We start from the raw sequence: 115,343 nt of genomic DNA on the forward strand, positions 1-115,343 counted from the left end.
GCCGTACATGGATATCCATGTATTCGTTTGTTGTAAGTGTCCTTGAATAAACTGTTTTGCTTTCTCTAAAAAATAAACACAACTCTCTTGTGTGTTTTTACGCCAATAGGATTCAATCGCCACCAGCAATGTGTCGCCTGCATCACTAATCTTTTGCAAGCCTATTCGATATTGCTTTTTACCTGCGGGAGATGTCGTGCAAATTAGTTGTGTGAGTTGTTGAGTTTCACCATCAGCCGTATGGATATTCGCCGTTAAAATGATGGAGGTATTCTTTTCACTGTCTGTTTCTGAGGCATAGTGAAGACTAAACTGTAATTCGCTTATCTCTTTTGACATAACATTTACCGATTTATTTTAGTTAATAAGATGCCGACTCACAGCTCTTATGTGAACGTGATAACGAGGGTGATTGATTCTGTGGTCGGCATATACGAAGAAAGACCGCCTAAGCGATCTTTAAGAAATTTATAACAGATTAAGGTTGAACTTCCTTATCTACTCAGCATCATTTTCTTTAGTTAAACAATAACGCAAATTTTGTCTAATCGCTTCAATTGACCAGATCCAAAAAGCGGTTCCAACAAACTCAGAAATTAATGCTTGATAACCTGCTGTCCAAAGCCAGCCAGACAATCCTAGTAGAGGTACGACTAAACCATGAGCAAAAACAGAAACGCCAATACCAAAACAAATACCGTGTAATAATTTAACCTTTGGCAAGAATTCAGCAATAACACAATATGTCACAGCGATAACTATTGAGAATAATATATGAACACCATTACCGCCCCAATTAATACTATATCCCATCCAATGATAAGTCATAGTATCTATATTTAATCCAAGCTTTTCGAGTAAGACGACTGGCGGGGGTGTCGTTTCAAGTGTTCTCGGGGGAATTAGGTCTTCAAAACCAGATTTAACTAAAGCTGAAAAGATACCCGCTATAATACCAACATATATTGCTATACCAATATGCCTAGAACTTTTTTTCGTTAACTTAAACAAACCAATCATTATATATACTCGCTCTATAAATTGAATATTATGAGTATAGTAGAGATAAGAATACCTGTTTATTATTTTAATTATTAGTTAAACACTGCAGGTTTATTCTTATAGGATAACAATAAATTTCATCTTAAATATAAACAAACAATCAATGAAAACGAAAAACTTCCAACAAATTTTTTAATTAATAATTATAAATATATTTTAAAAAAAACAAACCCCCGCAAAAAGCGAGGTTCATAAGCTGGTTGACCTTGATGTCAGTCTTATCACAATATCATCATTTTTACGTACGTAAAGCTTTATGTAATTTTTTCTACGTATCGATCCATCTCTAATGAGACATCTAGCATCATTAACATACCTTCTATTATTCCTTCTGCTTTTTGTAATTTTTTACCTATGTGTCCATCAGAACAGTTGTGCTTGTTAGCTAGTTGCATAAATGTCATTCCGAATAAATAGTAATCAAGCAGTAAGTCATGCATATCACTATTCTTTTTATTCAATTGCGCCATGCAACTAGAAATAATCATTGCATCATCTTCACAACATTGGGGACGAGCTTTAACCTTGCTTGGTATTAATCCACTAAACCCCGCTGCAACTGAATACCATTGAACCAATTCTGTATTATCTGCCGACCAAGCGCCCCATCGTTCTAATACCTGCTGAATATCACGCATTACGCCACTTCCTTATGTTGTCTTGAAAATACTAACTCTCTCACTTCACAAGCCTCAGTGAGCATGTCATTAAAATCACCATTATCAGGCCATCTCACACTGACTGTTTCTACATCGTTATTAGAAAGTAGATTTTTATGAGCGCACTCCATAGCAGCCGCGTGACCAGCTGCATTCCAATCCATATCTGTAAAGATAACAAGGTGGGTCACCCCCTTCGGTGCTTTGAATTTTTTCATGAAGTTGGTATTGATAACCGACCAAGTATTGACACCATAGAGTTGCTTACAAGAAAGTGCCGTTTCGATACCTTCAGCAATGCCAAGTGTGTTATCAACAGGAAACATTCTTATCGCGACAGATTCTGCATACTCTAAATAATTATCTTCCTGCACAGCTGTCATTTTCTTCACAATATCAAGAGAGGCTTTTTTATCCCCTTGTAAATACGTTCTATGCAAGTAACAAAGTTGTCCTTTAGCATCAGTGGCTAATGACCAAATAGCTTGAAATTTGTCAGAACTATTACGAACAGGTTGATGATCACAATAACGAACGTTATCAAGTGGTAACTCAAAAACACCTCGATTATGTAAATACTGCATGGCGGGTGTATTTTTCAGTATTGATAATTTAGAATAACAGCCTGTAATGCGTTGGAATAAATTATTCTTATTTGTTTTACTTGGTAAAATAGCTTCTTTTTCTCGGTGATTACCAATCAAGACATCAATTTCATCTGCTAATGTTTTGAAGTCTTTGCCTTGTGTTCTTTCCAGTAATTGAAAGCCATTTCCCGAACCGCACGTGCAGATGTAAGTTCCTCGCCCGTCTTTATCATCAATACGAAATTTTCCTTTTTGCCCGCAAATAGGGCATTTCCCTTTAAAGTGCTTACGCCCCGTTATAGGAGGTAACCCATAATGTGCAAATATTTTTGTCCATTGCCCTTTTACGGCATCAATCGTATTCACAGTAAACCTCCTTGTTGTGGCTGGTGGCTAATTTGAGTACGTAAATTTTGAATATTGGCTTGTGCCTTCTTGCGAGATTTAGCAAAGGCAATTTGTTTGTACTTAATAAAGTTACTCACTTCGGGAGTGATTTCTTGTGGTGTGTTATGAAAGCCTCGTGGCCATACCCCAAATTTATCTTTAAAGGTATTAGCAACCCAACCATCACTGATCGGTTTCCCCTGTGTCGCTCGTTGGTTCTGGTAGTATTTCAATTGAGACCACCAGCTTTGCTTGTCTTCTCGGGTGTAAATGCGTTCTTTTTTATTCAGTTTTTTGATGTTTCGGCTAGTATCAACATCGATATCTTCACCCACTAAAGGTTTGAATCCGCATTTAGGGCAAATATAAACACCTGCTGGCTTCATGTAGTGACAAGATGGGCATTCCTTCGGTTTCTTCTCTCGTTTTTCTTGCTCTCGGCTAGATGAAGATTCACTCATACCGTCATTTTTGGTAGGCAGTTCGTTATATTCAATGTCATCGGGATAACCTAAGCGGTGAACAGAACCAGAGTGATCGAAAATAAGGCAAGTCTCTTTTCCTGGTGCGGTACGCAATCCTCTACCAATAGCCTGACACCAACGAATTTCTGATTTAGTTGGGCGAGCGTAAATAATGCAACGAACATCACTATCAAAGCCGGCAATCAATGTGCCCACACTTACAAGCACCTTGGTCGCTCCTTGCTCAAACCGATGAATAATGATTTGACGCTCATCATGTGGCGTATCTGCAGTGATCACCTCAGCATTCACACCTGCACGGTTGAACTCGACGGTGACAAAATTGGCATGACTGACTGTGACGCAAAAGCAAATCGTAGGTAGGTTTCGTCCATTCACAAGCCAGTTATCAACAATATCCCCCACCAAATCTGCACCACTCATGATTTCAGCAATCTCAGCTTCTTTGTAATCACTACCGAACTCTGCGTTGCTGGACGATTTTACTTTTGATAAATCGGGTTTAGTCGGCGCATAGAACTCGTATGAGCTTAAATCACCACGTTTAATTAATTCTTTCATTGTGGTGGGTTTGATCAATGTTTCGTAGTAATGACCAAGGAATGGCGCAAAAGGCGTACCAGATAAGCCAATTACCTTGAATTCACTTTCTCTGATCACTTCTAATATTTTCTTGCGGCGTAAATGTGCCTCATCGATAATTAATAAATCGATGTTGTCTGGAAATTCTCTACGGATAATTGTGTCTGCTGATGCGATTTGAATTAAACGAGTTGGATCATAATTAGGATGATCACGCCATACATAACCAATCTCTTCTGCTGGCAAACCATACTCAATAAAGCGACTGGCTGTTTGATCAATCAAAATGGTGTAAGGAACAAGAAACATCACTCTCATTTCATGCTGAACATGTCCATCAGTAATAAACGCAGCTAACGCCGTTTTTCCGCTTCCTGTTGGGCTATAAATCATGAATGTTCTATTTTGCTTCCATGCCTGACGTAACATCGTCAATCCGCGTTCCTGTGCAAAATTTGGTGTGATTGTTAACATCGGTTTCCTCATTTGATAACTAGCTCTGCCAAAGGAAGGGATTTATTTTTATTTGGACGTCTAAACGGCTGTGGGATTTTTACCCTCTATATAGATCTATATTTAAGATCTAACTCCTTCCTTGGCTGTGCCTTCCCTAACACCCCTTTCAAAGATCACCCCCCTTTCCCCCCTAGAAAGTTTTCCCCTCTCCCCCAGAAAACATCTAGACGGCTAAACATCTTGACTTCCAAAACCTCCTAAATCCAATCACTGCTAAATCGATAACGGCTTTGCTGTGTACCCTTGCATTGCTCTCTGATAACGCTTTATGAATTCTCTTAATCTGACGTTAGCTTCATGACGAGCTTTGTTGTCTTTACGGTAGGGAACTTGTTCTCGTTCCCATTCCGTTTGATACACTTCTGAATATTTAACTAATGCCTTTTGTCTCATACTTGGGCTTAACTTCGTTAGTTGTTCCTGAATCCACTTGGCATCATCAGGAAAGTAGTGTTCAGGCATCGGCATGTTGATTTGGTGCACCTAATTGCTCCTTGATTTTGTTTGGAAATGGCTTTATTTCTTCAGCTTCATACCCCCCTAAACCATTAGTGGAAATGTAAATAATTCGCCCTTTTCGTAAAGCTTGGCTAATTGCAGTTTGATGTACGCCAAGTAGCTCTGCAGTTCTTCCTTGCCCATTTTTTCTAACAAACTCGGATAAAAGTTCTTTTTGCATTTAATACCTCCACAAACAGAATAATACTATAGATATTATTATAATCAATACCTATAGTATTTGGATGTTAATATTAATAGTATTAGGATGTATTCATGAAATTAGAGAAAAAACTGACGACAGAACAGCTTGAAGACTGCTATAGGTTGAAAGCTTTGTATGAGTTAAAGAAAAAAGAGCTTAATCTAACTCAGCAGCAAATAGCTGATGAACTAGATATTAGTCAAGGAGCCGTTGGCCATTATCTTAATGGCCGAAATGCTCTTAACTTACAAATTGCCTCTGTTTTTGCTAAAAAACTACAAGTATCAATATCTGAGTTTAGCCCATCCTTAGCTAAAGAAATAACAGAGTTATCACAAGGAGTTGATGCAAATGTTAGCAACCCAAGACCTTATCGACCAGCCCCCAAATACCCCGTTATTAGCTTTGTTCAAGCAGGGAATTGGAATGAGGCTTGCGAGCCATATACACTAGATCAAATAGATGAATGGTATGAATCAGAGGTAAAAGTGCATGGTTCTGCATTCTGGCTGCGAGTGGAGGGAGATTCCATGACGGCTCCGATTGGGGTTAGTATTCCTGAAGGTTCACTTGTGCTTGTCGATACGGGCAGAGAACCAATAAATGGAAGCTTAGTGATTGCCAAGCTAACTGACACCAATGAGGCTACTTTTAAAAAATTAGTAATAGATGGGAATAGTCATTTTCTTAAGGGGCTAAATCCGGCGTGGCCAATGATATCGATTAATGGTAATTGTAAAATTATCGGCGTTGTGGTTCAGATGATGATGCGTTTCGTATGATACTTTGAAATTGCAAAACAAACTGACTGTATTTGGTTGCAATCACTCAAAACTCAGGGCACCCGTGCCCTTTGTTCATTTTCTGAAAGCACTATGTTTGACCCTTAACATTCATCACTGTTCAAATTACCAGATAACCATTCATAAGTAATATTGATAATATATCTAGATATATATTAACGAGCACCGTAAGTATTACACGGTGTAAAAACAGCATCTAAATATAAATCGGTATCGAACATTATGAGCAAGCCATTATCAAAGCGAGTCAAAAAATTAAGGATTGGTTTTTATACGAGTGGAGATGTAACAAAAAACAAAAATAAATCTCTAACTGGATTGGCTTTTAATTCTTTGTACAATGATTGTACATCGACCCTTATTAATTTTAAGATAATAGGCAACCAAGATAGAAAGTTAAAGATAACATTCCTAGAAAAGGACACTGAGGCTGGCTTTTTTTATGGCTTTATGACCACACATAGAAATAGCGCTCACTTAGCTTATATATCTGATAATGAGACATTTTCCGAGGAGAAAATTCCATTAACTCCATCACAAAGTTTAGCTGAACGCTCATACTTTCTATACTACTACATGACAGACCTATTACTACTTTCAGAGAATCATTTAGGTCCAAAAACAACCGATCTATCTTACGCATTATTCACATCGCTAGGTGGAGAGTCTCACATCCGTTTTTCAGCAATATGGAAAAAAGAGAGTATTAGAGAACTCTTTGAAACTGGCACTATACTAAAAACATGCGAAGTAACAATTGCGGCACCTAGAGATTTTAATAAAACAGATTATGATTTGGAGCATAACTTATCATCACAGATAGCTGATATGTTAGCTGGCTCAGGAACATCCCATTTAGATCTAATACTGAGAGGTAAATCTGCAGCGACAAGCAAAGGCTATGAATACCTATCTGATGATGTTAAACAAAGTATAAAAGAAATGCTTGAAAAATTTAAAGGTGGGAAAAACAAAGCAATAGTACAGCGTGCAGATGTAATCAGGAAGGGAAGCAATAGGAAAACTAGCCTCCTAGATCAGTTTTTAAGACATACTAAAAACGTATTTATTCAGAATGATGGGTACCCCAAAGATGAAGATGTGAAGCAAGCATTAATTCAAGCAAAAGTTGATAATCTTCAGTATTTATCTCAATATGAAGTAAATACAGACCAATGAATATGAGGGGAGTATGAACGCACCAGTGGTTTTTATTTTAAAATCTATAGCTGTGGTGATACTTGTATTTTTTAGCAAAGATTACATAATTGTTATGGAACATAACGCCATGGTATCCGTAGCTGGTGTTGTTTCTACAATATCAGGAATATTGTTTGGATTTGTCCTTGCTGCTATATCTATCTTGAGCAGTTCAAACAACCCAAATGGCATAATAGATGCACTGAAAAAAAACAATGCGTTCAAAACACTAGTAAATGGACTACTGAGCACAGGAATAACCCTTATAACTGCATGTCTCTTCACTCTAATTTCAATGTTTCTACCTAGCAATAATATGGTATTTTCTGATGTAATATTTCTGCTTGTAGGTCTTTATTATATATTGATATCAATAGTGACCTTCATGCTATGTTGGAGAAAACTTAGCTGGATATTCCCTCATATGTAGCCCACTCCAGTGGTTTTTTTATTGCCCACAATTGCTACAGTAAGAAAGCAAATATCAACTAAATTTATAAATTTGTAAAAAAATTAATTGTAAAGTTTTGTTAGATAAATATCATAAGACGCGCTAATTAGTTTAAAATGGAATGGTTTAATGAAAAAAATAATTATCGCGTCAGTAATGGCATTTTTTGCATTTTCTTTAGGTGGGTGCGCTACGATCGTTGGAGATAAAACTCAACTAGTACAAATTGATAGTAATCCTTCTGGTGCTGATTTTTCCATAAAAGATGAACAGGGTAGAGTTGTTTCGCAAGGAAAAACTCCACAAGGCGTCACTTTAGAAAAGTCAACAGGTAGTTATTTTGGTAAGAAACAGTATGAAGTTACTATCTCAAAAGATGGGGCTTCACCAATCACCTTACCTTTAAAGTCAAGCGCTAATGGTTGGTACATTGGCGGTAACTTGTTACTTGGAGGATTGATTGGTTGGTTTATTGTAGACCCATTCAATGGCGGAATGTACACATTACATCCAGAAAAGATTGAAGCCACCTTAAAATAACCTATTAATACTAAAAAGTATTTTTATGGTTAAAATAAAGTAAATTCATATAAATTGACTTACAAACCACCTTCGGGTGGTTTTTTATTGCTTAGAATTTATCGCACCTCCCCCTCTAAAGAAGTGATCTACATTCCAATCTGAGATTTTTTCGAAAATAAATCACCTGAAATATCAATAGCTTTTATACTAAAAACAATATTTAATATTTTAAGTATTGAAATAAAATAATACTCAAACTATTATTTATCATGTCAATTGAAAACAAAGGTATTAATATGACCAGTATATATTCTACTGCAATAGCTAATTTACCAAAACCTGACATGCATACAGGCGTAATGCTACCTATATTCTTATTTCGCTTTTGGACTAAAACAGAACATCCAGAGAAAAAAGAAGTTATGACCACCAGCGCTGAACAAGCTAAAGAACTATTAGGTGGTAACGTAGTTTTCTCTGCTCAATTTCCTTGCGAGGCTTAATCATGGCTCACGAACTCAACTTAGAGGCTGTTGCAAAAAAAAGCTCTCAATTAAATGCCCTGTTATTTCAACTAAATAATCTTCGAATTCCAGAAAGCCCTGATGTTGAAACTTTAATAGAACTAGCGCATGAATTATCTGGTGATGTTGTTAACTGGATTCTTGAAGAAAATGCACAGAGAGATAATGATCATGACAAAAGAAATAATTAATGTAGATAGCGGAAAAATGCTAGATACATTACATCGAGTAAAAGCATTTTTAATTTCAGCTCAGTTTCTTTCTCGCAATGGTGAAGAACAAGAAATTCAACTTAGTTTATTATCTCAAGCAGAAGATGAAATTAATGAGGTTTTAAATGATGAATAACACTGAATTAAAACAATCCGCTTGTGATGAATTACTTTATGCAACTTCTATTTTAAATCTCATTATCAACGATAACGTAACACCTAGCGATAATATGTTTAATGCGATTGAATCAGCAGTAGCTAATATAGAAAGAGCTAAAGAAAGTGTATCAAGCATTAATACTGATAAATCACCAAAGCCTATCGGTGAAATTAAAATCAGTGATAACGATACAATTGAAACGGCTGTCGGGTGTATTTTAAATACATTAGAAACTGCAATTAATTTAAAAGTAGCTGAAGAAAGTGGTCACATTAAAAATTACGACATTCAAATTACAAATTTAATCCGATCAGCAAAATTAAATTTAGAAACCGTTTATGAAAAAGTAAGTTTCACGGAGGCGCAATGAATATCGATGAATTAATTGTTCTTCCTGATTTAAACAAATTATCGGAAAAAGAACTAGGCAACTTAAGAGGTAATTTAGAATTAGCTATTGACTCACTCATTACAGGAATGAAGGTATTCGGCGATTTTATGTTTTGGGCTGATGCTAATGAAAATTATCCCGATGGTAAAGATCATCTTGGTGATGTGGGATTATTTTTAAGCCAAGTGTCATTATTGATATCAATATTAAATGACAAACTTGGTGGAGTTGAATACGAAATATCAAATCGAAAAATAAAAGGAACAGGAAAATGAGTAAACAACACGGAGCTATTGAGAAAGCAACTGATAACCAAATTACTATTGCTATGCGCCCTGTTTATATTATCGCAGGTGCCAACCGTGCTTACTTAAGTGAGCGTTCTGCATTAAATAAGCTAGCAAATATTCTCACTGAGCGTGAATTTCATAAAGAAGGCATTGAGACTAACTATGAAGGTGAACAATGCGAACTTGAAAATGGCACAATCGCTTTTAAGCGTGGCGAACCTACCGAACACTTTATGGATCGCAAGGAAGCTAAACTAACCGAACTCCAAGAGCGATTAAAGCAAGAGCGTAATATTGAACGATTACAAAAAGAATATGCTAAAGCTGTCGCTAAATATGATGATGCAGAAAAAGAAGCTGATAGATTATATTACGAATTAAATAATGCTTTAAACAATAAATAAACCATCCACTAAATAAAAATTAATTATAGCGTTCATGCTAGGGATTGCTGCGCTCTAAATCAGGAGTAAGCAACATGGATAAAGTTAATTTACTTGAAGTAAGAAGAAAGCGTTTTATCAACTCAGTGCTTATTTATATTAAACAAAATGGAAAGAAAGCTGAGTTTAAATCAAAGTTAAATAATAAAACTGTTATTACAGAAATTAGCTTTGAAAATTTAAATAATTTCTTCCGTGATGTCTATGAAGAAAAAGATTGCCGTCAACGTTGTAAGTGGAGTGATAAAGATATCTACAATACTTATGAATGGTTATATAACTTAAATGGCTCGATTTCTGATATGGGTAAATTCATGATTGATTATATTGTTGAGTATTTACCTCCTTACTTAAATGGAGAGGAATATAAATATCATGACGTATTCTGAATTAATGAAAAAAGGTAAGGAGTTAGAGAATAAAGGATTTTATAGACGCGCAATAGAGCAATATAACAAAGCTTTTATTGTTGCAGAACCACCAACCAAAGGCGCAATGAGTTATCAACAAAAAATAAGTAATCAATCATCTAAGCGTTGCTTAGGTAAAGCAAAAATTAAAGTGACGGAGAGTTATTTATGAATAATTTAATCAGCATCAATGCATCAATGACCTCTAAAGAGATCGCTGAATTAGTTGGTAGCCGTGAAGATAGTGTTAAAAGAACTATCGAGCGCTTAGTTGATAAAGGAATTATATCCAAACCACCAATGGTGGATGGGATTAAAACCGCGAACGGGGTAACGCCACAGCACTATTTATTTTCAGGTGAAGAGGGTAAGCGCGACAGCATTATTATAGTTGCTCAATTATCACCTGAATTTACAGCTCGGTTAGTTGATCGCTGGAAAGAACTTGAAGATGAACGAGTCAAACCAAAATCACAAGCTGAAATTATCGCTGCTATGGCATTGGCTAACCTAGAAAGCGAACGCCGTATATCTCATGTAGAGCAAAAAGTTGAACAAGTGAATGAAGTCGTTGAGCAAATTAAGCAAGGCACTATTCCTGCAGGGTGGATTGGTTACTCATTAGCGAAAACCAAATCGGGTATGACGATTGATAAATGCAAGACGCTTGCCAAGCAATACGGCGTCCGAAAAGACCAAATAACCATTCTTACCCCAGAAGGCATGCCTAGGCCTATGGCTATCATTCATGAGGCTGACTTCATGGTAGCAATGAAACACATGATGGGCAAAGCAGAAAAACGCGGTACTCGTTGGTATCACCCGAAAATGGGACTATTTCAGGCAATTGGCTGGGAGGATAAATAATGATTATTCAAACACATTTACTTCGCGCTGCTTTAGTTTGTGTGGCTAAACATGATCCTCGTTACTACCTGCAAGGTATTCATATCAGCAATAAGTACATTGAAGCGACTAACGGACATGTTGCTGTGCGTATGGAGCATGGCATAAAAACACGCCGTAACGAAATACTTGAATTCAGAGGCTCTATTCCTGCAAAGGCAAACACAACAGAAATTAAATTTACTGAAGAACCTTTTGCTATTCATCGCGACAAAAACGGTCATCGCGTGGGGTTCTCTGCACTTGTTTCACATAAAGGTGCGCGCTTCCCTAATTTAGATCTCGTCATCCCGACAGAATATGAACTTTGTTTACCTCATATGCAGGCTATCTACCTTACTTATCCTGAAAAGATGTTTAGTACTAGTCGCGGATTTCATCCTGTCTCATTTCATCCATCAGGAATGACCAAGCCTTGCCTATTAAAATTTAGTGACGTGATAAACGAAAAATACGGCAATCCACAATTCGTTGTTATGCCATGCAGAACTTGAGGTGAAAATGAAAATTGAATATATCTCCAGTGGAACAGGAAGCATGGCAAAGGTAGTTATTTTTTCCTTTATCACTGAACGAAGAAAAATAAATCGGTTAATTGATCGGGCATTACTTTTTACCCCCGTTCACGAGAACACTATCGGATTCTTTTTTCGAGTCACCACTATTTATGGCAAACCGAATCACGTATTGCGAGCTTACAAAATTATTTGCAAGGAGGCAAAAAATGACAACTACAACTCGATACATTAAATGGAAGGAAATGATCCGGTTAACAGGAAAAAGCAAACCTACAATTTGGAGAATGTATGCAAAACGAAATGAGTTCCCCAAACCAGAAAGAACAAAAGGCGGTACGTTTTTAGGTTGGCAAGAACATGTCTATGAAGAGTGGGTTAGAAGTGAAAAACTGTAATGCTAACTTGACCCGTTACTTGACCCGCATCTCTTGCGGGTTTCTTTTTAAAACCATCTAACTCGTTGATTTTAAATGGTACGCCCTACAGGATTCGAACCTGTGACCTACGGCTTAGAAGGCCGTTGCTCTATCCAACTGAGCTAAGGGCGCCTAGAAGAACTTAGACGTCAGCAAGAGTGCTGATAACGGGTGTGAATTATACGTTCAACATTCTGAGAGTCAACGCTTTTTCAACGATATCAAACTATATGGTCAAAATATGGCAAGTATTCGACTGACAGATTGCTCTTGATCTGACAAAATAGACCAATACCGTAATTGAATAATTTGGATGTATAGATGTCAGCAAGAATTATAGATGGGAAATCGATTGCGCAGACCATCAGAAGCGAAGTTGCAGAAAAAGTAAAACAACGTATTAATGCAGGAAAACGAGCGCCGGGTTTAGCTGTTATTTTAGTGGGTGATAACCCAGCATCACAGATTTATGTTGGAAGTAAACGCCGCGCTTGTGAAGAAGTTGGCTTTATTTCTCGCTCTTATGATTTACCAGATACTACCAGTGAAGCTGATTTATTAAATCTGATCGACCAGCTTAACGAAGACAACACCATTGATGGTATCCTCGTTCAGCTCCCCTTACCTGCCGGAATTGATAATGTTAAGGTTTTAGAACGCATTCATCCTGATAAAGATGTCGATGGCTTTCACCCTTACAATATCGGCCGCCTATGCCAACGTGCACCTAAATTACGCCCTTGCACACCTCGCGGTATTGTCACTCTACTAGAGCGTTGTAATATTCCTATGAATGGCTTAAATGCCGTTATTATTGGTGCATCAAATATTGTTGGTCGCCCAATGAGCTTAGAGCTATTACTTGCGGGTTGTACAACAACAGTTACCCACCGTTTTACTAAAGATCTGCGTTTTCATGTTGAGCACGCGGATTTAGTCGTTGTGGCGGTAGGAAAACCTAACTTTATTCCTGGTGAGTGGATTAAACCGGGTGCAATCGTGATTGATGTCGGTATAAACCGTCTTGAAAGTGGTAAAGTTGTCGGAGATGTTGATTTTGAAGCAGCATCTCAACGTGCGGGCTGGATTTCTCCCGTCCCTGGTGGTGTAGGTCCAATGACAGTCGCCACACTTATTCAAAATACTTTGCAAGCATGCGAAGAATATCACGACCCTGAAACAGGAAATAATTAATCGATGGAAACATTTCAATTAGATGGGCACGACTATGTCGAGCTTTGTGATTTATTAAAACTTCAAGGTTGGACTGAGAGCGGAGCTGCTGCTAAAAGTGTCATTGCTGAAGGTTTGGTGAGTGTTGACGGTGAAGTTGAAACCCGTAAACGCTGTAAAATTGTTGCTGGAAAAATTGTCACCTTTGGTGAGTTTTCCGTTAGCGTCAGCAAATAATCAGCAAATTAATTAATATTGAAAAAGCGTCGCTATCTCAGCCTCGCTTTTTTTCTTTTTAACCCTTTTTTACCTTCAATGCGCTTTTTCTTCCTCTTTTTTCTTATTTATTCATATTAAAAAAAATAAATCAACATAACCTATTGAATAAAAAACAAAATTATAAAATTTGATTTAATATATTTAAATTTAGATCATCATTTTTAAGCTTATCTATGGTTATAATCTCCTCTTGCAGTTCAGCAGATTGTACATTTTATAAAAAAATAGATAAAAAGAAGTGCTATAAGTTATTATTTTATATATGGATAACACTTTTTAACCATTACTGTAAAACTTCAGCAACAAACCTTTTTATTGATACTTTTATCCGTTTATTCATGTTTAAATGCACTAAAATGTGATTTAGATCTAATTTATTTCTACTTTCATTAGGCAAAAGAACATTGTTTGTACTAAATTACAGGTTATAATTTGAAACGATTCAGCTTAATGATACTATTTTAGTTGTTATTTTGTGATATTTAAGTTTTTTTGCCCTTTATCTAACAGGAGATTTTATGCTCGGCTTACCCACTCAAGGTATCTCTGTCTTTGCTAAATTACAGCAAAAATCGATGCCTGTTCTTTTATTTAAGGTAAGGAACTAGCATGAAACACAGAGTAGCAACCATCACACTTAACCCTGCATATGATCTTGTTGGTTTAAGTAATCCTATTGAACTTGGTGAAGTTAATCGTGTTAAAACGGCTGGCTTCCATGCTGCGGGCAAAGGCATCAATGTGGCTAAGGTTTTAAAAAGCCTTGGCGTTGATGTCACTGTTGGCGGTTTTTTAGGCAAAGAAAACCAAGATGGATTCCAAAAAGAATTTAGTGAATCTGGTATCGCTAATCGTTTTCAAATGGTTGAAGGTCGTACTCGTATTAATGTCAAACTCACAGAACCCAATGGCAAAGTGACTGACTTCAACTTTTCTGGTTTTGAAATCACAAAACAAGACTGGACTCGCTTTGTTAACGACACGCTAAGTTGGGCGGGTCAATTTGATATGATTTGTGTCAGTGGTAGTGTTCCTCCTAGCGTTGATCTCAATGATTTCACTGCATGGATGACTCGCTTGCGTAGCGAATGTATGTGTTTGATCTTCGATAGTAGCCGAGATGCTTTTGTCGCGGGATTAAAAGCCTCTCCTTGGCTTGTTAAACCTAATCATCATGAATTAGAAATTTGGGCAGGTAGACCCTTACCTGAACTTTCTGATGTTGTGCAAGCGGCACAAACATTACGTCAGCAAGGTATTGCTCACGTTGTGATTTCATTAGGTGAACAAGGCGCGATGTGGGTTAATGCATCTGGCGCATGGATGGCGAAACCACCTAAATGTGATGTCGTGAGTACAGTCGGAGCTGGAGATTCAATGGTTGGTGGCTTAATTTATGGTTTAATGATGCGACAAACCAGTGAACACACCTTACGTCTTGCTACTGCCGTTTCTGCACTTGCTGTAAGCCAAACCAATGTTGGTATTCATGATCGCGAACAATTAGCAAAAATGATGGCTGAAGTCGAATTAACCCCTCTAAAATTATAAGTAATAACACTCAGTGGTAAATTGAATAATATTAAGTAGAATTACCACTGCTTCAATTAAATATATTAACGCTAGGTTATAAAAAATCCAAAATAGAATCTCTTTAATTGATTAATATTTATTTATTATTAAATCAAACTTTATTTTTTCTATTTATTCGATAAACTTCACTTTAATAAAATTTAATAAAGATATTCTAAAGCCAATAAAAACTTATTTCTGTTTTTAGGAGAAGTTATGGAAAGGCCCATAGTACTTTTATGGATACAAGTTATTTCAGTATTATTTTTGGGTGTAAGTTTATTTATATTAGTTGCTGGGGCTCCGATTTATTTATTAGCAATGGCAATGGGTGGAGGCCAAACAATGCTAGTGGGATTGTTTATCATGCTGTGTCTAATTATAACAATGATAATGCAAGTTACAGTATGGATAAAACTAGCTAGAAATAGTAGAAATGCTTACTCTTTTTTAAAAATTTCATGGGTATGTTTATCTATTTCGCTCTTTTTTATACTTAGTATTTCGATGTCATTAACAAATATGTCTGAAGTTAGCTTTGTTGTTTTTTCTATTATCGTTATCTTAACACATCGACTCTTTTTCTCTGAAAATGTAATTGCTTATTTTGAAGATAAACAAAAAGATAGCGAAAGAGAAACAAGTATTATTAGTCAATAAGTTAATCATCAAACAAAAAAATATCGGATATTAAATATCCGATATTTTTATATTAAACACGCATTAAGTGTTATTACTCAATTGTCGTATTAGTTATTACGACGCCAAACTGTTCCTTGAGGACTATCTTCTAAAACAATCCCCATCGCTGTTAACGCGTCACGAGCAACATCAGCTGCCGCCCAATCTTTATTTTTACGAGCATCATTACGCTGTTGAATTAATGATTCAATTTTTTCAACTTCACCAGCATCATCCGCTTTAGCACCACTTTGTAAGAAGTGCTCAGGCTCTTGCTCTAACAAACCTAATACTTTAGCAAGCTTACGTAACACTGCGGCTAAGCCATTCGCCGCATTCATATCAACCGATTTTAGACGATTAACTTCACGCGCTAAATCAAACAAGACTGAATAGGCTTCTGGTGTATTGAAATCATCGTTCATAGCGTCAATAAATTGCGCTTCAAACGCTTCGCCACCTACTGGTTGAGCATTTGCATCAGTGCCACGTAATGAAGTATAGAGGCGCTCTAATGCAGTACGAGCCTGTTTTAAGTTTTCTTCCGTGTAGTTAAGTTGGCTACGATAATGGCCTGATAATAAGAAGTAACGCACTGTTTCAGCATCGTAATAAGCCAATACATCACGAATAGTAAAAAAGTTATTAAGTGATTTAGACATTTTTTCTTTGTCTACCATCACCATACCAGAGTGCATCCAGTAATTAACGTAAGGACCATCATGGGCACAAGTTGATTGCGCTATTTCATTTTCATGATGAGGGAACATTAAGTCTGAGCCACCACCATGAATATCAAAATGATGTCCTAACTCTTTACCATTCATCGCAGAACATTCGATATGCCAACCAGGGCGACCGTCTCCCCACGGAGATTCCCAGCTTGGCTCACCCGGTTTGGACATTTTCCATAAGACGAAATCCATTGGATTGCGTTTTACGTTAGCCACTTCAACTCGAGCACCGGCTTGTAGTTGCTCTAAATCTTGGCGAGAAAGTAAGCCATAATCAGGATCAGTATCAATAGCAAACATGACATCGCCATTGTCAGCAACGTAAGCATGTCCACGTTTAATTAGCGCTTCTGTTAATTCAATAATTTCTGCAATATGGTGTGTTGCACGTGGCTCTGAATCAGGGCGAGCAATATTTAATGCATCAAAGTCTTTGTGCATTTCAGCTAACATACGAGTGGTTAATTGCTCACATGTTTCATTATTTTCAATCGCACGTTTGATGATTTTATCATCTACATCCGTTACGTTACGAACATAGTTAACATCGTATCCTAAGTAACGCAGATAACGGGTTATGGCATCAAAAGCCACAAAGGTACGTCCATGACCAATATGGCATAAGTCATAAATAGTGATGCCACACACGTACATACCTATTTTTCCTGCATGGATAGGTTTAAATTCTTCTTTTTGGCGAGTGAGAGTATTAAAAATCTTTAGCATCAGTGGACGTTCCCGTTTTCAACTGTACGTGTTTATTACGTTTTTATATAAAAGAAAATAACAACTACTATAACATGATATTAATCAGGATATTGGATCTTGAAGGCAAAGCAAACTCAAGATTAAGGTTTTTATCTTACTCTGCTTAGCGCTTATTTTCACTGTTCAATCGTTGATAGCGAACAATCAAACTTCTATTATTTGGCTAAATTTTGGCGAAAAGTGTTTTTTCCTTCTATTACTGATTTATTTAGCAAGAAAAAGTAGAGCGAGAAAAAGATGCATACTGACTAAATTAGGCAACTGTGATATAAAAACGGGACTGTTGTTTATGCCCAAATCTGGGTAAAGCTAAAATTATATTAGGATCTGAATATGGTTACTTTTCATACCAATTACGGCGATATCGTGATTAATACATTTGCAGACAAAGCACCTGCAACCGTAGAAAATTTTTTAGACTACTGTAAAGAAGGATTCTACGATAACACTATTTTCCACCGTGTCATCAATGGTTTTATGATCCAAGGTGGTGGCTTTGAACCGGGTATGAACCAAAAAGCGACCAAAGCACCTGTAAGAAACGAAGCAAACAATGGCCTAGCAAACAACCGCGGTACATTAGCAATGGCTCGTACAAACGATCCACATTCTGCTACTGCTCAATTCTTTATCAACGTTGCAGACAACGATTTCTTAAACTTCCGTGCTGAAAACGCAAATGGTTGGGGATATTGTGTCTTTGCTGAAGTTGTTGAAGGCATGGACGTTGTTGATAAAATTAAAGCGGTTTCCACTGGTCGTAGTGGTTTCCACCAAGATGTTCCTCGTGAAGATATCATCATTAAAAGTGTCACGGTTAGCGAATAAGCCTCACTTTTTATGTGTACGCTTTTTATTGCAGACCTGCATCTAAGTGAACATGAACCGGCAATCACTGCCGGTTTTCTTCGCTTTTTAAAAGAACAAGCCATTCATGCAAAAGCACTTTATATCTTAGGTGACTTTTTTGATTTTTGGATAGGTGATGATGATCCCAATCCTTTACATCAACAAATTGCTCAAGCTCTGATGACGCTAAAAAAAGCAGGAGTGCCTTGCTATTTTATTCATGGAAATCGTGATTTTTTAATTGGCTCTCGTTTTGCAAAAGAGAGTGGTATCACCTTACTTCCACAAGAAAAAGTGCTCGAAATTGAACAGCACCGTATCTTAATTTTACATGGTGATACGCTTTGTACTGACGATGAAGCTTATCAACGCTATCGTAAAAAAGTACACAATAAATTTATTCAGCGCCTATTCTCACTACTGCCTCTATTTATTCGACTGCGTATCGCTGACAAAATGCGCTCACGTAGCCAGCACGAAAATCAGTACAAATCAGATGCCATTATGGATGTGAATCCACAGGCTGTGATAGATACTTTTAAACATTTTAATACAGAATGGATGATCCACGGTCATACGCATCGCCCAGCAATTCATACAGTCAACATTGATGACAAAATACATTATCGTGGTGTATTAGGTGCTTGGCATACTGAAGGTTCTATGTTTAAAGTGACTGCTGAAAAAATAGAATTGATTCATTTCCCCTTTTAAGTTGTTTCGCTTATTTTCTTCATAAAAAGGCTGTTTTTTCTTTACGCAAACGTTTTCCTATACGTGTTAGCGTGATACTATCATGCTCAGTTTATTAGGCTATATCCGTTTATGCTTACAGGAGCAGTTAAGTAATGTCTTCTCAAGTTGGTCTAAATACCTCTTCCGCTCGTATCGCCATTGTAATGGGCTCTAAAAGTGACTGGGCAACAATGTCTCATGCCGCTGATGTACTAGACGCACTACAACTTCCTTATCATGTTGAGATTGTCTCTGCACACCGTACCCCTGATAAGCTGTTTAGCTTTGCAGAACAGGCAAAAAGTAATGGCTTTGATGTCATTATTGCAGGAGCGGGTGGTGCAGCCCATTTACCGGGTATGCTCGCAGCAAAAACACTCGTTCCTGTATTAGGTGTTCCTGTTCAAAGTGCAGCATTAAGCGGTGTTGATAGCCTTTACTCTATTGTGCAAATGCCAAAAGGTATTCCCGTAGGAACATTAGCAATTGGTAAAGCAGGTGCCGCCAATGCTGCTTTATTAGCCGCTCAAATTTTAGCGTTACACTCACCTGCTATTTTTGAAGCACTAACAGCATGGCGCACAGCACAAACTGACGATGTATTAAATTACCCAGATCCAAGGGAGGCACTATGAAGCCAGTTTGTGTTCTTGGAAATGGTCAATTAGGGCGAATGCTAAGACAAGCTGGTGAGCCTTTAGGAATTGCGGTTTATCCAGTAGGATTAGATGCAGAGCCTGAAGCTGTTCCCTATCAAAAAAGTATAATCACAGCTGAAATTGAGCGCTGGCCTGAAACTGCACTCACCAAAGAGTTAGAACGTCATACTAACTTTGTAAACCGTGATATTTTTCCATTACTTGCTGATAGATTGCCTCAAAAACAACTTCTCGATGAATTGGACTTAGCAACAGCACCTTGGCAACCATTAACGTCACCAACACAATGGTCTGATATCTTCGCTCAACTGGGTGATTTTATTATTGTAAAGCGCCGTATTGGTGGTTATGACGGCCGTGGTCAATGGCGCATTCATCCCGGTGAAGAACAGCAATTACCTGCTGAAATTTATGGTGAATGTATTGTTGAACAAGGTATTCCCTTTTCAGGTGAAGTTTCACTAGTGGGCGCGAGAAATAGCAATGGTGACTGTGTTTTTTATCCATTAACACACAATCTTCATCAAGATGGCATCTTACGCATGAGTGTTGCATTACCAACCCCTGCATCGGAACTACAACAATCAGCAGAAAAAATGCTAACTGCCATCCTTAATAAACTCAATTATGTTGGTGTAATGGCGATGGAGTGCTTTATCGTTGATAATAAATTACTTATTAACGAATTAGCTCCTCGAGTTCATAACAGTGGTCATTGGACACAAAATGGAGCCTCAATTAGCCAGTTTGAATTACATCTACGTGCAATTTTAGATTTACCCATGCCAAAACCTGAGGTTTGCCAACCGGCAGTCATGGTTAATTTGATTGGTACTGATGTCAATCCTCAATGGCTTTCATTGCCATTAGTTCATTTACATTGGTATGAAAAAGAAGTGCGCCCTGCACGTAAGGTTGGGCATCTCAATCTTGTGCACCGCGATAATCTCCCTCTGAAAGAGACACTCAAATCATTAAGCTCAATGCTCGATGATGCCTATCAGTACCCTATCAAATGGGCTTTAGAAAAATTAAGCTAGCAGTCCGACTCATAAAGTTAGAGAATAATAGCCTTTAAACGAACAGACCTCAGATAAAGAGGTCTGTTATTCGCTATTTTCTCCTGATTATTCAGGTTACTGCACCCATTTGATGGAGTCAGGATGCAAGTCAAGCAACAGATTTTTGGGCCCGCTTATCAGTGGAGTATGCTGATATTATTAGGTTTTGTGTATTTTTTAGCTACCGCAACCACATTTACCTCTTTAGGTGTTGTTCTTCCTAGTATGATAAACGAGCTAGAGTGGAACTGGACTCAAGCAGGCCTTGGCTTTACGTTATTAGGATTAACCTGCGGCCTTGCAAGTTTTTTACCTACATTACTTATCCGTAAATTAAGTGTTCGCCTTACACTACTTATTGGGTTGATCATTTTTGTCAATGGTTTCTATTTTCTTTATGAAACATACACCATTGCACGTTATTTTCTTGGTACTGCACTGCTAGGTATTGGTTTTACGCTACTAGCTACTGTACCTGGCACTTATGTTATTTCTCGCTTATTTGAAAAACAGTCCTTTGCCTTTGGTGTCTATTTTACCATTGGTGGATTAGGTGGTGTTGCTGGACCTTGGATCTACTTTTTAGCAACCCATTTATGGCATACATGGCGAATGCACTGGCTTATTTCAGCAATCACACTCACTGTCGTTACTCTTCTCACCATTTTATTTTTACGCGAAGGTAGTAAAGAGCAAGAACACGCAAAAAAAATTAGCCAACTTCAAACCACAAAACGTATCTATCAAACTAAAGAGATTTGGACAGCTCGTCATGCTTTAAGAACATGGCAATTTTATGTTATTGCTGCGACTTACACGGCCTTTTTATGGTGTGGGATCACAGTCAATAGTTTTGCTGTTGCACATATTATTGAAAATGGTTTTGGTGAAACTATTGCCGCGACACTATTAAGTAGTATGGCATTTATCAATGCTTTCTCGCGCTTAGCGGGTGGAGCTATTGGTGAATGGTTAGAACCTAAAAAATTACTTATCGCAAGCTTAAGTATTATCATCATAGGGTTACTTGCGCTAAGTATGGCTAATTCTTGGGTTTACCTGATCTTATTTACGGTTTGTGTCGGTATTGGTTATGGCATGACGTTTTTGGCATCAAGTATATTGCTTGCTAACTATTTTGGTCGCTCACCTTACCTTGAGCTATTTTCAGTGATGAATTTAATTTCAACACTGGCTTGTTTAGCTCCCTTCTTTGCTGGAGCAATCAAAGATATTTCAGGTAGTTTTACACCGGCATTCTTGATTTTAACCATACCTGTTTTACTGATTTTAGCGGTCACTCTGTTTATGAAACCACCCGTTTATCCTAAATTTCAGCATGCCAGTAAGCAGCAAGAAGAACCTAAAGTAACTAGGTAATTAAACCTATATAAAAGCATTTTCTAAGGAGATGTTAAGCTGATGAATGATGCATTAATAATAAAATACTCAATAGGTATAGGCATTGCTTTAGCCTGTTTTGTCGGTTTTTTCGTTGTATCTCTTTTTCATGATAAGAAGAAAAAGCGCCGTAGAAATATTATTATTCATATCAGCCAAGCGGTCTTTCTCTGTAGTTTAGTCATTATCTTAAGCCAATATTGTGAAATGGCTGTCGTTGATTTTAATCTCCATTTTATCTCTTTTAGGATGATTAATTTCTTTACCTATGTCGCTATCGCGTTAATTTTAATGCGTAAATTTTTCTTATTGATTAATTTATTAGAGAAATCACAAATTAATAAAGGGAGCGATCCTACTTCAGCTCGTATTATTTCCCGCATATTTAAAATCACCCTTTTCGTCATTATCATCTTACTGTTTGGTGAGCATTTTGGTATGAGCTTATCTGGTTTAATGACCTTTGGGGGATTAGGCGGTATTGCCATTGGTATGGCAAGCAAAGATGTGATGAGTAACCTTTTTTCAGGGGTGATGCTCTATTTTGATCGCCCTTTTAATATCGGGGATTGGGTACGTTCTCCTGATCGTAATATTGAAGGCACCGTGGTAGAAATCGGTTGGCGTATTACAAAAATCATTACCTTTGATCATCGCCCCCTTTACATTCCAAACTCTGTTTTTTCCTCTATTAGCGTAGAGAATCCCGGTAGAATGACCAATCGACGCATCGAAACAGAATTAGGTTTACGTTATGAAGATTCAGATAAAATAGGTGCCATTGTTGAGGACATTCGCACTATGCTGATGCAAAATGATAAAATTGACACTCAACAAACCTTATTAGTTTATTTTAATCAATTTGCAGACTCTTCACTCAATATCATGGTGTATTGTTTTACCAAAACGACAGTCTGGGCGCAGTGGCTTGAAGCTCAACAAGAAGTCTATTTGAAGATGATTGATATTGTGCATAAACATGGCGCTGATTTTGCTTTCCCATCTCAAACTGTTTATATCGAAAAGTCTTCACCTATCGCGCAATAATAGAAGATAGATAAGTTTATTTTCTCATAGACTTATCCATTCACCCACTTATTAAAATGGTGATTTATGCACTCAAAACGCATAAATCACCTTAGTTATCTTTTAATTTATTTCAATCACATTCACAACCACGTATATTGTTCGCCAATTCTTCCATTGATAAAAACGCGAGTATAATGAAAAAAATGAAGTTGGCATGTCACCCTACTCTTTCACACTATTTTTATTGTGAACGTCCGATAGTTGATATTGTTGATGCAAATTTAACGCAAGTATCAGCAGTAGTGTTGTCATTGTCAGATATTGAGTCTGGCGAATTAGATCGCATTTATCAAACAGGCTTTCAACTACCCGTATTTATTGCAGTTAATCTCAATGATGCAATCAATGCTGAATTGTTTAATCAGGTTTCAGGGGTTGTGATTACGGATAAAAGTGCACATCAAAAAAATAGTACGTTAATTAATAAAGCGGCACAGCAATATGAAGAGAGTCTGACCACACCATTTTTTTCACGCTTAGTGAATTATGTTGCCGAAAAGAACGTCGCTTTTGATTGCCCAGGTCATCAAGGCGGGGAATTTTTTCGTCGTCATCCTGTTGGCGAACAGTTTTATCAATATTTTGGTGAGAATCTATTTCGCTCTGATCTCTGTAATGCTGATGTGGCAATGGGTGATTTGCTTATTCATGAAGGAGCACCTTATGATGCCCAAACTTTTGCAGCGCAAGTGTTTAATGCCGATAAAACCTACTTTGTTTTAAATGGAACATCCTCTTCTAATAAAGTTGCTTTAAATGCCTTATTGGCACCAAATGATTTAGTGCTATTTGATAGAAATAACCATAAATCCAATCATCATGGCGCACTAATTCAAGCAGGAGCAACACCTGTTTATTTAGAGACGGCTCGCAATCCCTTTGGCTTTATTGGTGGCATTGATGCTCATTGCTTTGAAGAGCACTATTTACGCCAACAAATTGCAGAAATTGCGCCAGAACGCCAATTCGATAAACGCCCATTCCGTTTAGCGGTTATTCAACTGGGCACTTATGACGGTACGATTTACAACGCAAGGCAAGTGGTTGATAAAATAGGTCATCTTTGTGATTATATCTTATTTGATTCTGCATGGGTGGGCTATGAACAATTTATTCCAATGATGAAACAGTGTTCGCCTTTGTTACTAACGCTTAATGAAGACGATCCTGGTATTCTCGTTACTCAATCAGTTCATAAGCAATTAGCTGGATTTTCACAAACCTCACAGATACATAAAAAAGATGCTCACCTTAAAGGGCAATCACGTTATGTTAATCATAAACGTATGAATAATGCTTTTATGATGCATGCATCTACCAGCCCATTTTATCCCCTTTTTGCGGCTCTTGATGTCAATGCAAAAATGCATTCTGGCAAAAGTGGTGAAGCAATGTGGATGAGTTGCGTAAAACAAGGCATTGAAGCCCGTAAATCATTACTAAAACAGTGCCAATTTATTAAGCCTTTTATTCCTGAAATCATCGATGGAATTGCTTGGCAAGATCACGACACAGATGAAATCGCTCACGATCAGCGTTTTTTCAATTTTATTCCTAATGATAATTGGCATTCATTTGAAGGTTACGCCGCCAATCAATATTTTGTTGATCCTTGCAAATTAATGCTTACAACGCCAGGGATCGATCCTCATACAGGGGAATATGAATCTTTTGGTGTGCCTGCATCTATTTTGGCAAGTTATCTACGTGAACACGGCGTTATTCCTGAAAAAAGCGACCTCAATTCAATCTTATTTTTGCTGACTCCCGCAGAGCATCAAGCGAAGTTTGAGCGCTTAATTTCTTTGATTGTTCAATTTGAAAAGCACTTAGTTGAAGATGTGCCATTAGAACAAATATTGCCTTCTATTTGTCGTCAATATCCATCTCGTTATCAGGGTTATACATTGCGCCAACTCTGTCAGGAAATGCATGATATTTGTGTCAGATACAATATCAAGTTACTGCAAAAACAGATGTTTAGAAAAAGTCACTTTCCTAAGCGAGCACTAAGTCCACAACAAGCTAATATTGAGTTTGTTCGTGGTAATATTGAATTGTTACCTTTAAATAAATTAGCAGGCCGAATTGCTGCTGAAGGTGCTTTACCTTATCCGCCGGGTGTTTTATGTGCTGTACCTGGTGAAATTTGGGATGGTGCTGTTTTACGTTATTTTCAGGCTCTTGAAGTCACTATTAATCAACTTCCAGGCTTTTCAACTGAACTTCAAGGGGTTTATATTTATGATGAAAATGATGGCAATAAGCGAATTTATGCTTATGTTATAAAAGAATAATTATCTTATCTTTCCCTATAAAAAATGCTGATGTTTAATAACATCAGCATTTTATTTAACTCTATTTATAAGCCTTATTTATTTCAACTATTCGCCTTGAATTCGTCGATACTGCCCTTTATCTTGCAACAGCCTGACGCCTAATATACTGCCACATAATGAAAGTAATAATGCCGCAACAATAGGTACGGTGATCCACATTCCCCATTGTGGTTGCCAAGGGAAATCAAACACCGATATTTGTAATAAGCTTAATGCGACCTCAGCACCAATCGCCGCAGCTAATCCCGCCATTAAACCTAATAATGCAAATTCAGCCCAAAGAGTCCGTCTTAATAATGATTTACCAGCACCTAATGTTCGATACACCACCAGCTCAATGCGTCGTTGTGTCATTCCTACCTGAATTTGAGCAACTAACAATAACGCACCACAGATCATGACCAATCCAACCATAATCTCTAATGCTCGACTGACTTGCTGTAAGATTTGTTGAACTTGCTGAATTAATGCGCCTGTATCTAACACGCTTACGGTTGGAAATTGCCGATTAAGCGCAGTAATTAATGTGCCTTCACCATTGTAATAAAAGCTACTCATCCATTTTTCCGGCTGATTACTTAATCCTTCTTCAGAGAAAATAAAGAAGAAATTAGGGCGCATATTCTCCCAATCAACATGGCGAATACTCGTAACAATGGACTTAAATTCACGAGTATCACCGACAAATGTTAGTTCATCACCCAACTTGATTTCGAGTTGCTCTGCAACGCCTTGATCAAGAGAAACACCATTACCGACAGGTGGCCAAGTTCCTTCAACAATGACGTTATCTTTAGGTAATTCACTGTGCCACGTTAAGTTAAGCTCACGACGAACCGTATTATTGCCAGCATCACGTTTATCAGCCCACTCTTTGGCATTATGTTCATTAACCTGTGTTAAACGCGCTAATACCACAGGGAATGCATCCGTAGGTTCAACCTTATATTGTGCCAATAAGGTATTAATTTCTTGAACTTGAGGTGCAGACATATTGATTAGAAAATAGTTAGGACTATCTTCGGGTAATTGCTTTTGCCATTTTTCCAGTAAATCACCTTGAATAAGGACTAAAAGCGTTAACAACATAAATGAAAGTGCGAAAGCAGCAAGCTGAGTCATCGTTTGAAAAGGTTGTCGCAATAAACGAGTTACTGCTAAACGCGCACTGAGTTGGCGAAATTTAAACTGCTTTAATACCCATAATCCTAACCAACCAATTATTCCAAGTAAAAAAGCAATAACAACAACACCAAATAGAATTGACCAGAGTAAGACGCCTGTTCCCGCAAAAAGCGTTAAAGCACCGACAATAATTAAGCCCACTATCGGTAAATAATAACGAAGAGGCCATATAGGGGCCGTAGTATCACTTCTTAATACTCGAGAAGGTTGTGTTGCCATTAATTGATAGTAAGGCCTTAATCCTGTTAATAAAGCAATTAACAGTAAAGAGCCCACAGACCATATCCATGGCAAAAAGCTCGCCTCAGGCAAACTTTTTGGTAAGACTGGCGCTAAAATTTGTAGCAGTATTGCCTCAAAAACAAGCCCGACTAATGAGCCAACAATAATTGCGCCAATGAGGATCACTCCCCATTGTCCAACAATCCACTTTCTCAATGCACGTTTATCTGCACCTAACGTTTTTAATACCGCAATTAAAGTATGACGACTACGGCAATAATGAGCCATTGAAACGGCAACTGCCGATATAGCAAGCAATAACGTTAATAGCGCTGAAAGCAAAAGAAAGTTTTTCGCACGCTCCATTGATTGTGAAAGTGCTCCACTATCTTGTTTTAAACTATTCCAACGCTGATCGGGTTTTAATAGTGGGTCGAAGCGTTGCTGATAACTATCAATTACAGACTCATTACCTGCAAACATATAGCGATAAGTCAGACGGCTTCCGGGTTGCACTGCTCCAGTTGCTTCAACATCATCAAGATTAATTAAAATACGGGGGGCGATTTGAAAAGGATTAAACCCGCTGTCTGGCTCTTGAATTAATACACCACCAATAGTAAATGAGGCATCGCCTACATCAATTTTATCGCCAACTTTTATATCAAGTAATTCAAGTAATCTGGCACCAACAAGTGCAGTTCCTTTTTCAGGTTTTAACCCTGCGGGCTCTGTTTCTAACTCACCATACAGTGGATATAATTTATCCACAGCTTTCACCAGCGCAAGCTGAGGTGTATCGCCTTCAGGAGCATAAGACATCGTGGTAAATTGCATTTGGCGACTGAGAGTTAACCCTTCCTTATTCGCCTCTGTAAGCCAGTTTTCATCAACGGGATAAGATGCACGTAAGACTAAATCGCCAGCAATTAAATCACGACTTTGAGCGTAAATACTTTTATCAATGCGATCACCTATACGCCCTAAAGCAAGCACACAAGCAACCGCTAGCGCTAAAGAGAGCCAAACAATTAATAGTGCAGGAGAACGCCATTCACGCCAAAACCAACGCCAAATCATGACTCCTCCTTAAGTTGTCCATCTACTAATCGTAATCGTCTTTGGCAACGAGCTGCCAGCTCATTATCATGAGTCACTAAAATTAAGGTTGTTGCATAATCTCGGTTAAGAGAGAACAGCAAGTCAGCAATTTTATCGCCTGTTTTACGATCAAGATTCCCTGTTGGCTCATCAGCAAAAAGAATAGCTGGCTGAGTACAAAATGCTCTTGCTAATGCAACGCGTTGTTGCTCACCACCAGACAGTTGTGCTGGCATATGGTATAAACGTTCGCCTAATCCTAACAGCTTAAGTAAATCAACTGCACGCGCATGACTGTACTTTTCTGATTCGCCTTTTAATAATGCGGGCAACTGCACATTTTCAAGTGCATTCAATGTTGGGATCAACATAAATGATTGAAAAACAAAACCAACATGTTGAGCGCGTAATTTAGCTCGCTCTTCTTCATTCATTTTTGTGAGATCTTCACCCATTAAATGCACGCTGCCAGAACTACCATCATCTAATCCAGCAATGATCCCTAACAGGGTCGATTTACCCGATCCTGACTCACCGATTAACGCAATTGTTTGTGCAGGCTCGACAACTAACTCAACACCCTGCAATATAGAGATCTGACTATCACCTTGTCCTACTTGTTTGGTTAACCGATGAACTTCAAGAACCTTTTCCGTCGACATACATTTTTCCTTATCGTTATGATGATGTTTAGCTTTAAGGCAATTGCTGCTGATACCTTTTTAATCTTTGGTGACAGCTTGAGTGCAGGATATCGTCTTCCAATTGAAAGTGCATGGCCACAACGCCTTGCTGATAAATGGAAAACAACCTACCCTGAAATTAATGTTGTTAATGCAAGTATTAGTGGTGAAACTGCCTTTCAGGGGAAAAATAGGCTTCCTGATTTATTAAAACAGCATCAACCTCGTTGGGTTTTAATTGAATTAGGTGCAAATGATGGCTTACAGGGATACCCTGTTGCACAAACAAAAGAGGCATTACAAAACATCATTACACAAGTAAAAGATGCCGGTGCAACGCCACTTTTTATGCAAATAATGATTTCACCTAATTATGGTAAACGTTATACACAATCATTTTCAGCGATCTATCCAAAACTCGCTGAAGATAATGCGCTTCCTCTACTTCCTTTTTATATGGAGCAAATCGCTGATAAGCCTGAGTGGATGCAAAATGACAGCATACACCCCAATGAAGATGCTCAGCCTTTTATCGCTCAGTGGATGGATGAAACATTATCCCCTTACTTAACACGTTAGACTATTCTGACAGTAGTTGACGTAGATTAAACGAGATTAATTGTAAAATTATGCAAAAAACGGTATTGATTACAGGAAGCTCCAGTGGAATAGGGCTCTGTGCCGCCAAAGCACTAAAGAAAAGAGGCTATCGAGTTCTTGCGGCTTGCCGTAAAGGTGAAGACCTTGAACGCATGGAAACACTGGGATTAGAACCTATTCATCTTGATCTTGATGATCCAAAAAGTGTTGAAAATGCGGCACTAGAAGTTATTCGCCTAACAAATGGTCGTTTATATGGATTATTTAATAATGGCGGATTTGGTGTTTATGGTCCATTAGATGCCATTACTCGTCCACAAATGGAAAAACAGTTTTCTACTAATTTTTTTGGTTTACATCAGCTGACTACATTACTTCTACCAGCAATGTTACCACACGGTGAAGGCAGAATTATTCAAACGAGTTCTGTAATGGGGATTATCTCAACACCCGGTCGAGGTGCTTACGCAGCGAGTAAGTATGCTGTAGAAGCATGGTCTGACGCATTAAGAATGGAAATTGCTCATACTGGTGTCAAGGTGAGTTTAATAGAGCCTGGTCCAATACGTACTTGCTTCACCGAGAATGTTGCTCAAGCAGAAAAAGATAAACCAGTAAAAAATCCTGGGATTGCGAGTCGTTTCACACTAACGCCTGAAGATGTAGTGAAAAAGCTTATTCATGCTTTAGAAAGCCCAAAACCTAAGATACGTTATCCCGTAACCCTATTAACTTATGCTGTCAAAATACTAAAACGCTTTCTACCTGACACACTAATGGATGCAATTTTAAGTCGCCAAAGTGGCAAGGCTTGATTTTTCGGGTTTCACCCTTACTTATTAATAAAATAGCTTTATAAATCGCATCTATATTTAAAACTCTCAAAAAGGGGCAAGTTAATGTTAGCAACTGCACATATTGTTGATGTAAATGAATCAAATATTCAACAAGTTATAGAACAATCGATGACTAAACCGGTCATGATGTATTTCTATTCAGAACGTAGCCCTCATTGTGCAGAGCTTGGCGTAACATTAGATAAACTGGCAGCCGAATTTGCTGATCAATTTATTTTAGCTAAATTGGATTGTGATGTTGAACAAATGATTGCCTCACAATTTGGTCTACGTGCTATTCCAACTGTTTATATTTTACAAGAAGGTCGCCCAGTTGATGGCTTCCAAGGCCCTCAACCTGAAGAAGCAATTCGCCAAGTGTTAGCAAATGTATTACCCAAACCAGAAGAATTAAAAGCGGCACAAGCGGCGCAATTACTTTCTGAAGGAAAAGCCGAGGAAGCTCTACCTTTGCTTAAAGAAGCCCATCAACTCGCACCTAAAAACAGTGAAATTACCCTTGCGTTAGCGGGTGCTTTAATTTCTTTAAATAAAAATGAAGAAGCTCAAACGCTGTTAATTACCATCCCATTACAAGATCAAGATAGTTACTACCATAGTTTGTTAGCGCAAATTGAATTACAAAAACAGGCTGCTGATACGCCTGAAATCCAACAATTGCAGAGCGATTTTAATCAACAACCTGAAAATACCAATCTTGCCATTCAACTTGCACTAAAATTACATGAAGTTGCTCGCAATGAAGAGGCGTTAGAGTTGCTATTTAGCTTTATCAAAAAAGATCTAAATGCAGGTGATGGGCAAGTTAAGAAAACCCTGATGGATATTCTATCAGCCTTAGGTACTAATGATAATTTGGCGTCTAAATATCGTCGTATGGTGTATTCTTTACTTTATTAATTTTATTTTCTTATTCAAGCAGACTTAGGACAGGTATATGGAAATAGTCATTGGTATTATCATCTTATTCGCTATTATTTTAGTTTTATGTGGTGTTAAAACCGTTCCACAAGGTTATCAGTGGACTGTCGAACGTTTTGGTCGTTACACTCGAACTCTGACTCCAGGACTCCAAATTCTCGTGCCATTTGTTGATCGTATTGGTCGCCGTATCAATATGATGGAACAAGTACTGGATATTCCTTCTCAAGAAGTCATTTCTCGTGATAACGCCAACGTCAGCATTGATGCAGTCTGCTTTATTCAAGTTATCGATCCTGTAAAAGCCGCGTATGAAGTTAATAACCTTGAACTTGCGATTATTAACTTAACACTCACTAATATTCGTACGGTGTTAGGCTCAATGGAACTTGATGAAATTCTTTCTCAACGTGACCAAATCAATAGCCGCCTTTTACTGATTGTTGATGATGCAACAAACCCTTGGGGTATCAAAATTACCCGTATTGAAATTCGTGATGTCCGCCCACCAAAAGAATTGATTTCTGCAATGAATGCGCAGATGAAAGCTGAACGTACTAAACGTGCCGACATTCTTGAAGCTGAAGGTATTCGTCAAGCGGCTATCTTAAAGGCTGAAGGTGAGAAACAAGGACAAATACTGAAAGCAGAAGGTGAGCGTCAATCTGCGTTCTTACAAGCAGAAGCCCGTGAACGTGCGGCAGAAGCAGAAGCCAAAGCAACACAAATGGTATCTGAGGCCATTGCAAAAGGTGATATGCAAGCAATTAACTACTTTGTTGCTCAAAAATATACTGATGCACTGTCTCAAATTGGTTCAGCTAATAACAGTAAAGTTATTATGATGCCATTAGAAGCAAGTAATCTCATGGGTGCGATTGGCGGTATTTCTGAATTACTCAATACCAAAAAAAGTGACTCTGGCAACAAGAGCAATTAATTATGATTGAATGGATTAGTGCTCAACCTGCACTTTTCTGGCTTTGTCTTGGTGGCTTGCTGTTAATTACAGAAATGTTAGGAACAGCAGGATACCTTTTATGGTCAGGAATGGCGGCTCTGTGTGTATCGTTGATCACATGGATATTGCCTATTAGCTGGCCTATTCAAGGTATTTTATTTGCGATATTAACGGTTATTAGTGCTTTACTTTGGCACCTTTGGCTTAAACGCAGAAAACTATCAAAAGAAGCTGAAAACTTAAATCAGAAAACGCATCAACTGATTGGTGTTCATGCTGTTTTATTATCAGATACTGAAAATGGTTTTAGTCGCGTAAAATTAGCTGATGGCAGTTGGCGTGTTTATTCAGACACGCCATTACTTGCTGGCGATAAGGTAACAGTAACCGCAATTGATGGTATTACCTTACAAGTGATTGCGCTTAAATCGGCTGTTTCTGGTGATGACAACACCCTGACAAATGATTGATGATGGGGCAATCTGCACCATCATCTCCGGGGCACTCGCTGGCTAATAACAGTAATCGCTGGCGAATGGCATTAAGCTCATTAATTGTTTTCTCAATTTCGGCCACTTTTTTTAAGGTGGCTTCTTTCACGTCAGCACTATGACGTGAAGGATTTCTTAGCAACATCAATAAAGCACGGCACTCTTCTAAATTAAAGCCCACCTCTCGTGCTTGTCGTAATAATGTCAACTCTTCGATATGTTGAGCCTGATAATAGCGATAGCCGTTTTCACCTCTTCCCGGTGGCGTTATCAAGTCTTTTTCTTCATAAAACCGAATAGCTTTAGCTGTTAATCCTGTTTTATTTGCGATTTCACTAATATTCAAAATTCCCCCTTGACCTTCCCCTTGCGGAAAGGTTTAGCCTTTATCTCAATAAGAAAAAACCTTTAAAGAAAGCAAGTTACCGAATATTGCGCAATAATAGAGGTAACGCTTTTATGTCGGAGATAAATTAACATGGCAAAAACTATAATACTCGCACTACAAGGACTTTCCTGCTCCCACTGTGTTAACAGTGTAAAAAAAGCACTTGATGCTCGCAATGATATAGAGCAGGCAATTGTGACTATTCAATACGCTAAAATTGACAGCGATGCAACTGCTGAAAGCTTAATCAAAACAATTGAAGATGCAGGCTATGAAGCAAGTGTAGCAACACAACCCGATGTAAAATTAAGCCTAAGTGGGCTTAACTGTATGAAGTGTGTCGGTAAAACTGAAAAAGCATTATTAGCCATTGAAGGCGTTGCCGCAGTTAATGTGACAAAAGAGTCAGCTGAAATTTTTGGTGATGCTACGGCAGATACTTTAATTGCAGCGATTACGGCGGAAGGTTTTCAAGCAAGCCTAGCGCCCACTGACAACGTAATTAATTTAACTCTATCTGGCTTAAATTGTGGTCACTGTGTCGGTTCAGTTAAAAAAGCACTAGAAAATACTGCAGGTGTTGAAACAGCTGAAGTTGAATTAACACATGCAAAAGTGACTGGTTCTGCAACCGCTGAAACCTTAATTACTGCCATTACAGAAGCAGGTTTTGAAGCACAACTAGCAGGTACTGATTTCCCAAAAACTGAGCCGCTGACGCAAACGCATGCGCAACTGGAAGCATCGTCAGCGGCTGTTTGTGATATTCCAGTTGAGAATGCTGATATTGATAATGGCGCTGAAATTGATACTGACGATGACAGCAGTGTTCAGCTTTTAATTGATGGCATGACCTGTGCAAGTTGCGTAAGCAAGGTTCACAAAGCATTACAATCTGTTGATGGCGTTGAAAATGTGCGTGTAAATCTTGCTGAACGTAGTGCATTAGTGACTGGTGAAATCGATCATGACGCACTTGTGACTGCTATTGAAAAAGCGGGTTATGGCGCTGAAATTATTCAAGACGATGTAAAACGCAGAGAACGTCAGCAAGAAGTTGCTGTTGCCAATATGAAACGTTTTCGCTGGCAAGCTGCATTAGCCTTAGTTGTTGGTATCCCTGTAATGATTTGGGGAATGATCGGCGACAATATGATGCTGACAGAAGCCAATCACAGCATCTGGTTAGGCATTGGTATTGCAACGCTGTTTGTAATGGTTGTTGCTGGTGGTCATTTCTATCGTAGCGCATGGCAGAGTTTAAAAAACCGCAGTGCAACAATGGATACCCTCGTTGCGTTAGGAACAGGAACAGCGTGGCTCTATTCCATTACCGTGAACTTATGGCCAGAAGTGTTCCCTGCCCAAGCGCGACATCTCTATTATGAAGCCAGTGCGATGATCATCGGTTTAATCAATCTGGGTCATATGCTTGAGCAAAGAGCACGCCAGCGTTCATCCAAAGCACTGGAACGGCTATTAGATTTAACTCCGCCAACAGCAAGAGTTATAACTGAAAACGGTGAAGTTGAAATGCCATTAGCTGATGTTAAACAAGGAATGACCTTACGTTTAGCAACAGGTGATAAAGTGCCAGTTGATGGTGAAATTATCCAAGGTGAAGTATGGATGGATGAGGCAATGCTGACAGGCGAGCCAATTCCACAACAAAAAACTGTGGGTGACACTATTCATGCAGGAACAACGGTTCAAGATGGCTCAGTTCTATTTAAAGCGGCAGCGGTGGGAAGTAAAACAACACTTGCTCGTATTATCAAATTAGTTCGCCAAGCGCAAAGTAGTAAACCTGAAATAGGCCAGCTAGCGGATAAAATTTCAGGTGTATTTGTACCTGTTGTCGTTGCTATCGCTCTTATTGCTGGTGCTATTTGGTATTTCTTTGGTCCGTCGCCACAAATTACCTATGCACTGGTGATTATCACAACCGTTCTTATCATCGCTTGCCCTTGTGCTTTAGGTTTGGCTACTCCTATGTCGATTATTTCAGGTGTAGGTCGTGCGGCTGAATATGGCGTGTTAGTTCGTGATGCAGACGCACTACAACAAGCGAGCAAACTAGATACTTTAGTCTTTGATAAAACAGGAACACTGACAGAAGGTACGCCTCAGGTCACTGAAATTCATACTTTCAATCAAGTAGGTGAAACTCAAGCACTTGCATTGGCAGCATCGTTGGAAAATGGTTCTAATCACCCATTAGCTAAAGCCATTTTAACGCGAGCTGAAGGCATTGATTTACCTGAAATAAGCCAATTCCGCACTCTTGCAGGAATGGGGTTAAGTGGCGAAATTAACGGAAAAACAGTGCTTTTAGGCAACCCTAAATTGATGCTTGAATCAGGTATTGATATTAGTGAAATTAATTCACTTATTGACACTCAAGCAGCGAAAGGTGTTACTCCAGTCTTATTAGCTCAAGAAGGTAAGATTGCCGCCCTTCTCTCTATCCGTGATCCTCTAAGAGAAGATACTGTAAGTGCATTACAACGTTTACATAATCAGGGCTATCGCCTAGTGATGTTAACGGGTGATAATCCAATTACTGCAAATGCAATAGCAAAAGAAGCAGGTATTGACCAAGTTATCGCAGGTGTCATGCCTGAAGGTAAAGCACAAGCGATAACAGAGCTTCAAGCACAAGGTCGTCGTGTTGCAATGATTGGTGATGGCATTAACGATGCGCCAGCACTAGCAAAAGCAGATGTCGGTATTGCAATGGGTGGAGGTAGTGATATTGCTATTGAAACAGCAGCTATCACATTAATGCGTCATAGTTTGCATGGTGTTGCCGATGCGGTTGAGATCTCAAAAGGTACACTACGTAATATGAAGCAGAATTTATTCGGTGCCTTTGTTTACAATAGCTTAGGTATCCCTATTGCAGCGGGTATTTTATATCCTTTCACTGGCACACTGTTAAATCCAGTGGTTGCGGGTGCTGCAATGGCGCTGTCTTCCATTACTGTTGTTAGCAATGCAAACCGTTTATTGCGTTTTAAACCTAAGCAATAAACTAAGTAAGCTTTAATTAAAAAAAACACCGCTTTTTTACTTATTAGTAAAAGCGGTGTTTTTACACTTCAATCAACTGAAAATAAAAATATCTCTATTATTCTTCATTCTATAAATTTTCACTTAAAAATAATAAGGTAAAAGACACCTTATATAATAAAGGAAAATCTATGAATAATTACAGATGGGATGTTATATACGCTTGTTCAGGTAATTATATAAATAAACAATTATCTAATAATAAAAATCAACTTATTCAATCTTTTGAATATGAAGATTCGGAAATTAAAATCACAGGAATTTTTGACTCATGGAAAATTGTTTCTGGTGGTAGTGGTAATTTACTTCAATTTGAAACTCCTATTAAAACAGGGGTGCTTTTCATTAAGCAATTCAATGAAACAATTACTCTTAATAATGTGATTCCCTTAATAGAAATGCAATTAAAGTTAATTAAAGGGAGTGATCAAACCGTACTTTATAAACTTGTTTTTAATTGTTTAATAGAAGGGAAAAACAAAGGTGATATGACTTTTGGTGCAGTCACTGTGATTAACCCAGATGTGAGTGGAAACTTAGGAAAATATCTTCGATCTCACCCGCAAGAAGCCTCTTTAGGTGCAGCACTACTCACTATTGGTTTATCTCGTGTTTTTATACAAAATGCAGAGCAACTTAATTTTGTATTTGCCAATATATTACCTTCACCAACAGGAGAAAATGCAAATTGGTTGACACCTAAAAAACTTACCTATGCCTATCAACAGCCTGTTAGTGGTGCTTTAGGTGGTATTGCCATTTTAGGTATGTTAGAGAATGTATCGATCACTAATTTACCTCGTAGTTTTGATACCAATTTATTATTTAATAAAGATTTTGGTTTTATATTATCGGCGAGGGCTTTTCTATTAAATGTTGTTATACCTTCATTGCCTTTAAGTTTTCAAGGGAATTCTACTTTTTATGATTTTCGTTTAGAAAATAATGTAATAAATTTAAATAATAATTTTAATCTTAATGCAGTCAAAGTTGATTTAATTTATTACACACCAACAGTCACCGACATTAATTTTCATATTGAAGATAATAAAATGTGGTGTTATGTTTCAACACATACAAATATCACTGGATTAACCGGAGCTTATATTATAAATACTGTCACATCAATTAATCCATCCTCATTTAATGTATCAACAAAAACATTGTCTTTTAATTCTGATCCAAATAAATCAGCAACAAAAAATGAACATATTCCATGTTGGGAACAAGGACTAGGTGCTTTAACATTTGGCATTATGAATATTGTAATTGAAGCCATCAGCCTTTCTATTGAAAACTCAATGGGTACACTCACCTCATCAAAAACAGCTCAATCATTAAGGGAGCTAGCGCCAGGACTCGTCAGTTGGAATGGTCAGCAGAATATGACGATTGATGCGGGTGGGTTAGCCGATAATGTTTATATGCAAGGAAAATTAAATTAAGGAAAACATTATGAATAACTCAGTGAGCACATTTGGTTGGGATACGGCTTATCTCGCTTCTTTTCCTATTGTAAATAAAGCAATAATGGTACAAAAAAGCTTTCCAAGCACTTTTGACTATAAAGACGCTACTGATATTACGATATCGGGACATTGGGACATTGGGACATTGGGAGTCATGGCAATTAATCCCAGCTGGTGCTGGAGGTGATGTTCAATTGAAAATGAAGCAGGTGCAGAAGCCACCATTTCAGGTTCAATTACGGGTTCTATTGGCATCGCTAAAGCCGTAACTCAACAAGAATATGATCAAATTCCTGCTTTAAACACTTTTTCCACTAATTGTATAGGTGCAACACAATGGACTTCTTTATAAAATTACACCTTACTTGGTGCCAATTTTCAGACTAGCCTAGTTATGGGGATCTCAATGGATGTAGATAATTAATCCAATCATTTATTTTTTGATGATACTGTGATACCAACAACCTAATTATATGAAAGATAAATCATCTCAAAGAGAAGATTTATCTTTTTTCCAAAGATTAAATACTGAATTATCAATCAATTAAAAAAAAGCCGATATTTCTATCGGCCAGTCAAAGAGGAATTTCTCATTATACAAGAGAGTCATTACTCCGCCCTCTTAGCGCTAGAATAGCAATATATTATAAATATTTCATTATTTTTTATTATTCATAAAATAAATATAACATTGACATAAAAATCACTCTAATAATAAGGGTGTTTATTTATATTAAATAAAAAATTAGCATTCAGAATATATTAGTGAAAAATCAACATCATTTTATTTTTAAAAGGATTTAAAATTGAAATATAAAAATATTTTTATCGCAACAGTATCTATCATTTATTCTTCCTGTGTTTTTTCAAATACAGTAAATACCCCCCCATTCTCTGATGTAATCACGCCAGAAAATGAAGAGCGAGAAAATAAAAAAAACTATTTAGCATCAACGGTTTTTAATCAGATAGTTGATAGTAATTTAATTAATATAGTAAAAGGAACAAATAAAGATAAAGAAGCCTATGGTATTGAATTAAATAGTAGCGTAGCTAAAGATTTAGAAAAATACTTAAGAAATCGAAATTTAACCGATTCTGCCGATCTTATAAAGCAAAATATCGTTAATAAAAATGGTTATATTTATATTCAATCTAGCAATAGTGATTTAAAAATGGGAATGGTGGGTTATTTATCAGAAAAAGATTTATTGACCGAAAAAAACCGTAATGAAGTTATTAATATAATCAAGCATGCGGAAACAATGATCTACAGTACTCAAGATAGTGCATTAACATTAGATGATCTAGAGTCTCCCGAGAGACTACATAAAATAGTCGATAATCTCAATACCAAAAACCGTTTTCTATTGTTATTAGAAAAAAACACAAAACAAGATCTAGCCCAGATGAGTAAGTTACAAGAGCAAGATACTAGAATGCTAAATAATTCAATTTTAGATAATAAGAAAAGATTATCAGAAAACATTAAAAATAATGAGACTAAAATTCAAGAACAAAAATTCATTATTGATAACAATAATGAATTAACGGAAAAAAATAAAAATGATATTGATACAAACACGCAAATTATAAATAGTAACACTGATAATATAAGAGCGAACAAAAGTGATATTGACAATATTAAGAAAGACTATATAGATAATCTAAATATTAATGGAAATAATATTTCATTAAAAAGCCATTTTACAACGCTCTATACTGAACAATCAATCTCAAGAAATGAATTTAAAACATTAAAAAGTGACTTTGAATATTTTAAATCTGACACTCAAAACCGTTTTTATAAAGTCGAAAAACGTGCTAACCAAGGTATTGCCTCTGTTGCGGCAATGAGTAATTTACCTTTTACCGATACAGCAACATTTAGTACAGCCATTGGTATTGGTAATTATCGTAATGCCACAGCCCTCGCTTGGGGTATGCAATATCGTATTAATGAAAATGTTAAAGTCAGAGCATCAACAGCATGGAATGAGACAAATAGTTGGGTCTCTGCGGGGGGGGTAGGCATTAGTTGGTAGTCATTCAGCCTAAAGTAAAAACAGAGAAAGCTAAGTAAAGCTTCGTTTTCTCTGTTTCATTCAATTAAAAATCCGTTATGCTGAGGTTTAGTGATCGACACTTAAAGGAGCGTATCAAATGACGGGTATTTTTCAGAAAGTTAAAAACTGGATAGGGATAAAAAACGCTCAGCATTATCCTTACCCTGCCGTTGATATTACGCTACCAAATAATATCTCTTTACACCTTGTAGGCAGTATCCATATGGGTGTTCCCACAATGTCACCACTCTCCAATGTGCTTATTAACGAAATAAAAAATGCAGATGCGATTATTGTTGAAGCGGATATCTCAACGGATGTACAACCTTTTGATCAAGCCTCTCTCTTTAGAGAACCATTAGAAACTCGTTTAAATGAAACACTTTTTTCTCAAATTATTCAACACTGTGAAGATCTCTCGCTTTCTCTTTATCAAATTGAAAATAAACCACTTTGGCAAATTGCGTTAATTTTACAATCAACCCAAGCCATGCAACTTGGATTACAACCGCAATATGGTATTGATTATCAAGTCATTCAGCATGCAAATAAACACCAAAAAAACATCATAGAGCTTGAAGGTATTGAGAGTCAGGTCGCACTATTATTGGATTTTCCTCATGATGGTCAGCAATTACTCGAGGATACGCTAAGAAATTGGCACGATAATGCACGTACATTGCAAATCATGATCAATTGGTGGTTAAATTATAATAGTAGAGAGAAACAACCGCCTTTACCGAATACCTTTAGTAAAGCTGTATTTGATATTTTGATGGAAAGCCGTAACCAAAAATGGGTAAGCACGTTATCAACATTACCCGCAGGTCGTTATGTGGTAACTGTCGGCGCCCTTCATTTATTTGGCGAAGAAAATTTGATCGATTTATTAACATCCCAAGTATAAAGATATTGTTCTAACCTTGTAAGTAGGAATAACTATGACTCCCGCTGTAAATTTACTGGAAAAACAAAAAATCAAATTTACCCTTCATCCTTATGAGCATGATGCTAATGTCCATAATTTTGGTGATGAAGCGGTCGAAAAACTCGGTTTAGATAACCGCCAAGTATTCAAAACACTTTTAGTGGCCTTAAATGGAGATGCTAAGAATCTTGCCGTTGCAGTAACACCGGTTTCTGGTCAGTTAGATTTAAAACTCGTTGCTAAATGCTTTAAGGCTAAAAAAGCAGATATGGCAGATCCCCAAATTGCACAAAAGGTCACGGGTTATTTAGTGGGTGGAATAAGTCCATTAGGTCAGAAAAAACGCCTACCAACAGTGATTGATGAACAAGCACTCGAATTTGACACTATCTTTGTTTCTGGTGGTAAACGTGGCTTAGATATTGAATTATCAGCAAAAGATTTAGGCACTGTATTAGGTGCTCAATTTGCACTTATTCGTAAAGAGTCATAATCCTTAATGATTTTTTATTTTAAGGCTCATCCTCAAAATAAGAAATTAACGTGATTTAGACCCCAAATAAAAGGCGACATTAGATGTCGCCTTTTGTCTATATAAACGTTATTGGTAAGATTTATTTTTTGTAAACAATTTCGCCTTTAGGTTCGAAATCATCAGCTTTCAATGGAGAGTGTGATTCGATATAACCTTTTAATACTTCAGCATCAACGAAACCCGTATTTACATAACCTGGGTGTGTATCAATTTTCGGATAACCATCACCACCAATACCATTAAAGTTCAGTGTCGCCATACGGTAAGATTTTGTTTTATCTAATGGTTTACCTGCAATTTTAACATCGCTAACTTTACAGTCTGCATCTACGGTTAAGCTAACATTGTAGAATTGTGCATAAGCACCAGAGTCTACTTTCATACATGCAACAGCTGATAAATAAGGTTCGACTTCTTCACCTTTAAAATCAACATAAACCAATTCGTTCGCGAATGGTTGAACTTTCAGAACATCTTTGTAAGTGATATCACCAGACTCAATAGAATCACGAACACCACCACCGCTCATAATGGCAAAGTCTGCATTCGCACGTTCAGCTTGAGCTGATAATAATAGACGTGCCATATTGGTTTGAACAAAGCGAACTTTACTACGATCACCTTCTAATTTACCAACAACCTCACCCACTTTAACATTCAGTTGCTCGCCACCTTTTTCTTGGTAAGGTGTCAGCAGTTTCATCATTTCAGGGTTATGAGGAATTTCTTTAGTGTAGTAAACGAGTTCAGTTGTGCCGTCGTCTTTCTTCACTTTCTGATTTAAGTTGATTGGGATTAATTGGTAATGTTTTAGCGTGAATACACCATTACGGAATTCGAAATCTGCACGACCAACATATTTGCCCCATTCATGAGCCTGAACAATCCATGTACCATTTTGGTTATCTGGTGCACAAGGTGTTCCTGGTACATAATCCGCTTGTTTGTAGTTTTTATTCTCTTGAGACATACAAACAGGATCTTGTGAGTGACCACCCACAATCATATCAAGGTAACCTTTTGGTAACGCACGCGCCATTTCCACATCACCCGGTGCGTTAGAGCCGTGATTACCATCATCATAGTGACCCATATGAGTTGCTGCGATAATAATGTCTGGTTTTTCCGTTGTACGCAGTTCTTCTACAACTTTTTTAGCTTCATCAGACGGTTTGCGGAATTCAGTATCGGGGAAGTTTGCTGGGTTACCAATACGCACAGTATCATCAGTCGTTAAGCCTAATACTGCAATTTTGACACCTTGCTTATCAAAAATGGTGTAAGGCTTGAATAAACGCTCACCCGTACTTTTTTGATAAATATTTGCAGATAAGAATGGGAATGTTGCCCATTTTTCTTGTTGACGTAAAACCTCTAATGGATTATCGAATTCATGGTTACCCAATGCCATTGCATCATAGCCCACAAGATTCATACCTTTAAAATCAGGCTCTGCATCTTGTAAATCAGATTCTGGTACACCCGTATTGATATCACCACCTGATAACAGCAGTACGCTACCGCCTTTTTTAGCCACTTCATCACGAATATTATCAACAACCGTTTTTTGTGCAGCTAAGCCATATTCACCACGATCGTTATGCCAGAAATGACCATGATGATCATTAGTATGTAGAATAGTTATTTCGTAGGTTTTATCCTTTTCCCATGCCTGAGACATCGCAGGCGCCATCGCTAAAGAAACCGTCAATGCGCATGCTGATAATTTAAAAGATAAGCTCATGGTATATCCCCATGTATATTATTTATTGAGAAGGTTCTGCCATGGTTCTACAGTAGAAAAAGAAGACAGAAGTTAAATACTTTTGCTGTATTTTATGACGTAGGTTATATAATTTTTTTATTATTTCATTGATCCAATAGTTTTTTTGAGACATGAATCAAACTCTATTTCTCACAAAAGCACTCAACTCCAAATAGATGTAAACTAGACCAATAAAAATAGAAACAATTTATTAACAAAATAATGTAGCAGGGAATTAAAATGAGCAATGCCGATCCAACACTTCCCATAGAAGAAACTGACGTTTTACAACGAAAAGCCAATAAGCGTAATACGGTTTTTAGTATTTTAACTGCTATCAGTTTTTCACACCTTCTCAATGATATGATCCAATCATTGATATTAGCTATTTACCCTATGTTGCAATCTGAATTTTCTCTCAGCTTTGTGCAAATAGGGATGATAACGTTGACGTATCAAATTACAGCATCCTTGTTACAGCCTTTTATTGGTCTCTATACTGATAAATATCCTAAGCCTTACTCATTACCTATTGGTATGGGTTTTACGCTAACAGGGCTTATTCTTCTCGCCTTTGCTGATACATTCCCAATGTTATTACTCGCAGCAGGATTAGTCGGTACAGGCTCGTCTGTTTTTCATCCTGAATCATCTCGTGTTGCAAGAATGGCATCAGGTGGAAGACACGGGCTGGCACAATCACTATTCCAAGTGGGAGGCAATTTAGGCAGCTCTTTAGGTCCTCTTTTGGCGGCTTTACTGATTGCTCCTTATGGCAAAGGTAATGTCGGTTGGTTCTCTCTTGCTGCATTACTGGCCATTATAGTGCTATTACAAGTTAGCCGTTGGTATAAAATTCAACAAGAAGCTCAGAAAAAACAACCAATGGTGCTAAACAACAAAGCAATATTGCCACGTAAAGCCCTTTTTGGCTCTTTAGCCATTTTACTTATTCTGATTTTTTCTAAGTATTTTTATCTTGCAAGCATCAGTAGCTACTATACTTTCTATTTAATACATAAATTTGGCGTTTCAGTGCAAAATGCACAAATTCACCTCTTTGTTTTCCTCTTTGCTGTTGCCGCTGGCACCATGATTGGTGGCCCCGTAGGCGATAAAATTGGCAGAAAATACGTTATTTGGGGATCTATTCTTGGTGTTGCGCCTTTTACGCTGATACTCCCTTACGCTAGCCTTTATTGGACTGGCGTACTTACTGTATTCATTGGTGTGATTTTGGCTTCAGCATTTTCTGCTATCTTAGTTTATGCTCAAGAGTTAATTCCGGGTAAAACTGGCATGGTTTCAGGGCTTTTCTTCGGACTTGCTTTTGGGATGGGAGGGATTGGTGCTGCGGTCTTAGGATATGTTGCTGATCAGAAAAGTATTGAATATGTCTATCATATTTGTGCTTATCTCCCACTATTAGGTATTTTCACCATTTTTCTTCCTAATATTGGGGTGGATAAAACTGAATAACTTGTAATTATCCCTGTTATCTAAATGAACTAGTAACAGGGTATTTCTTACTTTAAAAGGTAAGACTGATTAAAATAACATAAAAAAGTGCATTTGCATCAAAAAACTCAATCAACTTGCTATTTTTATAAATAATCGATAATTTTTAGCGAATTTATTGCATGAATACGTTAAACTATCAGCCTGCTATATTACTCGCCCCCCGATACATGTAGTTTTATAAAAAGAAGGAGAATTGATGCCGCATTCAACACCCCTCATTACCACCATTGTTGGTGGGTTAGCACTTGCTTACATTTTAGGCATGATCGCTCAACGGCTAAAAATCTCACCTTTAGTAGGATATCTTGCTGCGGGTGTACTCGCTGGTCCATTTACTCCCGGCTTTGTCGCTGATACATCTCTCGCCCCTGAACTCGCTGAAATTGGTGTTATTCTGCTAATGTTTGGTGTAGGTTTACATTTTTCGTTAAAAGATCTGATGGCAGTAAAAGCCATCGCTATTCCGGGTGCTATTGCTCAAATTGCAGTAGCAACACTATTAGGGTTGGGATTATCAGCATTTTTTGGCTGGGGTTTATTTAGTGGCATCGTGTTTGGTTTGTGTCTTTCAACTGCAAGTACCGTCGTTCTTTTACGAGCACTTGAAGAAAGAGGTCTAATTGATAGCCAACGAGGTCAAATTGCCATTGGTTGGTTGATTGTTGAAGACTTAGCAATGGTATTAGCCCTTGTACTACTCCCAGCTATTGCCAATATGCTGGAAAGCAGCGATCAAACCAATGTTTCTCAACTCATGATCAATTTAGGTATCACAATCGGTAAAGTCGTAGCCTTTATCTTAATCATGATGATTGTTGGTCGTAAGCTTATTCCGTGGATCTTAGCTAAAACCGCGGCAACAGGCTCTCGTGAACTCTTTACGCTGAGTGTATTAGCACTCGCTTTAGGTATCGCTTACGCTGCGGTGACTTTATTTGATGCCTCTTTCGCATTAGGTGCTTTCTTTGCGGGTATGGTGCTTAATGAGTCTGAGTTAAGCCACAGAGCCGCACAAGATACCTTGCCATTGCGTGATGCCTTTGCTGTTCTGTTCTTTGTGTCCGTTGGTATGCTGTTTGATCCAATGGTATTAATTGAACATCCTCTTGGTATCTTAGCAACACTGGCTATCATTATTATTGGTAAATCTGTCGCCGCGTTGGTGCTTGTACGAATGTTTGGGCATTCTCGACGAACAGCCTTAACCATTTCTGTCAGTCTTGCTCAAATTGGTGAGTTTGCCTTTATCCTTGCAGGTCTAGGTGTGGCGCTAAACGTTTTAGAGCCAGATGCACGTAATCTTGTTTTAGCTGGTGCTTTAGTCTCGATTATGCTAAACCCAGTTCTGTTCTCTTTATTAGACCGTTATCTGGCAAAAACAGAAACCAAAGAAGAAGTGGAACAGCTACAACAAGAAGAGCTGGAAGAAGAGATGCCTGTCCCTGTTGATATTTGTGGTCACGCCATTATCGTCGGCTATGGACGTGCAGGAAGCATGCTTGCTGAAAAATTATTAGCTCAATCTATTCCATTAGTGATTATCGAAAATAGTCGTAATAAATTTGCTGAGTTAAAAGAGAAAAGTTTAAACACAGTACTGGGTAATGCATCGACTAAAGAGTCACTTGCTTTAGCCCGTATTGATTGCGCTAAATCTTTATTACTGACGATACCGAATGGTTATGAAGCAGCAGATGTCGCTGAAACGGCAAGAAGTATGAACCCTGATTTAAATATCATTGTTCGCGCCCATTTTGACGATATTATCGTGCGAGCTAACTATGATGAAGAAGCTTCTTTTATCCTTGAAAAAGGCGCAAATCACGTCGTTATCGATGAAGATCAAACAGCATCTGCAATGGCGGATATGCTAATTAAAGAAGTTGAATTTGGTTGCGCTATTGATGATACACCTGAAAATGGTCAACAAATCATTGCACCTAGTGCAGCGCAATAATCAAACACAGGTAATCACTTAAATCCATAGAATTTAAGTCAATAAAAAACCTATCAATAAATGTTGATAGGTTTTTTTATTTCACACTGATAAAACAAGACTTAGAAACAATACAAACTTAGCGTTCCCAATAGGCTTCTTCCAAGCTGTCTTCTTTTTCAGGTAAACCGCGCGTCAAGCGTGGAGAATGCTGGCTTAATACTTGATAACTCACTCGGTTAGCATATTTACATACTTGTGCTAATGATGAGTAAGTTAAATAAGTCCGAGGATGCTTACTTGAATTTGGCACATTAATGCGATGATAGCTATTTGCTGTAATATCATGCAGTAATGCTGATAAGGCTGCATCACCCGCACCATTGGTATTCATAATTTTTTCAGGGCCACCCATATAAGGTTCAATATGAGAATAGACTTTCTCTGGCTCTTCACAATCTTTACGACGCATTGCTCGACTAAATTCATAACGATTAAATTCAGCAATAGCACCGGGTAATAAAGGATGTGTGGTTTGGCGCTTAAAGCTGTGTTCTGTATAGCCGCCCATATAAAGCCCAGCAGGTCCCGCAGTACAAAGCACTAAATCAACCCATTCTAAAGCAACATCGGAAGCCAACAGAGGATCTGCATGCCCAGTTAATTCAAAAGCTTCATCTTCATTCATGGCGACAACAGAAACGTGCTCTTTTAAGAAATCACGCCACCATTGTGGATCATCTGCAATAACATATTTTGTGCCAAGTGTGAGAACGACCGGCACATCATATTTTTTCGCATACTCAATCGCTTTCATGGTTGCTAGTGGCATCGGTTCACCTGGTTTACAGCGAACTAAGTAAGCCGTTAACACCAATGCGGAAGCTTCTGCAATCACCTCTTCCGGAATGCTTTCAGGTTTAAGTTGATTCATTTGACCGGGGCTAATAGCAAATGTGCGTTCACCATTTTCCGTGATCAGCGTAAAGCAGCGCCCAATGGCACCATCAACACCTTGGAGGTAATTGAGATCAGTACGGCTAGATGTGTTACATAAATAACGATAAGCATAGCTACCAATCTGAATGTTATTACACATAGTACCTAATAACACAGAGCGGTCGTCAGCCAATACAGAGTAGTTATGTAGCGTATTACCAATAGTGCCACCAGCGAATTCGTGTGTTATCAGATTATTGTCTGTTAATTCACGATAAAGTGCCTCTGCGACATCATCTTCAATAACAAGAGAGTGTCCCTGACTCAAGTTATAACGGTTAATAAACTCTTCATCAACTTTCGCTTCAATATCAACCAATGTTTGGTCAATACCCACGATATAAGCGCGAGAGGATTCACTCTCCGTCATATTGATGATGGGTTGTAATAGAGGATCTCGTAAACTAACGGGAAAATAGTGTTTGGATTTTCGTTTGCCAGGGAATTTCATTGTGAACGATGCTACACAGCTAAAAAAGATGCGCAATGTTAACACAATATTATGGGAGAGGCAGTAGGTGTACGTCAGTACACCTACTTATTTAAAGATATTTTTATGCGGTTTTACGACGGCTTCTTACCATATAGCTCAATAAAACACCCATAACAGACAGAATGAAACCAACAAAAGCGGCACCCACTAAAATCAGAGCACGTTTAGGTGCATCTTTTTTAGTTGGTTCGTAAGGCTTCAACATATATTTGAATGGTACAAATTGAAGCTCGCCTAATTTCACTTTTTCTAACTGTTGAATATTGTATAAACGGTTTTTCAGATCTGTGCTTACTGTTGTTGGATCAGTAATAGCTTCAGTGATTGCCAGTTTACTGCCTAATGCATCAGAACCCATTGCAATAGAGTAATCAGGATCATCTTTAATCTGCGCACCTTCACTTGAAATCGGTTTTTTCACGCCAGCCGCATTAGCAATTTCTAACGCATATTTTAGACGTTGCACATTCACATTACGTGCATTGGCAATACGCTCTAAATCCATTTCATAGGCTTTTTGCGCAAAACTTAATTTACGTTCAATTTGGTCATCAATTTCATCTTTTACTTCCATTCGCACTTTGGTGGAAATAAAACGAATATAACCAGAAAGTAAATCATAAGCCTCTTCTGAAGTTGGTGCAGTAAAGCTTAGATTAATTTCTCCACTAAACTCATCTTCACTTTTTTTATCATCTGAAGCTTTTAAATTAATGTCTTTGGTGACAATTGATTCAATAAGTCTACGTTGATCCAACGGCGTTGGATTTTCCATTTTAGCCAACAAATTTTTGTAATAATCCGTACTTATTAAATATTCTTCACGTAAAACACGAGAGTTATAGTTATTGATAAACTTTTGATAAACAGATGAACCATTCACACCAGTATCAATATCCACTAAGCTAAGCTCAGTCAATGTTGCTCTTAATTGCTTCATTTCATCAAGCATTGGCTTGGTAATTGCAGCTTGGCTCGTCCATTTTTGTGGTAAAAAACTTGCAACAGTAAAGCCAACGATAGCAAATAATAACGTGATACCAATAATGACAAATTTTGATTTATAAATAACAGAAAATAATTCAAAAAGATCGATTTCATCGTTCTGTTTTAGATAGAAATCGTCAAAATGTCCTTTATCAACTTCTGAAGATTGTGGTTTTGAAAGCTTACTATTCATTTTCCTGCCTAAATTTAGGTAATGCAGTGTCCGTTTATCAGCACTTTTAGTGGTTCACACTAAAATACTTAAAAAATGAGAAAAGATAAGTTTATATATAACTGAAATATGATCAAATTAATATATCATCAAATCCGATAATTTTATTTATCGAATTCAGTAATTATTTTTTACATACCTCTCTGATCATCGATTCTAGCAAGTCAATATGCTCAGGATCATCATTTAATGCCGGAATGTATTCATACTGTTTGCCACCACCATGAATAAAGAACTCTCGGTTCTGTTCATTAATTTCTTCTAATGTTTCCAAACAATCAGATGAAAATCCTGGGCACACAACCTGTACATGTTCAATCCCTTCACTTCCCAGTTTTTCCATCGTTTTATCCGTATAAGGCGATAGCCAAGGTTCACGGCCAAAACGTGACTGGAATGTCAACATGACTTGTTCTTTAGGATAACCTAGCTTCTCTTCTAATTGCTCTTTTAATTTTTCTGTTGTGAGGCAACACTCATCGTAATAAATATCACCCGTTTTGATAAAACGCTCAGGTATACCGTGGAAAGAGAGAATTAAACGATTAGGTTTGCCATATTGCTGAAAACTTTTCTCAATAGAGGTGACAAGTGCTTTGATATAAAGCGGATGAGTAGGATAACTACGAATAAAGTGAAGAGAGGGCATTGTACGCATGTCTTTAAAAATTCGACTGACACCATCAAATACCGCAGCAGAAGTAGAGCAAGAGTATTGAGGATAAAGTGGTAACAAAATAATGTTCTCAACACCTTGTTGTAATAGTTTTTCAACCCCTTCATTTAGTGATGGATTGCCATAACACATTCCTAACTCTACAGGGATATTAGGTAATCGCTGAGCAACCGCACGTTGTTGCGCTCGACTATAAACTAAAAGTGGCGATCCCTCATCCATCCAAATCTGTTGATACAATTTAGCCACTTTAGGTGAGCGAAACGGTAATATAGCCCCTTGTAATATTGGTTTCCAAATCAAAGGAGAAACATCAACAACACGAGGATCGCTAAGAAATTGTGCCAAATAACGTCGAACAGCCCCCGTTGTCGGCGCATCAGGTGTGCCTAGATTAACCAAAAGAACACCATACTTAGCATCATTCATACTATGACTCCTTAGAGTTATTTTATTAGGATAACCAAAGAGTAGAAGAATAAAGGAAAATAATAGATTGTGCTTGTCAATTTATTGGATCGCGCTTTTTATCTCATCTTCTTATTTTTAAGATAAAAAAAATCCCGGCTCAACCGGGATTAGTCATCACAATGACGAATTAGCCAAGGATACTTTTCAGTTCAGCGTTAATTTCGCTTACTTTTTGTGTACCATCAACTTTGAAGTATTTCGCATTGTTTGCTTTAGCTTCATTTTGGTAATAAGAAACTAATGGTGCAGTTTGAGTATGGTACTCAACTAAACGTTTACGAACAGTTTCTTCTTGGTCATCTTTACGCGTTGTTAATTCTTCACCCGTCACGTCATCACGATTTTCCACTTTAGGTGGATTAAATTTCACATGATAAACACGACCTGATGGTGCGTGAACACGACGACCAATAATACGATCGACAATGATTTCATCCGGTACAGCGAATTCCAGTACGAAATCCACGTTAATACCCGCTTCTTTCATTGCATCAGCTTGTGGAATTGTTCTTGGGAACCCATCCAACAAGAAACCATTACGGCAATCGTCTTGTTTGATGCGCTCTTTAACTAACGCAATAACTAATTCATCAGTCACTAACTGACCATTGTCCATCAGTGCTTTTGCTTTCAGTCCTAGTTCTGTACCTGCACTTACTGCCGCACGTAACATATCACCAGTTGAAATCTGTGGGATACCATAGTTTTCTTTAATGAATTGAGCCTGAGTGCCTTTACCAGCGCCTGGAGCGCCTAGCAGAATGATACGCATCGCGTAAATCCCCTTGCATTTAATTTTTTATATTTAAACTCGAAAACGCATTACCATACCATTTTGTGAGGTCATCGCTCAAGAAATCACGGTAGCGATTGCATTTTATTTTTTATCGAAAAAGAAAAAACCACGCTCTCTTTTCAGATAAACGTGGTTTAAATGTTTGAAAACGAAAACAGTTACGCTTTTTGAACTAAAAGTTGATTCACTAAGCGAATAAACTGGTTTGGATCCTCTAAAGAGCCTCTTTCAGCAAATAGAGCCTGATCCAGCAATAAATTTACCCAATCCGCAAACAACGCTTCATCGGTTAACTCGGCAGTTTGTTTCACTAATGGGTGATTTGGGTTCAGCTCAAAGTTATATTTCACTTCTGGTACTGCTTGTCCTGCTGCTGCAAACAACTTGGCCATTTGTGTTGTCATTTCATCAGCACTGGTTGTCACAATTGCCGGAGTATCTGTTAAACGATGTGTTAATTTCACATCTTTAACTTTATCCCCTAGCAAGGTTTTAATGCGTTCAACAAAAGGTGCTAATTGTTTATCTGTTTCTTCTTGCTCAGCCTGCTTCTCTTCATCAGCAAGTTTATCAAGAGATTCATCTGCTTTACTGACAGACTGGAATGATTTGCCATCAAACTCAGTCAGGTAATTCATCATCCACTCATCAATACGATCAGATAACAGCAGTACTTCGATACCTTTTTTGCGGAACAGCTCTAAATGAGGGCTATTTTTCGCAGCGGCATAGCTATCAGCAGTGATGTAATAGATTTTTTCTTGGCCTTCGACCATACGGTTAACGTAATCTTCCAGTGAAACTGTTTGAGCATCGCTGTCATTATGCGTTGATGCAAAACGCAGTAATTTAGCAATAGTTTCAATGTTAGATGAGTCTTCTGCTGGGCCTTCTTTTAAGACTAAACCAAACTCTTTCCAGAATGCTTGATACTCTTCAGGCTTGTTTTCTGCCAATTTTTGCAACATCTGTAATGCACGCTTAGTTAATGCACTGCGTAAATTACGTGTAACAGAGCTATCTTGTAAAATTTCACGAGAAACGTTTAACGGTAAATCATTAGAATCCACTAACCCACGGATAAAGCGTAGGTAATTAGGCATAAACTGCTCAGCTTCATCCATAATAAAGACACGCTGAACATAGAGTTTTAAACCATGGCGTTGTTCACGATTCCATAAATCCCAAGGCGCTTTTGAAGGCACATATAATAAGCTTGTATATTCTTGCTTACCTTCTACACGGTTATGTGCCCAGCTTAATGGATCTGCGAAATCATGAGAGATATGTTTATAAAACTCTTTATACTCTTCATCACTCACTTCAGCTTTGTTTCGAGTCCACAGTGCTTGCGCTTTATTAATTTTTTCCCATGTTACAGTGCCGTCTTCTTCATTTTTCGTTTCAATTTCAACAGGCAGAGAAATATGGTCGGAATATTTACTAATAATGCTACGCAGGCGCCAATCATCTAAATACTCATCTTCACCTTCACGTAAATGAAGCGTAATTTCAGTACCACGATCAGCTTTTTCAATATCAGCAACGGTGTAATCACCTTCACCTTCAGATTCCCAAAAAACACCTTTATCGGCGCTTTCACCAGCAGCCCGAGTACGTACTGTCACTTTATCTGCAACGATAAACGCAGAATAGAATCCAACACCAAACTGACCAATTAATTGGCTATCTTTAGCTTGATCTTGTCCGATAGATTCTAAGAATGATTTTGTACCTGATTTTGCAATAGTACCCAGATTATCAATGACTTCATCACGAGTCATACCAATACCATTATCACTGATAGTCAGAGTACGAGCTTCTTTATCAGTGGAAATGCGTACATGCAACTCGCCGTTATTTTCATAAAGCGCTGCATCTGATAATGCACGGAAACGCAATTTATCAGCCGCATCTGATGCGTTAGAAATCAATTCGCGAAGGAAAATTTCTTTATTGGAGTAAAGAGAATGGATCATTAATTGAAGAAGTTGTTTAACTTCTGACTGAAATCCTCTTGTTTCCTGACCTTTCATACTCATTTTTACCTCAATTAATCCTAATTTGGCGAAAAAAATCAATATGGATAAAAAGTGGGGATAGTTAAGCAAGTTTCAAGGGTTGAGTAAGAAATTAAGCTAATAAAAGTGATTACGCACCTTATATGATTAAAGTTTGAGCCAAAATAATACTTGTTGGATATTTTTAGTTGTATATTTTATTATACAGCGATATTAACTTGGGTTTATAACTATGAAAGCGTTATTACAGCACTGTTTATTGGGTATTGGCTTACTCTCCCTCTCTTTTTTCTCTTATGCAGATAGACAAATCGTAGACCAAATTGGTCGCACTGTTACCATTCCAGATAAAGTAGAAAGAACGGTAGTTTTACAACATCAAACCCTCAATTTATTAGTTCAGCTTGATGCAACAGATAAAATTGTTGGCGTGATGTCTAATTGGAAGCAACAACTTGGTGATGGATATGCACAATTAGCACCATCGCTAGAGAAAACACCTAAAGTCGGTGATCTCACCAGTTTTGATGCAGAGAGTTTAGTCAAACTGCAACCTCAAGTTGTCTTTGTCACCAATTATGCCCCTAAAGAGATGATTGATAAGATTTCTGCATTGGGTATTCCTGTTGTTGCAATTTCATTGCGTAAAGAGAGTAACGACGATAAATCAAAGCTTAATCCAATATTACAAAACGAAGAACAGGCTTATAACGAAGGGCTAAAAGAAGGTATTTTATTGATTGGTGATATCGTCAATAAATCAGAAAATGCACAAGCATTAGTTAACGATACCTTTAAACAACGTGAGCAGGTTAGCCAGCGCTTACAAGATATTCCTAAATCGCAACGAGTCCGTGCCTATATGGCCAATCCTGATTTAACCACTTATGGCTCAGGAAAATACACGGGACTTATGATGGAACATGCAGGCGCCTTTAATGTTGCCTCATCAACCGTCAAAGGCTATAAACAAGTTTCTTTAGAGCAAGTTATTGCATGGGATCCAGAAGTTATTTTTATTCAAGACAGATACCCTCAAGTTGTTGATGAAATCAAACAAGATGCACGTTGGCAAGTGATTAGTGCGGTTAAAAACAATCGCATTTATTTAATGCCTGAATATGCAAAAGCGTGGGGTTATCCAATGCCAGAAGCCATGGCAATCGGTGAATTGTGGATGGCAAAAAAACTCTATCCTGAAAAATTTAGTGATATCGATATGCAAAAAGCAGCTAATGATTGGTATCAAAAATTCTATCGTACTCAATATCAAGGAAAAGAGTAAGATATAACACCATGATATTTTCCCTTTTTGCAGCAGGTAGCTTAAAAACCACACTACCTGCTTTTATTGAGCATTATAAGCAGAAAACAGGCGAAAAGTGGGCGCTTACATTTGGACCCGCTGGACTTTTGCGTCAACGAATTGAACAAGGGGAAACCTGTCATTTATTTCTTTCTGCTGATGAAAATAATGCTCAACAATTAATCAAGAAAGGCTTTGCACTGCAATATGCCCCTTTTATTGCCAATCAGCTTTGCATTACCGCTCGTCGTAACGGTGTAAATGAAGAAGATAACTGGCTTAGTGTATTATCAAATACCGCATTAAAATTAGCGATATCCACACCAAAAGCAGATCCATCAGGGGATTACAGTTGGCAACTTTTTAATAATATTGCACAAATTAATCCAGAGTTAAGTCAGGCATTAAAAATGCGAGCACTTTCTTTGGTTGGAGGTAAGCATTCACTTACTATCCCTCAAGGTAGAATGGCTGCTCATTACTTAATTACAACACATCAAGCTGATGCCTTTATTGGCTACCAGCACTATCAAGCACAACTCAGTCAATTTCCTGAATTAAAGATATTCGATATTCCAAAGCCTTTTAATGTTACCGCGCACTATTGTGCAACACTTATTCATTCTCAGGCTTATAGTTTATATCAGGAGATATTATCTCCTTATGCTAAAGCGTATTTTATTAAAGCTGGATTTTTACCGCTAAGTTAGGTTTCCTTCTTAGCGGTAAGTAATCTTATGTTACATCGCTATTTTTGGGCGTCATTGACAATGATAGCGTTAGCACCTGCTTTTGCTTCATCTAATGCGTGTTTTATCGTATCAGCGTGAGCAAGTACAACACCTAAACGGCGAGAACCCGCAATTTCAGGCTTGGCGAAAAGGCGAATTTGACGATCCGCCTTCAATGCTTTTTCAATACCAGAATACACAATATTCGTACTATAAAGCTCAGGTAAAATAACCGCTGATGCACAAGGGCCTAATTGGCGAATTCCACCAATGGGATAGCCTAAAAAAGCACGAACATGAAGCGCAAACTCTGATAAATCTTGAGAAATTAGTGTCACCAATCCAGTATCATGAGGGCGAGGTGAGACTTCATTAAAAAATACCTCATCACCTTGAACAAACAACTCAACACCAAATAAACCATAGCCCCCTAAGTTCTCAACCACTTTACTCGCAATATGCTGTGCTTTAGCAAGCGCGATGTCACTCATCTTTTGAGGTTGCCATGATTCACGGTAATCCCCTTTTTCTTGTCGATGACCAATAGGGGCACAAAAATGGGTACCATCAACAGCGTGAATAGTCAGTAACGTGATCTCAAAATCAAACGGGATCATTTTTTCAACGATAACGCGTCCTTTTCCTGCTCTCCCGCCCTCTTGCGAGTAAGTCCAAGCTTGAGCTAAATCGTTTTCATTACGAATAACACTTTGCCCTTTTCCAGATGAACTCATGACAGGTTTTACAATACAAGGGAAGCCTATTTCTAGAGCAGCTTTTTTAAAGCTCACTTCATCATCAACAAATTGATAGTTCGATGTAGGTAAATGCAGTGTTTCCGAGGCTAAACGACGAATACCTTCTCTATCCATAGTTAGCTTTACAGCACGGGCACAAGGAACAACTTTTTGCCCCGCTTGTTCTAATTCAACCAGTAACGTTGTTGCAATAGCCTCAATTTCAGGAACGATAAAATCAGGTCGCTCTTGTTCAATAACTTGCTTTAACGCATCGCTATCCAACATATTTACAACATAATGACGATGAGCAATATGCATAGCTGGAGCATTGATATAGCGATCAACGGCAATCACTTCAATTCCCAAGCGTTGGCATTCTATCGCGACTTCTTTGCCTAATTCACCGGCACCTAATAACATCACTTTTGTTGCACTTGCTGTAAGAGCCGTACCCAGCACTGTCATTTTTTATCCTCACCATTAATAAAAACCACAATCACGCAAACGATTGCCTTTCATATAGCATAGCGGATTTAGCTTGATAGAAAAATAGCCAGACAAAAAAATAATCAGACAGATAAATAAAACAATTACATTGTTTGGCTACGCTTTCCTTTTTGAATTTTTAGATAATTAAGGCGTTTTCGGATAAGTGCTAAGATACAGCATAAAAGCCCTAACCAAATCAGTGAGAAACTCACGCCTTTTACTTCATCAAAAGATTCGTGGAATAAGAAAACAGCCAGTAAAAATTGAATGGTAGGTTCAATGTATTGCGCTAATCCTATCACGGTTAACGTGGTTCGTTTGACTGCAGCAGTAAAGAATAATAACGGCAAGATAGTCACTGGTGCTGTTAAGATATAATAAAAACGAGTCAAATTATCAGCCGAAGGTAATGCACTTTTATCGGTAACAACCAACCAAATCGTAGCGCCTATTGCTAATGGCATTAACCAAAGAGTTTCCATAAATAAAGACGTGATCACATCAAAACGAATAAACTTACGAATTAATCCATATACAGCAAATGCACCGCCCATCATTATAGCCAATACAGGTAATTCACCGTACATCCACAATTGATAGCCCACACCAGCACAAATTAAAGCAACAGCCCATTTTTCTGCTGAATTAAGCTTTTCTTTAAGAAATATGACGCCTAATAAAATTGAGAAAAGCGGATTAATAAAATACCCCAAGCTCGCTTCTAATACTTGTTGATGTGTTAATGCATAGGTAAATGTACACCAAGAAACGGCCATAGCCATTGAGCTAAATAGACACATAAAAATAGAGCGCTTATCTTGTAAAACAGCGCGCCATCGTGTCCTATTTTTAATAAAGAGTCGTACGAGTAATAAAAGAGGGATAGACCAGATCAAACGCTGAGCCAACATTTCTAACGGCTGCGCTCCCGGTAACAGCCGATAAAACAGAGGAGTAATTCCCCAAAGAATATAAGAAAAAATGGCTAATACCGCGCCCGATTGAGCCCACATTTAATGTTCCATCAATAAAAGTCGATAAGATTTAATATCATACGCTTAAAACCGACAGAACAATATGATCAGCATCGCTGATTGATTGATTAAACATCAGTACAACAGCATAGATGAGATAAAAAAATCTCCACAAATAACCACTCCGAGAAAAGTCGTTATAAATGGAGAATAGGAAAATCCATTAAGGGAAAACCGTGGTAAAAACCACAACCAGAAAAAATAGGTAAGTTGTTAGAAAATCTCCCTAACATGCAAAGGCGGTTGCTGCTGAACAAAATCATGTAATTTTTTACGACTTGGTGCCGCGGCTATTGCCCCCTTTTTAGTGGTGGCTAAAGCGCCACAAGCAGCTGCTTGCGTCACTATTTTTGATAGATATGGTTCATCTTCAGCAAAACCATATTCAGCAAGCGCAGCTAACAAGCCTGACATAAAGGCATCGCCAGCACCGGTTGTATCAATACATTCAACGATAAAGGCACTAAATGCGACTTGGGTATTTGGCGTTAAAACTAAACAACCTTTAGAGCCTTGGGTGATCACTTTTAAACGAGCGGGATAATCTTCTAATTTTTTAAGTGCATTATTCAATGTCACTTCTTGTGTCATCCACGTAAGCTCATCTTCGGATAATTTTAATATGTCTGCTTTATGCGCATAATTATCAATAACTTCGCGCATTTCTTCATGATCACACCACATTTGAGGTCGTAAATTAATATCAAAACTCAGTAGTGAACCGCTTTCTTTAATATTTTTGATTGCACAATCTAAGGTCGAGCGACAAATGGGATTCACTAATGCTAAAGAGCAAAAATGCAAAATATCTTTTTCAAACGCAGGTAAAGATTTTTCTGTTAAAAATTGATCCGCAGACTCAGCAACTAAAAAAGTAAAATCACGCTCACCATTTTCTTGTAAAGAGACAAGAACAGTACTGGTACGATGAAACTCATCAAATTCCATTGCACGAGTATCAACGCCCAGATCAAACAATGTTTTTTGCATAAAATGGCCGAACGCATCTTCACCTACACGTCCAATAAAACCACTTTGTTGACCAAGCTTAGCAACGCCAGCAGCAACATTGACTGGCGCGCCACCAGCACATGCTTCATATTGCATGTTTTGCAATGGGATCAAGTCAACAACAGCGTCACCTAAAGACCAGACTTTCATAATCTCTCCTGAAGATAAGCAATTATTTTTCTTAACTATATTCTGTTTTTATGACTATTCATAACGAATAAGTAAAGATATTGCTCGTAAATCCACACTGATAACGTTAACATAATGAGATAAGATGATAAAGTCAATCTCATGCATCGTATTTTTTTCACTCTAAATGTTATCGTTAACAACAAGAGTAATAGTGTGATTACATCTGTTCTTTACCCTTTTGTGATCTTAAAAACACACTAATAACTCTAAAATATAATAAGGATAATGATATGAAACACCGCTTAGAACAATCAACAAAAGCCCTAAATACCTTGATTGAAAAACGAGGCAATAAATTTTATCCCCAGTTTCATTTGGCAGCGCCTGCGGGTTGGTTAAATGATCCTAATGGTCTTATTTATCATGATGGTTTATATCACGCCTTTTATCAGCACCATCCTTATTCTCAAGATTGGGGACCAATGCATTGGGGACATGCCACAAGTACCGATATGATCCACTGGCAACATCAACCTATTGCGTTAGCACCAGGAGATGACTACGACAAAAGTGGTTGCTTCTCAGGATCAGCAATTAGCCATGACGGTAAACTCTATCTTTTCTATACCGGACACAATTGGTTAGCCGCCGAAGGGGATGATAATCAAATCTATGAAGCGCAATGTGTTGCTATCAGTGAAGATGGCATTCATTTTGAGAAAAAAGGGATCGTTTTAGAACCCCCTAAAGGTTATATGCATTTTCGTGATCCTAAAGTCTGGTATCAAGACGGTAAATGGTGGATGGTTGTTGGTGCTCGTGATGAAAAAGATCAAGGACAAGTCCTACTTTTCTCTAGCGAAACCTTATTTGAGGAAGGTCAACAGTGGAACAACGATTACACTGTTTTAGGAAAAACGGATGATAAAAATGTCTATATGTGGGAGTGCCCTGATTTCTTCCCTATTAGCCAAGAAAACGAATTTGCAATCGTCTTCTCACCACAAGGAAAACGAGCCGAAGGCTATCAATATCGCAATCTCTTTCAATCAGGGGCATTAATTGGCCAGTGGTCGCCAAATCAACCTTTTAAACCACAAGGTCACTTTATTGAACTTGATAATGGCCATGACTATTATGCGCCACAATCATTTACGACACCTGATGGTCGTCGTGTTTCAATGGGATGGATGGATATGTGGAATTCGCCAATGCCTTCAAAATCTGAATTTTGGTCTGGCTGTTTTACACTCCCTCGTGAAATCACGTTTGATAAATCCAAAAATCGCTTACGCATGATCCCCGTTAAAGAAGTCGAATCATTGCGCCAAGAAAAACAGACTATCCAGCCATTAACACTCAGTAATCAATCTATCGAGCTAATAAATAATACTGCCGCTATCGAACTCGACTTAACGTTATCTTTAGACAGTCATGCTGAAAAATTTGGCTTATGGCTAGGTGAAGGGCTTGAGCTATTTGTTGATAATCAATCACATCGTTTAGTTCTTAACCGCCATTATCCTCAGCACAATATGAGTGGAGCTAGAAGTATTCCATTACCTGAAGGTTGTGAATTGAATTTACGTATTTTCATTGATCGTTCATCAATTGAAGTCTTTGTAAATAAAGGCGAATTCACCTTTAGCAGCCGATATTATGCTCAACAAGATACTCAAACTTTACGTCTTTTTGCCATGAATGGCGATGCAACACTGATTAATGGTCAATATTGGCTGCTAAATAGTATTTACTGATATTGAGAAGGTAAGTAAGACGTGAGTCTTTAAATAGACTCACGTTCAACTAATTGACAAGGTACGTGTACGGTATCTCTATGGTTTCGTTCTTGAATAATATGCAACGTCGCTTCTTTACCTAATTCATAATGAGGCAGTTGTACCGTTGTTAATGGTGGATAAAACAATTCTCCCGTACCAATCATATTATCGTATCCCAAAACAGCCACTTGCTCTGGAATACGTAACCCCATAGAAAGTAAAACTTGGTAAGCGAGAAAAGCGATACGGTCATTACCACAAATGAGAATATCAAAGTCAGCCTTTTGATGAACACAATGCTTTTTCAATATTTCAATCACATCACGGTAGTGTTCATCTCCAAACATCATCGTATATTGTTGTAGATCCGCCAATGGTAGCCCAGCCTCTTGCCAAGCATCTTCAACGGCTTTACGACGAATAGGGCCTGCAACAGACTCTTCAGGTATATAAAAGCACAAAGGACGGCGATACCCTTTCTCGATGACTTTTTTCATCCCAAAATACTGTCCATGATAATCATCGGGAATATAAGTTGGAAAAGCGTGCGTTTTATCTAAACAGTTTGCTAACACTAAATTCTTATCGAGCAACTTTTCATGTACGGTGATTTCACGCAACCCCATCGTGGTATAAATAATACCATCTGGACGTTGAGCCAAAAGTTGCCAAATGGCATTTTCATAACAATCTTGTGCAGTCAAATTAACAACAAATGAACTCCAACCAAATTCTCTTGCGGTTTGTTCTATCGATAAAATCATTTCCACAGAAAACGGTGTCGTTGCGGTATCAATTGCCAGAACACCAATTGATGATACTTTTGTTCCTTGACCACGAATTTTTCGTGCAGAATAATCTGGAACATAGTTAAGTTGATCAATCGCATTTTGGACTTGTTTCAGTGTTTCTGGTTTTAATAACTCAGGGTTATTAATCGCTCTTGAGACTGTCATCAAAGAAACGGATGCAAGTCGAGCTACATCTTTCAGTGACGCCATAGCATTGGCTCGGTTGGTTTATTAAAAAGGGTCAGTAGAAATAAAGTGCTATTTTACAAGAAGTAAAGCCAAAAAGCCACAAAGGGAATTGTATTGTAACTAAATGCGACTATTAATTACTTCATAAAAAAACACCTAAATATATTATTTTTTTACTTATTAAGTGAGTTTAATATAGTTAAAATCACTTACGATAAAAAACTTAGTTACAATTAATAATAGTTATCTCATCCTTTCATTATAGAAATAAATTATTCTTATCTATAAAATACAAATATTGAAACAAAACAAAGTTCTGATATTTTATCTATAATATAATACAGAAGTATTAATCATTTTTAATTTGATATATTCTGAATATGGCTCCGTTGCGTGAATGTTACCCTACATAAAAAACTTATAAATTAGTCAAATTTCGTTACTCATTCACTTTTAGTGTAAGAGCAGAGTAAAACCAGGAGCAACATATGGAATCAATAATCCACTTAATCACTTTTGAAGATGACAGTACAAAAGTTCAACTTAAAGCCGTTCTTTCTTCTTTAGCGGCTAATGTGAAAACCTATTCAAATGAGCAGGCTTTCTTGAAATACTATTTTTCATCAACAAAAGGAGCTCATAAAGAGTGCATCATAATTAATACAAAGAGTAGTGCAGCACCATCAATTGCACTGATTAAAGAACTCAACAAATTGAAAAACATCATCCCTGTTATTATTATTTCTGGGGATAGTTCCATTGAGAGTTGTCGTAACGCATTTAAATCAGGGGCTTTCGAATATTTAACTCGCCCTCTAAATGTGAATGAACTTCTTAATATTGTCTCGGAATCTTTCCTACATTATGAAAGTGAAGTTGAGCAATTCCGAACATATATATCTCTAAAAGATAAATTTGGTAAGTTATCTAATAGAGAAAAAGAGGTTATGGAGATGATCCTTGACGGAAATACGAGCAAAGAAGCGGCAGAAAAACTTTCGTTATCGCCTCGTACAGTTGAAGTGCATCGTTCAAATATGTATACGAAATTGAAAATAAGATCACTACCACAATTAGTTCAAGAGTATGATTTCTTTAAGAAATATGACTTAAGAGCAAACTGATTTATAATGTGATTTCTATTTATCAATGGGTTGTATTATCTTACTATATAACGATATGACCTGTTTAATTTTCATTATATTTTATTAATGAGAGAAAGCTGTACTTCTAAAAATATTCTATTTTGGATGAATTACACCTAATATGGGAATAATTAATACGCTAGACACCATTCTACGATAGAAAGGGCGGCAACTTATTTTGATGCCACCCTTTCATTAGTGTTCGTTTAATTTCAATTTAAAACATTTGTATATTTTATTTTCATAATCGCTATTATTAATAACTATTATCATTGTTTTTTATTAGTAATAGCAATATAAGAATAAATGAAGTCCTTCATTTGATATAAATCATTTTTTACTTATTATAAAGATGAGTATTCTCATTTCTAATTTCTCATTTCCTTTATTCTTATTTTACGAAGAAAATTATTAATGAGTAAAAAATAATACAAAAGAAATTCCCGTCTCTTTTTTTTATGCCCATTTAAAGACTGGTTATGCGTTTTGATTTTCGATTTAAACAAAAAATTCCTTATAAGAAAATTCTAATCGAAGTGTTTTAATTGTGATTATTTAAACAGTAAAATAAGAAATAATAATAAGTATTTCCTTTTATACTCCCTTTTACTTAAGAAATTTATTCTCTTTATAGTTTAATTAATGTAATACATCATTTACCATTTCTACTTAATAATAATCAAATAAAGAGCATCATTAAATGATCACATTGTGTAAGTATAATGCACTAGCCCTAAATAAGTATTAACACCTAGAAAAACAAATGATTATTAATAATTTATTTATAGTCTTAATAAGAGCAAAAAAAGAAGGAATTAATCTGCATAAAAAAATATAAGATAAACTTATACGTTTATTCTTATTTTCACTTTGAGTAAATGCCCTTATGCTATACCCTCCTAACTCGCTTTTTACAAAGAAAAATGAACACTCAAGATAAAAACCGTCGCCCGATAAAAGCAAGACAAACAAACTGGGCTACAAAGTGCAGCCGCTACTTACAACAAAAAGGGGCAACGCCTAACGGCATTTCCGTGTTTAGTGTCATATTTGCATTACTTGCAGGCTTATCACTCTTTTGTGCCCTCTTCTACACATCTGGACTATTACGCTCAATTTTACTGCTCCTTGGCGCTATCATGATCCAAGGTCGCCTCATTTGTAATTTACTAGATGGTATGGTTGCCGTCGAAGGAGGCATGAAAAGTCCAGTAGGTGCTGTTTATAATGAATTACCAGACAGAATTGCTGATACTTTAATTATTTTGGGTGTCGGTTATGGGCTATCTTCTGACTTTTCTATGGCCATTACGTTGAGCTGGGTGTGCGCTTTTTTTGCAGTAATGACCGCTTATGTTCGTGTATTAGGTGGCGCTTGTGGACTAGATCAACAATTTACAGGCCCCATGGCAAAACAACACCGAATGGCGTTATTAACCTCTGTTGCTGTTATTGCTGCATTTATTCCTAATCTTTGGGGAATATGGCTCTTTTTGATTTCATTATGGATTATTATTTTAGGTTCAATGCTGACCACAATTTTCAGAACCCGTCGAATTTTACGGGATTTAGCACAAGGCGTCTGATTAATGAAAAATGGAAAACTTGCTTTAGATGCAAAAGTGGTATCATCCGTTTTAGTCTCTATTTGTCGATTCCTAACAGGTATTCGCGCTAAACAAACTTCTCCTATTGCAAAAGATATTCCTTGTATTTATTACGCTAACCATTCTAGTCATCTTGATGGCTTAGTTATTTGGTCTTGTCTTTCACCCAATATTCGCCCTTATGTTCATCCCGTTGCCGCTGAAGATTATTGGAACAAAAACCGCTTACGCCGTTATTTATCTCATCGTATCTTTAGAGCTATTCTTATTCCTCGTCATGCCGCCAAAATGAATTTTCCACAAGAGGAAAATTCTTGCGGAGAAAGCGCAGAGCAACTTGCTAATGACGCTGCATCATCGGCACCAAATAAAGCCAATGCACTTGCTCTGATGCAAGAAATTTTAGACCAAGGGGATTCTTTAATTATTTTTCCTGAAGGTACTCGAGGTAATGGCGAATCTATTCAAGATTTTAAAACAGGTCTTTGGCATCTTTCTCGTAAAAATCCGAATGTTCAATTAGTCCCTATTTATCTGGAAAACTTAAACAGAGTTCTTCCCAAAGGCTCTCGCTTAGTTGTTCCTGTTATTTGCAGTGCAATTTTTGGTGCCCCTATTGAAGCCACTCATGAACATGAAAGTAAACAAGAGTTTCTAGTAAGAGCAAAAAGTGCGTTAGAGGAGCTACACAATGGAACGTATTAATAACGAAGTCCTCTGGATCTTTATCGGACTCTTCTCTTTCTTAATTATCGCCAGCATTATTGGTGCTATTTTAGCAGCAGTAAAAGGCCCTACATCCACCATCACCAATCTTAATTCAAGGATCAATGCGTGGTGGGTGATGTGTATTATTGCAGGTGTTGCAATAGGGATTGGAGCAATAGGTTCTGTCGTCCTATTTGCTATTATCTCATGGCTTGCATTACGTGAACTTATTACCTTAACACCCACACATCGTGGCGACCATGAAGCGCTGTTCTGGTGTTTCTTCGTTATATTGCCTATCCAATACATTCTTGTTGGTGTGCAATGGTACAACTTAATGGCAGTATTTATTCCCGTTTACGCCTTTCTATTAATACCAACACGTATGGCACTTTCAGGTGACACTCGCCACTTCTTAGAACGTATGGCAAAAGTGCAATGGAGCGTAATGATAGCAATTTATTGCCTAAGTTATGCACCCGCACTTTTAATGTTGCCAATTGAAGGTTTCGAAGGCCGTAATATCAATTTACTGCTCTTTTTAATGATAGTGGTGCAAGTTTCTGACGTACTTCAATATGTGTTTGGTAAATTATTTGGCAAACATCCTATCGTGCCTAAATTAAGTCCAAATAAAACAGTGGAAGGCTTTTTTGGTGGCATTATCTCTGCCAGCCTTATTGGCATGATGTTGTGGTGGGCAACGCCTTTCTCATGGTGGGCTGCATTTTTACTCTCTTTAGTAATCACATTGGCAGGTTTTGCCGGTGGTTTATGTATGTCTGCAATCAAAAGAGATAGCGGAGTAAAAGATTTTGGCACGATGATCGAAGGTCATGGTGGCATGATGGATAGAATGGATTCGCTCTGTTTTGCAGCCCCTATTTTCTTCCACGTTATTCGCTATTTTTACGTTTAGTTTTACTCTGTTTAATCAAAAGCAAACTAACCTATATAAACTAAAATGCCGATATTAAAACTATCGGCATTTTTATATTCCCTGTTTTACTTATGCTAATTTAATATCATAAATTAACTATCATTATATAAATTAAACATTTGTTTTAATTTTGGATTAAAAGTCAATATATTATATTTTACATATAAATCAAATAATTAAATAAAATTATTGCGCATAAAGAGGTCTGCTTTCTCTACTTTTTTATTTATAGTGATAGCTTAGAAAGCTGCTATCTTTTACCCTAACGCTCCTTTTCTTTCTAGATTATTTATCATTATGATCACTTGGCTACTCCTTGCTTTTTCTTTATTACTTTTGGGTTTTAATCGCACTCTTGCACTTATTACACTTGCATTTACGGCAGTTAGCGCATTTATAACTGGCGTTATTACATGGCAAACTTTGCCCATTATTTTTGGTATTCTGCTATTAGCATTTGCTTATTCACGTTATAAAACACAACCACTGCTACGCGGGATCATCATTCTTGCGCTTATCATCATTGCCAGCGGGTTAGCCTTTCACCTTATTCCTGGTTTTAACAATTTACGTTACCTTTCACACACCGCTATAGGGATAAAAAGCGCCCCTTTTTCATTTTATTTCAATGCTGACAAAGCATTATTACCTTTTATTTTTCTGATCTTTATTCCTACGCTTTTTGTCTGCACTCCATTCAAAGAAGCAAATAAATTACAGTGGGCAATGCTAATTATTGCCATTCCTGCACTGTTATTAATCGCCGTAAAACTAGGGGGATTAGCAATTGAATTGCATTTACCATCGTGGTTACCTGCATTTATTCTCGCGAACCTCTTTTTTGTCTCACTCGCTGAAGAAGCATTATTTAGAGGTGTTATTCAGCAAACATTATCACGCTATTTTCCCCCTTATATTGCACTATTAATAGCAGCCACTATCTTTGGTTTAGCACATTTCGCAGGCGGAGTATTGTTAGTTGTTTTTGCTTCACTCGCGGGGATTATTTATGGGTTAGCTTGGATGTGGAGTGGTCGGCTCTGGGTTTCAACGCTATTTCACTTTGCACTTAATCTGACCCACCTGCTCTTTTTTACTTACCCATTTAAAATAGCCTGATTGATTTTTTTTCTTATCGGCTCGAAGGATTTTTTATCCTAACTTTCACCACCTTTTACTGATATCTTAACTTCATCAGTAAAAGGATGTGTGAAACGTGAAAGCACTCACACAAATAGAATACAGATATTCTTATTGCGCCCATTATCCGATGAAATTTTTGTTAGTATGCTTTATCGCTTATCTATAAATAATCAAAACTTCATTCGGTACACAATAACAAGCTCAAAATAATAACATCCATTAATACGATAAGAAGTTGCCTCACTTTACGGTATAGACCTTAGAAAAAATAGGTAAGCTTTGCTCTGTTTTCTTTTTTTTAGTTCAGCATTATCTGCTGAAAATTTGCCTCTTTCGCCATCAGGACAAAAATATGTTAGATCAAGAAATGATCCGCACTTTTATACAGGTCGCCGACTGCCAAAGTTTTACCAAAGCAGCCGATATGCTTCATAAAACATCAGCGGCAATTAGTTACCGTATAAAAACATTAGAAGAAAATATTGGTACCCAACTTTTTAATCGCACCACAAGAACCGTTACACTCACACCGGCAGGCGAATATCTATTAGAAAAATGTCGTCAATGGATTGTATGGCTAGAATCAATGCCTATAGAACTTCAACAAATGAACGCAGGTGTCGAACATCAGGTCAATATTGTGATTAATAATCTTCTTTATGATCGCACCGCTGTTGCCAGTATGTTGGCTTGTCTTCATCAACGTTTTCCTTCTACCCAATTTCATATTACTCGCCAAGTCTATATGGGTGTTTGGGATGCACTTATTAATGAAGATTACCATTTTGCTATCGGTGTTACGGGTAATGAATCCCTTAAGAATAATATTAACATTTGTGCGATGGGCGAAATTCAATGGCAATTTGTTGTCGCGCCGAATCATCCTTTAGCCAATATCAGTGGTGTATTAAGTGATGATCAAATGCGTATGTATTCTGCTGTAAACGTCGAAGATACGTCTCGCCATCTTTCTAAACGTACTGCATGGCGCTTATCGGGTCAGCATGAGATCCGTGTACCTGATTTACACACAAAATTAGCCTGTCATTTAAAAGGCGTGGGAATAGGATTTTTGCCATTAAGTTTATGCAAACCACTTATTGATAGCGGACAGTTAATTGCGAAAGAAGTAAAAAATCGTCGTCATAACTCTCCTCTTTCATTGGCATGGTGTGAAGATAAAAAAGGCGCAGTAGTCAGTTATTTAGTGGAGTTGTTTAAGCAAAATCACCCGAGTGTGCAATCGTTTTACGATCCTTTAAATTAAAAAGGCAAACCGAAGTTTGCCCTTTTACTGTATATTCAGTGACTATCTGAATAGCGTACTACGCTTTTGCTTCTTCATTATTGTTGTTGCTTTCTTTAATAAAGAGGCTTGCCACAATACCGATACAAATCAGAATAGCTGCAAAGTAGAAACCTGAGTCCATGCTACCTGTTTTGTCTGATAGGAAACCAGTTAATGTTGGTGCAAAAACAGAACCCAGCATACCGATACAGTTATAAACACCAAATGATGTACCTAGTGCATGTCGCGGTGAGTTATCAGCAACCACAGCAACAAGTACTGGGTTTGTGCTGATTTTACCGACAATGCCGTAAAGGATCAGCGCGCCAATTAACACAGGCATTGATTCTGACATTGGCACAGCAAGAATAGCGACTAATGACAGCGGTAACATGATCAATAATACAGGTTTACGGCGACCAATTTTATCTGAAACCCAGCTAAAAATAAGTGAACCAGGAATAGCAAACCACGGCATTAATGATGCGATAGTTGAAATTTGTGTCCCAGTAATTCCACGCTCAGTTTCTAAGTAATACGGTAACCACGTTACTAAGACAAAGAAGCCATAGATTGAACAGAAGATGGTGACATACGCAAGGTTGATATTGCGATTACCAAATAAATCTTTAAATGTCAGTTTAACTTTTTGTTTTGGTGCGCCATTTTCTGCCGCAGGTTGTGCTTTTGGCTTATCTTTGATGATCCATAACATAACCAAACCAATAATAATAATTGGCACACCAATGATATAGAACGGAGCACGCCAGCTCATTCCCATCTCACCAACAGAAATACTTGAGATGTAGTAACCAATAGACAAACCAAATGCCATACCACTATTGATAATCGCACTACCTAATGTAATACGATGTTTTGGTATCGCTTCTGAGGATAGACCATACTGAGGGCCATAATAGAAACCTTGGAATATCCCCACCATGACCCATGCAAACATAAAGGTCACGTAAGTTGGCATCATACCCGCAATAATGGTGAATCCACCGAAGAGAACAACACCCGTTACTAATACTTTTTTCTTACCTAAATAGTCACCAATCATGCCTGATGGAATATTTAGTGCAGTATATCCGATAAAGAAAATACTCATGATGGAGCCAAGTTGAGCTTTAGACAGATCAAACTCAGCACCAATATTTACCATTAAAGGGCCAACAATAGCACGGCTACCATACAGCGCAATCCAACCAAAGAAGAAGATAATGGTCAGTTTAACCCAATAAGGGACTTTGCCTTTCTCATTCACTTGTGCATCGTTCATAATGACGCTCCTGAAAGCATTTTTATTAAGACTGATAAATTAAAGTGCCAGACTGACCTTCAATAACTTGTTGAATATTTTGTAATGCACCAATATGAGCTTGTTGCCCTGTTGCATTAACAAAATCACTCACTGCCATGATTTTTGGTCCCATTGCGCCATCAGCGACAGCCATTGGTGCAAGTTCTTCTGGTGTTGCTTCACGAATTGCAGCTTGTTCTGGTGTACCCCAATTTTTATAAATAGCATCTGCCTCTGTTAAAATAACAAAGTGCTCTGCATTTAATTCACGAGAAATTAAAGCCGCCGTTAAATCTTTATCAATAACAGCTTCACTACCAATAAATTCATTATTTGAATTGTTGACTGGAATACCGCCACCGCCACCACAAATAACAATATGACCTTTATCTAATAAAAGTCTTACTGCTTCGATATCAATAATCTTTTTCGGTGTTGGTGATGGCACAACACGACGATAATATTTACCGTCTTGTTTAAATGTCCATTGATACTTCGCAATTAACTCTTCTTTAGCAGCTTCATCATAAATAGGGCCAATAAATTTACTTGGATCGTTAAATGCTTCATCATTAATATCAACGGAAACTCGAGTCATTACCGTTGTAATAGCTTGTTCAGGATGATTTTGATTAATTTTCTGCATCATCATATAACCAATCATACCTTGGCTTTCTGCGACTAAGATATCCAATGGATATGCAGGAACATCTTGATATGCAAGGTTTTGAAGTGCAAGCAATCCAACTTGAGGCCCATTACCGTGTACTAATACAACACGATACTCTTTAGCTAATTTATTAATTGTCTCTGACATCAATTCAATATTTTTATATTGATTTTCAGCAGACAAAACTTCCCCGCGTTGCAATAATGCATTTCCGCCTAAAGCAATAACAATTGTTTTCATAATTATCCGTATCCGAATGTTTATATAAATTCTTTTATTAAAAAATATTAATCAATATGCTGTTGTTGTTTTTTAGTTTGGTAACCAATCCATAAGCCCAGTAATGTATCTGCACCAGAATGATGACCAATAGAGAGTATTTCCAACATATCCTTAAAAATAATCTCTTTATTCTTTATTTTTTTACCTAGTTGAATGAGATAGGTAGAAAATATTCCCTGTGTGGCATATTCCAAATAATGCTTACTGACAATGGTGGTCAATTCAGATAAAGGCGGTGTGTTATTAAAAAAATTATTAAGTTTATTTTCTGGCTCTGCTAAATAATGTGCAAATAGCATCCCCACCAGCATATCATCTGAACTTGGCGTTAATCCGGGACCTTTTCCTGTAAAAATAGCCCAGTTAACCGCATTGCCTAATAGCTGGTTATGAAATAGCTTAGTTAGTAATCTAATTTCACTGAGTTGCGCGATTTGACGGTAATTTTTCAATGAGCCGTATAGCCCCGTTGCAATCGAGGGAGATAACAGAGAAAAAAAACTTTCTAACCAACGTAAATCTAAATTCGCTTTATCTTGTAAGCGCAAATTCTCACTTTGACCTGCGATCAATGTGAGTTTATTTGCGAGTGTCGCTTGATGATTTTTAAGACTCATCACAATCGAGGGATGGCACTGTTTGGCAAAATAATCAAAATCATCTTGTTTTAGTAACCATCCCATCGGGCTTAATCCTTTTCCTTCACGATGAAAAGTCATTAAGCGTTGTTGAGGGCAAATGAAATTCAAAGCATGGTCATAAATGCCCACACATTTAATCTCACCTTCAAAGTCAGTGATATGCTGGCTGGTTTGAAGTGCTTGAATTTGCATAATGCCCCCTTTATTGCTGCACTTTGTCGTTAAAAAACGAGATTAAGCGTCGATGCCTAGCTCTTCAGCAAGTGCAACAATTGCTTTTTCAAAGCAACCTAAAGGTGCGCGTACAGTACCAGCACCAATCTGACCAACACCCGGCTCTTTATGTGCAATCCCTGTGTTAATCAGTGGCGTGATCCCTGTTTCAACTACGCGACGAGCATCTAAACCTAAACATGCACCTTGGAAATCCCAAGTTGGAATTTGCAACATCATGTTGCGTGCAAGATAGATCTCAGCCATTTCTTCAGTCACTTCACGCGCCGCATCCATACCACCTGATGCCCCAACAAAGCGTGTTACACCAGGAGCGGCAACCATTGCTGCGCCACCAATACCGAAGGTTTCAGTGATTGCACTATCACCGATATCTGGATTCGCATCTGCTTGACTAAAGCCTGAGAAGAACAGACCTTGTGGTGTATTTACTGGAGCGGTAAACCATTGGTCACCCATTCCGCTGATTTTGATACCAAAGTTGCTGCCATTACGTGTCATTACAGTGACGATAGTACCTTGCTTGATTTGAGCACCCGCATCCATCGCAGCCTTACAGTAAGCCATTGCTAAGTTCAGGAAGAATTGGTCTGTAATGCTCAGGAATTTAGTTACTTTTGTGATTTCAGCTTCTTCGAAATCTAAAGTGCCTAGTACTGGTGCAAGCTGGCGCAGTAACAGTGCAGATGCGGCGATGTTACGTTGGTGGAATTCATCACCCATCGTAATTGCTTGTCCCATAATTGCCGTCAGATCGATACCGTTTTCAAACGTTGCAATCGCTGCTTTTAATACTGGCGCCAAGCTATTTTGCATCCAATGTAAACGCTCTTGCACATCTGGACCGTAAGCACCAAAGCGCATCACTTTACCGATACCTTCGTTCATGTTGCAGTAAGCGTAGTTACCATGAATGTGGTTTTTGATAACCAGCATTGGCATATGAGCAGAAGTAATACCGCCCATTGGGCCTACTGCATTCACGTTATGGCAAGGAATAAACTCAATTTCACCGGCTTCTAACATTGCCAATGCTTGTTCTTCAGTTTCTGCCCAACCTTCAAATAAAGAAGCACCGATACATGCACCGCGAACAGGGCCACTCATTTCCCCCCAAGTTACTGGTGGACCTGCGTGAAGTAATTTTTTACCTGTCTCTAAAGCAGGAACAACTTCTTTTGCTAAGCTAACATCACACCAGTGAGGACGGGCTTCACGGATACGTTCGATAACTGCTTCATTCGCTTGTTCGATAGTTGAGTACATATCTGCAATTCCTTATTTCAATTTCTTTAATATTTCAGCCAGTTTTTTATTGCCACCTGCGACAGGTGCCCACTGATAATGAACAACGGGGGTGCCACTTGATTGCAGATCGTCTGCAAAGCTACGTAATCCTGCGTTGATCACAGAGATCCCGTTAAGCAGTGGCGACACTTCAGCATGTGCTTCTGCTGGATGAGGCTGGATTAATTCTTTGGCTAATAAAACGGCTTCTGGCAACGTATCCATCACAATAATGCCCGCTTCTTTTAGCTGTTTTTGCTGTTCGCTACGGTTTTGTGGATCGTCTTCAGTACCCGTGATAGTTGCGATAGTGATCAGTGGATTTGCTTCGCCACGTTTCTCATTCAGTTTTTTGATTTCCTGAATTAACGCGCCAGCTGGATCTTGAGTTGCGCCATAACCAATAACAAAATCAACCAGTAACACGCCCGCTTCAGTTTTATTACTTAGCTCACTGATAAATTTGTTACGTGTAGATGGGTCAATCATTGGGTGTGGTTTACCCTGTGTATAGAAGTCATCACCCATATCGATAATTTTGTGACCATCAGCATCTAGCATCGTGCCTTGTTTATGCTCGTTATCGACTTCAACATTGAGTTTTTCAGATAACAACATGGCGCACTCAGCCGCTAACGTACCACCGGCATAAAGACCAATGATTTTCTTACCTGCTACTTTTGGTAATTCCGCGGCAATATCTTCAACACGAGCTAATTCAGCCGCAATACGTGCAGTTTCATCTAAAGTGCGAGTGAAATAGATATTGTCGTCTTGGAATTTCTCAGGTTTTGTTCCTAAGAATTGAGCCACAATCGGTTTGTTATGGCGTTTCATTTCAGCAATGATTTTTTGGCGAACAGCTGGCGCTGGTGGCTTAGAAACAAAAGCAATAACTCGAGTATTAGGATCAGCAGCCAGCATATTGATAGCTGTTATTGCACTGATGCCACCAATTTGCTCAGTTAAATCACGCCCACCTAAACCAATGGAGTGAGAAATACCTTGGCGCTGTAAAACAATCTGTGAGGTGATTTCTTGAATACCAGTACCTGATGCGCCCACAATACCTATTGAACCTTTAGGTGCAATATTCGCGAAAGCAAGAGGAGCACCCGCAATATTCGCAGTACCACAGTCAGGCCCCATCACAATCAGACCTTTTGCAGCTGCTTTTTCTTTTAATGCTTTTTCATCTGCGATAGAAACGTTGTCAGAGAACAGCATAACGTTACAGCCATCTTCTAAACCGGTATCAGCTAATTCAGCCGCATATTCCCCCGCAATAGAGATAAGTAACATATTGGCATTCGTGCTTTTTTGTTTAGCGGTACGCCAGCTACGCACTGTCGTTAATTTGTTACCACCTTTTTGACCACTGGCTATCTCTGCCAGTGCTTCCTCTAATGCCGTAGAAATCATATCGATAATGGAAGGATCGTCTGATTCCGCTTTAATCGAAACACAAATGTCATTCGGTGTGGCTTCGTTAAACATGTCGTGCCAGAAACCGGTGACATCGAGAAGAGATTTATTCGCTGGTGTTCCCATCATGACGGAAATTTCTTCCACCTCTGGGGCTTCACTTAATTTTCGGGAAATAATCATCAGGCTTACTGAATCCTGAAAGCTCCCTTTTTTAATAAAAGCATGGATCATTATGATATCCTTAACGCATTTAATATATGTAACAGCACATATCTATTTGCATTTCGTTTTTTTGATAATAAGAAGCCTATTTGCTTAATTTATTAAGCAATATAAATAAATGTCTGATTTATTAATTTCTAATCTCTGTATATAAACATACTGAAGAAATATCGAAATGTAGAGTGACAGAAGTCACACTTACTTATTGTAAAAAATTTTTATTTAATCGAACGATATTTATTAAATAAATTATGATGAGGAAAGCTTATTAATTTAAGGATAAAACCTAAAACTTCATAGAGGAATTTAACGAATAAGAAACAATCAATGGAATACAAACTTCAAATAAAACAAAGACAACCAATTATCAAGTTACAATTTTATAACATACAACAATAAATAATTATTATCAATAAATAAAAAAGGCTATTTTCCTTTGTTAAATTTTTAAGTTAATCTTTATTTTCAATTGTATTTAATTTTATAAAAAACAAAAAAGCCTTTTATTTAATAAGGCTTTTAAAATAGAAAGAATATTTAATATATAACTTAAGTTACTGCTTAATAGCTTCAACTTGAATTTTTAATGTCATATTATCCGCCATTCCTTCTTTGACTAAAAAGTCTACGCCCCAATCTGAACGTTTAATGGTTGTTTCAAAATCTCCCCCACAAACAGGTGCATTAAATACAGGGCTTTCATAACAATTAAATTTAGTTGCTGTTAAATGAATTGGCAGTGTTTTCCCTTTCATTGTTAATAACCCATCAATAGATGTAGGCTTATTATTAGAAAAATGCCATTGTGTTGAAGAAAACTGAATTGTTAGGTATTTATCTGCATCTAAAATATCGGCACTTTTCACATGATTATCAAATGCCTTTAATCCCGTATTTAATGTTTTAACTGGAATAGAAACATTTATTTTTCCTATATTCTTTTCTGGTGAATAAGTTAAATCCCCTTCAATCTCATAAAAACCACCACTATTGGTCGAAGTGCCAAAGTGATCAATATAAAACATAGCCTTAGTGTGTGTTGGCTCAAGTTTATATTCATTTGCTTGCACTGTCGGCACAAGTAATAATGAGGATAATACGGCAGGTAAAATAAATTTCATTATTGATTCCTAATATATTTTTATAAAATAATGCCCATAAAGAAAAAGCTTTATAGGCATTTTTAAACAAAGAGAATTTAAAATTAATTAACGCTGAGAATCTAAAACTTCGTTATTTTTTAATACGTCTTGAGCTTTGCTATAACTTTCAATTAATAACTGATAAGCAGGGAAAATCTGAGTATACGCTTGCGCCCATTCAGCGGCATCAGCACGATTCCATGTTTTTTGAATTTCAGAAGCAACCGCTGCGGTGTCCATCGGTACTACACCCGCTTGAACAATACGAGCTAAGGTAATTTCTTCAGCCATTTTACTGTAAGTACCTGATGCATCAATCACTGCAAAGACTTGATAACCTTCAGCAACCGCACTAATTGCAGGGAATGCCATACAAACACTCGTAATAGTACCCGCGATAATTAATTGCTTTTTACCTGTTGCTTTAACAGCTTCAACAAACTCAGGATTATCCCAAGCGTTAATTTCACCTTTACGTGCAATATATTTTGCATGAGGTGCATTTTGATGAATTTCAGGAATTAATGGACCATTAGGGCCTTGTGGTACAGAAGCAGTTGTAATAACAGGCATATTAGCTAATGTTGCCATTTTCGCTAATACTGAAGCGCGTGCTCGTAATTCAGTCATTGGCATATCACCTACGGTTTGAAATAAACCACTTTGGTGATCAATTAATAACATAACAGCATCTTCTGGATTAATTACAGGGCGTTGACCATTAAAATTTGCTGGAGTGCTCATTTGTTTATTCCTTTTAATTAATAAAGTTGATTATTAACATGATTGAAGAAAAATATTAGAGAAAAATATTAGGGAAAAATATTTTTATATCGTTTCTCTTCTGCTGTAATAAACAATAGTCAATTAATTAAAAGCTCGGTAGTAGCAATTCTGATAAACACTATTCTAAAAATAGAACACTGAAACATTTTATTATTGTTCTATTTTTAGGATGATGAAATCTAATTTTGATACTACTTAAATATATTAGTCGTTCTAAAATAGCACCTATAGACATTTTATAGGAACATTTTATGAAAAAGATCATAGGTATTTATAAAGCACCTCGTCAACATTGGGTTGGTGATGGTTTTCATGTTCGCTCACTCTTTAGTTATGGTAATCATGGTAAATATTTAAACCCATTTTTACTTTTAGATAGAGCTGGCCCTACTGATTTTCCTGCATCTCAAGGACATAATCGTGGTGTCGGTGAACACCCTCACCGCGGATTTGAAACGGTCACTATCGTTTATAAAGGTGAAGTTGCACACCATGATTCCACTGGAGAAGGTGGCGTAATCGGTCCAGGTGATGTGCAGTGGATGACCGCTGCTTCAGGTATTTTACATCAAGAATATCATTCTGATGCATTTACTAAAGAAGGCGGTGTGTTAGATATGGTGCAGTTGTGGGTTAACCTTCCATCTGAGGCTAAATCAGCACCTGCTGGCTATCAGTTATTAAAAGAAAGCGCGATCCCTGTACTTCCTTTGGCAGATAACGCGGGTCAATTGCGCGTTATTGCTGGGAATTATCATGATACAGATGGCGCAGCAAAAACCTTTTCACCTGTAGATGTGTGGGATCTCCAATTAAAAAGCACAAAATCAGTGACGCTGCCGACCAAGAAAGATCGCTATGTTGGCTTAGTCGTTCTACACGGTAGTGTTTATCTTGATAATCAGACCCAATTACAAACAGGTGATTTGGTTATTTTAGATAATGAAGGTGGTACTGTTAATCTTGAAGCGATTGAAGATGATGCTATCGTCTTATATCTCAGTGGTGAGCCTATTAATGAGCCTGTTGTAGGTTATGGTCCTTTTGTGATGAATAGCGAAGCACAAATCAGACAGGCCATTGATGATTTTAACCAAGGTAAATTTGGTCGTATTCCTAATGAGTAACACTTTTTTAAATACGGTATAAAGCAATAAACATTCAAACGGCTCCCTTTAATATTCGGAGCCGTTTTTATATTGTTCTACTCTTTCAATGGCAACATATTATCAGCAAGGTATTCCAGCAACACCTGAATAGCAGGTAATAACCCTTTTCTTGACGGATAAACTGCATGAATAACATCTTTAGGAAAACGCCAATTTGGCAACACTTCAATTAGCGTGCCGTCTTGTAATTCTTTTTCAACCACACTCAGTGGTAATCGCGCTATTCCTAATCCTTTTAATGTTGCTTTATAAAGCGTAATAACATCTGTTGTCGCTAATTTCGGCGTTACGTGTTGTGTGGAAACCGTACCATTTTCATGAGTCAACGTAAGTGTGTATTGTTGTGAGTGTTCGCTATTTGCCAAAATAGGATAATCTGCAAGTTGTTCTGGTGAATCAGGAAGCTCTTGCCCTTCAAATAACAGGGGACTGGCAACTAGAACACGTCGAGAATAGCCTAGAATTTTCATTGTTAAACCTGAATCATCTAGCGGTAATGCTCTTACTCGTAAAGCTAAATCAAGGCCTTCACTAATTACATCAACAGGTCGATTAATGGCTAAGATCTGAATATTAATATCTGGATATTTTTCCATAAAATCGACTAAAATATCTTGAATATAAATTTGTAATAATGCGACAGGACACGAGAGTTTAATGGTGCCATGTGGGTGCCCTTGTACCGAATAAATAATTTCTTCCGCTATTTCAGCTTCTGCAACCACATTTTTACACTGCTGATAAAATGTCTGCCCGATTTTAGTGACATGAAATTGACGTGTAGAACGATAAATCAAAGAGACATTGAGTTTCTGTTCCAAATCAGCGATACGACGACTTAGTTTAGATTTAGGTATACCTAATGTTTCTGCCGCTTGAGAAAAACCGCCAAACTCAACGACTTTCACAAAATAGTAGAGATCATTTAAATCGTACTTCATTGTGTATCACCTATTAGGTTATTTTCAATATTTAGCTGAATTGTTTCAGATCTCGATATTATGGCAAAAAATAATTGTAAATATTATTTACCATTATTCAGCTATTGTTAATGACATTATAATCACATAGGTTAATAAAATAAAGGCGACCGAGAATAGTAACACAATCCGTTATAATCTTATTAATTTAATATTATAAATGTGATATGAGATAAAATTACATACCATAATTATATTTTATTTCCACCTATCATTGAATTTAGTTTTTATTATTAATGTTTAGTTATAATAATAAAAATAAAAAAACAACAATAAAAACATAAAGATAAATAATCACCCTGTATTTCAATAACATTAAGTTACATAAAATCTCTTATTTTAAAATTAAGTTAATAAATAATTTTATTTTTATGACATCAATCAATGAATATTTAATAATATGTTAATAAGATCATCTTCAATAAAAATACTTATTAGCTTTACTTTTTACTTCCGATTATTTATTTAACCTGCAACCTAATGGAATAACCTGATGAATAAATTAACTCCATTACGACCTATACCTACATTAATCGCCGTTTCTATTACCCTTATTATCTGGTTTCTTGTTCCTGTACCACAGGGGGTTGATCCCAATGCTTGGCATTTATTAGCACTCTTTGTCGGTACTATCGCCGCCATTATTGGTAAAGCACTTCCTATCGGTGCTGTATCTATTATTGCTATCGCATTAGTCGCTGTTACAGGTGTCACTAATCCTAATTCAACCAAAGCCGCTATCGGTGATGCATTAAGTGGATTTTCCAATGATCTTATCTGGTTAATTGGTATTTCCATTATGGTATCAATGAGTCTAAATAAAACGGGACTCGGCGCTAGAATTGGTTATTATTTTATTTCACTTTTTGGTAAAAGAACCATTGGAATAGCCTATTCATTAGCAATTGCAGAAACAATCTTAGCTCCTGTAACACCAAGTAATACCGCACGAGGGGGTGGGATTATTCACCCCATTATGCGATCAATTTCAGATAGTTTTAACTCTAAAGCGGAAGATGGTACAAGTGGTAAAATAGGCCGTTACCTCTCTTTAGTGAACTACAATATAAATCCTATTACTTCTGCTATGTTTATTACGGCAACAGCTCCTAACCCGCTAATTGTCAGTTTAATTATTAGTGAAACAGATCCTACACATGAGCTTAGTTGGTCTATGTGGGCAATTGCGGCTTTTGTGCCAGCTATCGTTTCATTAATTTTAATGCCTATTGTTATTTATCTACTGTATAAGCCTGAAATAACCCGCACTCCAAATGCACCTCATTTTGCCAAAGAGCGTTTAGCGCAATTAGGCCCTATTTCATTACCTGAAAAAATAACTCTTGCCGTCTTCGCCTTGTTATTAATCATGTGGGCTGGTGTCCCAGCATTATTATTTGGTGATGGATTTAGCGTTAATGCAACAACAGCAGCCTTTATTGGTTTGTCGATTTTATTATGTACTGGCGTTTTAAATTGGGATGATATTTTAAAAAACAAAGGTGCATGGGATACAGTAGTTTGGTTCTCTGCATTAGTAATGATGGCATCCTTCTTAGGAAAATTAGGATTAATTAAATGGTTGTCACTCAGTGTAGGGGCAAGTATTGATAGCATGGGTATTAGTTGGGTCAGTGGCATGATATTACTGGTACTAATTTATGTTTATTCTCATTATTTCTTTGCTAGTACTACTGCTCATATTACCGCAATGTTCGCCGCTTTTTATGCCGCAGGTTTAGCCCTTGGCGCACCACCAATGTTATTAGGGCTTATTTTGGCATTCTCATCTTCATTAATGATGTCACTCACTCATTACGGCACAGGCACCGCCCCCATTATTTTCGGTTCTGGCTACGCCACATTAGGTGAATGGTGGAAAACGGGATTTGTGATGAGTGTGGTTAACCTTATCGTTTGGATAACCCTTGGTAGCATGTGGTGGAAGGTGTTGGGATATTGGTAGGATTTAATGGTTTGATTTCAATAAATCAGAGCAAAGTTTCCCTTGCTCTGATTTAATATCGGAGTGACTTATTTTAAATTTCAGATTTAAATTTCAAATTTAAATTCTAGATTTAAATTCTAGCCTTAAATAATAAATACGTTTAAAACAGGATGATTAAATTGAAAACCACTTCTTATTAATCTTAATCAGCGACATTCTTATCTGGCATATAAGATCCAATATTATAGGCTTCTAATTTTGGCGCTTTATCAGAATTAAGATCAAAATTAAATATCGTTATTGTGCCTGGTGTTGCGGGTAATAAAAACTCAGGTGACAAATTTAAAAATACTTTGCAGGCTGCACGAATAACACCACTATGCACAACCGCTAATAAATCACTGTCTTCTTTATGTACCCATTCCTTTAATGCCGCACCAATACGATCACAAAAATCAAACCAATTTTCACCTTTAGGTGGCGTATATGTTCCTGCTCGCCAATTTTTGTATTTATCTGCATGATGTCTTATGAGTTCTGGTTTTCGCTGTCCTGTCCATTCCCCCATATTTAACTCACGTAATAACGGCTCTTTAACCGCTTCGGGATGACCGACAATTTCTGCGGTTTGTACTGTTCGCCCTAAATCTGACGTAATAATCCTAGCGGGTGATAACAATTTAATACTCTCTTTTATCGCCATTGCTTGATTAATGCCTTTTGGTGATAAACAAGAATTAGCATGTCCTTGTAAGCGTGATTCCATATTCCATAAGGTTTCACCGTGTCTTAATAAAATTAGTCTCATTATTATTCCTTAATTTAATGGCTTAAAGACCATATCCAAGAATTTGGAACCAAGTGAATATCGCAATAGAAATTACCGATGCACCAACAAAACAGGTAATTAATCCATATTTCATTTGGTCTAATACACTAAAGTAACCACTTGAAAAATAGATGGTATTTACTTTTGAATGTGGTGGTAATGTAATGGTATATGTGAGTGTAAATGACGCGGCTAATGCTAATGTTACCGGATCCATGCCTAATGTTTTGGCAAGCGCAATAATGGCTGGAATTAATATGGTCGTTTTCACGGTTTTACTCGTAAAAATTAAATGGCTATACATACAGATAAAGACAACAACAACATAGACCATCGTCGTACTCATATTTTCGAGTCCGAGCCCATAAACCATTTTACCAATTAACCATTGCGCACCTTGTGTGGATTCTAAAGTATTACCTGCCGCATAAGCACCTGCTGCAAATATCATAAGATCCCATTTAATATTGGCTTCATTCCACGTTAATAAGCCAATACGAGGCATCAGACAGAGAATGGCAGCAATAACAGCAGTCATATAAACGCTAATTTTGAAGCCAAACATATCTTGGTGATAACTTTCGGTTGCCCATAAGAACACTGCCATTAAAAAGATATACATGGCTTTTTTCTCATTCTTAGTTAATGCACCAAGTTGAGAACGTTCTTTTTTTAATTTCTCTAGCGAACCTTCAAAATCCACTTCCCCCTTAAAAGAGAATAATTTTAATCCAATAAAAAAGGAGATAGTCATACCAACAATAGCTAATGGGAAAGAAGCAATTAACCAATCCATATAACCAATAGAACCACCGGCTTGTGAATTGATAAATCCAACTGCAATAATATTAGCCGCAGTTCCCGTCATTACACCGGATGTTGCCAAAGCATCAGCTTGTACGCCTTGCAACATCATTAATTTCCCGTAATTACTTTTTCCAGGAATTGCCTTATGTATCTCTAATAAGATCATACAAATAGGCACCATTAATGTCGCGCGTGCAGTCGTTGAGGGAACAAAGAAAACTAAGCTGAAGTTAATTAAAATAAGGACAAATAACGCTTTTTTGGGTGTTTGCCCAAATTTGGTGATCATCCATAGAGCAAAGCGTCTGGCAATATTCGATTTGATCATGGCGGACGTTAAAACAAATGCTGAAACCATCAACCAAATAACGTCATAACCTAATGTACCGAAAACCACTTTCTCTTTTGCAACAGTGCCCGTTATTGGAAGTAAGACAATAACGAGCATTGAGGTTAAATAAATGGGTAAAGATCCACACACCCATAAAATTAACGCGGCACAAAAAATAGCAATGGCTTTTTGCCCTTCAATACTTAATCCATCGGGTGTTGGCATAAAAAATAAAACGAGTAATACCAATAAAGCTAAAGGTATTCCTATTGTTTTTAAGGTTATTTTCTTACCGTTTTGTTTTGGTGATGATGGCGCTGGTTTAGCGATGTCATCTCGCTTCGCAGTCTTTTCCATAACCGATTCCTCTTAATGTGTAGGGTAGGAAGTTCAGTATAGAAATATTGAGGTATAAAGATAATTGTATTAATATATTATAACTATAAAAATAATTTATGGTGCTGAGATGAATTTAAGCCAACTTGATGCTTTTCTACTACTTGCCAACGGTTTTAATGTTACTGAAACCGCAGAGCGTCTATTCTGCACTCAACCAAGTGTCAGTATTAAAATCAGAAAACTAGAAGAAGAATTGCAAACAACATTGTTTGAAAGGATCAATAATCGGCTTTATTTAACGCCTCAAGGTAAGGTTTATCAGCAGTACGCAACCCAAATTATTAATTTAGTAAAATCCTCTTCTGAGCATATGCGACAATTTGATGATCCCTCTAAAGGTGAAATTAAGTTTGGCGCTAGCCATTTTGTTGGCGTTTACCTATTACCTCAAATTATGGCGCAATTTAGAGAACAGTATCCAGATGTGAAATTAAGTATGGATATTTCAAGCTCAACACAACTTATCCATAAACTTGATACCCAAGAATTAGAATTTTTGATCATGTCAGATCATATCTATTTAGATCCGACGGAATATCATCTTGATACCTTTCTTATCGATCCCTTAGTGCTTATTTGTTCACCTGAACATTGGCTGTCAAAAAAGAAACATTGCAGATTTTCTGATATTGCCTCAGAAGTTTTTCTGATCAAACCAGAGCACTCTGCTACCCGTGATTTTTTATTAGATAGGATCCAAGAAAATAATAAAGAACTCAAAAATGTGATGGAAATAAATAGCTTGGAAGGAATAAAACAGGGGGTTATTCACGGTTTAGGAGTCTCAATTTTATCTCGTTTGTCTATTATGCAAGAATTAAAATCAGGTCTTTTATGTGAAATTGCATTTGATGATATCCAATTTAGCCGAGGCATTCGTTACTTTTATCATAAAGAAAAGTATATCTCTCCAGCCACTAAGAATTTTTTATCTGTTTTACAATCTCAAGCTCAAATTTTAACGAAAGATATCAATAAATAAATTTATTGGCTAAATTCTTAGCTCTATTATTTTAAGGATATCGGCGTATCAATACACTCATTCAATCGTTATCATACTCACGTTTATCTCTTTCTATTAACTATTGTTTAAAAGGATTTTATGCGTAGAACACTCTCGTCTTATCACCCTATTCTTTATACTTTGAGAGTGGCACAACGTCGTTTATTTCGCTCTCTTAGTTGGCGATTTTCAAATCGAAAATACAGCAGAGACGTTCAACCAGAACATCGGCTTTCACACCGTTATCTAAAACACACATCTAAATTAATTAGTCGCCGTGGCGAAAGTGATATCCAATTACAATACAATAAGATAACGAATCTTAAATTAGTTGAAAAAGCATTAGATGGTATCGTGATAAAATCGGGAGAGTATTTCTCTTTTTGCTATTTAATTGGTAAACCTAGCTATAAAAGAGGTTTTATTGATGGCATGCAACTCTCCTATGGTGAAGCAAGAAAAGGTGTAGGCGGTGGAATTTGTCAAGCCAGTAATTTAATACATTGGTTAGCACTACATTCTGAATTAAAAGTGATTGAAAAAGCCAATCACAGTTTTGATCCCTTTCCTGATGAAGGACGAGTCCTCCCTTTTGGCTCAGGAGCCGCTATTTTTTATAACTATGTAGATTTAGTCTTATATAATCCAACGCCTTATGATTATCAAATTAGATTACATGTCGCTGAACATCAGTTAGAAGGCGAGCTCCTTTGTAGCGAAGCAAGGGAATATCGTTATCATATTTATGAGAAATCTTCTTCTTTTATCAAAAAGGGAGAGCATGTGTATCGTTGTAATGAAATTTGGCGAGATATTTACACTAAAAACAATATGGGCGCTTTTCCTCAATTAATTAAATCAGAATTATTGTATAAAAATCGTGTTGTCATAAAATATGATATTCCAGACTCAGAATTGAATTAATTCATTTAGATAAATATTTGTTGCCCACATTTTATATTCTAAAAAAGAGTATCATATTGAAACTCGTTACTTATAAAAATAAAAATCTCACCCTCTCTTTGTAATAGAGAGGTTTTTGGTGTAAAACTAAAAAACAATATTTTGTAAATATAGCTTAATTATTATTCATCTATTATTCGTCATTTAGGGATCACTATGAAATACCAAGATGTTACGAAATCACCCTGTGAGAATGCTTATTTTTTAGTTTTTAACCTCACCCACTCATCTGAAAACCGCGATACTCTGATCGATTTTTGTAATAATTTTTCTGGTTTGATACGTAGTATGAGGACACGTTTTCCTGAATTGGAAACAAGTTGTGTAATGGGATTCGGTGCAAATGCGTGGACTACATTATTTCCCAATCAGCCAAAACCCAAAGAGCTAAATACCTTTAAAGAAATTAAAGGTGACACTTATACTGCGGTTTCTACTCCTGGCGATCTCTTTTTCCATATTCGAGCCCTCAAAGTTTCAGCCTGTTACGAATTAGCGTCTATCATCAGCCAAAAGCTAAAGAATATTGTTACGCCTGTTGATGAAGTTCATGGGTTTAGATATTTTGACGGCCGTTCTATTATTGGTTTTGTCGATGGAACTGAAAACCCAGAGTATGAAGATGAGCGTGCTTCTTATGCCGTTATTGGCGATGAAGATCCTGAATTTAAAGGTGGCAGTTACGCCTTTGTACAAAAATATATTCACGATATGGAAGCATGGGAAAAACAGTCCCTTATCGAACAAGAAAAAGTCATTGGTAGACACAAATTCAATGATGTGGAGTTAACCGATGAAGAAAAAGAACCCGGTTCACATAATGTTGTAACCAATATTCAAGATGAGAACGGCGAAGATTTAAAAATTGTCAGAGCCAATATGCCTTTTTCCAATCCATCTAGAAATGAATATGGTACTTACTTTATTGGTTATGCGCGTTATTTTTCAACAACTAACCGTATGTTAGAAAATATGTTTGCAGGCACACCTGAAGGCCATACCGATAAATTACTTAAATTCAGTACCCCTGTAACAGGTACATTATTCTTTGTTCCATCACCTGAATTTCTAGATGATCTAGCGTAATTTATTACAAGTAGATATATAGGCTTGTTACTTATATATCTACTTTTTTATTATGGTTTTTTCTCTGGATCAATTATAAACCGAAAACATTAACGTAAAATTCTTTGCCGTCATCGGTGCTTTCAATGGTATAAGTAATCGGAATTGAATTTTTGCCACCTTTACCTTCAAAAGAAAGTTCCGCAGCACATGAGTAAGTATCTCTTTTCTCATCATGTTCACGAGTACGCACGCTTTCTACTTTGATCTTTATTTGATCGATCACAGCAGCCATTTTTTGATCACGAAGTTCATCTTTTGTAATATCAATGACTAAGCCTTTTGCTTCTGAGCTGTCACAAGTCGGTGTTCCACCACCACATCCCACTAAAGGTAATGCTAATGCGCTTAATAAAGCTAATTTTAGAATTCTAGTTTTCATGTTGATTATTTCTTCCTTGCTCACAAGATAAAATAAATTTTTCAATATTTTACCTAATAATTATCTCGCAACAATATAGTGAGTTAATAGTCAGAATAAGATAACGATAGAAATTAATATTTTAGTGTTAAGATAATCATTAAGTAAAACCTACAAACTTTAACGCCAATATTAATGTGCTTCGATTTCTTGTTTGTTAATCACACCAATAATATCAACACGAATATTTCGTGTATCCGCTCTTCCTTTATCATCTACTGCGCGAATACGATAGAGACTACTCTCTTTGGGATACCACTCTATTGAGCGCTGATTTTGTACTATTCCCTAGATAAGCATCATCAACAAACCAATAAATAATATTGCTGTCATTATCTGTTGTTGCATTAAATACAATTGATGTGTTTGGTGCTGAAGTACGTCTTAAAGTATAAGTGGTATTACGTAATGACGATAATATACGAGGCGGCATTCCTGTAACTCTTTATGTTTATTTCAAGAAAATCCAGCAATTCATAATATTTATTATTAATAAAAATATGACTGGCTTGTTTTTGTCTTATTATCCATAAGATACCTTATTACTCTTACATACTCTTAATTTTTTCACACGCTTTAAAAATCGAAAAACACGAGTAAACTATTTTTATGCGAGTTATACCGCAAAAGGGATGATTTTCTTATGTTATGCACTTAAATATCTTGTTTTGCTTTGATGACCCGCGTATTTATATTTTATGTTTAAAAAAGCGTATATCTTTCCTCACTATTGCGTTAAAACATTATCTCCATCAATACTTACTATCGGATAATTAAAGAGTTTTCAGAAAAAGTGTGAATTGTCATTGAGGGTTAATCAACGATATTATAGTGATTAAAATTATTTCGCTTTCGGTCTAAAAAGATATTTGTATCATTAAAACAACTGACTGAAACCTTGTGATATGATCGTGCAAAGCTTGTGAAATAGAACGAAATGCAGTGTAACAACAGATTTTCACAAATAACTCAAAATTCAATACGTTAAGACAGACAACAACATGACTGACATTCAACATTTAGACTCCCACACACCAATGATGCAGCAGTATCTTAAGCTTAAAGCAGAGCATCCTGAAATCTTACTGTTTTATCGTATGGGTGACTTTTATGAACTGTTTTTTGATGATGCTAAAAAAGCCTCTCGCTTATTAGATATTTCATTAACAAAACGAGGTCAGTCTGCGGGCCAACCTATTCCTATGGCTGGTGTCCCTCATCACGCCGTTGAGAACTATCTCGCTAAATTGGTGCAATTAGGCGAGTCTGTCGCCATTTGTGAACAAATTGGTGATCCTGCAACAAGTAAAGGTCCTGTTGAGCGCAAAGTTATTCGTATTGTTACGCCAGGTACAGTGACTGATGAAGCCTTACTTGAAGAGCGTCAAGACAACCTTTTAGCCGCAATTTGGCAAGACAAAAATGGTGCTTTTGGCTATGCAACGTTAGATATCACATCAGGTCGTTTTCGTGTTACTGAAATGCCAGATAGTGAAAGCATGATTGCCGAATTACAACGCACCCACCCAGCCGAATTGCTCTATCCAGAAACCTTTGAGTCAATGGCTCTTATTGAGCGCCAGCAAGGTCTACGCCGTCGCCCTATTTGGGAATTTGAACCAGAAACAGCAAAACAACAACTGAATCTGCAATTTGGTACTCGTGATTTAACAGGTTTTGGTGTTGAAAATGCACATTTAGCACTCTGCGCCGCTGGGTGCTTATTACAATATGTGAAAGATACACAACGCACTGCACTCCCTCATATCCGTAGCATCACGATGGAACGCCCTCAAGATTCAATTATTTTAGATGCCGCAACTCGTCGTAATCTCGAATTAACACAAAATCTAGCAGGGGGCACTGATAACACATTGGCATCTGTACTCGACCTTTGCGTTACCCCGATGGGCAGTCGTATGCTAAAACGTTGGATACATTCGCCATTACGCCAACGTGAACAACTTATCAAACGCCAAGATGCAATTAGTGCATTACAACCGCTCTATTTTGAGTTACAGCCTTTTTTACGCCAAGTCGGTGATTTAGAACGCGTATTAGCCCGTTTAGCGTTACGATCAGCTCGTCCTCGTGATCTCTCCCGTATGCGTCATGCATTTCAGCAATATCACGATATTCATCAAGTGCTTGAACAAGCCGATATGCCTTACATTAAAGAATTACAAAAGCGCATTAGCCAGTTTGATGAATTATGTGAATTACTTGAACATGCCATTGTTGAAACACCACCTGTATTAGTACGTGACGGAGGTGTTATTGCCTCTGGTTATAATGCCGAATTAGACGAATGGCGCGCATTAGCCGATGGCGCAAGTGATTACCTTGATAAACTTGAAATTCGTGAACGTGAGAAATGGGGTATTGATACACTTAAAGTTGGCTTTAATGGTGTACATGGCTATTACATTCAAGTCAGTCGTGGGCAAAGCAATTTAGTGCCTATGCACTATGTTCGTCGTCAAACGTTGAAAAATGCTGAACGTTACATCATCCCTGAATTAAAAGAGTATGAAGACAAGGTATTAACCTCTAAAGGTAAGGCATTAGCTATCGAAAAAATGCTTTATGAAGAGATTTTTGAAAAGCTATTACCTCACCTTGCCGCATTACAAAGTAGTGCTGAGGCTTTAGCTGAAACAGATGTTCTCTCTAACCTTGCAGAACGTGCTGAATCATTAAATTATACTCGCCCAGAATTGAGTGAGAAAACAGGTATTCTGATCACTGGGGGACGTCACCCTGTTGTTGAACAAGTCCTTAGCGAACCTTTTATTTCAAATCCATTACAATTATCCCCTCAACGTCGCTTACTGATAATTACAGGCCCTAATATGGGAGGGAAAAGTACTTATATGCGCCAAGCTGCATTAATTACTTTACTTGCTTATATTGGTAGCTTTGTCCCTGCTGAAAAAGCTTTAATTGGTCCAGTCGATCGTATCTTTACGCGTGTGGGTGCTTCTGATGATCTTGCTTCAGGTCGCTCTACCTTTATGGTTGAAATGACCGAAACAGCTAATATTTTGCATAATGCGACTGAAAACAGCTTGGTCTTAATGGATGAGATCGGTCGAGGTACATCCACTTATGATGGGCTATCTCTAGCTTGGGCCTGTGCTGAAAACTTAGCAAATCGAATTAAGGCAATGACACTCTTTGCAACCCACTATTTTGAATTAACCACACTGCCTGAAAAACTTGAAGGTACTGCAAACATTCACTTAGACGCAGTTGAGCATGGTGACACAATTGCCTTTATGCACAGTGTGCAAGAAGGTGCGGCAAGTAAAAGCTATGGTTTAGCTGTTGCTGCATTGGCGGGTGTTCCAAAAGAAGTTATCCGTCGAGCTAAGCAAAAATTAAAAGAGCTTGAAATGCTATCAGGCAACTCCGGCTCTGGTCATGTTGAAACATCACAGCTGATGTTATTAACAGAAGCGGAACCTTCAGAGATTGAATTAGCGTTGGATAAAATCGATCCTGATGCCCTAACACCACGACAAGCATTAGAACAACTTTATCGTTTAAAAGAGATGGCAAAATAGGCCATAAACAGTACAACATACTGATAATAAAAAAAGCTCTGTTTGATTTCACAGAGCTTTTTTATGGTTTTTTTATAATTTATCAAACAGAGATAGTCAGAGATAAATACAACTCTACTTAATAAAAGCATGGCTATATTTCAGTCGTTCACCCAATAATAGTAAAGTATCTTCGTCGCCGTAATTATCAAACAAACGAATAAATGAAGATAAAGCAGGATTAAACATCATATCGTCATTAATTTTCTCATAAGAAGTATAATTTTTTGTTTTTAATGAGAAAACTAGCGTAGTTTGATCATCGTTACGACCTTTATTTAAAATCAAATCATCATTACTTATCATCAAATCATTTAGATATTTATAACCACTTTCATAGAAAGTTTTTAAATTTCCATCAGTTTGACGTTGAACCACAGAATAGAGATCACGAGAAGCATGTTGAGCAATAAAATAGATATCACCTTTATCATTTTGAGCAACCTCTTTAACACGCAAAGGAAGCCAGCGTGTTTTTGTTACTTCTTTATTCACTAAATTTAGCGTGATTTCTAACGTGTTTGTTGTGTAATGATGATTGTAAAAAATAACCAGAGAATCACCTGAAAGGGCATAATGAAATTGTGTAAACTCACCGAAATCCTCAGCGTAATACTGCTTCACCAGATCTTCTGTATTAACTGAATATTCCCAGCTTTCACCTTCATCTAAACTTGTCAGTATCGTCTTATTATCAACTAATACTAATTGTGATGTTGTTTGTGAAAACAGTAATTTTCCACCGATAAGCGCTAAAGGGAAGCGATAATAGCCAGCGTTAGTCTCTTGCCAAGGCATTAAATCTGCGACTGTAAACTTTGCTAAATCTATATTTTGACGCCCCTGTTCTGTAAATAATACACACTTATCAAGAACGCAATAAGCGTTATAAAAGCTACCTTGGCCTTGTGATACAAAGCGTGTGCCTTCTTTGTCAGAAAAGTACAGCGTATATTTTCTCTGATTATCTTGGCGGTGAAGTCGACCATAAATATCTACGTCATATCGCCCACTATCAGATTCAGTCTTAATTAATATCCCACTAGCAGCATAAAAAACCTTACGCCAATCATAACGAGAATAAGGATATGAAGATAACTCAGAGGCGTTTTCATTTTTCCATTGCCACTTAGAGGCAAAACCATGAAAAAGCACACCATAACAGAGCAGTAAGCTTAAAATAAATAAGCTTGTGATGATGATAAAAGGCTTACGGAAAAAAGGATTCATTGACGCAGCTCCGTAATATACAGCGGTCGCTTGTTCTCAACACATTGCTGCTGAAGTAAAAAATGGGTTTGATAACTACTATTACCTTTTTCTGAAAACAAAATATAAAGGTTTGAAAACAATGCAATTAAAAAGGCAAAGCCACTCATGATTAAACCATAGATAATACCCATTCCTAAAAAAGCATCACCAATAGAATACCAATCCCATTTATCCCAATAATTTCCATTATCATAAACATCGGAAATAGATAAACCAGCAACCATTGAGAACACAAAAATACTGACTAATGCGGTTATTAACAGCGATAAACAATATGTGCGCTGATGCCCAATATACATTTGTCCTGAAATTGAATAAGCGCCATTATCTGTATGATTATAAACCCCTAAGATAACAGGCTCTGAGTTCTTATCTTCAGCTTGCCAAAAGAACAATTCAACATCATCGCCATCAGCAAGAAACAAATTATGATCAGAATAAAATAAGCGCTCTCTATAACTTAATACAAAAGGATGTTTATTAATCAGACAGGATATTTGCATTATTACAGTCTCGCTATTGCGGGAATGTATTTGAAGTCTATTAATACTATGAATTTGTATTATTCCTCTAACTCGCTGTACTTTACTTTGCTTTATTTGAGGAAACGACTTTTTACTCAAGGTAAATGAAGGTAATGGTGCTGATTTTATTCCAGTAATAATGAGTTGCTCGCCATCTGGAGCTATCAATGCTTGCTTGGCGATGACTTTATCCAACGCCTTTATTCTCTTTCTATGTTTGGGGCTGGTGCGCTGAAAATAGCGATAAACTTTTTCTCCGATATAACTGATCCCAGCCATGACAGCACCAAATGAAATAATCATTGTGATAATGATAAAGAAATTAGGCTCTAAATAAATTAACGAGAAATAACTCCACCAGCCTCCAATCACGGTCAGAAAAAATGCAATCAATAACCATTTTTTCTGTTTTGCTGTTAGCGTGAATTTTCGTTCAGGCTCCAATCTTCCTTTTGTATCATGATAAATCCATTGCACCCAGAAACTGCCATCTTTCAGTAATTCTGCACAGATTTTAAGCTCATCACCTTGTTTTAATCGTTTAAGAAAATCTTGAGAGTTAGCAAAATCAGCTTCATTAAGATAAAAGTTTTTACCTGATGCTATTAATCTCACCATTCCCTTTGGAGAGATTTTACTTTGGCTAAAATCGCAACGCTCTAGTTTAACGTTTAAAAAATAATCTTTCATATCTTCCTTTATTACTTTCATCAGGCTGACGAGGTACAAGACTGCGCTCTTGTTTTATCGTTTTGAATCGTATAATACAAGATAAAGAAAAGCCGATTAGCAAACCCACTAATCGGCTTTGGTAATAACAATATGTCAATTAAAGCTATAAACAGAAATTGGGTGGCTAACTATGCTTTGAAAAGTGCTTCAATACATAATCCCTGACTTTGTAGAATGTCTTTTAGTCGACGTAGTCCTTCAACTTGAATTTGACGAACCCTTTCTCTTGTCAGACCAATCTCTCTACCAACATCTTCTAAAGTTTCTGCTTCATAGCCTAATAACCCGAAACGACGTGCTAATACTTCACGTTGCTTAGGATTCAATTCAAATAACCACTTTATGATATTTTCCTTGAGGTTATTATTTTGAATTGTTGCTTCCGGCCCTTCTTCATTTTCGTCAGAGATAATATCAAGTAATGCTTTATCTGAATCACCCCCAATAGGGGTATCAACAGAAGTAATACGTTCGTTTAAACGCAGCATTTTACTCACATCTTCAACTGGTTTATCCAATGTTTGTGCAATTTCTTCAACACTAGGCTCATGATCGAGTTTATGTGCTAATTCTCTTGCCGTTCTTAAATAAACATTCAGCTCTTTAACGATATGAATGGGAAGGCGGATAGTGCGGGTCTGGTTCATAATGGCACGTTCAATTGTTTGACGTATCCACCATGTCGCATAAGTTGAAAAACGGAAACCTTTTTCAGGATCGAATTTTTCAACAGCACGAATAAGACCTAAATTCCCTTCTTCAATAAGATCAAGAAGAGCAAGTCCTCGGTTTGTATAACGACGAGAAATCTTAACAACTAAACGTAGGTTACTTTCTATCATTCGTTGTCTTGAAGGAATATCACCACGTAGCGCTCTACGGGCAAAGAAAACCTCTTCTTCAGCGGTCAGCAACGGAGAATAACCAATTTCTCCTAAATAAAGCTGAGTTGCATCGAGCGCACGCTGGTTGACTCCTTCAATAAGTTCAATTTCGTCTTGAGCATCAGACTCATTTTCTGCCTCTTTTGCAGCAACTTCATCGAACTCTTCCATGTTCTCTTCAATTTCATCTGTATATAACTCGTCTACTCTTAGCGTACTTTGGCTCATCAGCTGCTCCTACCCTTGATAATTTAGGTAAACGACTCATGATTAAAGTCTGTTTACCAGTTTATCGCTGTGTCACGACACAACGGGTTTACTGATTTTCCCTTGTAACGAATTACAAAATAAAAGATAACATAATCTATTTTACTGTTAATTTTATTCTTTCTTTATTCAATATATAACTTAACTATTGAGTGCAGGTTATTAACAGTTTTTTTATTATATTTTACGTACATTTATCTATACGTAAAATTACTCTATTTGATGCGCTATTTGTGACTACTTACATCTAAAAAAACAAATAAAAACCCATAATAATAAAATAATATCCAATAATTTTTATTACGTACTATTATTTAAAAGATAATCTAATAAAGGAAATATCCACCTAAACAAGGGGTTATTTTATAGTCCATCTTTTAATAACAACGAATCTTTATTCATTTTTTATATAACAATTTTTAGCATACGCATTCATTGGTTGAGAATCAACCGTCTAATTTAACGTTATCTATAATTTTATATTGATCTCTCATTTTTAATAATCTTTTAATAAGCACTTATACTTAGATAAAATTTATTTTGTTTCAATATTTTAATTAATTACAGATAAGAAAAAGCCCTCTCCTTTTTGTAAAGGAGAGGGCTTAACTTTAGGATTATTCACTATGCGAGTAAAAAACCACTTATTTATTTCTTAGGCAAATAACTCATTGGGTTGAGTGATTTTTCTTTATAGCGGATCTCAAAGTGTAGTCGGACAGAACTGGTTCCAGAGCTACCCATTGTGGCAATTTGCTGACCCGCATTCACATTTTGCTGTTCACGCACCAAAATGGTGTCGTTATGTGCATATGCACTGAGGTATTCGTCATTATGCTTAATGATAACGAGGTTACCGTAGCCGCGTAATGCGCTACCTGCATAAACCACTTTACCCGCAGCAGTGGCAACTATTGGTGAACCTTTTGTACCACCGATATCAATACCTTTATTGCCGCCAGGCGCACTTGAGTAACTTTCAATAATATTACCTTGCGCAGGCCAAATCCACTTACCAGAAGCTGCCGTTGGTGCTGGTGTTGCAGCAGTTGTAGTATTTGTATTCGTTGTTGGTGGCGGTGTCGTTGTTTTTGGTGGTGTTGTTGCCGGTTTAGTAATCAATGGTCCCATAGCACCATTGTTTGTTGGTTTAGTGTGTGCCGTTTGAACACCAGCGCTACTTGATTGATTAATAACCGATGTATTGACATTGGTATTAGTACCCGTGTTGACCTGACGGTTACCAATATTCAACACCTGCCCTACGTTTAAGCTATAAGGTTCTGAGATGTTATTCATTGATGCTAGTTCTTTTACATCACTATCAGTTATCCAAGCGATATAGAACATAGTATCACCGCGTTTTACGGTGTACGTATTACCGTTGTAGTTTCCTTTTGGAATACTGTCGTAGTTACGGTTATACACAATGCGTCCAGAACCATCAGTGTTTACATTTTGAGCCGCAACTGACGTTTGAGAGCGAGGCTGGCTTTGAGACTGAACCACGCCTCCATTAGTCGAAGCGGAGTTCACCTTAATAGAAGGAGGAGGTGACGATTGTAAGGGGGTAGTTCTTTCAATAGGTGTCGCATTACTGCTAGTCATCACAGGTGCAGTTGATACCGTATTATTTGAAGAGCTATCATTTACAGAGGTAATTGGCGCAGGACGATAAGGTGTATCTGCACAGCCTGTTAATGCAAATCCAATTACCGAACACATGATTGCCCAGCGGACATGCTTAATTGGGCTTTCTGAATTCATACTTCCTTCTCCCTTTAAAAAGGCATTAGCATCTAGCAATTTGTCGAGTTAAACAAAAAGACTGCAATTTTTTGAAAATGTTTCATTTATTAGTGCAGATTACGACAAGCTATTAAAAAGCAGTAATAAAAAACGGTCAGATTTATCTGGAAGTTATGCTAACTCACCTGCGATTAAAGGAACAAATCTAACAGTTTCTATAGATTGATAGTGAAAATCATTACCTAAACGTCGGATAAACTTCAGTATTTGTTGTTGTTCACCAACAGGTATGATCATCCTGCCACCATCGGCTAACTGCATCAATAACTGTTGTGGTACTTCTGTTGCACACGCTGTCACTATTATGGCATTAAAAGGAGCTTTTGATGACCAACCTTCCCATCCATCACCATGACGTGTCGAGATATTATGTAAATCAAGATGTTTAAAGCGCCGTTTAGCTTGCCATTGCAATATCTTTATACGCTCAACGGAACTAACATGATGAACTAAATTTGCTAATACTGCAGTTTGATATCCCGAACCTGTACCAATTTCTAATACAGAATCGGTACTTTGTAATTCCAGTAGCGTTGTCATTTTGGCAACAATATAAGGCTGTGAAATAGTTTGCCCATTGCCAATAGGCAAAGCCGTATTTTCATAAGCCTTATGAGAAAGCGCTTCATCAATAAAAAGCTCTCTTGGTACTTTACTCATTGCTTCCAACAGGCTCTCATCCTTGATGCCATGCTGTTTTAACATTGTCAGTAAGTCTTTCATTGACCGACTTAACATGTTTTTTTGACCTCTGCTTTATTTAACCAATTTTGTAGTAAATCAAGTGCTTTATAGGCTGTTAAATCGACATGTAATGGGGTTATCGATACATAACCTTCGTCAACAGCAGCAAAATCTGTATCAGGGCCTACATCATTTTTTTCACCTGGAGGCCCAATCCAATAAAGACTATTTCCTCGAGGATCAGTATGTGTATAAACATGTTGTGAAGCATGACGACTACCACAACGTGTAATACGAAAACCTTTTACTTCATCAAGAGGAATATCAGGTACGTTAATATTGAGAATATTTCCCGCTCTTAACGGTACTTGTTGTAACATTGCCAAAACTTCACAAGTCACTTGAGCGGCGGTCTCAAAGTGCGTTTCACCATCAAGTGAAACAGCAATGGCAGGTAAACCTAAAAAACGCCCTTCTGTTGCCGCTGCAGCAGTACCTGAATAAATAACATCATCACCCAAATTAGGACCATGATTAATACCAGAAACCACAATATCAGGACGAGGACGTACTAAATGGTTTACACCAAGATAAACGCAATCTGTCGGTGTTCCCTCAACAATCGCAATATCCCCATTCTCAAGCTCTTGCTTACGTAGAGGTCTGTCAATTGTTAAAGAATTAGATGCAGCACTACGATTACGATCAGGTGCAACAATTTGTACATCATAACGCTGGCGCAATGCTTTAGCGAGAGTCTGTATCCCCTTCGCCATCACACCATCGTCATTACTCACCAATATTTTCAGCATCATCATTCCCTAATAAAATTAATTCACGTACAACGCTAGTTGCAAAGCTTCCTGCGGGTAAAAAAAATGACAGAGAAACAGTGGTGTCGTCTACCCAATTCCATGACATATTTTCTGGTAATACATTGATAGCACGTCTTGTATTATCAACACGTTCTTGTCGAGCTAGTGACCAGAAGGCTTCATATTCTGCCAGATTTTCAGTTTCAAAATCCAATGCTTGTGATTGTGTACCTAAATCACCTTTACCCGGCAAAGGTGCCGTAATATGAACATCATGCTCTTCATAACGAGTTTGTGTTTGAGCCAATTCTGCTTCATCAACAACAAACCAGCTACCTCTTCCATGAAGCTGCATTGCATCACCGAGTATCACTTTTGAATATAAATCATATTCCAATCTTGTGCTGACAATATGATTAAACATCGCACTACGAGCTGCTGAGAGATAAAAGCTACGTTTTCCTCGTTCTTTTACGCGGATTTCGTCCGTTGCCCAACGCATGGCTTGTCGTAAATTATCACCATTACGACCGAATCGTTGAGCACCAAAGTAGTTAGGAATACCTTTTGCTTTTATTTGCACTAATCGAGTATCAACAAAATCGCGATCAGAAATTTCTCGTAACACCAATGTAAAGTGATTACCTTTTAGCGTTCCTATACGTAATTTACGTTGTTGGCGAGTCGTTTCTAGAATTTCACAACCTTCTAAAACAAGCTGACTAAAATCGGGCATCTCTTTACCCGGCATTCGCAGACAAAACCATTGTTCAGTCACTGCATTTCTATCTTTTAGACCAGCGTAACTGGCATCACGAGGATGGATACCAACAAATTTTGCTAATTTTTCAGCAACAAAAGCCGTATTACAACCTGTTTTTCTGATTTTCACCATGACATGCTCGCCTTCCCCATCAAGGGTGAAGCCAAGATCTTCACAGACAATAAAATCTTCAGGGATTGACTTTAATAAACCTGTTGCTTGTGGTTTTCCATGTAACCAATGGAGTTCGGGTAAATCACTCATTCAGGTAATGACTCTTTCATTAGTAAAACAACGGCTTCACAGGCAATGCCTTCTTTTCTACCAACAAATCCAAGCTTTTCTGTTGTGGTCGCTTTCACATTGATATCATCAACATGGCAATGAAGATCTTCTGCGATATTGACGCGCATTTGTGGTGTATGAGGTAGCATTTTTGGAGCCTGAGCAATGATCGTGACATCTAAATTACCAATTCGGTAACCTTTTGCTCTTACGCGTGAGAAGGCTTCACGAAGGAGTACACGGCTATCTGCACCTTTGTATGCAGGGTCGGTATCAGGAAACAATGTGCCAATGTCACCCATTGCCACTGCACCTAAAATAGCATCTGTCACTGCATGTAATACGACATCGCCATCAGAGTGAGCTAACAGCCCTTGTTCATAAGGAACTCTGACACCGCCAATAATAATAGGGCCTTCACCGCCAAATTTATGTACGTCGTAACCGTGTCCAATTCTCATTTTATTATGTGTTCCTTATACTGGTGATTTGGCGTGAGAGGAAAAACTCTGCAAGCGCTAAATCTTCTGGCTGAGTAACTTTAATATTATCTGCACGACCTTTAACTAATAAAGGTTCATATCCAGCAAACTCCATCGCTGAGGCTTCATCAGTGATCGTTGCTTTTTGTGAGAGTGCATTTTCTATATTTTGTTTTAATAACAATGCAGGAAAGAATTGTGGCGTTAAAGCATGCCATAGGGTTGTTCTTTCTACTGTTTGTTCAATATGGTTATCTTGTTGATGACTACGTTTCATTGTATCGCGAACAGGTGTCGCAAGAATGCCACCACAAAATTGTGGATCCATAACGTTTTCATCAATGAGTTTAATAAGATGGTCAAGATCGCCAAAATGCAGGCAAGGTCTTGCTGCATCATGAACTAACGCCCATGTATTTTCAGAAAAATGTTGAGTGACATACTCTAAACCTGACAATACAGAGTCAGCGCGTTCACCACCACCATTAACCGTAATTATTCTTTCATCTTGCGCTAAAAGTAAAGTGTGAAAATAGCTGTCATTAGGGCTGATCGCCACGATAATTTGCGTTATACGTGGATGTTTTAATAAAGCATTAATGGTATGTTCAAGAATAGTCAATCCGCCAATTTTCAAATATTGTTTTGGGCAGACTGATTGCATTCGACTTCCAATACCAGCCGCTGGAATAACGGCAACAATAGGAAGAGTTGAGTTTGTTATATTCATTATGATATTTGTATCAGGGCACACTATTAATTCAATAAATTAACGACGTGGTTGAGATTTATCGCTCACAATACGGAAAAATGTCTCATTAGGCTTTATCATTCCTAATTCACTACGAGCACGTTCTTCTAACGCTTCTTGCCCGCCATTGAGGTCATCAATCTCTGCAAATAGACGATCATTACGCTCTTTTAACTGCGTATTTTGCGCCAATGCAGATTCAACTTCTTGACTTACTTTGTTGTAATCATGGATACCATTTTTACCTAACCACAATGAATATTGTAGCCAACCAAGTAAAATCAGAAGTAAGACTGTTAATTTCCCCATTACCACCCCCAAGATTAATGGGCTAATCATCCCACAACTCAACAACAGACGCCACAAAAGTGCTGGAATATATTACATTATTATTCCTATTTTCCTCACTATAAACGTGGGTAACTTCTATAAAATTCAGACTAAGGTGTGATTTTTTCTTATTAAGATAAGGATCTATACACTGAATTCATCAGTAAATGTATGCGTGGTTGAAAATCTTAAATAGCCATAATATCTCTACACATCCCCTCCTTTTATAGGGTGTTTGTGTAGAGATAATGTAATGTCGTCCTAAAACTCACGATAGATTTGATTTTGCTGTAGGTAAGCGAGGATTTGTTGGATTAGTTCACTTATAGAAAGTGTGCCGTCTAAATGTAATTCAGGATCAATGGGCTGTTCATAAGGCGAATCTATACCTGAAAATTGTTTTATCTCTCCACGTCTTGCTTTTTGATAAAGCCCTTTCGGATCACGGGCTTCACAAATAGAAAGAGGTGTATCAACAAAGATCTCAATAAATCTTCCTTGCTCAAAGCGATCTCTAACTTGTTGTCTGTCTTTTTGGTAAGGAGAAATAAAAGCGGTTAAGACAATCAGTCCCGCATCGACCATCAATTTAGCCACTTCCCCCACACGGCGAATATTCTCATGCCTATCTTCGGCACTAAACCCAAGATCACAACATAAACCATGGCGTAAGTTATCCCCATCTAATAAATAGCTATGAATAGGCGAATGCTTTTGTGAATATTGATAAAGTGCTTGCTCTAACGCATCGGCAAGTGTGGATTTACCTGAACCAGATAACCCTGTAAACCAAAGCACACATCCTTTGTGTGCTTGTTGTGATTCGCGTTCATTTAATCCAATTTTATGAGGATGCCAAACAATATCGTTGCTTATCACCACTATTTTCCTCCAAGAAGATCTCTTGCGCCCCAATGGGGAAAGTGGCGACGGATAAGCTGATTTAACTCGACTTCAAAAGCATCATATTGCGTCATAGTTTGTATCGCGTTATCTCTCGTTTCTCGAATAAGTCCAGCGCCTACGGTGACATTGCTTAGTCGATCAATCAGTATTAATCCTCCAGTATCAGCATTAACTTGATAGTTATCCAGCACCAGAGGCTCTTCAAATGAGACTTCAACACTACCAATCGCATTTAAACTTAAGTTATCTGTGACTTGTTGGGTGAGTTTATTTACATCCACTTGATAATGAATATTTTCTATTTTGGCGCGGCTTTTTTTACCTGCAATTTTGATATCCAGAGTATGACCTTGCACTAAAGGCTGCTCTGACATCCACACCACGTCAATTAACGCATGAGTGCTAATATTGGCGGTTGTATCGTTATCATCAACGATAATATCCCCTCGACTAATATCAATTTCATCTGCCAGAACCAATGTGATTGCTTGCCCTGCTTTAGCTTGCGTTAAATCACCATCAAAAGTGACAATACGTGTAATCGTTGTATGTTTTTCTGAAGGTAATACTTTGATTTTTTGCCCTTGATAAAGCACACCTGAAGACACTGTACCGCTGTATCCTCTAAAATCTAAATCTGGACGATTCACATATTGCACAGGAAAACGCAATGCTTGCGGATCTGAACCCAATTTAACCGGTGCATCCTCTAATAATGAAAGTAGCGTTTTTCCTTGATACCAAAGCATATTCAATGAGGGAGAAACCACATTGTCACCATCAAGGGCGGAAATAGGGACAAATTCAATAGTAAGATCTGTTGGGAGTTGATCGGCAAATTTAAGATAATCTTGCAGGATCGAATCAAAGGTCGCTTGCTGATAATCCACCAGATCCATTTTATTGATCGCTACGATTAAATGACGGATCCCAAGGAGTGTGCTGATAAAACTGTGTCGCCGTGTTTGTTCTTGTACGCCTTTTCGAGCATCGATCAACAGAATAGAAAGTGAACTTGTTGATGCTCCTGTCGCCATATTGCGAGTATATTGAGCATGCCCAGGCGTATCAGCAATAATAAACTTACGTTTTGACGTTGAAAAATAGCGGTAAGCAACATCAATCGTGATCCCCTGCTCTCTTTCTGCGGCTAATCCATCCACCAGCAAAGCAAGATCGAGCTTTTCACCTTGAGTACCGATCTTTTTACTTTCATTTTGTAATGTAGAAAGCTGATCTTCGTAGATCTGCCTTGTGTCATGAAGTAAACGTCCTATTAATGTACTTTTTCCATCATCGACATTTCCACAGGTTAGAAATCGCAGTAATCCTTTATTCTGTTGAGCCTTAAGATAGCGATCTACACCGCCTTGTTGTGCGATTTCACCCGCGACAAGTTGATTCGTTTTTATGGCTAAAAGTCCCATATTTCCTCCGATTAAAAATAACCTTGGCGCTTTTTCAGTTCCATTGAGGCCGACTGATCACTGTCAATTAAACGCCCTTGTCGTTCGCTGCTGGTGGAAATCAGCATTTCTTCAATAATGGCGGGTAACGTTTCTGCTTGTGAAGGAATAGCACCCGTTAATGGCCAGCATCCCAGCGTTCTAAATCTCACTTGTTGCTGTGTGATCACTTCACCCGGTTTTAGATCAATTCTGTCGTCATCTACCATAATTAAGGTGCCATCACGTTCAATAACGGGTCTATTTTTGGCAAAATAGAGAGGAACAATATCGATATTCTCTAAATAGATATATTGCCAAATATCGAGTTCTGTCCAGTTGGAGAGTGGAAATACACGAATACTTTCACCTTTATTAATCTGTCCGTTATAGTTTTTCCATAATTCAGGTCGTTGGTTTTTCGGATCCCAGCGATGCTTTCTATCTCTAAATGAATAAATACGCTCTTTGGCGCGTGATTTTTCTTCATCACGGCGCGCACCACCAAATGCCGCATCAAAACCATATTTGTCTAAGGCTTGCTTTAGTCCTTCTGTTTTCATGATATCCGTGTGTTTTGCACTACCATGAATAAATGGATTGATCCCAAGTTCTGCACCTTGCGGATTTCGATAAACGTTAAGCTCAAAGCCATATTCTTTAGCCGTTTTATCTCGAAATTCATACATTTCTCGAAATTTCCAACCAGTATCAACATGCAATAAAGGAAAAGGTAATTTTGCGGGATAAAACGCCTTGCGAGCTAAATGCAACATCACCGAGGAATCTTTGCCTATTGAATAAAGCATGACGGGATTTTCAAATTCAGCGACAACTTCGCGCAGAATATAAATACTTTCTGCTTCTAATTGCTGAAGATGTGTTAATTGTGTTTCATTCATAACAACCTCGTTTTAGGCAAAATGAACCAAAGGTGAATGGATTGATGATGTTGATTGGGATTGTCTATCGCCAAACCACGCAAGTTGGTGATGTAGTGCCGCGACTTCCCCTACAATTAATAAAGCGGGCATTGGCGCGTTTTCGGCTAACTGCGCTAATTGTGTTAGATTTCCCGTGAAAACTTGCTGATCACGACGTGTACCACAACTAATCACCGCAATAGGTGTTAATGGAGAACGCCCGAGTTTAATTAAACGCTGGCTAATAAGCTCGGCTTTTGTTGTTCCCATATAAATTGCTAGCGTATGGTTCGCCTGCGCTAATGAAGCCCAATCAGGCTCTATTCCGTCGGGTTTACAATGTCCTGTCATAAAGGTGACAGTTTGTGCGTATTGACGATGCGTTAATGGAATACCAGCGTATGCACTTGCGCCACTTGCCGCAGTAACCCCAGGAATAACTTGGAATGAAATGCCATGTTGTACTGCAACCTCTAGTTCTTCGCCACCTCGTCCAAAAATAAAGGGATCGCCCCCTTTTAATCGGACAACACGTTTACCAAGTTGCGCATGTTTCACGATCAGCGCATTGGTTTCTTCTTGAGAAACACTATGGTGCCCCGCTCTTTTACCTACACAAATAGTGTCAGCGTCACGACGAACAAGCTCTAAAACCTCTGGACTCACTAAACTGTCATAGAGCACAACTTCGGCTTGTTGAATAACCTGTAAGCCGCGCAGTGTTAATAATCCTGCGTCACCGGGCCCTGCCCCAACTAATGCTAGTTCACCTTGTTGGATCTCTTTTTGTTTCAATTGTTGTGCAAGCAAGGCTTCTGCTTGTGCCAGTTGATCACTTGCCACTAAAGCGGCAAATTTGCCACTAAACGCTTGCTCCCAAAAACGGCAACGCGCTTGAAACGAGCCTAATTGCTGTTTCACTTTATTGCGCCATTTTCCAGCAATTGTTGCCATTGTGCCTAATGAGTTTGGTAATAAAGCTTCTAATTTTTCACGTATCATTCGCACTAAAACAGGGGCTTTTCCTGCCGATGAAATCGCAATCAAAATGGGATTTCTATCGATAATGGCGGGAAAGATAAATGAGCATTGAGGTTGTGAATCCACAACATTGACAAAAATATGCCGTGCTTGTGCATCAAGATAAACTTGCTGATTAAGCACACTGTCATCAGTTGCCACAATCACAAGCATCATTCCTAATAGATATTCAGATTGATATTTGGCTGATACCCATTCAATTTTTTCTTGCTGATAAGCAAGATGTAATTCATCACACAACTGAGGTGCAATCACTCTTAAGCGAGCGCCTGCTCTTAATAACAGCAAAGCTTTACGCGCAGCAACATGACCACCACCAACCAATAACACTGGGCGTTCTTTTAATTCCACAAATAAGGGTAGGTAATCCATACGCGCATTTCACCTTCGTTGTTCACTTTATAACTAACGACTATAAAAGGTGCTTTAAGGGTTATGAAATGACAAAAAGATATGTAATGGAACAGAAAGGAATAAGGAAAAATAAAATATTTTCAAATAGTTATGATTTTTAAAAATGACAAAAAGGGCAATAGATAAGCTCTATTACCCAACTATTTATTGGCAGATAATGACGTTATTCGTGTAATCCACACTCGCGTTTTAAGCCAAAAAATCGTGTTTCTTCTTCACTCATACCCTCTTCCCATTTTCGAGTTGTATGAATATCTCCCACTGAGAGATAACCCTGCTCCCATAAAGGATGGTAAGGTAAGTCGTTTTCTTTAAGATATTGATAAACTTTCTTATTATCCCAATCTACGATGGGTAAAAACTTAAAGATCCCTTTTGCGATTGAAAGCACTGGCAAATGTTCACGACTTTTAGATTGCTGACGACGAAGGCCTGCAAACCACGTTTGAGCCTGTAATTCACGTAAAGCTCTTTCCATTGGCTCTACTTTATTTATCTGGTTATAACGCTCAATACCGTCAATGCCTTCTAACCAAAGTTTGCCGTAACGCGCTTCTTGCCAAGATGAAGATATTTCAGCTCGATAGACCTTCAAGTTAAGTTGTAACTGCTGCGTTAGACTATCAATAAACTGGTAGGTTTCAGGAAATAAGTAACCTGTATCAGTCAAAATCACGGGGATATCAGGGTATTGTCTTGTCATTAAATGCAAACAAACCGCGGCTTGAATGCCAAAACTGGAGCTTAATACAAAGGCTTTAGGTAAATTATCTAAAGCCCAAGTAACCCGTTCAATGGCGCTTAATTGCTCTAACCGTTGATTAATCTGGCTCAAAGCATGTGTCTGCTCTTCAACAGGTAACTGTTTTAGCGAAGCAAGCTGAAATAGACTCATACCGCCTCCTGCACTTCATAAAAATCAATCGCAGAATTAAGTACGGGTTTAACAACGTCAGTGCGAATAAGAAAATCACCAAAACCTTCATTGTTATGACGAGAAACTGCCCATTCACCAATCAGTGAATCAAGTATTGAGATGATTTCTTGTGAGGTAATATTTTCGCGATACATTCTCGGAATACGTGTCCCGATGCGATTACCGCCTAAATGTAAGTTATAGCGATCAGGTGCTTTCCCCACCAGCCCAACTTCTGCAAGCATTGCTCGACCACAGCCATTTGGGCATCCCGTTACGCGCACAACAATATGCTCTTCACTCACACCATGTTTAGCCATTAAGCTATCAAGTGTATCAGTAAATGCCGGTAAAAAGCGTTCTGCCTCTGCCATTGCCAATGGGCAAGTTGGGAAAGAAACACACGCCATTGCATGTTCACGCAGAGGTGTGACGTTATCGTTAATCAAACCGTATCGACGAGCAATCGCTTCAATATTGGCTTTTTCACTTTCTGGTACACCTGCCACAATCAAATTTTGATTGGCAGTCAGTCGGAAATCACCCTGATGGATTTTGGCAATTTCCGCCACTCCCGTTTTTAATAGAGCATCAGGCGTATCAATCAGCCGTCCACTTTCAATAAATAAAGTCAGGTGCCATTTATCATCAACACCTTTTAACCAACCAATTTGATCGCCTCGATGGGTAAATTCATAAGGTCGAATAGCCTCAAAAGTCACCCCCGAACGGCGTTCAACTTCTTGTTTAAACGTTTCTACGCCAACACGCTCTAATGTGTATTTTGTTTTTGCATTTTTGCGTTCAGTTCGATTTCCCCAGTCACGCTGAGTTGTCACAATCGCTTCTGCAATTGCCAATGTATTCTCAATAGGGATATAACCAAACTCACTGGCTAAGCGAGGAAAGGTCTTCTTATCGCCATGTGTCATAGCTAAACCGCCCCCCACAAGTACATTAAAACCGACTAAATGCCCATTTTCAGCAATCGCAATAAAATTCATGTCATTCGCATGAAGATCAACATCATTATGAGGAGGGATCACCACTGACGTTTTAAATTTCCGTGGTAAGTAGGTTTCCCCCAAAATAGGCTCTTCGTCTGTGGTTGCAACTTTCTCTTTATCTAACCAAATTTCCGCATAAGCATGAGTGCGAGGTAATAAGTGTTCTGATATTTTTTTCGCCCACTCATACGCTTCTTGGTGTAACGAAGATTGCACTGGGTTTGAAGTACATAAGACATTACGGTTAACATCATTCGCAGTAGCTAGAGAATCCAACCCTGTTGCTGCAAGCATCTGATGTGCGGGTTTTACATTACCTTTTAAAATACCATGAAATTGAAATGTTTGACGATTAGTAATACGAATACTGCCATAAAGTGTATTTTCAGTCGCAAACTTATCAATACTAAGCCACTGTTTAGGCGAAATAATGCCGCCAGGTAAACGGCAACGTAGCATCATGGCATGGCGAGGTTCTAGCATTTGCTCCGCACGTTCAGCACGAATATCTCTGTCATCTTGCTGATACATGCCATGAAAGCGAATTAACAAAAAGTTATCGCCTTCAAAGCCACCAGTTAAACCATTTTGTAAGTCTTCTGTAATAGTGCCGCGTAAAAAGTGACTCTCTTTTTTCATGCGTTCACTATCAGCCAGTTTCCCTTCAACCACTAAGGGCGCTTGAGTGTGTGATTTCATTTAATAGACATCCCTCTGATAACGCCGTTCTAGGCGTAGCTCACTTAAGTATTCATCTGCTTCTTCAATATTTTTATTGCCATACTCCATCACAATATCTAACAACGCCTGTTCAACATCTTTTGCCATCCGAGATGCATCACCACAAACATAAAGATAAGCACCTTGCTGTAACCATTGCCAAATCTCACTACCACGTTCGCGTAATTTATCTTGTACATAAATTTTATGTGCTTGATCTCGTGACCATGCTAAATCGATATGAGTTAACAGACCGCTTTTGACATAACGTTGCCATTCCACTTGATAGAGAAAATCTTCTACAAAATGAGGATTACCAAAAAATAACCAGTTTTTACCTGTTGCAGCGTCATTTTCGCGCTGCTGCATAAAACTTCTAAAAGGTGCAATTCCAGTACCTGGACCAATCATAATGATAGGTGCGGTGTTATCTTCAGGGAGGCGAAAATGTGCATTTTTTTCGATAAAAACATTGACGCTATCACCTTCTTTTAAGCTATCGGCTAAAAAACCAGAGGCTCCACCAGTATAAGTACGCGAGTTAACGTCGTAACGTACAACCCCTAAAGTAAGGTGTACTTCGTCTTCTACTTCTTGTTGTGACGATGCAATAGAGTAAAGGCGAGGAGTTAGTGGACGTAAAATATCAACAAAATCTTGTGCCGTGGGTTGAGCACAATATTGACGCACCATCTCATTAATAGGATGTTTGTCTGCATATTGCTGAAGCTTAGTTTTATCAGCTACCAATGACAATAGATCTTCATGGCGCGTCAATTGGGCATAGGCTTTTACGATAGGTGCGCTATTTTGAGTTAGTTCACAATGATGCAGCAACGCTTCTTTTAAGGTGAATGTTTGAGATTTTAACGTGACAGGTTCATCACCTTTTAGCCACAACAAGGCAATAAGTTCATCAACTTTTTCAGGTGAGTTATTAAACCAAACGCCTAGCGCATCGCCCGGTTGATATTGTAAATCAGAACCTTCAAGGCTGATTTCAATATGGCGAATATCTCTATCTGAATTTCTGCCTGTGATTTTTTTATTAGTCAGTAATGTAGCAGTAAAAGGCGCATCTCGATGATAAATAGATGACTCAATTGTATCCGTCGTACCTGATTGTGTTTGTTGCAGGATTTGCGTACTTTGTTCTGGTACTCTTGCTTTTAAGAGTTCTGTAAGCTGTTTTATCCATTCATCCGCAACAGATTGATATTCAACATCGGCATCAACTCTTGGTAATAAACGAGTTGCGCCCAGTTGTGCTATTCGCTCATCAAAGTCTTTTCCTGCCTTACAGAAATGCTCATACGAGGTATCACCTAAGCTCAATACTGCATAAGCCGTTTCTTTCATTTCAGCGGCTTTTTTAGAGTTCAGATATTTATAAAAAGCTATCGCTTCTTCAGGAGGATCACCTTCACCTTGCGTCGATGCAATGATGATCAAGGTTGTTGTTTTATGGATCTGCTTAAACTTATATTCACCTGCGGAATATAGCTCTACATTCAATTTGTGAGCAACCAGATTATCTCGTAACTGTTCTGCAAGGTGACGCGCATTACCCGTTTGAGAAGCAGAGATCAATGTAATGGTTTCCTGCTCTGGTACGTGTACTGAAGTAACCGCTGTCGATGCGGATACAACAGAAGGATTAAGCTGCCCCCACAAATAGCCAGATAACCACGCAATTTGCGCTGTTGAGAGATCTTTTGTTGCGTCCTTTAATTTACTCAATTGCTCCGAGGTTAATGGAAGCATTGATAATAATGGAGGTTGATTGCTCATTTATCCTGCCTTAAAAAAGCGAAGCACTTATCTGTGCTTTATTGTTCTTTGATAATATTTCTAATATTGAGAGGGTATCTCACGACTAGAAGGCGAATTAAAGACCTGTTGGCTCTATCTAATAACCTTAAATGCTAAATTTATTTATTGGTTTCCTTTATCAATATAATGAATAAGCAAAAAGGAACATAATAAGCCATTAAGATTAAGGGAGATTAGGCGTGATACGCTAAATCAGCTACACTGGTAGACTTCGTTCTATTTGTGTCTTTTTTTTACTAATTAAGTCAAGAGAGTTTTGATGACAACCACCATCTTTAAAGATTTTCAGTTTGAAGCAGCCCACCATTTGCCACATGTTCCTGAAGGCCACAAATGTGGGCGTCTTCATGGACACTCTTTTCTTGTTAGATTAGAACTAACAGGTGAAGTTGATGAACATTCAGGTTGGCTTATTGATTTTGCTGATGTGAAAGCCGCATTTAAACCTACTCTTGAGCGTCTAGATCACTACTATCTCAATGAAATTGAAGGCCTAGAAAATCCAACCAGCGAAGTGCTGGCAAAATGGATTTGGCAACAAGTAAAACCGTCATTGCCATTATTATCTGCGGTGATGGTAAAAGAGACGTGTACAGCAGGATGTATTTATCGCGGTGAATAAATCGGGTTTTACATTAACCCATTATCACTTAAAAGAAAATCAGCCTTTTATTGGCTGATTTTTTTATATTAAAAACGCGATCACGCAATATTTAAATACTTATGCGTTTGCATAGAGAAACGCCAATTACGTTCAATACAGGTTTTAATACATAATGCTGTTGCACTCTCTTTACAACTAATGGGCTGTAAGGCAACAACAGGCGCAGGGTGTTCTGTGCGTAATATCAGTAAGGCATCTAACGCTTCAATATCTTTTTCACGCCCAACGGGATGTTTTATCTCATTAGCTCTATTAATTGCGCTGGGTAATACCGTCAATCCCCCTTTCATGCCTACTTTTGGGGAAAGTGTCACCCATGTTTTCTCACTACATAAAATATCGTGAGTACCACTGGTTTCTATCTGACAGGCAAAACCTGCTTGCTCTAGCCTTTCTGTTAAAGGACGTAAATCATATAAGCAAGGCTCGCCTCCTGTGATAACCACGTGTTTTGCACTATAACCTTGTTGTTGGAAAAGTGATAAAATCTGAGCAACACTGGCTTCTCCCCAAGTATCGCTTTCTTGCGTTTTAATAGGAATATCGCCAAGAGGAACTTTTTTTTCCTCTTCTTTTTCCCAAGTATGTTTGGTATCACACCAACTACAACCTACAGGACAACCCTGTAATCGAACAAAAAGTGCAGGAACGCCAGTAAAAACACCTTCACCCTGTAAGGTTTGAAACACTTCATTAATGGGGTATTGCATAAGAAACTCTGATATCCAATGAATGCTGATGATTATTACAGATAACTATCTCACCGTAAGAGGCTTTATGATAAGGTACATGGTTTGTTTTGAATAGCTAACGTGCGAGAAGACACTGAAAAAGAGGATAGCATTCCTCCGTTGGACAGAGATGGGAATACTTTAGATGCAAAAAGAGAATCAACTTTCACGAGGATTATCAGGGCGGCACATTCGTTTCATGGCGCTTGGCTCTGCAATCGGTACAGGTTTATTTTATGGCTCTGCGGCTGCCATTGAGAAAGCGGGTCCAGCTGTATTGCTTGCTTACCTTATTGGTGGTGCAGCAGTATTTATGGTTATGCGTGCATTAGGTGAAATGGCAGTTCATCATCCTGTTGCAGGCTCTTTTTCACAATATGCAAGCCATTATATGGGGCCTTTAGCTGGCTTCTTAACTGGCTGGAACTACGTTTTTGAAATGCTGATTGTATGTCTTGCAGACGTCACGGCATTTGGCTTTTATATGAAACTCTGGTTCCCAGATGTTGATCAGTGGATATGGGTTTTAGGAATAGTTTGCTTTATTGGTGCCTTAAACCTTTGCCATGTGAAAATATTTGGTGAAATGGAATTTTGGCTTTCTATTGTTAAAGTGACCGCCATTATCGCCATGATCATTGGTGGTGTTGTCATTATGATGTATGGTTTTGGTCAACAAACTGAACACCCTATTGGGATCTCTAACTTATGGGAGTTCGGCGGCTTTATGCCAAATGGCATAGAAGGCGTAATAGCCTCACTTGCCATTGTGATGTTTGCGTTTGGTGGGATTGAAGTCATTGGTATTACTGCCAGTGAAGCTAAAGATCCTGAAAAAACCATCCCTAAAGCTATCAATGCCGTACCGTTTCGTATCTTATTATTCTATGTACTGACAATTTTCATTCTAATGTGCATTTTCCCTTGGCAACAAATTGGTCATAACGGTAGCCCATTTGTACAGATTTTCTCAAATCTAGGGATCAATTCAGCAGCAAATATCTTAAACCTTGTGGTTATCACAGCCGCAATTTCTGCGATAAACAGTGATATCTTCGGTGCCGGTCGTATGATGTACGGTATGGCTCAAGAAGGACAAGCACCAAAATCCTTTATGAAACTCACCCGTAATGGTGTGCCTTGGATGACGGTGCTTGTGATGTCTGTCGTATTGTTACTAGGCGTAGTACTTAACTACCTTATTCCAGAGCAAATCTTTGTTTTAATCGCTTCTATTGCGACATTTGCAACAGTTTGGGTATGGTTAATGATTTTACTTTCTCAAGTTGCTATGCGCCGTAAGATGAGCGCAGATGAAGTGAAAACGCTTAAATTTCCAGTACCACTATGGCCTGTTGCACCAGCATTGACTATCGTCTTTATGGCGTTTGTTATCGCAATCTTAGGCTATTTTGAATCAACCAGAATGGCATTGGTTGTCGGTATGGTATGGGTAGCTATTTTAACAGTTGGCTATTATGTGGGTATCAAGCCAAGAATGACTCAGAAATAAATCACATTTCTGAATTAGACAATTTCTAGCTAAACAATAAAGGCTGTGGATTAATTCACAGCCTTTTTCTTTATTATAAATTATGCGATTTTCATTAAGCCAAAGCTTGTTTTAAATCCGCAATTAAATCTTCCACATCTTCAAGACCAATTGATAGTCGAATTAAACCATCACTAATTCCATGTCTTTGTCGTTCTTCTGCACTATAAGTGGCATGGGTCATTGTGGCAGGATGTTGTGCTAAAGATTCGCAGTCTCCTAAACTCACGGCTCTACTAAAAAGATCTAAACGATTGAGAAATTCTCTACCGGCTTTTATGCCTCCTTTTAGTTCAATAGCTATCATGCCACCGGGTAAGCGCATCTGGCGTTTGGCGAGTTCATATTGAGGAAAAGAAACTAGCCCAGGATAATGGATAGTTTCGACTTTGGGATTATCTTCAAGATATTGTGCGATACGCTGTGCATTTTGGCAGATCTGCTCCATCCTTATGCTCAGTGTTTTTATTCCTCGTAATATTAACGAGGCATCATGGGGAGATAAACAAGCCCCCGTCATATCCTTTAAACCTTCAACACGTATTTTATCCGCTAAGGCGTGCGTGGTAATAATTGCTCCCGCAGTGACATCCCCATGACCTGATAAATATTTGGTCATAGAATGCACAACAATATCAGCACCAAGTTTTAAAGGTTGCTGTAAATAAGGCGAGCAATAAGTACTATCGACCATCACTAAAATATGATGTTGATGCGCAATTTCTGATATTTTTGCAATATCACTCACTCGCATATTAGGATTAGCCGGAGTTTCAAAAAAAATTAATTTTGTTTTCTCTGTGATTGCTTCTTTTAGTTTTTCAAGGTTAGTTAAATCAACATGTTTTATTTTAACACCAAATTTAGCAAGTCCATGATTGAAAAACGTAAAAGTACAGCCATAAAGCGTCATATCAGCAATAAGTTCATCACCGGGCTGAAGTAACGACCAGCAACTAGACGTAATTGCCCCTATTCCTGAAGAAAAAACAACGGCACCTTCACCATGTTCTAATTGTGCTAAGCGCCTTTCTAACAATTCTAAAGTAGGGTTTGAGATCCGAGAATAAAAATGCCCTTTTTGTTTTCCTGCAAAGCAATCAGCACCATATTGTGCCGTTGGAAAAACAAAAGTGGATGTTTGAAAAACAGGAGGCACTAACGCCCCCTGAAAATCTAACGGAGAATAACCATAATGTATTGCTTGAGTATTAAAATGTTTATTACTTTGCGTCATTATATCTCCTAATTATTAATTAATTTTCTATTCTTTGGTTATTTTCCCCGATAATTTGAACTGTTCTTAGAATAATTGAAATCCCTTTAAGCGTATCAGGATTTCTTAATAACGCAAAAGTTGAACCTAATGTATATTTTTTATCTTGATAAATAGATTCTTTCTTTGCCATATTATAAGCAGCACTTAACTCCCATACTGGAATTAATGTTTCTTCAAACGCAACAGAAAGTTTTTCAACCGTTGCATTATCCATAATATCTATTGAGTCAGAAATTAAAGATAATAAATCGACAATATTATCAAAGCGTTTTAATGCTAATAATGGTCTTGCTTTTTCTAATAAATGTTGAAGATGTAATTTATCTTCATCAGATAATAGTTGAATATCTGCTGGGCTTAAGTTATTTTCACTCATTATTGTATCCCCTATAATAATCCTCTAACGGTTGCCCAATATAAACCTCGGTTATAACTATTACGCAGTAATCCACCTAGCTTTGTTGGTGGTGTAGGAATTACGTCATGTTTATAGTCATACTGTAATGGCATACCTGCTGATAATCCCATTTGTGCGACCGCTTGCACACGACCATCATAAATCGCAGCAGGATAACCGTAGCGAAGTTCACCACAGATGTTATTTGCAATTACGCCAGCTTGGTTATGGCAACTACCGCCAGCTTTACTAATCGGTAAATCAACCGTATCACCAAGAACATACACTTGATTTAATCCATAGACTTGCAATGTTTCAGGATCAGTCGGTAACCAGCCTTCACCATTATTATGTTCACTCAAACCAGTATTACGTATTGCCTCAACGGCAGTAATCGGCGGTGTACTCATCAGGATATCGAATGGCTCTTCCTCGCCCTCTTTTGAGTAAGCTATTTTCTTATCAGGATCAACATGGCTCAACGTAAAGCCTCGCTTAGCTTTAATATCTCGCTCAGAGAATACTGCTGGAAGCACTTCACAAACCTCTTGTTGCATAAACAGACAGTTTCTTAGAAGTTGGGCAACCGTAGGATAGGTATAAACAATTTCTATATTATTTCTTACCCGACGCTGGCGAAGAAGTTCATCCAGCATCAATGTTGTCTCCATAGGAGCAATACCACATTGATGAGGTACATTAGGTGTTTCAGGGAAGCTAACCGTAATAAATACACGACCTTTTTCAATTTTGGCTAATTTATCAGCAAGAGTTCTGGCAGCTTCATATTGGTAAAAATGATTTCCCGCTTCTTTTAAGCCTTCAATTCTATGAGGGCTAGGAACGCAACCTGTTGCTAATACTAAAAAATCATAGTTATATTTTTTATTTGACTCGCAATAAATCACTTTATTATTAAAGTCAAAACGTTCTGCTTTATCGATAACAAATTCAATTTCAGGTCTTAATAAACTTCTTTCTGATCGCATTAGCTCTTCTTTTAAAAAAAGATTAAATGCAATATACATAAATGCAGGTTTATAATAATGATTAGGATTATCTGAAATAAGCGTGATTTTAATTTTATTTGAAAAGATTTCGTCATTTAATTTTTTAGCTAGGATATTAGCAAGAATAGTTCCGCCGGTACCACCACCAATAATAACTATATTTTTTGTTGGCATTTTATTTCCTATATCTAGTGATATTAGATAGACAAAAAAAGTATAGTAAAAGGCGTTAATATAACAAATAGATTAAATAGATAGATAAATTACCTACAAAATAATATTTCTAATTGATAGATGATATAATCATATTTAATTTGAATATAAAAAATTAAATATTAACTTGTGTTATAATTACTTGCTAATAAAATGTCGCAATTAAAGGATGATGGTCGGATGCATCTGTAATTAAGACTTCGGCTTTATTCAACGATAACCCACGATAAAAAATATAATCCAAAGGTTTACCAAAGGCTTTTGTACGCCAATCATTATCAAAAATAACCTCTTTGAGTCTTAACGTTCTTGCAAAACGTTTTAATACATTGACTCTTGGGCGACTCCACGCATTAAAATCACCCGCTAAAATCACAGGTCCTTTATGATTCATGATGTGAACAGATAAATTGCTCAACTGACGCTGATAAACATCAACACCAAAACTAAAATTAATCGCATGTACATTAATGACCATTAAATGATCACCCGTAATTAATGGATATACCGTGATTAATGCTGATTTGGGTAGCCGTAAAAAAGGCTCTTTCTCTCTGAGAGGACAGCAATAGATAGGATGGGAACTTGATAATGTCATCACGCCTGCTGGGTGTTGTTGAAAAGCCAAGGCGGGGACTTGGTCTGCAATTAAATGATGAGTTCCAGCAAAACGCACAAGCTCTGGTGTAGTTTGCGCTTCTTGTAACAAAAGCAAATGCGTATCTGTTGAGAGCGTTTCCAACATATTACGCCAATTGAGTCGTTGCTGTTTATAGATATTCCAAACCGCAATTTTTAGAGTGCCTTCTGTGTAAAGGGGCATTCCAATAGGTAGAGTATCCTTTCTTTCACTTAAAGGCGGGCTAGGCTCAATCCTCTCTACAGGTTGACCTGCCACAAAACGCACTGAATAATTCGGTTTTTTCGCCATTAGCAACCTCAGATAAACAGCAAGATATCTTGCTATAACTAAAGTATACCAAAGCCAAGCTTCGCTCTCACCCTTTAAAAGGACACCATTATCAACAAAAGTAATTATTTTTGTACATAATAGTTATGTTTACCTAAAATTATCCGATTAATTTATGCTCAATTCTAAATTTTAAGCAAAAAAAAACCTAAGTCGTTAGACTTAGGCTTC

At 37.6% G+C, this 115,343-nt stretch carries 110 protein-coding genes and 1 tRNA gene; 55 read left to right on the plus strand and 56 right to left on the minus strand.

What is annotated here, in order from left to right:
• The 7 genes from ACNART_RS15735 to ACNART_RS15765 form a co-directional block, all read right to left on the minus strand.
• Positions 1–339 (minus strand): hypothetical protein (locus ACNART_RS15735; protein WP_416303626.1); only part of this gene is annotated, 339 nt, incomplete at its 3' end.
• Positions 340–498: 159 nt separating this feature from the next.
• Positions 499–1,020: a YagU family protein gene (locus ACNART_RS15740; protein WP_416303627.1), complete on the minus strand. Its 522-nt coding sequence runs from the start codon at positions 1,018–1,020 to the stop codon at positions 499–501.
• A 296-nt stretch (positions 1,021–1,316) separates the two neighbouring features.
• Positions 1,317–1,700 (minus strand): antiterminator Q family protein, encoded by a 384-nt coding sequence (locus ACNART_RS15745; RefSeq protein WP_017827437.1) that lies wholly within the window; start codon positions 1,698–1,700, stop codon positions 1,317–1,319.
• Entirely contained in the window at positions 1,700–2,674 is a 975-nt protein-coding gene (locus ACNART_RS15750; RefSeq protein ID WP_416303628.1) for a toprim domain-containing protein, read from the minus strand. The genes ACNART_RS15745 and ACNART_RS15750 overlap by 1 nt, the downstream gene beginning before the upstream one ends.
• Positions 2,671–4,236, minus strand: a complete 1,566-nt coding sequence (locus ACNART_RS15755) for a DEAD/DEAH box helicase family protein (RefSeq protein WP_161706781.1) — start codon at positions 4,234–4,236, stop codon at positions 2,671–2,673. The genes ACNART_RS15750 and ACNART_RS15755 overlap by 4 nt, the downstream gene beginning before the upstream one ends.
• Before the next feature lie 255 nt (positions 4,237–4,491).
• Entirely contained in the window at positions 4,492–4,740 is a 249-nt protein-coding gene (locus ACNART_RS15760) for a hypothetical protein (protein ID WP_083629123.1), read from the minus strand.
• Positions 4,733–4,957, minus strand: coding sequence for a Cro/CI family transcriptional regulator (locus tag ACNART_RS15765; RefSeq protein WP_020946099.1), 225 nt, complete (start codon positions 4,955–4,957; stop codon positions 4,733–4,735). The genes ACNART_RS15760 and ACNART_RS15765 overlap by 8 nt, the downstream gene beginning before the upstream one ends.
• 95 nt (positions 4,958–5,052) lie before the next feature.
• Between ACNART_RS15765 and ACNART_RS15770 the strand changes: the two genes are divergently transcribed.
• The 15 genes from ACNART_RS15770 (at position 5,053) to ACNART_RS15840 (ending at position 12,206) form a co-directional block, all read left to right on the plus strand.
• On the plus strand, positions 5,053–5,763 hold the full coding sequence (locus ACNART_RS15770; protein WP_161706780.1) for a LexA family protein: 711 nt from the start codon (positions 5,053–5,055) through the stop codon (positions 5,761–5,763).
• Between the two features lie 243 nt (positions 5,764–6,006).
• On the plus strand, positions 6,007–6,963 hold the full coding sequence (locus ACNART_RS15775) for a hypothetical protein (RefSeq protein WP_416303629.1): 957 nt from the start codon (positions 6,007–6,009) through the stop codon (positions 6,961–6,963).
• Between the two features lie 13 nt (positions 6,964–6,976).
• Positions 6,977–7,414: a hypothetical protein gene (locus ACNART_RS15780; protein WP_416303630.1), complete on the plus strand. Its 438-nt coding sequence runs from the start codon at positions 6,977–6,979 to the stop codon at positions 7,412–7,414.
• A 150-nt stretch (positions 7,415–7,564) separates the two neighbouring features.
• Positions 7,565–7,975: a hypothetical protein gene (locus ACNART_RS15785; protein ID WP_161706778.1), complete on the plus strand. Its 411-nt coding sequence runs from the start codon at positions 7,565–7,567 to the stop codon at positions 7,973–7,975.
• A 278-nt stretch (positions 7,976–8,253) separates the two neighbouring features.
• Positions 8,254–8,460, plus strand: coding sequence for a hypothetical protein (locus ACNART_RS15790; RefSeq protein ID WP_161706777.1), 207 nt, complete (start codon positions 8,254–8,256; stop codon positions 8,458–8,460).
• Positions 8,461–8,462: 2 nt separating this feature from the next.
• Positions 8,463–8,672, plus strand: coding sequence for a hypothetical protein (locus ACNART_RS15795; protein WP_161706776.1), 210 nt, complete (start codon positions 8,463–8,465; stop codon positions 8,670–8,672).
• Positions 8,653–8,829 (plus strand): hypothetical protein, encoded by a 177-nt coding sequence (locus ACNART_RS15800; RefSeq protein ID WP_161706775.1) that lies wholly within the window; start codon positions 8,653–8,655, stop codon positions 8,827–8,829. The genes ACNART_RS15795 and ACNART_RS15800 overlap by 20 nt, the downstream gene beginning before the upstream one ends.
• On the plus strand, positions 8,822–9,223 hold the full coding sequence (locus tag ACNART_RS15805) for a hypothetical protein (RefSeq protein WP_416303631.1): 402 nt from the start codon (positions 8,822–8,824) through the stop codon (positions 9,221–9,223). Before ACNART_RS15800 ends, ACNART_RS15805 begins: the two co-directional genes overlap by 8 nt.
• On the plus strand, positions 9,220–9,519 hold the full coding sequence (locus ACNART_RS15810; RefSeq protein ID WP_416303632.1) for a hypothetical protein: 300 nt from the start codon (positions 9,220–9,222) through the stop codon (positions 9,517–9,519). The genes ACNART_RS15805 and ACNART_RS15810 overlap by 4 nt, the downstream gene beginning before the upstream one ends.
• On the plus strand, positions 9,516–9,938 hold the full coding sequence (locus tag ACNART_RS15815; protein WP_416303633.1) for a hypothetical protein: 423 nt from the start codon (positions 9,516–9,518) through the stop codon (positions 9,936–9,938). Before ACNART_RS15810 ends, ACNART_RS15815 begins: the two co-directional genes overlap by 4 nt.
• A gap of 74 nt (positions 9,939–10,012) precedes the next feature.
• Positions 10,013–10,366 (plus strand): hypothetical protein, encoded by a 354-nt coding sequence (locus ACNART_RS15820; RefSeq protein WP_072070107.1) that lies wholly within the window; start codon positions 10,013–10,015, stop codon positions 10,364–10,366.
• Complete coding sequence (locus tag ACNART_RS15825; RefSeq protein ID WP_416303634.1) at positions 10,353–10,559, plus strand: hypothetical protein; 207 nt, start codon at positions 10,353–10,355, stop codon at positions 10,557–10,559. The genes ACNART_RS15820 and ACNART_RS15825 overlap by 14 nt, the downstream gene beginning before the upstream one ends.
• Positions 10,556–11,254, plus strand: a complete 699-nt coding sequence (locus tag ACNART_RS15830; RefSeq protein WP_115286946.1) for a Rha family transcriptional regulator — start codon at positions 10,556–10,558, stop codon at positions 11,252–11,254. The genes ACNART_RS15825 and ACNART_RS15830 overlap by 4 nt, the downstream gene beginning before the upstream one ends.
• Positions 11,254–11,787 carry a hypothetical protein gene (locus tag ACNART_RS15835; RefSeq protein WP_115286947.1) on the plus strand — a complete coding sequence of 178 codons (534 nt, stop codon included), beginning with the start codon at positions 11,254–11,256 and terminating at the stop codon, positions 11,785–11,787. The genes ACNART_RS15830 and ACNART_RS15835 overlap by 1 nt, the downstream gene beginning before the upstream one ends.
• Positions 11,788–12,017: 230 nt before the next feature.
• Positions 12,018–12,206, plus strand: coding sequence for a helix-turn-helix transcriptional regulator (locus ACNART_RS15840; RefSeq protein ID WP_416303635.1), 189 nt, complete (start codon positions 12,018–12,020; stop codon positions 12,204–12,206).
• A 76-nt stretch (positions 12,207–12,282) separates the two neighbouring features.
• Here ACNART_RS15840 and ACNART_RS15845 read toward each other — a convergent pair.
• Positions 12,283–12,359, minus strand: a tRNA-Arg gene (locus tag ACNART_RS15845).
• Between the two features lie 189 nt (positions 12,360–12,548).
• On the opposite strand from ACNART_RS15845, the gene folD reads away from it, so the two are divergent.
• The 4 genes from folD (at position 12,549) to ACNART_RS15865 (ending at position 15,911) form a co-directional block, all read left to right on the plus strand.
• A complete protein-coding gene (folD, locus tag ACNART_RS15850; protein ID WP_099074709.1) occupies positions 12,549–13,421 on the plus strand; it encodes a bifunctional methylenetetrahydrofolate dehydrogenase/methenyltetrahydrofolate cyclohydrolase FolD in 873 nt (290 codons plus the stop codon).
• 3 nt (positions 13,422–13,424) lie between these two features.
• Complete coding sequence (gene ybcJ / locus ACNART_RS15855; RefSeq protein WP_109371317.1) at positions 13,425–13,637, plus strand: ribosome-associated protein YbcJ; 213 nt, start codon at positions 13,425–13,427, stop codon at positions 13,635–13,637.
• 651 nt (positions 13,638–14,288) lie between these two features.
• Entirely contained in the window at positions 14,289–15,230 is a 942-nt protein-coding gene (fruK, locus tag ACNART_RS15860) for a 1-phosphofructokinase (RefSeq protein WP_196533997.1), read from the plus strand.
• 237 nt (positions 15,231–15,467) lie between these two features.
• Entirely contained in the window at positions 15,468–15,911 is a 444-nt protein-coding gene (locus ACNART_RS15865) for a hypothetical protein (RefSeq protein ID WP_109371321.1), read from the plus strand.
• An 89-nt stretch (positions 15,912–16,000) separates the two neighbouring features.
• Here the strand turns inward: ACNART_RS15865 and cysS are convergent, their stop codons facing one another.
• Entirely contained in the window at positions 16,001–17,392 is a 1,392-nt protein-coding gene (cysS, locus tag ACNART_RS15870; protein ID WP_198620840.1) for a cysteine--tRNA ligase, read from the minus strand.
• A gap of 375 nt (positions 17,393–17,767) precedes the next feature.
• On the opposite strand from cysS, the gene ppiB reads away from it, so the two are divergent.
• The 7 genes from ppiB (at position 17,768) to ACNART_RS15905 (ending at position 25,525) form a co-directional block, all read left to right on the plus strand.
• Entirely contained in the window at positions 17,768–18,262 is a 495-nt protein-coding gene (gene ppiB / locus ACNART_RS15875; protein ID WP_036934689.1) for a peptidylprolyl isomerase B, read from the plus strand.
• 12 nt (positions 18,263–18,274) lie between these two features.
• Positions 18,275–18,997 carry a UDP-2,3-diacylglucosamine diphosphatase gene (locus tag ACNART_RS15880; protein WP_100160151.1) on the plus strand — a complete coding sequence of 241 codons (723 nt, stop codon included), beginning with the start codon at positions 18,275–18,277 and terminating at the stop codon, positions 18,995–18,997.
• A gap of 134 nt (positions 18,998–19,131) precedes the next feature.
• Positions 19,132–19,653 carry a 5-(carboxyamino)imidazole ribonucleotide mutase gene (purE, locus tag ACNART_RS15885; protein WP_368927842.1) on the plus strand — a complete coding sequence of 174 codons (522 nt, stop codon included), beginning with the start codon at positions 19,132–19,134 and terminating at the stop codon, positions 19,651–19,653.
• Positions 19,650–20,717, plus strand: a complete 1,068-nt coding sequence (purK, locus tag ACNART_RS15890; RefSeq protein ID WP_198620841.1) for a 5-(carboxyamino)imidazole ribonucleotide synthase — start codon at positions 19,650–19,652, stop codon at positions 20,715–20,717. Before purE ends, purK begins: the two co-directional genes overlap by 4 nt.
• Before the next feature lie 123 nt (positions 20,718–20,840).
• Complete coding sequence (locus tag ACNART_RS15895; protein WP_368927843.1) at positions 20,841–22,118, plus strand: CynX/NimT family MFS transporter; 1,278 nt, start codon at positions 20,841–20,843, stop codon at positions 22,116–22,118.
• A 42-nt stretch (positions 22,119–22,160) separates the two neighbouring features.
• Positions 22,161–23,186 carry a mechanosensitive ion channel family protein gene (locus ACNART_RS15900; RefSeq protein WP_109371333.1) on the plus strand — a complete coding sequence of 342 codons (1,026 nt, stop codon included), beginning with the start codon at positions 22,161–22,163 and terminating at the stop codon, positions 23,184–23,186.
• Positions 23,187–23,362: 176 nt separating this feature from the next.
• A complete protein-coding gene (locus tag ACNART_RS15905; RefSeq protein ID WP_416303636.1) occupies positions 23,363–25,525 on the plus strand; it encodes an ornithine decarboxylase in 2,163 nt (720 codons plus the stop codon).
• 87 nt (positions 25,526–25,612) lie between these two features.
• On the opposite strand, the gene ybbP is transcribed toward ACNART_RS15905, so the two are convergent.
• Together ybbP and ybbA are read right to left on the minus strand one after the other, a co-directional pair.
• Positions 25,613–28,054, minus strand: coding sequence for a putative ABC transporter permease subunit YbbP (gene ybbP / locus ACNART_RS15910; protein WP_198625885.1), 2,442 nt, complete (start codon positions 28,052–28,054; stop codon positions 25,613–25,615).
• Entirely contained in the window at positions 28,051–28,737 is a 687-nt protein-coding gene (gene ybbA / locus ACNART_RS15915; protein ID WP_368927844.1) for a putative ABC transporter ATP-binding protein YbbA, read from the minus strand. The genes ybbP and ybbA overlap by 4 nt, the downstream gene beginning before the upstream one ends.
• Here ybbA and tesA point away from each other — a divergent pair.
• From tesA to ACNART_RS15940, 5 genes are all read left to right on the plus strand, one after another.
• Positions 28,708–29,337, plus strand: a complete 630-nt coding sequence (gene tesA / locus ACNART_RS15920; protein ID WP_109371341.1) for a multifunctional acyl-CoA thioesterase I/protease I/lysophospholipase L1 — start codon at positions 28,708–28,710, stop codon at positions 29,335–29,337. The two genes, ybbA and tesA, sit on opposite strands and share 30 nt — an antisense overlap.
• Positions 29,338–29,387: 50 nt before the next feature.
• Positions 29,388–30,173 carry an SDR family oxidoreductase gene (locus tag ACNART_RS15925; protein ID WP_198620845.1) on the plus strand — a complete coding sequence of 262 codons (786 nt, stop codon included), beginning with the start codon at positions 29,388–29,390 and terminating at the stop codon, positions 30,171–30,173.
• 84 nt (positions 30,174–30,257) lie between these two features.
• Positions 30,258–31,115: a co-chaperone YbbN gene (locus tag ACNART_RS15930; protein ID WP_198632700.1), complete on the plus strand. Its 858-nt coding sequence runs from the start codon at positions 30,258–30,260 to the stop codon at positions 31,113–31,115.
• 37 nt (positions 31,116–31,152) lie between these two features.
• A complete protein-coding gene (locus ACNART_RS15935) occupies positions 31,153–32,076 on the plus strand; it encodes an SPFH domain-containing protein (RefSeq protein WP_088494787.1) in 924 nt (307 codons plus the stop codon).
• 2 nt (positions 32,077–32,078) lie between these two features.
• Positions 32,079–32,567 (plus strand): NfeD family protein, encoded by a 489-nt coding sequence (locus tag ACNART_RS15940; protein WP_160230618.1) that lies wholly within the window; start codon positions 32,079–32,081, stop codon positions 32,565–32,567.
• Here ACNART_RS15940 and cueR read toward each other — a convergent pair.
• Positions 32,521–32,934, minus strand: coding sequence for a Cu(I)-responsive transcriptional regulator (gene cueR / locus ACNART_RS15945; protein ID WP_109371351.1), 414 nt, complete (start codon positions 32,932–32,934; stop codon positions 32,521–32,523). The genes ACNART_RS15940 and cueR overlap by 47 nt on opposite strands.
• A 132-nt stretch (positions 32,935–33,066) precedes the next feature.
• On the opposite strand from cueR, the gene copA reads away from it, so the two are divergent.
• The 5 genes from copA (at position 33,067) to ybaK (ending at position 41,004) form a co-directional block, all read left to right on the plus strand.
• The gene (gene copA / locus ACNART_RS15950) at positions 33,067–36,009 is read left to right on the plus strand and encodes a copper-exporting P-type ATPase CopA (protein ID WP_368927845.1); all 2,943 of its coding nucleotides are present in this window, start codon (positions 33,067–33,069) and stop codon (positions 36,007–36,009) included.
• Positions 36,010–36,179: 170 nt separating this feature from the next.
• Complete coding sequence (locus ACNART_RS15955; protein WP_198620847.1) at positions 36,180–37,493, plus strand: TULIP family P47-like protein; 1,314 nt, start codon at positions 36,180–36,182, stop codon at positions 37,491–37,493.
• 830 nt (positions 37,494–38,323) lie between these two features.
• Entirely contained in the window at positions 38,324–39,562 is a 1,239-nt protein-coding gene (locus ACNART_RS15960) for a YadA-like family protein (protein WP_368927846.1), read from the plus strand.
• Between the two features lie 118 nt (positions 39,563–39,680).
• Entirely contained in the window at positions 39,681–40,490 is an 810-nt protein-coding gene (locus tag ACNART_RS15965; RefSeq protein WP_198620849.1) for a TraB/GumN family protein, read from the plus strand.
• A gap of 34 nt (positions 40,491–40,524) precedes the next feature.
• Positions 40,525–41,004 carry a Cys-tRNA(Pro)/Cys-tRNA(Cys) deacylase YbaK gene (gene ybaK, locus ACNART_RS15970; protein ID WP_198620850.1) on the plus strand — a complete coding sequence of 160 codons (480 nt, stop codon included), beginning with the start codon at positions 40,525–40,527 and terminating at the stop codon, positions 41,002–41,004.
• 121 nt (positions 41,005–41,125) lie between these two features.
• Here ybaK and ushA read toward each other — a convergent pair whose 3' ends face one another.
• The gene (gene ushA, locus ACNART_RS15975) at positions 41,126–42,790 is read right to left on the minus strand and encodes a bifunctional UDP-sugar hydrolase/5'-nucleotidase UshA (RefSeq protein ID WP_109371359.1); all 1,665 of its coding nucleotides are present in this window, start codon (positions 42,788–42,790) and stop codon (positions 41,126–41,128) included.
• Positions 42,791–43,051: 261 nt separating this feature from the next.
• On the opposite strand from ushA, the gene ACNART_RS15980 reads away from it, so the two are divergent.
• Entirely contained in the window at positions 43,052–44,290 is a 1,239-nt protein-coding gene (locus ACNART_RS15980) for an MFS transporter (protein ID WP_198632695.1), read from the plus strand.
• Between the two features lie 238 nt (positions 44,291–44,528).
• Positions 44,529–46,289 (plus strand): YbaL family putative K(+) efflux transporter, encoded by a 1,761-nt coding sequence (gene ybaL, locus ACNART_RS15985; protein WP_198625892.1) that lies wholly within the window; start codon positions 44,529–44,531, stop codon positions 46,287–46,289.
• Between the two features lie 118 nt (positions 46,290–46,407).
• Here the strand turns inward: ybaL and ACNART_RS15990 are convergent, their stop codons facing one another.
• From ACNART_RS15990 to htpG, 5 genes are all read right to left on the minus strand, one after another.
• A complete protein-coding gene (locus ACNART_RS15990) occupies positions 46,408–47,718 on the minus strand; it encodes an inosine/guanosine kinase (RefSeq protein ID WP_194951070.1) in 1,311 nt (436 codons plus the stop codon).
• Positions 47,719–47,821: 103 nt separating this feature from the next.
• Positions 47,822–48,940 (minus strand): LPS O-antigen length regulator Wzz(fepE), encoded by a 1,119-nt coding sequence (wzz(fepE), locus tag ACNART_RS15995; protein WP_368927847.1) that lies wholly within the window; start codon positions 48,938–48,940, stop codon positions 47,822–47,824.
• Positions 48,941–49,103: 163 nt separating this feature from the next.
• Positions 49,104–50,084 carry a ferrochelatase gene (hemH, locus tag ACNART_RS16000; protein WP_368927849.1) on the minus strand — a complete coding sequence of 327 codons (981 nt, stop codon included), beginning with the start codon at positions 50,082–50,084 and terminating at the stop codon, positions 49,104–49,106.
• Positions 50,085–50,253: 169 nt separating this feature from the next.
• Positions 50,254–50,898 carry an adenylate kinase gene (gene adk, locus ACNART_RS16005; protein ID WP_109371369.1) on the minus strand — a complete coding sequence of 215 codons (645 nt, stop codon included), beginning with the start codon at positions 50,896–50,898 and terminating at the stop codon, positions 50,254–50,256.
• A 182-nt stretch (positions 50,899–51,080) separates the two neighbouring features.
• A complete protein-coding gene (gene htpG / locus ACNART_RS16010) occupies positions 51,081–52,964 on the minus strand; it encodes a molecular chaperone HtpG (protein ID WP_196564422.1) in 1,884 nt (627 codons plus the stop codon).
• Between the two features lie 211 nt (positions 52,965–53,175).
• Between htpG and ACNART_RS16015 the strand changes: the two genes are divergently transcribed.
• Together ACNART_RS16015 and ACNART_RS16020 are read left to right on the plus strand one after the other, a co-directional pair.
• Entirely contained in the window at positions 53,176–54,228 is a 1,053-nt protein-coding gene (locus ACNART_RS16015; protein WP_368927850.1) for an ABC transporter substrate-binding protein, read from the plus strand.
• 11 nt (positions 54,229–54,239) lie between these two features.
• Positions 54,240–54,959 (plus strand): substrate-binding domain-containing protein, encoded by a 720-nt coding sequence (locus ACNART_RS16020; RefSeq protein WP_198620854.1) that lies wholly within the window; start codon positions 54,240–54,242, stop codon positions 54,957–54,959.
• 38 nt (positions 54,960–54,997) lie between these two features.
• Here ACNART_RS16020 and purT read toward each other — a convergent pair whose 3' ends face one another.
• From purT to ACNART_RS16035, 3 genes are all read right to left on the minus strand, one after another.
• Positions 54,998–56,185, minus strand: a complete 1,188-nt coding sequence (purT, locus tag ACNART_RS16025; RefSeq protein ID WP_198625896.1) for a formate-dependent phosphoribosylglycinamide formyltransferase — start codon at positions 56,183–56,185, stop codon at positions 54,998–55,000.
• 125 nt (positions 56,186–56,310) lie between these two features.
• Positions 56,311–57,222, minus strand: a complete 912-nt coding sequence (gene rarD, locus ACNART_RS16030; RefSeq protein ID WP_368927851.1) for an EamA family transporter RarD — start codon at positions 57,220–57,222, stop codon at positions 56,311–56,313.
• Between the two features lie 234 nt (positions 57,223–57,456).
• On the minus strand, positions 57,457–58,404 hold the full coding sequence (locus tag ACNART_RS16035) for an aminoimidazole riboside kinase (RefSeq protein ID WP_198625898.1): 948 nt from the start codon (positions 58,402–58,404) through the stop codon (positions 57,457–57,459).
• A 272-nt stretch (positions 58,405–58,676) separates the two neighbouring features.
• On the opposite strand from ACNART_RS16035, the gene ACNART_RS16040 reads away from it, so the two are divergent.
• Entirely contained in the window at positions 58,677–60,143 is a 1,467-nt protein-coding gene (locus ACNART_RS16040) for a glycoside hydrolase family 32 protein (RefSeq protein WP_368927852.1), read from the plus strand.
• Between the two features lie 29 nt (positions 60,144–60,172).
• Here ACNART_RS16040 and ACNART_RS16045 read toward each other — a convergent pair whose 3' ends face one another.
• Positions 60,173–61,168 carry a LacI family DNA-binding transcriptional regulator gene (locus ACNART_RS16045; RefSeq protein ID WP_196533975.1) on the minus strand — a complete coding sequence of 332 codons (996 nt, stop codon included), beginning with the start codon at positions 61,166–61,168 and terminating at the stop codon, positions 60,173–60,175.
• A gap of 467 nt (positions 61,169–61,635) precedes the next feature.
• Between ACNART_RS16045 and ACNART_RS16050 the strand changes: the two genes are divergently transcribed.
• The 6 genes from ACNART_RS16050 (at position 61,636) to allS (ending at position 67,957) form a co-directional block, all read left to right on the plus strand.
• Positions 61,636–62,271 carry a response regulator transcription factor gene (locus tag ACNART_RS16050; protein ID WP_109371383.1) on the plus strand — a complete coding sequence of 212 codons (636 nt, stop codon included), beginning with the start codon at positions 61,636–61,638 and terminating at the stop codon, positions 62,269–62,271.
• A gap of 944 nt (positions 62,272–63,215) precedes the next feature.
• Positions 63,216–63,878, plus strand: a complete 663-nt coding sequence (locus tag ACNART_RS16055; protein ID WP_198625900.1) for a CDP-alcohol phosphatidyltransferase family protein — start codon at positions 63,216–63,218, stop codon at positions 63,876–63,878.
• A 3-nt stretch (positions 63,879–63,881) separates the two neighbouring features.
• Positions 63,882–64,604, plus strand: a complete 723-nt coding sequence (locus ACNART_RS16060; RefSeq protein ID WP_198620859.1) for a lysophospholipid acyltransferase family protein — start codon at positions 63,882–63,884, stop codon at positions 64,602–64,604.
• A complete protein-coding gene (locus ACNART_RS16065; protein WP_198620860.1) occupies positions 64,591–65,526 on the plus strand; it encodes a phosphatidate cytidylyltransferase in 936 nt (311 codons plus the stop codon). Before ACNART_RS16060 ends, ACNART_RS16065 begins: the two co-directional genes overlap by 14 nt.
• Positions 65,527–65,844: 318 nt before the next feature.
• Positions 65,845–66,666: a lysostaphin resistance A-like protein gene (locus tag ACNART_RS16070; RefSeq protein WP_416303637.1), complete on the plus strand. Its 822-nt coding sequence runs from the start codon at positions 65,845–65,847 to the stop codon at positions 66,664–66,666.
• A 376-nt stretch (positions 66,667–67,042) separates the two neighbouring features.
• Positions 67,043–67,957, plus strand: coding sequence for an HTH-type transcriptional activator AllS (allS, locus tag ACNART_RS16075; protein WP_198620862.1), 915 nt, complete (start codon positions 67,043–67,045; stop codon positions 67,955–67,957).
• A 58-nt stretch (positions 67,958–68,015) separates the two neighbouring features.
• On the opposite strand, the gene ACNART_RS16080 is transcribed toward allS, so the two are convergent.
• From ACNART_RS16080 to ACNART_RS16110, 7 genes are all read right to left on the minus strand, one after another.
• Positions 68,016–69,260: an MFS transporter gene (locus ACNART_RS16080; protein ID WP_196533970.1), complete on the minus strand. Its 1,245-nt coding sequence runs from the start codon at positions 69,258–69,260 to the stop codon at positions 68,016–68,018.
• Positions 69,261–69,285: 25 nt separating this feature from the next.
• On the minus strand, positions 69,286–70,191 hold the full coding sequence (locus ACNART_RS16085) for a carbamate kinase (RefSeq protein WP_160230627.1): 906 nt from the start codon (positions 70,189–70,191) through the stop codon (positions 69,286–69,288).
• Positions 70,192–70,238: 47 nt separating this feature from the next.
• The gene (locus ACNART_RS16090) at positions 70,239–71,066 is read right to left on the minus strand and encodes a DUF2877 domain-containing protein (protein WP_198632692.1); all 828 of its coding nucleotides are present in this window, start codon (positions 71,064–71,066) and stop codon (positions 70,239–70,241) included.
• A gap of 42 nt (positions 71,067–71,108) precedes the next feature.
• Positions 71,109–72,374, minus strand: a complete 1,266-nt coding sequence (locus tag ACNART_RS16095; RefSeq protein ID WP_100160111.1) for a DUF1116 domain-containing protein — start codon at positions 72,372–72,374, stop codon at positions 71,109–71,111.
• Between the two features lie 12 nt (positions 72,375–72,386).
• Positions 72,387–74,054: an acyl-CoA synthetase FdrA gene (locus ACNART_RS16100; protein WP_198625903.1), complete on the minus strand. Its 1,668-nt coding sequence runs from the start codon at positions 74,052–74,054 to the stop codon at positions 72,387–72,389.
• Between the two features lie 545 nt (positions 74,055–74,599).
• Complete coding sequence (locus ACNART_RS16105) at positions 74,600–75,169, minus strand: YceI family protein (RefSeq protein WP_409339554.1); 570 nt, start codon at positions 75,167–75,169, stop codon at positions 74,600–74,602.
• 84 nt (positions 75,170–75,253) lie between these two features.
• Positions 75,254–75,931 (minus strand): hydrolase, encoded by a 678-nt coding sequence (locus tag ACNART_RS16110; protein ID WP_023582649.1) that lies wholly within the window; start codon positions 75,929–75,931, stop codon positions 75,254–75,256.
• A 293-nt stretch (positions 75,932–76,224) separates the two neighbouring features.
• Here ACNART_RS16110 and ACNART_RS16115 point away from each other — a divergent pair, with 293 nt between their 5' ends.
• Positions 76,225–77,100 carry a pirin family protein gene (locus ACNART_RS16115; protein WP_109371408.1) on the plus strand — a complete coding sequence of 292 codons (876 nt, stop codon included), beginning with the start codon at positions 76,225–76,227 and terminating at the stop codon, positions 77,098–77,100.
• A 77-nt stretch (positions 77,101–77,177) separates the two neighbouring features.
• On the opposite strand, the gene ACNART_RS16120 is transcribed toward ACNART_RS16115, so the two are convergent.
• Positions 77,178–78,083, minus strand: coding sequence for a LysR substrate-binding domain-containing protein (locus ACNART_RS16120; RefSeq protein WP_349443384.1), 906 nt, complete (start codon positions 78,081–78,083; stop codon positions 77,178–77,180).
• 532 nt (positions 78,084–78,615) lie between these two features.
• Here ACNART_RS16120 and ACNART_RS16125 point away from each other — a divergent pair.
• Positions 78,616–80,088 carry an anion permease gene (locus tag ACNART_RS16125; protein WP_196533964.1) on the plus strand — a complete coding sequence of 491 codons (1,473 nt, stop codon included), beginning with the start codon at positions 78,616–78,618 and terminating at the stop codon, positions 80,086–80,088.
• Positions 80,089–80,272: 184 nt separating this feature from the next.
• Here the strand turns inward: ACNART_RS16125 and ACNART_RS16130 are convergent, their stop codons facing one another.
• Positions 80,273–80,878 carry a histidine phosphatase family protein gene (locus ACNART_RS16130; RefSeq protein WP_109371414.1) on the minus strand — a complete coding sequence of 202 codons (606 nt, stop codon included), beginning with the start codon at positions 80,876–80,878 and terminating at the stop codon, positions 80,273–80,275.
• A 22-nt stretch (positions 80,879–80,900) separates the two neighbouring features.
• A complete protein-coding gene (locus ACNART_RS16135) occupies positions 80,901–82,394 on the minus strand; it encodes an SLC13 family permease (RefSeq protein WP_196533963.1) in 1,494 nt (497 codons plus the stop codon).
• Positions 82,395–82,503: 109 nt separating this feature from the next.
• Between ACNART_RS16135 and ACNART_RS16140 the strand changes: the two genes are divergently transcribed.
• The 3 genes from ACNART_RS16140 to ACNART_RS16150 all read left to right on the plus strand — a co-directional run bounded on the left by ACNART_RS16140 (position 82,504) and on the right by ACNART_RS16150 (position 85,488).
• Positions 82,504–83,418, plus strand: coding sequence for a LysR family transcriptional regulator (locus ACNART_RS16140; RefSeq protein ID WP_198620868.1), 915 nt, complete (start codon positions 82,504–82,506; stop codon positions 83,416–83,418).
• 120 nt (positions 83,419–83,538) lie between these two features.
• Positions 83,539–84,363 (plus strand): VanW family protein, encoded by an 825-nt coding sequence (locus ACNART_RS16145; protein ID WP_368927857.1) that lies wholly within the window; start codon positions 83,539–83,541, stop codon positions 84,361–84,363.
• Between the two features lie 195 nt (positions 84,364–84,558).
• Entirely contained in the window at positions 84,559–85,488 is a 930-nt protein-coding gene (locus ACNART_RS16150; RefSeq protein WP_198620869.1) for a Dyp-type peroxidase, read from the plus strand.
• A gap of 73 nt (positions 85,489–85,561) precedes the next feature.
• Here ACNART_RS16150 and ACNART_RS16155 read toward each other — a convergent pair whose 3' ends face one another.
• Both ACNART_RS16155 and ACNART_RS16160 read right to left on the minus strand, forming a co-directional pair.
• Positions 85,562–85,909, minus strand: coding sequence for a hypothetical protein (locus tag ACNART_RS16155; protein ID WP_196533960.1), 348 nt, complete (start codon positions 85,907–85,909; stop codon positions 85,562–85,564).
• Between the two features lie 277 nt (positions 85,910–86,186).
• Positions 86,187–86,381 (minus strand): hypothetical protein, encoded by a 195-nt coding sequence (locus ACNART_RS16160; protein ID WP_368927858.1) that lies wholly within the window; start codon positions 86,379–86,381, stop codon positions 86,187–86,189.
• Between the two features lie 568 nt (positions 86,382–86,949).
• On the opposite strand from ACNART_RS16160, the gene mutS reads away from it, so the two are divergent.
• Entirely contained in the window at positions 86,950–89,514 is a 2,565-nt protein-coding gene (gene mutS / locus ACNART_RS16165; RefSeq protein WP_198620871.1) for a DNA mismatch repair protein MutS, read from the plus strand.
• Between the two features lie 114 nt (positions 89,515–89,628).
• On the opposite strand, the gene ACNART_RS16170 is transcribed toward mutS, so the two are convergent.
• From ACNART_RS16170 to cysJ, 17 genes are all read right to left on the minus strand, one after another.
• Complete coding sequence (locus ACNART_RS16170) at positions 89,629–90,783, minus strand: hypothetical protein (RefSeq protein WP_198625907.1); 1,155 nt, start codon at positions 90,781–90,783, stop codon at positions 89,629–89,631.
• Positions 90,780–92,039, minus strand: a complete 1,260-nt coding sequence (locus ACNART_RS16175; protein WP_349443381.1) for a hypothetical protein — start codon at positions 92,037–92,039, stop codon at positions 90,780–90,782. The genes ACNART_RS16170 and ACNART_RS16175 overlap by 4 nt, the downstream gene beginning before the upstream one ends.
• Positions 92,040–92,209: 170 nt before the next feature.
• The gene (gene rpoS / locus ACNART_RS16180; protein WP_023582671.1) at positions 92,210–93,193 is read right to left on the minus strand and encodes an RNA polymerase sigma factor RpoS; all 984 of its coding nucleotides are present in this window, start codon (positions 93,191–93,193) and stop codon (positions 92,210–92,212) included.
• Positions 93,194–93,880: 687 nt separating this feature from the next.
• On the minus strand, positions 93,881–94,999 hold the full coding sequence (nlpD, locus tag ACNART_RS16185) for a murein hydrolase activator NlpD (protein WP_198620874.1): 1,119 nt from the start codon (positions 94,997–94,999) through the stop codon (positions 93,881–93,883).
• 153 nt (positions 95,000–95,152) lie between these two features.
• Complete coding sequence (locus tag ACNART_RS16190; protein ID WP_075673789.1) at positions 95,153–95,779, minus strand: protein-L-isoaspartate(D-aspartate) O-methyltransferase; 627 nt, start codon at positions 95,777–95,779, stop codon at positions 95,153–95,155.
• Positions 95,773–96,537, minus strand: coding sequence for a 5'/3'-nucleotidase SurE (gene surE / locus ACNART_RS16195; protein WP_416303638.1), 765 nt, complete (start codon positions 96,535–96,537; stop codon positions 95,773–95,775). The genes ACNART_RS16190 and surE overlap by 7 nt, the downstream gene beginning before the upstream one ends.
• Complete coding sequence (truD, locus tag ACNART_RS16200; RefSeq protein ID WP_198620875.1) at positions 96,515–97,567, minus strand: tRNA pseudouridine(13) synthase TruD; 1,053 nt, start codon at positions 97,565–97,567, stop codon at positions 96,515–96,517. The genes surE and truD overlap by 23 nt, the downstream gene beginning before the upstream one ends.
• Positions 97,564–98,049, minus strand: a complete 486-nt coding sequence (ispF, locus tag ACNART_RS16205; protein WP_023582677.1) for a 2-C-methyl-D-erythritol 2,4-cyclodiphosphate synthase — start codon at positions 98,047–98,049, stop codon at positions 97,564–97,566. Before ispF ends, truD begins: the two co-directional genes overlap by 4 nt.
• A gap of 4 nt (positions 98,050–98,053) precedes the next feature.
• Positions 98,054–98,800, minus strand: a complete 747-nt coding sequence (ispD, locus tag ACNART_RS16210; protein ID WP_416303639.1) for a 2-C-methyl-D-erythritol 4-phosphate cytidylyltransferase — start codon at positions 98,798–98,800, stop codon at positions 98,054–98,056.
• A 39-nt stretch (positions 98,801–98,839) separates the two neighbouring features.
• Positions 98,840–99,130, minus strand: coding sequence for a cell division protein FtsB (ftsB, locus tag ACNART_RS16215; protein ID WP_196533953.1), 291 nt, complete (start codon positions 99,128–99,130; stop codon positions 98,840–98,842).
• A gap of 282 nt (positions 99,131–99,412) precedes the next feature.
• Positions 99,413–100,033, minus strand: coding sequence for an adenylyl-sulfate kinase (cysC, locus tag ACNART_RS16220; RefSeq protein ID WP_198620876.1), 621 nt, complete (start codon positions 100,031–100,033; stop codon positions 99,413–99,415).
• Positions 100,033–101,484: a sulfate adenylyltransferase subunit CysN gene (gene cysN, locus ACNART_RS16225; RefSeq protein ID WP_349443380.1), complete on the minus strand. Its 1,452-nt coding sequence runs from the start codon at positions 101,482–101,484 to the stop codon at positions 100,033–100,035. The genes cysC and cysN overlap by 1 nt, the downstream gene beginning before the upstream one ends.
• Before the next feature lie 11 nt (positions 101,485–101,495).
• Complete coding sequence (cysD, locus tag ACNART_RS16230; RefSeq protein ID WP_198630477.1) at positions 101,496–102,404, minus strand: sulfate adenylyltransferase subunit CysD; 909 nt, start codon at positions 102,402–102,404, stop codon at positions 101,496–101,498.
• A gap of 12 nt (positions 102,405–102,416) precedes the next feature.
• On the minus strand, positions 102,417–103,838 hold the full coding sequence (cysG, locus tag ACNART_RS16235; RefSeq protein WP_198620879.1) for a siroheme synthase CysG: 1,422 nt from the start codon (positions 103,836–103,838) through the stop codon (positions 102,417–102,419).
• A 205-nt stretch (positions 103,839–104,043) separates the two neighbouring features.
• Positions 104,044–104,775: a phosphoadenylyl-sulfate reductase gene (locus tag ACNART_RS16240; RefSeq protein WP_198620880.1), complete on the minus strand. Its 732-nt coding sequence runs from the start codon at positions 104,773–104,775 to the stop codon at positions 104,044–104,046.
• A complete protein-coding gene (gene cysI, locus ACNART_RS16245) occupies positions 104,772–106,502 on the minus strand; it encodes an assimilatory sulfite reductase (NADPH) hemoprotein subunit (protein ID WP_368927859.1) in 1,731 nt (576 codons plus the stop codon). The genes ACNART_RS16240 and cysI overlap by 4 nt, the downstream gene beginning before the upstream one ends.
• Positions 106,503–108,314, minus strand: a complete 1,812-nt coding sequence (cysJ, locus tag ACNART_RS16250; protein ID WP_368927860.1) for an NADPH-dependent assimilatory sulfite reductase flavoprotein subunit — start codon at positions 108,312–108,314, stop codon at positions 106,503–106,505. It abuts the gene before it with no gap.
• Between the two features lie 298 nt (positions 108,315–108,612).
• On the opposite strand from cysJ, the gene queD reads away from it, so the two are divergent.
• On the plus strand, positions 108,613–108,978 hold the full coding sequence (gene queD, locus ACNART_RS16255; RefSeq protein WP_160230638.1) for a 6-carboxytetrahydropterin synthase QueD: 366 nt from the start codon (positions 108,613–108,615) through the stop codon (positions 108,976–108,978).
• Between the two features lie 80 nt (positions 108,979–109,058).
• Here the strand turns inward: queD and queE are convergent, their stop codons facing one another.
• Positions 109,059–109,730 (minus strand): 7-carboxy-7-deazaguanine synthase QueE, encoded by a 672-nt coding sequence (gene queE / locus ACNART_RS16260; RefSeq protein ID WP_368927861.1) that lies wholly within the window; start codon positions 109,728–109,730, stop codon positions 109,059–109,061.
• Between the two features lie 166 nt (positions 109,731–109,896).
• Here queE and ACNART_RS16265 point away from each other — a divergent pair, with 166 nt between their 5' ends.
• Complete coding sequence (locus ACNART_RS16265) at positions 109,897–111,264, plus strand: amino acid permease (protein WP_151435954.1); 1,368 nt, start codon at positions 109,897–109,899, stop codon at positions 111,262–111,264.
• A 94-nt stretch (positions 111,265–111,358) separates the two neighbouring features.
• On the opposite strand, the gene ACNART_RS16270 is transcribed toward ACNART_RS16265, so the two are convergent.
• The 4 genes from ACNART_RS16270 to ACNART_RS16285 form a co-directional block, all read right to left on the minus strand.
• Positions 111,359–112,540, minus strand: a complete 1,182-nt coding sequence (locus ACNART_RS16270; RefSeq protein ID WP_416303640.1) for a methionine gamma-lyase — start codon at positions 112,538–112,540, stop codon at positions 111,359–111,361.
• A 19-nt stretch (positions 112,541–112,559) separates the two neighbouring features.
• On the minus strand, positions 112,560–112,958 hold the full coding sequence (locus ACNART_RS16275; RefSeq protein WP_109395436.1) for a hypothetical protein: 399 nt from the start codon (positions 112,956–112,958) through the stop codon (positions 112,560–112,562).
• 11 nt (positions 112,959–112,969) lie between these two features.
• The gene (locus ACNART_RS16280) at positions 112,970–114,163 is read right to left on the minus strand and encodes an NAD(P)/FAD-dependent oxidoreductase (RefSeq protein ID WP_109371461.1); all 1,194 of its coding nucleotides are present in this window, start codon (positions 114,161–114,163) and stop codon (positions 112,970–112,972) included.
• A gap of 184 nt (positions 114,164–114,347) precedes the next feature.
• Entirely contained in the window at positions 114,348–115,133 is a 786-nt protein-coding gene (locus ACNART_RS16285; RefSeq protein ID WP_416303641.1) for an endonuclease/exonuclease/phosphatase family protein, read from the minus strand.
• Between the last annotated feature and the right edge of the window lie 210 nt (positions 115,134–115,343).

The organism is Proteus sp. LHD240705, from assembly GCF_047921555.1.
Lineage (GTDB): Bacteria > Pseudomonadota > Gammaproteobacteria > Enterobacterales > Enterobacteriaceae > Proteus.

Excerpts from the sequence above, each read along its gene's own strand:
- ACNART_RS15740 (WP_416303627.1), bottom strand. The coding sequence starts at position 1,020 with ATGATTGGTTTGTTTAAGTTAACGAAAAAAAGTTCTAGGCATATTGGT.
- ACNART_RS15745 (WP_017827437.1), bottom strand. The coding sequence starts at position 1,700 with ATGCGTGATATTCAGCAGGTATTAGAACGATGGGGCGCTTGGTCGGCA.
- ACNART_RS15755 (WP_161706781.1), bottom strand. The coding sequence starts at position 4,236 with ATGTTAACAATCACACCAAATTTTGCACAGGAACGCGGATTGACGATG.
- ACNART_RS15760 (WP_083629123.1), bottom strand. The coding sequence starts at position 4,740 with ATGCCTGAACACTACTTTCCTGATGATGCCAAGTGGATTCAGGAACAA.
- ACNART_RS15765 (WP_020946099.1), bottom strand. The coding sequence starts at position 4,957 with ATGCAAAAAGAACTTTTATCCGAGTTTGTTAGAAAAAATGGGCAAGGA.
- ACNART_RS15770 (WP_161706780.1), top strand. The coding sequence starts at position 5,053 with ATGAAATTAGAGAAAAAACTGACGACAGAACAGCTTGAAGACTGCTAT.
- ACNART_RS15775 (WP_416303629.1), top strand. The coding sequence starts at position 6,007 with ATGAGCAAGCCATTATCAAAGCGAGTCAAAAAATTAAGGATTGGTTTT.
- ACNART_RS15780 (WP_416303630.1), top strand. The coding sequence starts at position 6,977 with ATGAACGCACCAGTGGTTTTTATTTTAAAATCTATAGCTGTGGTGATA.
- ACNART_RS15785 (WP_161706778.1), top strand. The coding sequence starts at position 7,565 with ATGAAAAAAATAATTATCGCGTCAGTAATGGCATTTTTTGCATTTTCT.
- ACNART_RS15790 (WP_161706777.1), top strand. The coding sequence starts at position 8,254 with ATGACCAGTATATATTCTACTGCAATAGCTAATTTACCAAAACCTGAC.
- ACNART_RS15795 (WP_161706776.1), top strand. The coding sequence starts at position 8,463 with ATGGCTCACGAACTCAACTTAGAGGCTGTTGCAAAAAAAAGCTCTCAA.
- ACNART_RS15800 (WP_161706775.1), top strand. The coding sequence starts at position 8,653 with ATGACAAAAGAAATAATTAATGTAGATAGCGGAAAAATGCTAGATACA.
- ACNART_RS15805 (WP_416303631.1), top strand. The coding sequence starts at position 8,822 with ATGAATAACACTGAATTAAAACAATCCGCTTGTGATGAATTACTTTAT.
- ACNART_RS15810 (WP_416303632.1), top strand. The coding sequence starts at position 9,220 with ATGAATATCGATGAATTAATTGTTCTTCCTGATTTAAACAAATTATCG.
- ACNART_RS15815 (WP_416303633.1), top strand. The coding sequence starts at position 9,516 with ATGAGTAAACAACACGGAGCTATTGAGAAAGCAACTGATAACCAAATT.
- ACNART_RS15820 (WP_072070107.1), top strand. The coding sequence starts at position 10,013 with ATGGATAAAGTTAATTTACTTGAAGTAAGAAGAAAGCGTTTTATCAAC.
- ACNART_RS15825 (WP_416303634.1), top strand. The coding sequence starts at position 10,353 with ATGACGTATTCTGAATTAATGAAAAAAGGTAAGGAGTTAGAGAATAAA.
- ACNART_RS15830 (WP_115286946.1), top strand. The coding sequence starts at position 10,556 with ATGAATAATTTAATCAGCATCAATGCATCAATGACCTCTAAAGAGATC.
- ACNART_RS15835 (WP_115286947.1), top strand. The coding sequence starts at position 11,254 with ATGATTATTCAAACACATTTACTTCGCGCTGCTTTAGTTTGTGTGGCT.
- ACNART_RS15840 (WP_416303635.1), top strand. The coding sequence starts at position 12,018 with ATGACAACTACAACTCGATACATTAAATGGAAGGAAATGATCCGGTTA.
- folD (WP_099074709.1), top strand. The coding sequence starts at position 12,549 with ATGTCAGCAAGAATTATAGATGGGAAATCGATTGCGCAGACCATCAGA.
- ybcJ (WP_109371317.1), top strand. The coding sequence starts at position 13,425 with ATGGAAACATTTCAATTAGATGGGCACGACTATGTCGAGCTTTGTGAT.
- fruK (WP_196533997.1), top strand. The coding sequence starts at position 14,289 with ATGAAACACAGAGTAGCAACCATCACACTTAACCCTGCATATGATCTT.
- ACNART_RS15865 (WP_109371321.1), top strand. The coding sequence starts at position 15,468 with ATGGAAAGGCCCATAGTACTTTTATGGATACAAGTTATTTCAGTATTA.
- cysS (WP_198620840.1), bottom strand. The coding sequence starts at position 17,392 with ATGCTAAAGATTTTTAATACTCTCACTCGCCAAAAAGAAGAATTTAAA.
- ppiB (WP_036934689.1), top strand. The coding sequence starts at position 17,768 with ATGGTTACTTTTCATACCAATTACGGCGATATCGTGATTAATACATTT.
- ACNART_RS15880 (WP_100160151.1), top strand. The coding sequence starts at position 18,275 with ATGTGTACGCTTTTTATTGCAGACCTGCATCTAAGTGAACATGAACCG.
- purE (WP_368927842.1), top strand. The coding sequence starts at position 19,132 with ATGTCTTCTCAAGTTGGTCTAAATACCTCTTCCGCTCGTATCGCCATT.
- purK (WP_198620841.1), top strand. The coding sequence starts at position 19,650 with ATGAAGCCAGTTTGTGTTCTTGGAAATGGTCAATTAGGGCGAATGCTA.
- ACNART_RS15895 (WP_368927843.1), top strand. The coding sequence starts at position 20,841 with ATGCAAGTCAAGCAACAGATTTTTGGGCCCGCTTATCAGTGGAGTATG.
- ACNART_RS15900 (WP_109371333.1), top strand. The coding sequence starts at position 22,161 with ATGAATGATGCATTAATAATAAAATACTCAATAGGTATAGGCATTGCT.
- ACNART_RS15905 (WP_416303636.1), top strand. The coding sequence starts at position 23,363 with ATGAAAAAAATGAAGTTGGCATGTCACCCTACTCTTTCACACTATTTT.
- ybbP (WP_198625885.1), bottom strand. The coding sequence starts at position 28,054 with ATGATTTGGCGTTGGTTTTGGCGTGAATGGCGTTCTCCTGCACTATTA.
- tesA (WP_109371341.1), top strand. The coding sequence starts at position 28,708 with ATGAACTTCAAGAACCTTTTCCGTCGACATACATTTTTCCTTATCGTT.
- ybbA (WP_368927844.1), bottom strand. The coding sequence starts at position 28,737 with ATGTCGACGGAAAAGGTTCTTGAAGTTCATCGGTTAACCAAACAAGTA.
- ACNART_RS15925 (WP_198620845.1), top strand. The coding sequence starts at position 29,388 with ATGCAAAAAACGGTATTGATTACAGGAAGCTCCAGTGGAATAGGGCTC.
- ACNART_RS15930 (WP_198632700.1), top strand. The coding sequence starts at position 30,258 with ATGTTAGCAACTGCACATATTGTTGATGTAAATGAATCAAATATTCAA.
- ACNART_RS15935 (WP_088494787.1), top strand. The coding sequence starts at position 31,153 with ATGGAAATAGTCATTGGTATTATCATCTTATTCGCTATTATTTTAGTT.
- ACNART_RS15940 (WP_160230618.1), top strand. The coding sequence starts at position 32,079 with ATGATTGAATGGATTAGTGCTCAACCTGCACTTTTCTGGCTTTGTCTT.
- copA (WP_368927845.1), top strand. The coding sequence starts at position 33,067 with ATGGCAAAAACTATAATACTCGCACTACAAGGACTTTCCTGCTCCCAC.
- ACNART_RS15955 (WP_198620847.1), top strand. The coding sequence starts at position 36,180 with ATGAATAATTACAGATGGGATGTTATATACGCTTGTTCAGGTAATTAT.
- ACNART_RS15965 (WP_198620849.1), top strand. The coding sequence starts at position 39,681 with ATGACGGGTATTTTTCAGAAAGTTAAAAACTGGATAGGGATAAAAAAC.
- ybaK (WP_198620850.1), top strand. The coding sequence starts at position 40,525 with ATGACTCCCGCTGTAAATTTACTGGAAAAACAAAAAATCAAATTTACC.
- ushA (WP_109371359.1), bottom strand. The coding sequence starts at position 42,790 with ATGAGCTTATCTTTTAAATTATCAGCATGCGCATTGACGGTTTCTTTA.
- ACNART_RS15980 (WP_198632695.1), top strand. The coding sequence starts at position 43,052 with ATGAGCAATGCCGATCCAACACTTCCCATAGAAGAAACTGACGTTTTA.
- ybaL (WP_198625892.1), top strand. The coding sequence starts at position 44,529 with ATGCCGCATTCAACACCCCTCATTACCACCATTGTTGGTGGGTTAGCA.
- ACNART_RS15990 (WP_194951070.1), bottom strand. The coding sequence starts at position 47,718 with ATGAAATTCCCTGGCAAACGAAAATCCAAACACTATTTTCCCGTTAGT.
- hemH (WP_368927849.1), bottom strand. The coding sequence starts at position 50,084 with ATGAATGATGCTAAGTATGGTGTTCTTTTGGTTAATCTAGGCACACCT.
- adk (WP_109371369.1), bottom strand. The coding sequence starts at position 50,898 with ATGCGTATCATTCTGCTAGGCGCTCCAGGCGCTGGTAAAGGCACTCAG.
- htpG (WP_196564422.1), bottom strand. The coding sequence starts at position 52,964 with ATGAGTATGAAAGGTCAGGAAACAAGAGGATTTCAGTCAGAAGTTAAA.
- ACNART_RS16015 (WP_368927850.1), top strand. The coding sequence starts at position 53,176 with ATGAAAGCGTTATTACAGCACTGTTTATTGGGTATTGGCTTACTCTCC.
- ACNART_RS16020 (WP_198620854.1), top strand. The coding sequence starts at position 54,240 with ATGATATTTTCCCTTTTTGCAGCAGGTAGCTTAAAAACCACACTACCT.
- purT (WP_198625896.1), bottom strand. The coding sequence starts at position 56,185 with ATGACAGTGCTGGGTACGGCTCTTACAGCAAGTGCAACAAAAGTGATG.
- rarD (WP_368927851.1), bottom strand. The coding sequence starts at position 57,222 with ATGTGGGCTCAATCGGGCGCGGTATTAGCCATTTTTTCTTATATTCTT.
- ACNART_RS16035 (WP_198625898.1), bottom strand. The coding sequence starts at position 58,404 with ATGAAAGTCTGGTCTTTAGGTGACGCTGTTGTTGACTTGATCCCATTG.
- ACNART_RS16040 (WP_368927852.1), top strand. The coding sequence starts at position 58,677 with ATGAAACACCGCTTAGAACAATCAACAAAAGCCCTAAATACCTTGATT.
- ACNART_RS16045 (WP_196533975.1), bottom strand. The coding sequence starts at position 61,168 with ATGGCGTCACTGAAAGATGTAGCTCGACTTGCATCCGTTTCTTTGATG.
- ACNART_RS16050 (WP_109371383.1), top strand. The coding sequence starts at position 61,636 with ATGGAATCAATAATCCACTTAATCACTTTTGAAGATGACAGTACAAAA.
- ACNART_RS16055 (WP_198625900.1), top strand. The coding sequence starts at position 63,216 with ATGAACACTCAAGATAAAAACCGTCGCCCGATAAAAGCAAGACAAACA.
- ACNART_RS16060 (WP_198620859.1), top strand. The coding sequence starts at position 63,882 with ATGAAAAATGGAAAACTTGCTTTAGATGCAAAAGTGGTATCATCCGTT.
- ACNART_RS16065 (WP_198620860.1), top strand. The coding sequence starts at position 64,591 with ATGGAACGTATTAATAACGAAGTCCTCTGGATCTTTATCGGACTCTTC.
- ACNART_RS16070 (WP_416303637.1), top strand. The coding sequence starts at position 65,845 with ATGATCACTTGGCTACTCCTTGCTTTTTCTTTATTACTTTTGGGTTTT.
- allS (WP_198620862.1), top strand. The coding sequence starts at position 67,043 with ATGTTAGATCAAGAAATGATCCGCACTTTTATACAGGTCGCCGACTGC.
- ACNART_RS16080 (WP_196533970.1), bottom strand. The coding sequence starts at position 69,260 with ATGAACGATGCACAAGTGAATGAGAAAGGCAAAGTCCCTTATTGGGTT.
- ACNART_RS16085 (WP_160230627.1), bottom strand. The coding sequence starts at position 70,191 with ATGAAAACAATTGTTATTGCTTTAGGCGGAAATGCATTATTGCAACGC.
- ACNART_RS16090 (WP_198632692.1), bottom strand. The coding sequence starts at position 71,066 with ATGCAAATTCAAGCACTTCAAACCAGCCAGCATATCACTGACTTTGAA.
- ACNART_RS16095 (WP_100160111.1), bottom strand. The coding sequence starts at position 72,374 with ATGTACTCAACTATCGAACAAGCGAATGAAGCAGTTATCGAACGTATC.
- ACNART_RS16100 (WP_198625903.1), bottom strand. The coding sequence starts at position 74,054 with ATGATCCATGCTTTTATTAAAAAAGGGAGCTTTCAGGATTCAGTAAGC.
- ACNART_RS16110 (WP_023582649.1), bottom strand. The coding sequence starts at position 75,931 with ATGAGCACTCCAGCAAATTTTAATGGTCAACGCCCTGTAATTAATCCA.
- ACNART_RS16115 (WP_109371408.1), top strand. The coding sequence starts at position 76,225 with ATGAAAAAGATCATAGGTATTTATAAAGCACCTCGTCAACATTGGGTT.
- ACNART_RS16120 (WP_349443384.1), bottom strand. The coding sequence starts at position 78,083 with ATGAAGTACGATTTAAATGATCTCTACTATTTTGTGAAAGTCGTTGAG.
- ACNART_RS16125 (WP_196533964.1), top strand. The coding sequence starts at position 78,616 with ATGAATAAATTAACTCCATTACGACCTATACCTACATTAATCGCCGTT.
- ACNART_RS16130 (WP_109371414.1), bottom strand. The coding sequence starts at position 80,878 with ATGAGACTAATTTTATTAAGACACGGTGAAACCTTATGGAATATGGAA.
- ACNART_RS16135 (WP_196533963.1), bottom strand. The coding sequence starts at position 82,394 with ATGGAAAAGACTGCGAAGCGAGATGACATCGCTAAACCAGCGCCATCA.
- ACNART_RS16140 (WP_198620868.1), top strand. The coding sequence starts at position 82,504 with ATGAATTTAAGCCAACTTGATGCTTTTCTACTACTTGCCAACGGTTTT.
- ACNART_RS16145 (WP_368927857.1), top strand. The coding sequence starts at position 83,539 with ATGCGTAGAACACTCTCGTCTTATCACCCTATTCTTTATACTTTGAGA.
- ACNART_RS16150 (WP_198620869.1), top strand. The coding sequence starts at position 84,559 with ATGAAATACCAAGATGTTACGAAATCACCCTGTGAGAATGCTTATTTT.
- ACNART_RS16155 (WP_196533960.1), bottom strand. The coding sequence starts at position 85,909 with ATGAAAACTAGAATTCTAAAATTAGCTTTATTAAGCGCATTAGCATTA.
- ACNART_RS16160 (WP_368927858.1), bottom strand. The coding sequence starts at position 86,381 with ATGCCGCCTCGTATATTATCGTCATTACGTAATACCACTTATACTTTA.
- mutS (WP_198620871.1), top strand. The coding sequence starts at position 86,950 with ATGACTGACATTCAACATTTAGACTCCCACACACCAATGATGCAGCAG.
- ACNART_RS16170 (WP_198625907.1), bottom strand. The coding sequence starts at position 90,783 with ATGAATCCTTTTTTCCGTAAGCCTTTTATCATCATCACAAGCTTATTT.
- ACNART_RS16175 (WP_349443381.1), bottom strand. The coding sequence starts at position 92,039 with ATGAAAGATTATTTTTTAAACGTTAAACTAGAGCGTTGCGATTTTAGC.
- rpoS (WP_023582671.1), bottom strand. The coding sequence starts at position 93,193 with ATGAGCCAAAGTACGCTAAGAGTAGACGAGTTATATACAGATGAAATT.
- nlpD (WP_198620874.1), bottom strand. The coding sequence starts at position 94,999 with ATGAATTCAGAAAGCCCAATTAAGCATGTCCGCTGGGCAATCATGTGT.
- ACNART_RS16190 (WP_075673789.1), bottom strand. The coding sequence starts at position 95,779 with ATGTTAAGTCGGTCAATGAAAGACTTACTGACAATGTTAAAACAGCAT.
- surE (WP_416303638.1), bottom strand. The coding sequence starts at position 96,537 with ATGCTGAAAATATTGGTGAGTAATGACGATGGTGTGATGGCGAAGGGG.
- truD (WP_198620875.1), bottom strand. The coding sequence starts at position 97,567 with ATGAGTGATTTACCCGAACTCCATTGGTTACATGGAAAACCACAAGCA.
- ispF (WP_023582677.1), bottom strand. The coding sequence starts at position 98,049 with ATGAGAATTGGACACGGTTACGACGTACATAAATTTGGCGGTGAAGGC.
- ispD (WP_416303639.1), bottom strand. The coding sequence starts at position 98,800 with ATGAATATAACAAACTCAACTCTTCCTATTGTTGCCGTTATTCCAGCG.
- ftsB (WP_196533953.1), bottom strand. The coding sequence starts at position 99,130 with ATGGGGAAATTAACAGTCTTACTTCTGATTTTACTTGGTTGGCTACAA.
- cysN (WP_349443380.1), bottom strand. The coding sequence starts at position 101,484 with ATGGGACTTTTAGCCATAAAAACGAATCAACTTGTCGCGGGTGAAATC.
- cysD (WP_198630477.1), bottom strand. The coding sequence starts at position 102,404 with ATGAATGAAACACAATTAACACATCTTCAGCAATTAGAAGCAGAAAGT.
- cysG (WP_198620879.1), bottom strand. The coding sequence starts at position 103,838 with ATGGATTACCTACCCTTATTTGTGGAATTAAAAGAACGCCCAGTGTTA.
- ACNART_RS16240 (WP_198620880.1), bottom strand. The coding sequence starts at position 104,775 with ATGAGTCTATTTCAGCTTGCTTCGCTAAAACAGTTACCTGTTGAAGAG.
- cysI (WP_368927859.1), bottom strand. The coding sequence starts at position 106,502 with ATGAAATCACACACTCAAGCGCCCTTAGTGGTTGAAGGGAAACTGGCT.
- cysJ (WP_368927860.1), bottom strand. The coding sequence starts at position 108,314 with ATGAGCAATCAACCTCCATTATTATCAATGCTTCCATTAACCTCGGAG.
- queE (WP_368927861.1), bottom strand. The coding sequence starts at position 109,730 with ATGCAATACCCCATTAATGAAGTGTTTCAAACCTTACAGGGTGAAGGT.
- ACNART_RS16265 (WP_151435954.1), top strand. The coding sequence starts at position 109,897 with ATGCAAAAAGAGAATCAACTTTCACGAGGATTATCAGGGCGGCACATT.
- ACNART_RS16270 (WP_416303640.1), bottom strand. The coding sequence starts at position 112,540 with ATGACGCAAAGTAATAAACATTTTAATACTCAAGCAATACATTATGGT.
- ACNART_RS16275 (WP_109395436.1), bottom strand. The coding sequence starts at position 112,958 with ATGAGTGAAAATAACTTAAGCCCAGCAGATATTCAACTATTATCTGAT.
- ACNART_RS16280 (WP_109371461.1), bottom strand. The coding sequence starts at position 114,163 with ATGCCAACAAAAAATATAGTTATTATTGGTGGTGGTACCGGCGGAACT.
- ACNART_RS16285 (WP_416303641.1), bottom strand. The coding sequence starts at position 115,133 with ATGGCGAAAAAACCGAATTATTCAGTGCGTTTTGTGGCAGGTCAACCT.